Genomic DNA, 113,542 nt, shown 5'->3' with positions numbered 1-113,542 from the left:
AACACCCGTCCTCAAAGTTGAGCACCATCACTTCACCGCCGTTAGCCCAGACCTCTTCGCTACCGGCAATTTGCTCTGGTTTGTAATCGCCACCTTTCACCAGCAGGTCTGGCAAGATACCGGCTATCAAACGCTGTGGAGTATCTTCTTCAAACGACACGACCCAGTCCACGGCTTCCAGCGCACCGAGCACAATCATACGCTGCTCCAGCGGGTTCACCGGGCGCGTTTCGCCTTTCAGGCGTTTCGTTGACGCATCGCTGTTCACCGCCACAATCAGGCGATCGCCCAGCTTGCGCGCATTCGCCAGATAAGAGACGTGGCCCGCGTGCAAAATGTCGAACACACCGTTGGTCATCACCACTTTCTCACCACGCTTGCGCGCAGCAGCAACGGCCGCTTTCAGCTCGTCTTCGCTCATCACGCCAAACCCGGTATCCGCACGACCGCGCACCGCGTTTTCCAGCTCGATAGGCGAAACGGTTGAAGTACCAAGTTTACCGACCACCACACCTGCAGCGGCGTTGGCGAAGTAACACGCTTCTTCAAGAGAGTTGCCTGCCGCCAGCGTTGCCGCCAGCACGCCAATCACCGTATCACCGGCACCGGTCACGTCGTAGACTTCCTGCGCCTGGGTTGGCATATGCAGTGGGGCTTTGCCCGGCTGCAACAGCGTCATCCCCTGCTCGGAACGGGTCACCAGCAGTGCAGAAAGTTCGAAATCAGCGATGATTTTCATACCGCGTTCAACCAGCTCTTGCTCGGTTTTACACTTACCCGCCACCGCTTCAAACTCAGAGAGGTTTGGCGTCAGCAGCGTTGCACCACGATAGCGCTCAAAGTCCGTGCCTTTCGGGTCGATCAGCACCGGTACATTGGCTTTACGCGCCAGCTGGATCATCGTCTGCACGCTCGCCAGCGCGCCTTTGGCATAGTCGGACAGCACCAGCGCACCGATACCGCCCAGAGCCTGATTGATACGCTCGTGCAGCGGCTCAGGATCAACGCCTTCAAACCCTTCTTCAAAGTCGAGGCGGATCAGTTGCTGGTTACGCGACAGCACGCGCAGCTTGGTGATCGTCGGGTGTGTCGGAACAGAAACGAAGTCGCACTTCACGTTCACGTCCGCCAGCGACTTGCTCAGCGCACGCGCCGCATCATCGATGCCGGTCAGGCCCACCAGACGCGAATGTGCGCCCAGAGAGGCAATGTTCATCGCCACGTTTGCCGCGCCGCCAGGACGCTCTTCAATGGTGTCGACCTTAACCACCGGTACCGGTGCTTCCGGGGAGATGCGGCTGGTCGGCCCATACCAGTAGCGATCCAGCATCACATCACCGACAACCATAACTCCAGCACGTTCAAACTCTGGCAGTGTTACTTTCATTCCTGACTCCAGAAAGATTCACAATTTGCGCGCGATAATATCACACTTGTTTTGTTACGCACGGTTCCACCAGCCACTTCTGCCAGCTTGTCGTCACCTGAGCGCGCTCATCGGCAAAGCAGTCAAGCGCCACATGGCCCGGCTGTTCCTGTAAGGCCAGATGATGCAACTCATCACGCAGCGTGGTGTAGGCGCGCGTTAAGGACTGCGCTTCCTGCTCATCCATAATGTCGTTTTGTGCGAGCAGCTCCAGAATGCGCACGTTATCAGACCAGCGAATGAGCTTCGGCTTCTCGTGTGCATGACGCAGCACCAGATACTGGGTGATGAACTCAATATCCGTAATACCACCCTCATCGGCTTTAATATCAAAGCGATCGCGATGCTTATTCCCCAAATGCGCACGCATCTTCTCACGCATCTCACGCACTTCGGTTTGCAGCGTACTGCCGTCACGTACGATGGTCATCACGTCCCGGCGGATCGCATCAAACTGCGTTTTCAGCAGCGGGTCGCCATACACCACGCGGGCGCGCACCAGCGCCTGATGCTCCCACGTCCAGGCCTCATTTTTCTGGTAATCCGCAAACGAGTCCGTTGAAGTAACCAACATTCCTGCCGCGCCGGACGGACGCAAACGCGCATCCACTTCGTACAAAATGCCCGACGACGTGCGGGTGCTGAACAGGTGCATAATGCGCTGGGCCAGACGCAGGTAGAACTGACGCCCGTCTATTTCACGCTCGCCATCGGTCATCACGTCCACCGGGCAATCGTGCAGGAAAATAAGGTCAAGATCAGAGCTATACCCCAGCTCCCAGCCGCCGAGCTTGCCGTAACCGACAACCGCAAAGCCACGGCCTTCGCGATCGGCCAGGTGTTTCGGTTGGCCGTAACGCGCCACCATCTGCACCCACGCCTGATGCACCACCGCGTCGATGATCGCTTCGGCAAGCCATGTTAAGTGATCGCTCACTTTCATCACCGGCAACGTACCAGCGATATCTGCCGCCGCCACGCGCAGCATTTGCGCCTGTTTAAACTGACGCAGCGCTTCCAGCTGTTGTTCTTCGTCCTCTTCCGGCACGCGCAGCAGATACTGACGCAATTCGTCACGGTAGGCATCCGTCGCCGTCGGCTGATAAAGCGTATTCGGATCAAGCAGTTCGTCCAGCAGCAGCGGATAACGCGCCAGCTTGTTGGCGACCATCGGCGAGGCGGCGCAGAGCGTAATCAGGTGCTTCAGTGCGCCGGGGAATTCGCTCAGCAGTTCAAGGTATGTGGTGCGGGTGATAATGCCGCTCAACAGCGGCATCATGCGCGACAGCGGTACCGGGGCATCCGTACGCGAGCAGACCTCACTCAGCAGATACGGCATCAGGTGATCCAGCACCTGGCGGCCACGCGGGCCAATGGCGCGCTTGTTCAGTTCGAGGCGGAAATCGGCGATCAGCGACAACACCCGGTGGCGGTCGTCATCGCTCAGGTGCGCCAGCACTGGCGTGGTGTCATCTTCCTGAAGTGCGTCCTGCCACAGCTCGCGCCAGTGTTCAGACAGCGTATCATCCTGCGATTCACTTTCGTCGTCGCCAATCAGCTCGTTAAAGATACGGCGCACGCCCGCCATGTGGGCATCCAGCCGTTCGGTCAATGCCGTCCAGTCACCCACACGCATCCCCCAGGCCAGACGCGCCCGATTCAGGTCATCGCCCGGCAGAGTCTGGGTTTGCTCATCGTTGATGCTTTGCAGCAGGTTTTCCAGACGACGCAGGAAGAGATAAGCCTCGCGCAGGGTTTGCGCGTCGCCTGCCGGTAGCAGGTGCAGTTGCTCAATGGCAGAGAGCGTCGGGAGCAAGGAACGGGACTGCAAAGACGGTTCGCGTCCTCCACGGATCAGCTGGAAGACCTGCACGATAAATTCAATTTCACGGATGCCGCCCGCACCAAGCTTGATGTTATCTTTCAGACCACGACGGCGCACCTCACGGGCAATCATCCCCTTCATGTTACGCAGGGACTGGATCACACTGAAATCGATGTAGCGACGGAACACGAACGGACGCAGCATGGCGCGCAGCTCATTGGCGTAAGCATCGTCACCGTCGCCCATGATCCGCGCTTTGACCATCGCATAGCGCTCCCAGTCGCGTCCCTGCTCCTGGTAATAATCTTCCAGCGCGGCAAAGCTCAGCACCAGCGGGCCGCTATCGCCAAACGGACGTAAACGCATGTCCACACGATAGACAAAACCGTCCTGTGTCGGCTGATCCAGCGCCTTAATAAGACGCTGGCCGAGACGGGTAAAGAACTGGGCATTGTCCAGTTCACGACGACCACCACGCGTGGAGCCGTTCTCCGGCCAGGCAAAAATCAGGTCGATATCAGAGGAGAAATTCAGCTCGCAGCCGCCCAGCTTGCCCATCCCCAGGATCAACAGCGGCTGAGGAACCCCCTCTTCGTTGCACGGCGTCCCCCACTCTTTACAACAGGCCGCGTAAAGCCAGTCCCGCGCGGCGACGATCAACGTCTGCGCCAGCTCGCTCAACTGCAGAAGCGTGCTTTCTTCGCTGACCCGCTCCAGCGCCTGAGCCCAGGCAATACGCACCATCACCCGACGACGGAACTGGCGCAAAACGCGCATCAGCGCAGCTTCCTCCGCCACATCTGCAAGCGCGGTTTGCAACCAGCTGGCATAATGCCGCCACTCTTCCGCCTGCGGCGGTGAGTTCTCAAGCTCCGCCAGCCAGTCAGGGTTGGCGGTGAGACTTTCCTGCACAAAATCACTAAAAGTGAGCATGCTTCTGGCCTGCTCGCTTAACGATGACGCCGGTAATGACTCAGGCAGACGTTCGCAAACGGTCTGCCACTGCTGCTGTAACTGCGAAGAAAGCGGCATTATAGGGGTTCCTTGCCAGAGTTAACGTTTTCCGCTGTGCAGCCAGAACGGCTCCTGCGAAATAGCCACGTTGCGGAAATGCTCAATCTCAATATGCTGACGGGTTTCGATGGCATGTTTCAGCCCCTGCCAGTTTTCCAGCCAGGCCTGCGTTTTTGCGCTGTCATAAGCCCCGGAAAGCAGCAACATGCTGTCGATATTACGCGCCAGACGGGGAAGCTGATCGCCATACTGGTCGCCCAGTGGATACGCAAAAGTGGTCCTCAACTCGGCGGCATGGCGTGAAAGATGGGTATCCGCAAAACGTTTGAAGTTTTCCGCAATTTTGGTCTGCGCTTTTGCATCCAGGAAACTGCGCCAGCCGCGCGTCACCAGAAACTCAGTCAGCGACAGTTTTGCCGCAGCGGTTTGCGGGCTGTAGATAGCCGTTTGCGCCGACACGTCAGAAAGCATCAACGTCTCGGTTTGCGTCAGCAGATCACGTAAGTGAGCGCTCGCTTTACGCGGGACAATGCCGCCGAAAAGCGCCAGGGTATGACGCACCAGCCCGATAGCCGCCAGCACGTGAGACTTTGCATTTTTCACATTTCGCGCCCACAGTTCTTCATGGTATTGCCACTGAGTGAGCGCCAGCTCCAGCGCCGCTTCCATACCCTGTTCAACACTGGCTTTCGGAGCGACGTGTAAAATGGTCGTCTCTTTCAGTAAACGTGGCGCATCTCCGGCCGCCAGGTGGTAGCCACGCGCGGCTTTGCTCAGGCTACCCTGACGCAAACCGGACTGGTTCACCAGCTTGTGTGCCAGCTTCAGCACGTCGTTCACATCACCGTCCACCAGCTCAAGCTCCAGCTCGCAAAGGGGTTCCTGGTATTCACCTGCCTTCACGTCACCCAGATCCAGGGCAATCTCAATGCGACTTTTGCCTTCATTGACCAGCCATTTCTCGCGCCAGAAATCGGTGCTGAACAGCGGCTGCACCTGCCCGGATAACGCTTCCGGCAGATAGCCCTCAGGCCAGACTTCTGCCGGGAAACGGTCCAGTTCAAGTTCTGGCTTACTGATGTCGATATTGTATTCCGGGCGCTGATGTAAACCGCCCACCACGCGACCGGCAATTTTCATCGTCATCTCGTAGCGCCCGTTCGCGCCACGGATGCGCAGCCCCATATCATGACGGCGCAGCCAGTTGTCTGGTGTTTCATAATAGATGTTCAGCAGTTGTACCGGTTCATGGTGCTCGCCGGAAAGCGTGTGCAAATGTTGACGAAGCGCGTCAACGCTGTCTTTTTCGACGATAAACTTTAATTCGATTTCTTGAGCCATAGCCTTGTACTTATGCAGGCGTCACAGACGCGTCAATGAGGGCGAACTTCCTCGCCATTTGTTTGTCAGTACATAGTATTTTGCGCCAAATTGCCACGCAATGAGCAATTTGACGGGCGTAAATGTTTGACAGCGTGACACAGATGATTCTGATTGCTGACGAATGCTTTGCGTAGAGACACTGTTGCCACTACTATCGTTCCACTATTCATGAAAATAACGACTAATGATGCTTAAATTACGCCTGATTGGACTTACTTTACTCGCTTTTAGCGCCGCAACTGCGGTACACGCTGAAGAGAAACGTTACGTTTCTGATGAACTGAACACCTGGGTACGCAGCGGCCCTGGAGATAATTATCGCCTCGTGGGTACGGTTAATGCCGGCGAGGAAGTGGTGCTATTACAGACCAATGCGGACACCAATTACGGGCAGGTTCGCGACAGCAGTGGTCGTACGTCCTGGATCCCACTGAAAGAGCTGAGCAATGTGCCAAGCCTGCGTACCCGCGTGCCGGATTTGGAAAATCAGGTGAAAACCCTGACCGACAAGCTCAATAACATTGACGGCACCTGGAACCAGCGCACCGCAGAAATGCAGCAAAAAGTGTCACAGAGCGACAGCGTGATTAGCAACCTGAAAGACGAAAACCAGAAACTGAAGAACGAGCTGATCGTCGCGCAGAAGAAAGTGAATGCTGCCAACCTGCAGCTCGATGACAAACAGCGCACCATCATCATGCAGTGGTTTATGTATGGCGGCGGCGTGCTGGGCGTCGGCCTGGTGCTGGGCCTGGTTCTGCCACACCTGATCCCAAGCCGTAAGCGTAAAGACCGCTGGATGAACTAATTCGTCTTCTTTGCCAGACTTACGTATTATCCTGGAAAAGAGAAAACAGGAGTGTCGGGCGTGAAGAGTTATCTGGTCGGTGGTGCGGTACGTGATGCGTTGTTAGGTCTGCCGGTCAAAGATAAGGACTGGGTTGTGGTTGGAGCCACGCCCGCAGAGATGCTCGACGCGGGTTACCAGCAGGTAGGTCGCGATTTTCCCGTGTTTCTGCACCCGCAAAGCCGTGAAGAGTACGCCCTGGCGCGTACCGAACGGAAATCCGGCTCAGGCTATACCGGCTTCACCTGTTATGCCGCACCGGACGTCACGCTGGAGCAAGATCTCCTGCGCCGCGATCTCACCATTAACGCGCTGGCGCAGGACAATCAGGGCCATATTATCGACGCTTATGGCGGCCAGGACGATTTGCGTAACCGCATTTTACGTCACGTCTCCCCGGCGTTTTCTGAAGATCCGCTACGCGTGCTGCGCGTGGCGCGTTTTGCTGCACGCTATGCCCATCTGAGCTTCCGCATCGCCGATGAAACAATGGCGCTAATGACTGCGATGACCAATGCGGGCGAGCTGGAATACCTGACGCCAGAACGCGTCTGGAAAGAGACGGAAAATGCCCTGACCACCCGCAACCCGCAGGTCTTTTTCCAGGTGCTTCGCGACTGTGGCGCACTGAAGGTACTTTTCCCGGAAATCGATAATCTGTTTGGCGTCCCGGCTCCGGCAAAGTGGCACCCGGAAATTGATACTGGCGTTCATACCCTGATGACGTTGAGTATGGCCGCGATGCTCAGCCCGGAGGTTGATGTTCGTTTTGCCACCCTGTGCCACGATCTCGGCAAAGGGTTAACGCCAAAAGCATTCTGGCCGCGCCATCACGGTCACGGCCCCGCTGGCGTGAAGCTGGTAGAAGGTCTTTGCCAGCGTCTGCGCGTACCTAACGAGATCCGCGACCTGGCAAAACTGGTGGCGGAATTCCATGACCTGATCCACACCTTCCCGATCCTGAAACCGGCCACCATCGTGAAATTGTTCGACAACATCGACGCCTGGCGTAAACCGCAGCGCGTGGAGCAGATCGCGCTCACCAGCGAGGCTGACGTTCGTGGGCGAACCGGGTTTGAAGCCTGTGATTATCCGCAAGGTCGTTTGCTGCGCGAGGCGTGGAACGTCGCCAAAGCGGTGCCAACCAAAGACGTCGTGGAAGCCGGGTTCAAAGGGCCGGAGATTCGGGAAGAGCTGACAAAACGGCGGATTCAGGCAGTAGCGGACTGGAAAGAACAGCGTTGCCCTCAGCCAAAAGACTGAGGGCAACCGGTCAGAAGAAGACCACGTAAACGGCAGCCGCCACGATAAAGCGATAGATCGCAAACGGAATAAACGAGATACGCTTGATCAACTGCAGGAAGGTTTTAATGGCAATCAGCGCCACGATAAACGCGGTGATGAAGCCCACGGCGAACATCGGAATATCACCCGTCGTCAGGAAGCCAATGCTTTTATAGACGTCGAGTGCGGTTGCGCCCATCATCATCGGCACGGCCAGCAGGAAGGAAAACTCCGACGCGGCATAGCGGCTCACGCCCATCAACATCCCGCCAGAAATCGTAGCTCCTGAGCGCGAGAAGCCCGGCCACAGGGCCAGACACTGGAAGCAACCAATGATGAATGCCTGACGGTAGGTCATATCGTCCAGGCCTTCTGCGCGAGGGACTTTAGGTTTCAGCACTTCTGCCGCAATCAGCAGGAAGCCGCCGACAACCAGCGCATACATTACGTTAATCGGGTTAAACAGCGATTTGATGGTGTCGTGGAAAACCAGCCCCAGCACCACCGCCGGGATCATCCCCAGCAGGATATGGATCAGCGACAAGCGACCTTTACCCAAACCTTCATGCTCTGGCGGACGGCCAAAGTGGATGCCAATCAGGCCAAACAGACGACGCCAGAACATCACGACCACGGCCAGAATAGACCCCAACTGAATAACGACTTCAAACGTCTTTGCCGTATCACCTTCAAAGCCCAGAAGATGGCCAACGATAATCATATGGCCCGTGCTGGAGACAGGTAAAAACTCCGTCAATCCTTCGACCACACCCAGTATTGCCGCCACCAGCAGCGAGTGTATATCGCTCATCTATAAACCCCTAAAAAGATATAAAAAAAACGGTGTACCACTAAGGCAACCGTGAAAGATACAAGCCTTAAGACCAATATAGCCGAAAATGGTTTAGCTATTATGACGTTGGATATTCCCTTTCAGATTTTTGCCACGCTCAATGATAACGCCGACGTTAGTCGCACGCGCCACGGCCCCCGGTTTGCTCAGCTTGATACGCACCCACGGTGAGTTGAACCGGCTCAGCAGCAGCTCTGCCACCTCCTCAGCCACGCGTTCCACCAGGGCAAAACGCTGTCCTTCAACGTGGTTAACCACCGTTTCGCTGATATCGGCATAGCTCAGACAATCATTCACGTCATCGCTTTTCGCTGACGTGCGGTTATCCCAGCCCATTTCGATATCGAACACGAGCTTCTGTTCAATGGTCTGTTCCCAGTCGTAAACACCAATAGTGGTGATTACCGAAAGTTGCTCTATAAATACTATATCCATCACGACCTGCCTGCTTTTTGGCTAAACCGGATACCACTTCCGGCGAATTATGCGTATTATCCACAGATGCTGAAAATACAGATACATTTTCAAAACGGAACAGCGTTATGAGTGCAATCGCGCCTGGAATGATCTTCCTCGCTTACCTTTGCGGCTCAATCTCCAGCGCCATTCTGGTCTGCCGTATCGCCGGGTTACCTGATCCACGCGAAAACGGTTCCGGGAACCCCGGAGCGACCAATGTACTACGAATTGGCGGCAAGGGAGCAGCCGTAGCGGTTTTGGTTTTTGATGTACTGAAAGGGATGCTACCCGTCTGGGGCGCATATGCGCTGGGCGTCACGCCGTTCTGGCTGGGGCTGATTGCTATCGCCGCCTGTGTTGGCCATATCTGGCCCGTATTCTTCGGCTTTAAAGGCGGCAAAGGCGTCGCCACCGCATTTGGTGCCATTGCACCTATCGGCTGGGATCTCACCGGCGTTATGGCAGGCACCTGGCTGTTAACCATTTTACTGAGCGGCTATTCTTCGCTGGGCGCGATTGTCAGCGCGCTGATTGCGCCGTTTTACGTCTGGTGGTTCAAACCCCAGTTTACCTTCCCGGTGTCGATGCTCTCCTGCCTGATCCTGCTGCGTCACCACGATAATATTCAGCGCCTGTGGCGTCGTCAGGAAACCAAAATCTGGACGAAGCTCAAGAGAAAGAAAAAAGAGCCTGAATAACCCACACGCCCTCACAATGCCCGGCTGCGCTGACCTTGCGCGGGCCGGTCTTTTCCTCGCATTTTATCCATAAGCGACTCATATGACAGCCTTCATTTCTGCCAGGGCATACTGAAACGTAACCCGTACGCGCGCAGATGGATGCAGCATGTTAGCAACTCAGGTCACTGATAACTCTTACAAAGGCTGGCAGGCATCGCTTACCCTGCAATTTTGTCATACCCCTGAGAAAACCCTCCTGCACTCCGCTCACCACGTCGGGCCTCTTACCGTCCAGCGTCCGTTTTATCCCGAAGGTGATACCTGCCATCTTTATCTCCTGCACCCACCCGGCGGGATTGTCGGCGGTGATACGCTGGATATCTCCGTTCACCTGGAAGCCAAAAGCCATACGCTTATCACCATGCCCGGTGCCAGTAAGTTTTACCGCAGCAATGGCCCACAGGCATGTCTGAACCAGCACTTTTACCTCGGCAAAGAGGCAACGCTGGAGTGGCTACCGCAGGACACTATTCTCTTTCCCGGCGCGAACGCAGCCTTACGCTCCGTTTTTCACCTGGAGGCGTCCAGCACGCTGTTGGCCTGGGAATTGTACTGTCTGGGTCGCCCGGTGATTAACGAAACCTTCAGCCACGGTACGCTCGAAAGCCGCCTTGAGGTGTGGGTCGACGGTGAGCCGCGCTTAATTGAACGTCAACATCTCAGCGACGGCAATCTCGCCTCCGTTGCCGGGCTGCCGTGGGTGGGCACACTGTTGTTCTATCCCACCACGGAAAATCACCTTGAGGTGGTACGCGAACGGCTTGCGCCGCTGCATACCTTTGCCGGCGCGACACTTACCGAAGGTCTGCTGTCGGTGCGGTTTCTCTCCCACGATAACCTGATTTGTCAGCGGGTGATGCGCGATATCTGGCAGTCGCTTCGCCCGCTCTTAACCCCCAAAACCGCCTGTTCGCCCCGTATCTGGCAGACATAAGAGAAACGTTATGGAACTGACCCCCAGAGAAAAAGACAAGCTGTTGTTATTTACCGCTGCGCTGGTTGCCGAACGCCGCCTTGCGCGCGGGGTAAAGCTCAATTACCCGGAATCCGTCGCGCTGATCAGCGCCTTTATTATGGAAGGCGCACGCGATGGTGAAACCGTCGCCTCGTTAATGGAAGCGGGTCGCCACGTCCTGACGCGCACACAGGTGATGGAGGGCGTACCGGAGATGATCCCCGATATTCAGGTGGAAGCCACCTTCCCGGACGGATCAAAGCTCGTCACCGTTCACAACCCGATCGTATAAGGAGCTGACGATGATCCCAGGTGAATACCAGATCCAGCCCGGAAATATTGCGCTTAATGTCGGACGGGAAACCCGGAGCGCGATCGTCGAAAACCACGGTGACAGGCCGATCCAGGTGGGATCGCACTACCACTTTTATGAGGTCAATCCGGCGCTGAAATTCGACAGAGAAGCCACCAAAGGCTACCGGCTGAACATCCCGGCGGGGACTGCCGTACGTTTCGAGCCTGGCCAGAAGCGCGAGGTCACACTGGTTCGGGTTGCGGGTGCGCAATGCATTTTCGGTTTTCGCGCTGAAGTCATGGGGGAGGTGAAAAATGGCTGATATTTCACGCCAGGCCTACGCCGACATGTTCGGCCCAACCACCGGGGATAAAGTGCGCCTGGCCGACAGTGAACTGTGGATCGAAGTCGAAAACGATCTCACGGTCTACGGCGAAGAGGTCAAATTCGGCGGTGGGAAAGTGATCCGTGACGGTATGGGCCAGGGGCAGATGACAGCTGATGACTGTGTGGATCTGGTGCTCACCAACGCGCTGATTGTCGATCACTGGGGGATCGTAAAAGCCGATATCGGCGTGAAGAACGGCAGGATCTTCGCCGTCGGCAAAGCCGGTAACCCGGACATTCAGCCCGGCGTGACGATCCCGATTGGTGCCGCGACGGAGGTGATCGCCGCCGAAGGGAAGATCGTTACCGCGGGCGGGATCGACACCCACATCCACTGGATCTGCCCGCAGCAGGCGGAAGAGGCGCTCGTCTCCGGCGTCACCACCATGATCGGCGGCGGTACCGGGCCTGCGGCAGGCACTCACGCCACCACCTGCACGCCGGGGCCGTGGTATATCGCCCGCATGCTGCAGGCCGCCGACACGCTGCCGGTGAATATCGGTTTGCTCGGCAAAGGTAACGGCTCAAACCCTGATGCCCTGCGCGAGCAAATTACAGCTGGCGCAATCGGGCTGAAGATCCACGAGGACTGGGGCGCAACGCCTGCAGCGATCAACTGTTCGCTGGAGGTGGCGGAAGAGATGGATATTCAGGTGGCGCTGCACAGCGACACGCTGAACGAATCCGGTTTTGTTGAAGACACGCTGGCGGCCATTGGCGGGCGTACCATCCACACGTTCCACACTGAAGGGGCGGGTGGCGGACATGCGCCGGACATCATCACCGCCTGTGCGCATCCCAATATTCTGCCCTCCTCCACCAACCCGACGCTGCCCTACACGGTGAACACCATCGACGAGCATCTCGACATGCTGATGGTTTGCCACCACCTCGACCCGGATATCGCCGAAGACGTGGCTTTTGCCGAATCTCGTATTCGTCGGGAAACCATCGCCGCCGAAGATGTACTGCACGATATTGGCGCGTTCTCGCTCACCTCGTCCGACTCCCAGGCAATGGGACGCGTAGGCGAAGTGATAATCCGCACCTGGCAGGTGGCACACCGCATGAAAGTCCAGCGTGGCGCGCTGCCGGAAGAAACTGGCGATAACGATAACTTCCGCGTGAAGCGCTACGTCGCAAAATACACCATCAACCCGGCCCTGACCCACGGTATCGCCCATGAAGTCGGTTCCATTGAAGCCGGAAAACTGGCGGATCTGGTGGTCTGGTCACCCGCATTCTTTGGCGTAAAACCCGCCACCATTGTGAAAGGCGGAATGATCGCCTGTGCGCCGATGGGCGATATCAACGCATCTATCCCCACGCCGCAGCCGGTGCATTACCGCCCGATGTTTGGCGCACTGGGTGCGGCACGGTATGCCACCCGCCTGACGTTTGTCTCGCAGGCTGCCGCAACCCATGGCATCCCGCAGCAGCTCAATCTGCAAAGCGCTACCGCAGTGGTGAAAGGCTGCCGGACGGTGAAAAAGGCCGACATGATCCACAACAGTTTGCAGCCCAACATCACCGTTGATTCGCAAACCTATGAGGTCCGTGTCGACGGTGAATTGATTACCAGCGAGCCGGCAGAGATCCTGCCGATGGCCCAGCGCTATTTCCTGTTTTGAGGAGGAACGATGATCTACCTGACCCAACGCCTTGACCACGCCCACCGCATCACCGCCAGCGTCACACTCCCCATTGATGTGCGGGTGAAAAGCCGCGCCCGTGTCGCGCTGAACGATGGCCGCGATGCCGGGCTGATGCTGCCACGCGGTTTGCTGCTGCGCGGCGGAGACCTGCTCACCACCGAAGATGGTAGCGAGGTCATTGAAGTGATCGCCGCACCAGAGTCGGTATCAGTCGTGCAATGCTCAGATCCCTTCCTGCTCGCCCGCGCCTGCTATCACCTGGGTAACCGCCACGTCCCGCTGCAGATCATGCCCGGTGAGTTGCGCTATCACCACGATCACGTCCTCGACGACATGCTGCGTCAGTTCGGGCTGGAGGTCACATACGCCACGCTGCCGTTTGAACCGGAAGCGGGTGCATACACCAGCGATGCCCACAGCCACAGCCATTCGCACGCTCATTCACACTAAGGATCCCATCATGCGCAAATATTTACCTCTGTTATTGCTGGCCTTCTCCCTTCCGGCGCTCGCCCACCCAGGACATGAAGCCGACAGCTTTCAGGCCGGGTTTTTCCACCCGCTAACCGGCCTTGATCACCTGCTGATGCTGACCGGTGCAGGCGTGCTTTCCGCCCTGAGCGGACGCAAGCTGTTACTGCCTTTTGCCACCCTCGGCATGATGCTGGCAGGTGCCATTGCGGGCAGCCTTTTCGGCGGTTTTAGCGGCATGGAGATGCTGATTATCACTTCGCTGGCGGTGTGTGGCGTGATGATGTTTAAAACCGAAAACCGTCTGCTGCTGGTCGTGCCTGCGCTGGCGATGTTCCACGGCTGGGCACACGGCGTGGAGATGTCTGGTCACAACTTCTGGCTCTTCACCACCGGGTTTATGTTTGCCAGCGCCACGGTACTATGCGCCAGTTTCGCCGCAGGGTTACTGCTGCGCCGTCACGACGGTCTGCGTAAAACCTTCGGCGGCGGGCTGATTGTCTCCGCCCTGCTGGTGCTGATGAGCTAATGGAGCACAGCCGCCAGTGGTTACGCCTGATGCAGCTTTCCAGCAGCAGCCTGCCGGTCGGGTCGTTTACCTGGTCGCAGGGGCTGGAGTGGGCTGTTGAAGCGGGTTGGGTAGCCAGTGTCGAGGCATTCAGACACTGGCAAATTCAGCAGATGGAGCAGAGCTTTTTCTGCGTCGATCTGCCGCTGTTTATGCGTCTGTACCGGGCCTGCGAGCAGCAGGATCTGACGGCAGCAAAACGCTGGGCGGCATACCTTCTCGCCTGCCGGGAAACGCGTGAACTGCGCGAAGAAGAACGTAATCGCGGTGCTGCATTTACCCACCTGGTCAAAAGCTGGGAGCCGGACTATCCGGCAGCGTGGCAGCCGTTGTTTATGCAAAGCCAGCTCTGCGGCATGGCGTGGCTCGGCATACGCTGGGGTATTGGCGCTCGCGAGCTGGCACTGAGCCTGGGCTATAGCTGGATTGAAAGCGCAGTGATGGCAGGCGTCAAGCTGGTGCCGTTCGGACAACAGGCCGCACAACAGCTGATTATTACCCTGAGCGACCATTTCGCTGAAGGGCTTGATGCGGCGCTGTCACGCAGCGATGACGAGCTGGGCGCAGCCACGCCACTTTCGGCCATCGCCTCTGCGCGACACGAAACACAATATTCACGATTATTCCGTTCCTGAGGAGTCAACATGGCTGATGACAAACATCCCCTGCGCGTTGGCGTGGGTGGCCCGGTGGGGTCGGGCAAAACCGCCCTGCTGGAAGCACTCTGCAAGGCAATGCGCGACACGTACCATCTCGCAGTAGTAACCAATGATATCTACACCAAAGAGGATCAGCGGATCCTGACCGAAGCGGGCGCGCTGGAACCAGAGCGCATCGTGGGTGTGGAGACCGGTGGTTGTCCGCATACCGCCATCCGTGAAGATGCATCGATGAACCTCGCGGCAGTCGAAGCGCTCAGCGAGAAGTTTGGCAATCTGGATCTGATCTTCGTTGAAAGCGGCGGCGACAACCTGAGTGCGACTTTCAGCCCGGAGCTGGCGGATCTGACCATTTACGTGATTGACGTGGCTGAGGGAGAAAAAATCCCACGTAAAGGCGGGCCGGGGATCACCAAATCGGATTTTCTGGTGATCAACAAAACCGACCTCGCGCCGTACGTCGGTGCTTCGCTGGAGGTGATGGAACGCGACACCAACCGCATGCGCGGTGAGCGTCCGTGGACATTTACCAACCTGAAGGCGGGCGATGGTCTGGCGACGATTATTGCGTTTCTGGAAGAAAGAGGAATGCTGCGGGTGTAGTCGTAAATTTCCCTCTCCCCTGTGGGGAGAGGGTTAGAGTGAGGGGGTTACGCCTCCGGCAGCTCCGCCAGTGGCCAGCGCGGACGCACGGACACACTCAGATCGGAGGTTGCACCGGCGTTCAGGCGCACCATCCCGGCGTAGGCGATCATCGCCCCGTTATCGGTACAAAATTCCGGGCGGGCATAGAACACTTCTCCGCGACGCTTCTGCATCATCTCCGCCAGTTTCGCACGCAGCGTGCGGTTAGCACTCACGCCACCGGCCATCACCAGACGCTTAAAGCCCGTCTGATCCAGCGCACGCTTGCACTTGATCATCAGCGTATCCACCACCGCATCTTCAAACGCACGGGCGATATCAGCACGCGTCTGCTCGCTATCGTCGTTATTGCGGATCGTATTCGCCGCGAAGGTTTTCAGGCCAGAGAAGCTAAAATCCAGCCCTGGGCGGTCGGTCATCGGGCGCGGGAAAACAAAGCGCCCTTCCGTGCCCTGCGCGGCCATTTTTGACAGCATCGGACCACCTGGGTAGTCCAGCCCCAGCAGCTTGGCAGTTTTGTCGAACGCTTCACCGGCTGCGTCGTCGATTGACTCACCCAGCAGTTCATATTTACCAATGCCCGTCACGCTAATCAGCTGGGTATGACCGCCGGAAACCAGCAGCGCCACAAACGGGAACTCAGGCGGATTCTCTTCCAGCATCGGTGCCAGAAGATGCCCTTCCATATGGTGAACCGGAATAGCCGGAACATCCCACGCAAACGCCAGCGAACGACCAACCGTTGCACCAACCAGCAGCGCTCCGACCAGGCCCGGGCCAGCGGTATACGCCACCGCATCAATATCATCTGAACACAACCCGGCTTCTTTCAGCGCCGCCTGAATCAGGGGAACCGTTTTACGCACATGGTCACGGGAAGCCAGTTCAGGCACAACACCACCGTAGTCAGCATGCAATTTCACCTGACTATACAGCTGGTTGGCAATAAGCCCTTTTTCGTCGTCGTAAATGGCGATGCCGGTTTCATCGCAGGACGTTTCAATACCCAGTACACGCATGACTTGTTTTACCTCGTTTCAATACCGCGCAGTGTAGGGCCAATGCGGGTTGATGTAAAACTTTGTTCGCCCCAGGACATCGGCTCGTGTATACTCCTCCTCCTTATAAAAGTCCCATTTCAAAATCGCATCGGTGCTTTACAAAGCAGCAGCATTTGCAGTAAAATTCCGCACCATTTTGAAATAAGCTGGCGCTGATGCCAGCGGCAAACCGAATTTATTAAAGGTGAGAGTTACATGCCGGTAATTAAAGTACGTGAAAACGAGCCGTTCGACGTAGCACTGCGTCGCTTCAAACGTTCATGCGAGAAAGCAGGTGTTCTGGCTGAAGTTCGTCGTCGTGAGTTCTATGAAAAACCAACGACCGAACGTAAGCGCGCTAAAGCTTCTGCAGTGAAACGTCACGCGAAGAAACTGGCTCGCGAAAACGCACGCCGTACTCGTCTGTACTAATCCATTGAGGGCCAGAGCCCTCAGTGAGCAGACAGAGTAATAGTCGTAAGGCCGTGCTTCCGGAAGGAATGCGCGGCTTGTTTTCGTTTATAAATCAGCATTTATACAAAATCATTCACACTGTATCAAGGCGGCAAGTGAGTGAATCCCCGGAGCTTACTTAGGTAAGTGACAGGGATGAGCGAACGTAGCCAACGCAGAGACAGTTTGAAGGATGAAGTGTAATTTTTGGGGCATATGGCCGGAAGAATCCCACGCGTATTTATCAATGATCTGCTTGCCAGAACCGACATCGTCGATCTCATCGACGCGCGGGTAAAGCTAAAAAAGCAGGGCAAGAACTACCATGCGTGCTGTCCGTTCCATAATGAAAAAACCCCCTCTTTCACCGTAAACGGTGAGAAGCAGTTCTACCATTGCTTCGGCTGTGGCGCACACGGTAATGCCGTCGATTTTTTAATGAACTACGACAAGCTCGAGTTTGTTGAAACCGTCGAAGAACTGGCGGCGATGCACAACCTTGAAGTGCCGTATGAAGCAGGCAGTGGGCCAAGCCAGATAGAGCGCCATCAACGGCAAACGCTTTATCAACTGCTGGATGGCCTGAATTCGTTTTACCAACAGTCTCTAAAGCACGCTGCTGCTGAGCCTGCGCGTCAGTATCTGAACAAGCGCGGACTGAGCGACGATGTCATTGCGCGTTTCGCTATTGGTTACGCCCCGCCCGGCTGGGACAACGTGTTAAAGCGTTTTGGCGGCAATAGCGAAGATCGTAAATCGCTGATCGACGCAGGCATGCTGGTCACCAACGACCAGGGACGAAGCTACGACCGCTTCCGTGAACGGGTCATGTTCCCGATCCGCGACAAGCGTGGCCGGGTAATAGGTTTTGGTGGTCGCGTGCTGGGTGATGCCCTGCCGAAGTACCTGAACTCCCCGGAAACCGATATTTTCCATAAAGGCCGCCAGCTTTACGGTCTTTATGAGGCGCAGCAAGATAATGCGGAACCTCCGCGTCTTCTGGTCGTCGAAGGCTATATGGACGTCGTCGCCCTGGCGCAGTACGACATTAACTATGCCGTTGCGTCTTTAGGCACGTCCACTACCGCCGATCATATTCAGTTGCTGTTCAGGGTGACCAACAACGTCATCTGCTGTTACGACGGTGACCGTGCAGGACGTGATGCCGCCTGGCGTGCGCTGGAGACGGCACTCCCTTATATGACCGACGGGCGTCAGTTACGCTTTATGTTCCTGCCCGACGGTGAAGACCCGGATACGCTGGTGCGTAAAGAGGGCAAGGCGGCATTTGAAGCGCGGATGGAGCAGGCACAGCCGCTCTCCACGTTTTTGTTTAACAGCCTGATGCCGCAGGTGGATTTGAGTACCCCTGACGGGCGCGCGCAGCTGAGTACGCTGGCACTGCCGTTAATCAGTCAGGTGCCCGGTGAAACGCTGCGCATCTATCTGCGTCAGGAGTTAGGCAACAAGCTCGGTATCCTCGATGACAGCCAGCTTGAACGTTTAATGCCAAAACAGGCTGAAAACGGCGCGGTTCGCCCCGTACCTCAGCTAAAACGCACAACCATGCGTATACTGATAGGGTTACTGGTACAAAACCCCGAACTTGCTCCGCAAGTGCCATCGCTGGCGGGTTTGAACCACGAAAAGTTGCCTGGACTTGGTTTATTTTCAGAATTGGTCAACACTTGTCTGTCACAGCCAGGTCTGACCACCGGACAACTTTTAGAGCATTATCGCGGCACAAAAGAGGCCGCAACCCTTGAAAAATTGTCGATGTGGGACGATATAGCAGATAAAGATATTGCGGAAAAAACGTTCACCGACTCACTCAACCATATGTTTGATTCGATGCTTGAACTGCGCCAGGAAGAGTTGATTGCTCGCGAGCGCACACACGGTTTAAGCAGCGAAGAACGCCGGGAGCTCTGGATGTTAAACCAGGAACTGGCGAAGAAATAAGTTAAAGACAAAAGTATTCAACGGCTTAAGTGCCGAATATCGATCGGGAAGCCCCCGGCAGCCGCACTGAGAGGCAGCGGCACAAATATAAGTACGCCCTCGCTTTAAAGGTTGGCAAACCATCGCTGACACCAATCAAACGAATTAAGTGTGGATACCGTCTTATGGAGCAAAACCCGCAGTCACAGCTGAAACTTCTTGTCCAACGCGGTAAGGAGCAAGGCTATCTGACCTATGCCGAGGTCAATGACCATCTGCCGGAAGATATCGTCGACTCAGATCAGATCGAAGACATCATCCAAATGATCAATGACATGGGCATTCAGGTGATGGAAGAAGCACCGGATGCCGATGATCTGTTGCTGGCTGAAACCTCCAACAACACTGATGAAGATGCAGAAGAAGCTGCTGCACAGGTACTGTCCAGCGTGGAATCTGAAATCGGGCGTACTACTGACCCGGTTCGCATGTACATGCGCGAAATGGGTACCGTTGAACTGTTGACCCGCGAAGGCGAAATCGACATCGCAAAACGCATTGAAGACGGTATCAACCAGGTTCAGTGCTCTGTTGCCGAATACCCGGAAGCGATCACCTATCTGCTTGAGCAGTACGATCGCGTTGAAGCTGAAGAAGCGCGTCTGTCCGATCTGATCACCGGTTTTGTCGACCCGAATGCTGAAGAAGATATGGCTCCGACCGCCACTCACGTCGGCTCTGAACTGTCTCAGGAAGAGATGGATGACGACGAAGACGAAGATGAAGAAGACGGCGACGACGACAGCAGCGACGACGACAACAGCATCGACCCTGAACTGGCACGTGAGAAGTTTGGTGAGCTGCGTACCCAGTACGAAGTGACCCGTGACACCATCAAAGCGAAAGGCCGCAGCCACGCAGCCGCTCAGGAAGAGATCCTGAAACTGTCTGAAGTGTTCAAACAGTTCCGCCTGGTGCCAAAACAGTTCGATTACCTGGTGAACAGCATGCGCGTCATGATGGATCGCGTACGTACCCAGGAACGCATCATCATGAAGCTGTGCGTTGAACAGTGCAAAATGCCGAAGAAGAACTTCATCACCCTCTTCACCGGCAACGAAACCAGCGAAACCTGGTTCAACGCGGCTATCGCGATGAACAAGCCGTGGTCTGAAAAACTGCACGACGTGACAGAAGATGTTCAGCGCGGCCTGCAGAAACTGCAGCAAATTGAAGAAGAAACGGGCCTGACCATCGAGCAGGTAAAAGACATCAACCGTCGTATGTCCATCGGTGAAGCGAAAGCCCGCCGTGCGAAGAAAGAGATGGTTGAAGCAAACTTGCGTCTGGTTATCTCTATCGCCAAAAAATACACCAACCGTGGTCTGCAGTTCCTGGATCTGATTCAGGAAGGCAACATCGGTCTGATGAAAGCGGTAGATAAGTTTGAATACCGTCGTGGTTACAAGTTCTCCACCTACGCAACCTGGTGGATCCGTCAGGCGATCACCCGTTCTATCGCAGACCAGGCGCGCACCATCCGTATTCCGGTGCATATGATTGAGACCATTAACAAGCTCAACCGTATCTCCCGCCAGATGCTGCAAGAGATGGGTCGCGAGCCGACGCCGGAAGAGCTGGCTGAACGCATGCTGATGCCGGAAGACAAGATCCGTAAAGTGCTGAAGATCGCCAAAGAGCCAATCTCCATGGAAACACCAATCGGTGATGATGAGGATTCGCATCTGGGTGATTTCATCGAGGATACCACCCTCGAACTGCCGCTGGACTCTGCGACCACCGAGAGCCTGCGTGCTGCAACGCACGACGTTCTGGCTGGCCTGACCGCTCGTGAAGCAAAAGTTCTGCGTATGCGTTTCGGTATCGACATGAACACCGACCACACGCTGGAAGAAGTGGGTAAACAGTTCGACGTTACCCGCGAACGTATCCGTCAGATCGAAGCGAAGGCGCTGCGTAAACTGCGCCATCCAAGCCGCTCTGAAGTGCTGCGTAGCTTCCTGGACGATTAATCGCTCCGGTACTGAAAAAGCTCCCAATCGGGAGCTTTTTTTTGTTTATTCCCTCTCCCTGTGGGAGAGGGTGAGGGCATCAGGCCACAGAGGACCCTAAAGCCCCCGCACCGCCAGCGTCTCATCCAGTTCGCGATACGCCTCGACCAGATTATCCAGCGTTGCCCTGTTCAGCCCGCTCGGGTTCGGCAGCACCCATACCTGCGTCACGCCAATGGAGGTACTCTGTTTGCCCCACTTCGTCCCGCGCTGACCAAATGCTTGTTCGTACGCCTGCTTCCCCAGAATCGCCAGCGCTGCTGGCTGGTAATCTTCCATTTTCTTAATCAGCTCCCGCCCGCCGCTGCGCAACTCATGCAGGTTCACCTCACTCGCCTGCACCGTTGGCCGCTCGACCAGCATGGTGATCCCGCAGCGCGTATCCAGCAGATGCTGTTCCTCTTCCGGCTTCAGTAACCTGTCGGTAAACCCCGCCTGATGGATAACCTTCCAGAAGCGGTTTCCCGGATGGGCGAAGTGAAAACCGGTATGCGCCGAGGACTTGCCAGGGTTGATGCCACAGAACACCACCCGCAGCCCAGGGACAAGAATATCGTTGATCATGTTTACTCCCGATCGATACATCGTCGGAGAAGTATAAAGGATTGATTATGCGTTGTTTATAAAAACAGCAAGCGGGTGTGAATGGCTGGATTGCTGCGGGGAGTTACTTTATAATTCACCGCCACGGCCCCTTAGCTCAGTGGTTAGAGCAGGCGACTCATAATCGCTTGGTCGCTGGTTCAAGTCCAGCAGGGGCCACCAAATTTTAGCAATAAATACATAGCCTTAGGCCACTCTAGCGAGTGGCCTTTTTGTTATCTATACATGGTGTGTCGCAAAAATGTCGCACAAGAAATTACAGCCCATCAAAATTAATTTGAGATAAGAGTATGCTTTGGAGGGAAGGAACTGAGGTTAAACTCAATAACGAAGATTAAAACTGTCTCTACGGGTCATCGAAATATTTTAGCCTGAGCTTTGTTTACACTACCGACATACGACGCAATACCTTTCCTTTCATGAGGGTTTTTGCTAGAAATGTATGCCTTTAAAAATTCGACAATTCTTTTAGAAGAAACGCGTAGTGAATCTTGGCTAAGCTCAAGGTTAAAAACGCTAACCATTGTTGCTGGGGGTTGGGTTTTACGATCATTGACGGTATAGCCAGACTTTACTAAAGCCTCAATAACTGCATCAAAAGCGTTCTTAAGCAGATCCAAATCATCACTTGAGAGCAAAATATCATCCATATAGATACTCACAGATACACTCCCCGACTTGCTTAATGTATTTATGACTCCGCCACAGAAAGATTGGTGAAAGCATAAGCTGGCCAATATTGGTGACTGCGGGTAGCCATATGGGATGACATCTTTCAGGCCATTACCATTCAGGTTTTTAACCGTTGACACTTTAGCTACTTCTCTCGCCTTTACGTATGGAATAAGTCGTCCAAGCGCCCTTGTGACGCGGCTTTGACTAGTAGCACCAAAGAAATCGGATATATCAATCAAGCTGAAATATTTTTTTTTAATGTGATATTTAGCTGCAGCGACATGACCTCCGTCTCTGAGATGAAACATATACAGCGGTGACTTCCATTTAAGCCTAATTTGATTGTGTATTTTTCGTCCTGATTTGAGAGTCTTGGCGTTCGGGATATAAACCCAGCGATCCTCTTTAATTTCAAACTTATGCAGCCAATTGATGGTTGGTTTCATTAGTAAACATTAGATAGTTAGGGACTATGTTAAAGAGGCTCAACACCTTTTCAACGAAAGTCCACGACTCGTTGATAAAGGCCAAGACTACCGTAGCAGTCCCGAGCACTTTAACTAAGCCGATTTTATGTTGTTTAGTCATAAATCGTTCTCTCTATACAATCCTGACGATTCTTAGCGCAAGCGCATAGCCCAAACTAATAACGCGTCGCCCCGTAAGAAGCGATAAGAAACCTTCGGCAACCTTCCGCGACGAGCGGCAGCATGAAGCAGCTTGCAGCGTCGAGCGGCGACCATCGGCAAGTCGAATAACGACGAGTACAGAGAGGCCGGATATCCCGGCTAACGTCAGGAAAGTACAGATTACACGGAGAAATGTCTGTTACAAACAATTTTAGAATTCGGGCTGCTTAAAAGCAGAAGAGCATCAACTTTTTCTTTTTTTTCAGTAGCACAATCTAATTTAGATGATTTAACACCATGAAAATAAATTACTTTTTTTCTCCGCTACTTCCTTTCGAGGATGTTACCTAAGATATCAAAGTCATAAAAAAATCATTTAATCTATATTTATCAATGAGATAAAATTTAAATTATTTCTATCTAAGATCCTTATAACTGAAAAAGATTGAAATTCTTTTCAATCTTTTCAGTTCTGGTTTTCCGCAAAGCTCCCAGTAATGGCGCGGGCTGACTGTCTGGTTTGAAGAAAAATAAAACTGAAAAATTTTTATGATCCAAAAACCGCAGGCGGGTGCGGTGTAGTGCGATTTTTGTCTGAGAAAGATTATTTTTGTCATGCTGTGACGCGCTCAGTGCCTCGCTGTTGGTGCGATCTGTTTTGATTGATGCGGTTTGATATAAGGAGATGGTGAACGCGGTATAGCGTCACTGGTGGCGTATGGTGCAGCCACGTAAATTGACCAGCCGGGCATCGACCCCGGCATGAGATAGAAGGCATAAAAAAACCCGCTTGCGCGGGCTTTGGTTTGTGATTATTTACTTGCCAATCACTGGGGAGTATTTCCCGTTCAGCGTATCCGCTTTCGCTCCGGTGCTCCGGATTGCTCCTGCGTTGGTCGGCGATCCTGTATTGCTGTGTGTGTGGCTTGCCGTCTGCTCTGCCAGCTCTTTTACCACGTCGAGAGTGTCAAGCATCAGCTGTGCCACGTTGATAGAACCAGAGCCAATCCAGACCACCGGGGCAATAATTTGCTGCTGCGCAGCTGCCACGCTTTTGCGTATCCGGCCAATTTTCTCGATCAGGTCTTTACCTGTTGTAACTGATTTGCTCCCGGCAATATCGGTTTCATCATTGCCACCAATACTGGCCACGCGGTTATTTGCCGCCTGGCTGTAATCACCCGTACATACCTGCTGAATGGCTCCGGCCATCAGCATGGATGTCCCCAGCACCGTGACTTTATCCGTGGCCTTAATAGTCGTTTCCCGGCTGATCAGCTCACGCTGTTCTGTATCGGCCTTATTGGGGATTCTGGCTGTAATTCTTGCAGTGAAGTGAATGCACAAAAAGCCCCTTCCGGGCTGAGGGATCCCCAGAAACATCATCAATACACCATGATGATGTTTCGATAGGCTCTCGCCATATCGGCCAATGCTGGTGAGTGACAGTGAGGCACCGCGAGTGAGTGCAACAGTCATATCGAGAAGGGCTTTTTTACGATACTGATGAAGCGAGTTCAGGGACTGGTTGAAAAATTTATGGCAGACTTGTGAAGCAGGCATAGAGGAGTGACACTAAGTAGATCACAACCTTCTATGCCTGTCTTTATTTATGGGGAGCCGTCAGCCCTTCCGGGGCTTGTGTAGGATTTACCAGCGAAGCTCTGATGTCAGAATAAAAGCTACATCTTTTACCATCTCATCTGGATCGTAATTTATCTGCATTGTAATTGCTGTGTGAAAGCCTCCTACAGTGTACTTTTCAACCCATCCGTAAGTGCGATTCATTATGATTCCGGGGGGAACGGTTCCTTCGGGCTCACCAAATGTGTGATGAATCCAGACGCGTGACATGATTGGCTGCAACGGTGAAGGGAGCTCATTCGGGAATACCCACCCCACTGAATCTTGACGCTGAATAGACAACGTAATTTCTTTCAGTATTCTTCCTTCTCGAATGAATGCTAAAAAAACGCCCTCTTTCGCCATTGGCAACAGTAACACGGGGTCTCCCGCAGCCCCCTTAAGATCACTTTTGTAGGTGATTATTTCTTCCTGAACTAAATCTTTGTAGCTCCTACCAAGATTACGTATAAGAGCTTCTATATTTACTGTCATTTGTATAATCCTTGCTGGCTGTTCAGCGTGTGCATTTTTGTTCTGGCTTAAGAGCATCCAAATTACGATTCGCTGCCGCCCGTAAATTCTGTGAATCTAGCTCAATTTGAGCCGCGGTATTACGTCCGCCGTAAGTTTCACTGATTTTTTGATGTACATCTTTAGGCACGACGATTGCCGCCACCTGTAAAGAAAGCTCCTGAATCTCCGTTTCTTTCAAATGTGGATATTCCCTGCGGAGATAGGTTTTAACAGCAGCAGCAGACGGCATGTGATCCGCCTCATATTTACCCTGGCGCGAACGGCGTTTAAAGTCACTGTATAGCTCGACTTCCAGAAACTCGACCGGCGGCTTGCTCAGATAAATATATATCGGCGGCAGGTCAGGGAACGGCAGGATCAGGATGTAATCCGCGAAACTCTTTTCCTCCGGTACCGGGCTGGTGGTGGCTGTTATGCCGGTGTTATCCGGTAGCGGGTCAACAACCACCGGGTTCGGCAGCACTGGCCGCACCTGGTTGCCGGTATTCCACGGTTTTTCTTCACCCGTTCGGTCAGGCGTCCAGACGATGGTTATGCGCGGTTCTTCCTCGGTGGTGAAGGTGTACGCCTGCGCGCTGCTGTCGTACTCCATTTTTCTGACGCGCACACTATCCCGGCCAGGCGGCGTGTGCCATCCATGCGGTACCGGGTTCCCCCGGCTGTCGTTCTCCCACGTATAACGAACACGGCTTGGGGCTTCACGCATCTGCTCTAGACGCATGCGATCAATAAAGTCCTGTTCGCCGTCGTTCGTGCGGCCTGGATACATTCCCACCAGCAGCCCGGCCACGGATGCACCAGCGCCAGCAGCGGCCACCTCACCCAGCCCGGCTACACCACGCACCGCCCAGGTGCCATATGTCAGCGCCCTGCCCGCTATCAATTCAAGTGCGCTTTCCCCTTCTGCGACCGTCTGGGCGCGTGCAACGGCAGTAATAGCGGCAACGGCTGTCTGGTAATTTGTTCTTTGCTGGTCTGCTCCAGGTTTCTTTCTGGCTGTCTGTGCGTGCTGAGGGGTACCGGAATCGGTTGCTGGCTCGCTGGTGGGGATGACCTGATAAAATGCCATATCCGCAAAGTTGGTGTGCGGTTCGCGCTGGTCTCCTGCATCGGTACACCCCACACCACGCAGGCAGGATTTTGCAAATACACGGTCGCCTACCACCTCTTGCTGTCTGCGACTTTCATTCCAGTCCCGGCCGCCAGCCAGCATGGCGGCGTACTTTTCAGCCACCTCCTGTTCCGGCGATGCATCACTGCCCAGCCACTCACCCGCCGGGGCAATAATGTAATTTGTACCTGGCTGGCATCCACACTGAACGTTTGACCGGTCAACTGCCGCGGCTGCACCGTGGAATGTCACATTTTCAATGCCATCAATAACGGTTCCCGCCTTACCACATATTTTACAGGGTGTGGTTTTGTCTCCCACCCGGACGACACTGAGTTCGTGCTCATTGACGTTCGGCAGCGAACCAATGCATGTTGCTCCCGTTGAAGTTTTATCCCCGTGACGTGCCAGACCCCGCCCCATCACTTTTGTTCGGTATCCCATACGTTACTCTCCGGTAACTGTCAGAAAATCATCCCCTGATGCAATCCCTTCACGCGTTACCAGATAGGTGTGGCCCTGCGGGGTACTGATAATTTCATCGTCGTTATCAAGCACGCTACCCACCAGCGCCACGCAGATCCCTTTATACATGCTGGCCCTGCCTGCACTGGTTCTTATGCTGGCGGTACTTCCGTCCTGATAAATCACCAGGTCACCCGCTGTGGCAATACTGGCGTATTTGCCATTATCAAGCAGTAGCTTTGATTCACGTTCCAGAGGAGCAACGATCCCCCCGTGCCGGGTAACACTTCCTTCCGTTGCTATGCGCAAGATTGCAATCACAGGGTGCTTACGTTCCAGTTCCCTGCCTTCTGCGATTATCGCGCGCGCTTCATCATCCATTGCGGCAATTTCTTCCGCTGTGAATGGTGACGTATCCAGCTGAGCTTTAATTTCTGGCGTTAATTCATTGGTGTATTGCTGGTTCATATAAAATCCATTTAATTCCAGTTAATTAAAAATCAAATAATTCTACTACGGATATGTACTCCCAATATAAAATAAGCATTTTTTGATCATATTTAATTAACTAATTAATTGAACCCCAAAATATACAGGGTGAATATTAATGCTTAATGTTCCAGATTATCTGAACCACGTTTTATACAAAACATCTTCTGGCAGTTATTGCGGCATATTGCTGCCGCTGCGCGTGCTCCATCAGTCTGGCCGGGGATACGCAATCCATGAAGCAACGCATCGGCGTATTCATACCTTTTCCCCTGAACGGGGATCTCCAGCTCATTAATCAATGATTTGGTGAACCTAAAAGAGCGCATATTTTTTGGCCTAAAATCCCGGGGATACTTCGGGGATACCTTACAGGGGGAATAATGGGTAATTTTAGGTCAATATGGGGAGTTTGCTGTGACTGCAACTGCTTGTTTTACAACGAAAGGTGAAAATAGTGAGGTATATCACCTAAAACTCATAATCGCTTGGTCGCTGGTTCAAGCCCAGCAGGGACCACCAAATTTTAGATTTAAAATCATATAATTAAGCCACTAGATAGAGTGTTTTTTTGTTCTTGCATATACAAGTGTCACAAAAGTGTCGCAGTAGATACCGCAACAAGCTCATTTATCAGCGCCTCCATCACCATTCCTCTGATTTTCCTGCTGAAGCTTTTTAATCATAGGAATGATTTTTTTCCCCTTTTCCTCTGCATAGCCATCAAGATGAGGTTGCAAGCGCTCGTCAAATGATGTTTCTGACCGCTTTAGGAGCGCCGCTTCTGGGGGCACGAATTTACTCTTTCCGGGACTTTGATCAGCCATCAAAAGCCGCCCACCTTCAAGGGTAAAACTTAATTCGGCAAAAATATATTTGTGACCGCCAATGTATTCAAAGACTCTTGCTTCAAAGGAGTGGCTGAACAATGTTCGATGCCCCTCAAACATAAAGTAATCTACCATTTGAGGGGTATTATCGATGAACTCTCTAATCTGAGGCGTTGATATGATTCCGGAAACATCACTTCCGTTAACAGAAACTTCAACAACTGTTTGTTCTGGCGATTCAATCCACTTATTTTCAGACAAGCCTTCAAAATCTTCTTCTGGATAAGAGGAGGACCATGAGCCTTCAAGCGTTGGACTAGACACAACCCACTCTTTAGCAAGACGATAGTTATCAATGAGTTGCTTAGAATCCATAGTTGCTACCATGAACAAGGTAGATGCCACTACAGCCAGGACTGCCCACCATTTTTTAATACTTTGCATTTACTGTAACCAAAATTCCCAACATTGTATTAATTTACAGCGATAAGGTACTAATTAGAAATAGAATATTCAATTCTCAACCTGGATGTAATCTGGATACGATTTCATAAAGATGTGGCTTACTATCGTGTAATGAAAATTAGTTTTGCTTCTTGATTATTATCAGGCTTTGCTTAGTGAATTGTACCCATTTTTATTCGAACAATACTGATACATTTTTCATGCATTTTTAAAATACTGATATCAGTCCAAACCCGCGCCAATTATGGATTCGTAGCTTTGTCATTTCTCGCTTATCTTACGTAAATTGATCCGTCCAAACTCACGTTAAAACTAAAAAACACTTAATTATCTGTTAGTTACGAATTTCGCCAGATCCTCCAAAGGTTTTCAAAACTGAAAATCACTGAAATTCTTTTCAATCTTTTCAGTTCTGGTTTTCCGCAAAGCTCCCAGTAATGGCGCGGGCTGACTGTCTGGTTTGAAGAAAAATAAAACTGAAAAATTTATACGATCCAAAAACCGCAGGCGGGTGCGGTGTAGTGCGATTTTTGTCTGAGAAAGATTATTTTTGCCATGCTGTGACGCGCACAGCGCCTCGCTGTTGGCGCGATCTGTTTTGATTGATGCGTTTGATATAAGGAGATGGTGAGACTACTGCAACGGTTGTCTGTTGCGGCTTGTCGGGTACAGTTTCAGTGGTGCGCGATACGGAAGGTGCAGAGGGTGCGATAAATGGCGAGTTTGCGCGTATCTTTTAGGAACGCGGTTTATCCGGCTTCCTCCAGCGGAAAGTCTGAATGATCGATATTGATCTGTTTGCCCGGTCCCAGGACGAAAAAAAGCCGGGGATCCCGGCAAATAATTCAGAGTGATAACATTTAACTATATGCGCCAGGTTTTAACCCTCACCTTACCTTCAGGCAAAATTTAATAAAGTGAATACCTGGTGGATAAAAACTAAGCAGCAGAACGCTTCACACACGACGTACTGGCAGCTGAAACCAACGTATAGCGGCTCCATAATTCAAATTCATCGACATTGCTACTGCTGTTACAGGTTTTACACAACGGCACGATGTAGTGTGAATTATCATCCTCATCACATTTCTTCACATGTCCACCAACTTCAGCCATATTAAAGCAATCCTGGTTGCCGCAAGATGAACTTTCTTGTCCGGAAATATTCTCCCAATGTTTTAGCCAAGAATCGCAACTACATACCTTACCAGTTGTGTTATTTAAGTTTTTTATTTTCATGACATGCCTCTGAGATAAGCCTTTATTCACCTGAATAAAGTTCTCATCATGAAGTTGGTATGCAGTAGACCAATTTCAAACGAAATCTGAAAAACAATAAAAAAAGCCAACCTATCGAAAATAAATTAATGAAAAAGCCAAATTAAGAATAAAAAATGAGCACTCAAAAGAGCTAAACTCCGTCAATAGCGGATAAAGCTCTGTAAGTCTCCCGATAGTCGTTCCACACACCTCCTTCCAGAAGGATCGCGACAAACCTCTCTTATCTTCACAAACCCTAAAAACTAAAGAAATCCCCCATCGCGCCGATCATCATCCGTGTGTATTATTTCCTGTAGCTTTTACAACAACTAACCTTAACTCAAATACTTAAGCGCCAAAGCGAAAGGCATCATGAGCACACCGATCAAACGGCTAGAAATCATTAAAAATGCCATTGAACTGGAAGATGACGACATCATCCAGAGCCAGCTGACACGGCTGAAAAATGAAGCGTTTGACGATGAGCTACAGGCAATCGTCGTGGCGCTTGAGCAGAAAAACTATACCGCAGCCATTGCGGCCATCACCGCCTGGCTACAGAGCCAGCGCGCCATTACACAATGGCGTGACCCACAGGTGGCGGCCAGCAAACTGGAGCTTAAAGCACTGGAAGAGCGTCTGCGCGATCTGATTGACCGCCGCAATGCGCGGGTACAACAGCTTGATGAGTTCAACGATCTCTATTTCTCCCGCCTCGGGCCGCTGATGCAGCAGATCCTCGCCCTGCGTAAGCAGCTTGCCGAGCTAAACCTGCGTCGTCAGCAGGCAGAGGCACGTCGCCGGGAAGAGGATTACCGTCGCTGCCAGCTCTATATGGCGCAGGCGGTGGAAGTACTGGCAACGCTCACCCAACGCTGGCGCGACCTGCCTGCCGACTCCGTGCAAGCCGCTGAGGCACGCAAGCACCTGCAACAGCAAAGCAATCTGATCGCCAACCTGCTGGCCGAAGCGCTGGAGCTGGAAAGCGGGCTCACGCGCGAAGAAGAGCCGGCACGCCAGGCACGTGACGATGCCAACGAAGAGTACGAGAAATACCGCGAGCAGCACCACGACGCCGAAATTCGTCTGCGTAAAGGAAAGAACCTTTCGGAAGACGATCAGAACGAGCTGAAACGCCTCTGGCGTCAGGCGAGCAAACTGTGCCACCCGGACCTGGTTGCGGACGATCTGAAAGAAGAAGCCAACACGATGATGGTGCAGCTCAACCAGGCGAAACAGCGCGGAGATGTGAAAGCTATCCGCTCACTGGTGGCACGTCTGCAGCAGGGCTTTGAGCCACTGATGGCGAGCGACAGGCTGAACGATCTGGAGCGTATCCGCAAAAAAATGGCGCAGGTTCGCGAGCAAATCGACATCCTGGTGAATGAGCTGGCAGAACTTGAGAAAGAGGAATCCTGGCTGCTGGTTTCATCGCTGAGCAATATGGAAGCCTATTTTGCTCAGCAGGAGAAAGCGCTGTACGACGTCCGCGCCTCGCTCGAACACCAGGTGAACGAAGCGCAGCTGGATTCAGCAGCCTGATTATTTGGCGTGCCAGTATGCGCTGGCACGCACTAATTGCGGGTCGATAGCATCGCTCTCAAACCGACGACTCAGGTTTTTCACAACCTTCCCTTCTCCGGTAAGCCAGATAAAGTAATCTTCCCCGGGTACAGTCAGCACCGCCAGATGGTCAGACACCGCCTGCTCGCTGTGGCCGACAATCCAGGTGATATTAACGTCGCTCAGATGCGCCAGATAGTCCTTGTAAGATCCGTCGCCGACAGTCACCACCGCATGAATTTCCGGGCGCACAGGCTGTTTTGCCATGCTTTCTAAACGGCGGCGTAGCGCGGGCATGCCGGACTCGTCGCACACATACAGCTGCCAGGCGTAATCTTCCGGTACCACCAGCGAACCGCGCGGCCCCCCGATAGTCAGCCTGTCACCCACGTTTGCCTCTACGGCCCAGTGGCTGGCGATCCCACCATCATGAACGAAGAAATCCAGCACCAGCTCCTGATTCACCTCGTCGTACAGCGGCGTATAGTCGCGCGTCTGCGGACGTACGCCGTCACCCCAGTCAATACCGTCATCGGTGACAACGGGTGGAACAAAGGTTGTGCCTGGGGCCGGGAAAAAGACTTTGACGTGGTCGTCAAAACCGCGAGAGCTAAAGCCTTCCAGCGCTTCTCCACCTAAAACAATACGCTGGAAACCAGGACTTACGCGCTCAACGCGGAGCACATTCAGCTCGCGAAAGCGCAGGTCATTACGAACACGTTGTGGGTAGCGGGTTGATATCATTTGTGTACCTTTTTCGGGTGAATACGATATATCGAAATAGATTTTAAATGATAATGATTGCTATCCAGACAGAATGCAAGAATTTTTAGATTGCATCTAAATATATCTTAGATATAGTTTAGATATATCATTTAAAGAGAAATAACATGCGACACGAACACGAAGGTGGCGGACGCCGACAGCGCTTTTTTGGCCACGGCGAACTGCGTCTGGTGATTCTGGATATCCTGACCCGTAATGCGAGCCACGGTTACGAGTTAATCAAAGAGATTGAGAACATGACTCAGGGGAATTACACCCCGAGTCCTGGCGTGATCTACCCGACCCTGGATTTCTTGCAGGATCAGACGTTTATCACCATTACGGAAGAAGAAAACGGCCGCAAGAAAATTGCGATTACCGTCGCCGGGCAGCGCTGGCTGGATGAACACCACGAACAGCTGGAACACATTCAGGTGCGTATCAAAGCACGCTGCGTCGGCTTTCAGTTGCGTAAAAACCCGCAGATGAAGCGGGCACTGGATAACTTCAAAGCGGTGCTGGACCTGAAGGTCAATCAGGGAGAGCTCAGCGACGCGCAGCTTAAGCAGATCATCGGCGTGATCGACCGTGCGGCGCTGGAGATCTCCCAGCTGGATTAAGCCAGCACGCGTTCGCTCACGCGGAAGACACGTACCAGCTCTTTCAGGTGCAGTGCCTGCTCGTTCAGTGATGCCGCCGCTGCAACAGACTCCTCCACCAGGGCGGAGTTCTGCTGAGTGGTAGCATCAATCAGGCCAATTGCGCTGTTAATCTGCGAGATACCTTCCGTCTGCTCATGGCTCGCCTGGCGGATCTCACGCAGGATAACGTCCATCTCTTCCACGTTACCGACCATTCCGTTAATCAGGCCACTGGCTTTCTCCACCAGGTTCATCCCGTCCTGCGTCTGGCTGGTCGAGTTCTCAATCAGCTGGCGGATTTCACTGGCAGATGAGGCGCTCTTCTGCGCCAGCTGGCGAACTTCACCCGCCACGACCGCAAAACCACGGCCGTGCTCACCTGCACGCGCTGCTTCTACCGCCGCGTTAAGCGCCAGAATGTTGGTCTGGAAGGCGATGGCATCGATCAGGTCGATAATGTCGGACATTCGGTTCGATGTCTCATTAATCAGGCGCATTTTGCTGGTCACCTGCTTCATCATCTCACCGTTGTTCTTCACCACAGTGGCGGCATCTGCCGAGAGATGCGTCGCTTCCCCGGTATGGGATGCCGTGTTTTTCACCGTCGCGGTGATCTGTTCCATTGAAGCGGCGGTCTGTTCCACAGAACTTGCCTGCTCTTCCGTGCGCGCAGCCAGATCCTGGTTACCCGCAACAATCTGTGCGGCGGCACTTGAGATGTTCTCCGAGCCGGTTTGCACCTGTTGCACAATCTCCAGAAGGCGAGTTTTCATCTCCATCAGCGCATGCAGCAGAAGGCCCGTTTCATCTTTACCGTGCGACGTCATGCTGCCGGTCAGATCGCCATCGGCAATGGCCTGTGCAAAATTCACGGCCTGGTCCAGCGGACGGGTAATCGCGCGCACAATAAACCAGCCAATCAGGCTGCCAGCCACCACGCTGAAGAGGGTGATAAGGATCAGCAACAGGCGGCTGGTTCTGAAATCACCGTCCACCTGCGTACCTGCGCTTTGCATCTCGTTGTTTTGAATCTCAATCAGCGCCTGCACCTTCGCTTTATAGGCCTGTTGCAGGTTGAGGGTATTGGTCATCATCTCTCTGATGGCCCCTGCACGATCGTTATTCTGCACCGCCTGCAAAATGCGGTAGCGCGAATCAAGATACTGCTGACGCACCCCACGAATATCCGCCAGAACCTGCTGTGATTTTTCATCGTGCAGTGCGTTGTTCAGTTCGCCCAGGATGACCGTAATGTGCTCGCTGATCTCTTTCAGACGCTGCTGTGACTGCGCGGTGTACGCACCCTGCTCGTCCAGTAACATGAGCTGCTGAGTGCCAATAAATTCCTGGAAGTTGTCAATTAACTGGTTCGCTTTTACCGTAGTCGGATAATCGCTGGTAATGATGGATTGCATCCCGGTGTTTGCCCTGTGCAAACTGAACAGGGATAAACTTGCACTCACCACCATCAGGACAATAAAGAACCCAAACGCCAGAAATAATTTCGTGCCGATTTTTACGTTAGATAAGAACATATTTACTCCATCGATGTGATTATTTCTAAGACGATCTCCGTTATCGGTAACTAACAACCTAACTTTATGACTTTGATCGTTTTTTTATTTCACAATCATTCTTATTGATAAGTTAAGGCTATTAATTTACGCGCATCGATCGTTATGTGACCATCAGACAGGGTGTTTCTGAAATTGCATCATGGAAAACTGACTTAGGCGGGAATAAATAACTCAGTTAATTTCTTTAGTTATTTAATAATTCATTAACAATAAACATTAATAATAATTACAACCACACAAAATAATAAAGCCGCTTATTCCGAATGGAACAAGCGGCTTTTCTGGAACATTACTGACTCAATAAAGTACGGTTACCGCATCCTCAAGACGCCCGGCACGGTGCTTCACCATCGCGGAGATCTGCGCGCTTTCCTCCACCAGGTCAGCATTTTTCTGCGTGATACTGTCCAGCTCGGCCACTGCACGGGTTAATTCCGACAACCCGGTTGCCTGCTCGGACGTCGCGTGACTAATCTGCGCGATAAGCTGAGTGACGTTTTTCACCTGCTCAACGATATCGTCCATTGTACGGCCTGCCGCATACACCTGATCGGAGCCAGACTGGACCTTGTTGGCGCTGGCATCAATCAGCTTACGAATATCGTTGGCCGCACTGGCGCTACGGCTGGCAAGATGGCGAACTTCACCTGCCACCACCGCAAAGCCTTTACCCTGCTCACCAGCCCTTGCCGCCTCAACCGCTGCATTCAGCGCCAGAATGTTGGTCTGGAAAGCAATGTCGTTGATCAGCGAAGTAATCGAACCAATCCGCTGCGTGCTGTCGGCGATATCATCCATCGTTTTCACCACGGTTTGCATCGCATTCCCGCCCTTTGTCGCCGCGCTGCTGGCGGCCATTGAGAGCTTGTCTACTTCGGCGGCAGTTTCAGAGTTACTTTGTACCGAGGCGGCCATCTGGTTCATCGTCGCAACGGTCTGCTGCACGTTAGCGACGGTCTGACGCGTGCGGTCGTTAAGATCTTCGTTGCCCTGCGCCAGCCTGTCGCTGCCATCGCGCACGCTCACCACCTGGCTTGACACATCATTGATTAACCAGCGGCACATCAGCCCTAACTGCCCGACCGCACGCAGGGTGAGCCCCAGCTCATCGCTGCGGTTCAGGTGCTGCACGCTGTTACGCTCTCCCGTCGCCACCTTCAGCGCCTGACGCGCCACGTTTTCTATCGGGCGGACAATTTGCTGTTCGAACAGCAAAGTGCCCAGCAACATCACCACGGCACAAGCCGCGAGCGGAGCCCAGCCTGCAGCATCTGCCACCAGCGTGGCAGCGAGCGCCGCAAAGAGCACCGCCATCACGCTGCGTACCCGCCAGCGCAGCGGCATCGCCGGTAACTTACCGAGCCAGCCTTTACGGATCACCAGCCCTTTATGAATGCGTTTTTTACAGCGCCCCTCATTCAGCGCTTTATACAGCGGCTCTACGGTTGCAATCTCGTCTGCCGTCGCTTTCGTGCGAATCGACATATAACCCGTTACCTGCCCGTGGCGTACCATCGGCACAGCGTTCGCACGCACCCAGTAGTGATCGCCATTTTTACGGCAGTTTTTGACAATCCCACTCCAGGGCTCGCCCTTCTGTAGCGTGTACCACATATCGGCAAAGGCCGCTTTTGGCATATCGGGATGACGCACCAGATTATGCGGCTGCCCGAGCAGTTCCTTGAGTGAATAGCCACTCACCTGCACAAAGGTGTCGTTGGCATGGGTAATGTAGCTGTGGATGTCGGTGGTGGACATTAAGGTGGTGTCATCATCCAGAGGATATTCATTCTGGGTGACATAAGAAGGAGAGGACATTGTGGGCATCCCTTGCAGGTTATTCGAATGTTAATTTTGTGGTTTATTGTTTTTTCGGCGATAACGAATTTATCTTTAGTTGTTAAATATGATGAAGGTCGCAAATTTCAGTTAAACCGCACTTTTTGTACGCTTTCTTAATCTATTGATTTCAAATACTTTCACAGAGAAATTACCTATGAAGCATGACCTGTTTACGCCCACTTAAGAAGCATGCCTTGCACCACCCCAGTGCAATTGACGAAATCTGGCGCAAAACCTTTCTCCCTTCCCTCTGTCGCTTAATCCCGTTTCGGTTACATCGGCATGATTAAATATTGCGTAACATAATTTTAACCTGGCGTTTATCCCGATTTTCGTTAAGTCAGATGAGGTGGCGTAATCCCTGCAATACTTAAACCAGTATCATGTGATACGCGATCCCCGGGAGCACATTTTGAACAGGTTACCTTCCAGCGCCTCGGCTCTTGCCTGTACCGCGCACGCACTGAATCTCATTGAGAAGCGAACGCTTGATCATGAGGAGATGAAACAACTTAACCGAGAGGTCATCGATTACTTTAAAGAGCATGTCAATCCAGGGTTTTTGGAATATCGCAAATCTGTTACCGCCGGCGGGGATTACGGAGCCGTAGAGTGGCAAGCGGGGAGTCTGAATACGCTTGTCGACACCCAGGGACAGGAATTTATCGATTGCCTGGGTGGTTTTGGTATCTTCAACGTGGGGCACCGTAATCCAGTTGTGGTTTCCGCCGTACAGAATCAACTTGCGAAACAACCTCTTCATAGCCAGGAACTGCTCGACCCGCTTCGCGCCATGCTCGCGAAAACGCTGGCGGCGTTAACGCCCGGCAAACTGAAATACAGCTTCTTTAGCAACAGCGGCACGGAATCGGTCGAAGCGGCGATAAAACTCGCCAAAGCGTACCAGTCGCCGCGCGGGAAATTCACCTTTATCGCCACCAGCGGCGCGTTCCACGGTAAATCGTTGGGCGCACTGTCGGCTACCGCCAAATCCGCTTTCCGCAAACCGTTTATGCCGCTGCTGCCGGGCTTCCGCCACGTGCCGTTTGGCGACATCAGCGCCCTGCGTACCATGCTGAGCGAATGCCGTAAGACCGGCGACGACGTAGCGGCGGTGCTGCTGGAGCCAATTCAGGGTGAAGGTGGCGTGATCCTGCCGCCACATGGCTATCTCCCTGCCGTGCGTCAGCTGTGCGATGAGTTTGGCGTACTGCTGATCCTGGATGAAGTACAGACCGGGATGGGACGCACCGGCAAGATGTTTGCCTGCGAGCATGAGAACGTCCAGCCAGACATTCTGTGCCTGGCGAAAGCGCTCGGCGGCGGCGTGATGCCGATTGGCGCAACGATCGCCACCGAAGAGGTGTTCTCGGTGCTGTTTGACAACCCGTTCCTGCACACCACCACCTTCGGCGGTAACCCGCTGGCCTGTGCGGCTGCGCTGGCGACCATCAACGTGCTGCTGGAGCAAAACCTGCCTGCGCAGGCAGAGCAGAAAGGCGACATGCTGCTGGATGGCTTCCGCCAGTTGGGCCGTGAATACCCGGATCTGGTCCAGGACGCACGCGGCAGAGGGATGTTGATGGCGATTGAGTTTGTCGATAACGAAATCGGCTACAGCTTTGCGAGCGAGATGTTCCGCCAGCGGGTGCTGGTCGCCGGTACGCTCAACAACTCAAAAACCATTCGTATTGAGCCACCGCTGACGCTGACGATTGAGCAGTGTGAGCAGGTGCTGAAAGCGGCGCGTAAAGCGCTGGCAGCACTAAGGGTGAGCGTGGAAGAAGCGTAATATCTACTCCCCCTCCATGCGAGGGGGAGTTTAACCGATCGTGCAAAAACACCCGACAGTCCGTTACTCCGGCAATAGCCCCACAAAACTGCGTTTTTTGCGCGGCTCCGACATCAACTGCTCAAGCTTATCCACGCACGCCAGATAGTGCGGCGTTTTCTTGTGTGCCAGCACCGCCTCTTCGTCTTTATAGGCTTCGTAGATAAAGAACCGGGTTTTCACGCGCGGGTCCTGCAACACGTCGAAACGCAGGTTTCCCGGCTCCTGGATCGCCCCTTCATGATTGGCGCGAAACACCTCCAGAAACTCGTCCACCCGTTCGGGTTTGATGTTGATCTCCACTAACGTCACATTCATTTTGCTTCTCCCTGTTTTTCTTCCTGCCAGAACTGGAACGCTTCCCGCGCGCTCATGTTCTCGTGAACCACTTTTTTCACCGCTTTTAGCATGGCGAGTGGCGCGCTGGACTGGAAGATATTGCGCCCCATATCCACGCCAGATGCCCCTTGATCAATCGCACGGAAGCACATCTCCAGCGCCTCGTGCTCCGGTAGTTTTTTGCCTCCGGCGATCACAATCGGCACCGGACAGCTGGCGGTGACTTTTTCAAAGCCCTCGTCCACATAATAGGTTTTGACGAACTGCGCCCCCATTTCGGCGGCGATACGGCTGGCGAGCGAGAAATACCGTGCGTCGCGCGCCATCTCTTTACCCACGCCTGTGACCGCCAGCGTCGGCATACCGTAACGTGCCCCGGCGTCCACCAGCTTGATGATGTTGTTGATCGACTGATGCTCGAACTCACTGCCGATGTACACCTGCGCCGCCACCGCACAGACGTTCAGACGTAGAGCATCTTCCATCGCCACCGCCACGCACTCGTTGGACAGTTCGCCTAAGATCGAGTTACCGCCGGACGCGCGCAGCACCACCGGTTTGTTGGTGGCAGCCGGCACAGTGCTTCGCAGAATGCCACGGGTACACATCAGCACATCGGTTTCGCCAAACAGCGGGGCAATCGAGAGATCAATACGCTCAAGGCCGGTAGTCGGCCCCTGAAAGTAACCGTGGTCAAAAGCCAGCATCACCGTGCGGTTGCTTTTCGGGTTGAAGATGCGCGAAAGTCTGGACTGCATGCCCCAGTCCAGCGAGCCGCAGCCCTTCAGGGTGTACGGCACGTTTTGCTGCGGTGTGCCGATGCCAAAATCTTTGCCGTCTTTGATGTCGTCTAAATCAGCCATTTGCTCCCCCGTCAGAAATCGTATTGGTTGATGTTCTCTTTGGTGAACACCACGCGCTCTGGCAGCAGCACAATGCCGTTGCCCTTCGCCTCATACTGGTAGCCCTGCACACTGTTCGGCTCGACCTTCAGCGTACCGATATCGTTGACCTCCACGCTGTCGCCAACGTTAAGATCGCCTTTTTTCAATAAATGATCGGCGACATTGACCGCAATTTTGCCCTGTTGCACCACATCCCACAGGCCGAAGGCTTTCACCGTGCCGCGCTCTACGTACGGACGCATCACGTTAGGGGTACTGAACCCGACAATCGCCACCCCTTCACGCTTCAGGTTTTCCGCCGCCTGCGCTGCCGCTGGCAGGGCGTTGGCATCCGGGGCGATGATCGCATCCAGATCCGGGTACGCTTTTAAGATCCCTTCGGCAGTTTGCAGGGATTTGGTGGCATCGTTATAGCCAAACTGGGTGGTGACAATTTGCCACTGGGGATGCTCTTTCTCGATTTTGGCTTTCGCCTCTTTTACCCACTGGTTCTGGTCGGTGACGGTGGGGCTTGAGTAGAAGAACGCGACTTTGGCATTCGGTTTGGTGACCTGTTTTCCGGCCATATCAACCAACAGGCCGCCGAGCTGTTCCGGGGTGCCCTGGTTGATGTAAATACTGCGGCACTCCGGTTTGGTGTCGGAGTCCCAGGTCAGCACCTTCACACCACGCTGCATCGCGCGTTTGAGCGCCGGGCAGAGGCCATCCGGCGACACGGCGGAGACGATAATGGCGTTATAGCCCTGGTTGACGAAGTTGTTGATAAGCTGCACCTGGCCGGAGACGCTTGGCTCAGTCGGGCCATCATAGGTGACGTCTGCGCCCAACGTTTTACCCGCCTCTTTCGCGCCGTTGCCCCCGCTGGTGAAGAAGCCCACGCCCACCAGCTTCGGGATAAAGGCAATGCGGTCTGCCGCCTGTGCCGACGCGAAGCTGAGCGCCATCGCCAGGACTATCAGTTTTGTTTTCATCTTACGCTCCGGGTAGTTTTGAGGAAGAAATTGCGCACCCATTCACGGTGCAGACTCAGCGAACGTCCCATCACCACCACAACCAACAGCGCCCCTGACAGCGCGCTCGACACCTGGTTGGGGATGCCGACCATCTGTAAACCCTGTTGCAGGTACCCCACCAGCAGCGCCGCCAGTGCAGTTCCCATAACCGAACCTGAACCGCCGTAGATATTCGCCCCGCCGAGCACGGCGGCAGTGAGTGCAGGCATGAGTAAATCGCGCCCCAAATCCGAACGCGCCGAACCGAAATAAGAGACCATCACCAGCGCAGCTATCGCTGAAGCCACACCCACCAGGCCATACAGCACATAAGGCATACCGTTCACCGACAGCGCCGCATAGCGAGCTGCACGCGGGTTTTGTCCAATCAAAAACAGGTGGCGGCCAAAGCGCCCGCGGTGGGTTATCAGCCAGAAGAAGACGGTAATGACCGCAAACAGCACCAGCGGGACTGGCAGACCAAAAACGGTGAGGTTGGCGAAGGCGGTAAAGCTGTCCGGGAAGCCACCAATGCCCTCATAGCCTGTCGCCCCTGCCATGCCGGAGAGCAGCAGCGCTCCACCGCCGTAGAGGTAGAGCGTGCCAAGGGTGATAACCAGAGGGCTGACGCCGGTGTAATGAATAAGCGCCGCGTTAACCAGCCCGCACAGCAGGCCCAGCAGCAACGTCAGCGGAATCGCCACCGCCATCGGCCAGCCCGCCTGCATCATCACCCCCAGCGCAATGGCACACAGGCCAATGGTTGAGCCGAGGGATATGTCTATCCCACCGCTGATGATCACAAGCGTAAGCGGCAGCGCCACAATGCCGATGCAGATAAAATCACTGGTACTGAACAGCAGCATGTTGATGTCGAGCATGCGCGGGTTAATGGCTCCAAAAAGCAGGATCTCCAGCACCAGTAACACCAGCAGCGCGCTTTCCCAGTTAAGCTTCATTTACGCCACCTCTTTTTTGCGTTTGGGAAACGGGGTGACGTGCTTTCCCCCTTTGTTACCCGGCTGGAAGCGGCCGTATTTCAGCGCCCGTTGATGCCGTGCCAGGGCCTGACGCAGGCGTCCGTCGAGCACCAGCACGCCCAGTAACACCAGCCCGGCGATAAAGTCATTCCACCAGGCCGGGAGTTTAAACAGCACCAGCACGGTATCGATTTGGGTCAGGAAAAACGCCCCGAGGAACGCGCCGACGAGCGTGCCGGTGCCGCCCAGCAGCGAGATCCCCCCCAGCACGCAGGCGGCAATGGCTTTCATCTCCAGCCCGCTGCCGGTCTGGTTGGGCACAAAGCCAATCTGCGAGGCAAAGACAATCCCGGCGCAGGCCGCCAGCATGCCGTTTAGCGTAAATGCGATCATCCGCGTACGGTTCACCGCCACGCCGAGCTGTCGCGCGGCAGTGAGGTTATCCCCGACGGCGTAGAAATCCCGCCCGAACGCGGTTCGCGACAGCATCCACACGCCGACGGCGGTTAAAAACAACACCACCATACCGAGTGGCGAAATACCGGCGACGGCAGGAACGGAGAGAGATTTCAGCCCCGACGGTAACCCTTCAATCCACTTCCCGCCTGTCCAGAGCAGCATCACCCCGCGGTACAGCCCCAGCGTACCGAGCGTGGCGACAATCGCCGGAATGCGCAGCCCCACCACCAGAAAACCGTTGAATGCCCCCGCCAGCGCGCCAACAGATAACGCAAAGAGCATTGCCACCGGCAAGCTGTAACCACTGTTGAGTGCCACACCGACGGCAATGGCAGACAGCCCAACGGTGGAACCAACGGAAACATCAATATTGCGGGTCAGCATCACCAGCGCAGCACCGAGCGCCAGCAGGATCAGGATTTGCGAGCTGGCAAAGATCATCCCCAGCGTTTGCAGACTGAAATAAGCCGGGTTCAGCGCCACCAGCACGGCGAACAGCGCGAGGATCGCCAGAAAGGCGCTCAGCTCACGGTTTTTCAGCAAGGTCTTCATGATTGCCCTCCGAACGCCAGCGCCATCATCCGATCAAGGCTGACGGCGTGGCGCGGCAGTTCGCCGCTGAGTACGCCCTGATGCATCACTAATACACGGTCTGCCAGGCCAGGAAACTCATCAAGATCGCTTGAGATCATCAGTACCGCTACGTTTTGCGCCGCCACGCTTTTGATCAGTTGATAGATATCAGCGCGCGCCGACACATCCACGCCGCGCGTCGGTTCATCGACGATCAACAGCAGCGGATTGGCCTCCAGACAGCGCGCCAGCAGCACCTTTTGCTGGTTACCGCCGGAGAGCGTGCGCACGGTTTGATCCGCATGGTTGAGCTTGATCCCCAGTGCCCGGTGATAGCGCTCCACCACCGCAGACTCCCGTTTGCGCTGCTGCCAGATGGACGGTTCATTCAGCGCCACGGTGTTCCAGCGGATAGGCGCGTCCAGGAACAAGCCAGAAACCTGCCTGTCTTCCGGCAGGTAGACCAGTCCTTTATCCAGCCGTAAAAAAACGGGAGCATGGGTGATCTCCTGATTCTCCAGCCAGACCCGTCCACCGCGCACCGGGCGCAGACCGTAGAGGGTTTCAGCAAACTCGGTGCGCCCGGATCCCACCAGCCCGGCAAGGCCAACGATCTCCCCGGCATAGATTTCCAGATTAATATCGATAAACCCTTCCCCGGTCAGATCTTCCACGCGCAGCACCGGAAAATCCTGCGGCTGGGTGCGGCGGTTGCCCGGCAGCGACAGCCACAGTTTTTGCGCGTCGCTTAACCCCTTTTCCCGGCTCACCGGCGTCATGGCGGCAATCAGGGCGCTATCGTCAAACTGTGCGGTTTCACCACTGAGCACCACAGCTCCGTCGCGCATCACTGAGACGTGGCTCGAAAGCGTGCGGATCTCCGGCAACTTATGCGAGATAAAGACAATGCCGACGCCAAGTTCCTGCAGGGCGCGGATCTGGCGAAACAGTCTTTCGGTTTCGCCTGGCGTGAGCGACGCCGTGGGTTCGTCAAGGATCAGGATCTTCGCATTGCGCATCAACCCACGCAGGATCTCCACCATCTGTTGATCCGCCACTTCCAGGGTGCTGGCGGTGGCATCAAGACCGATCTGGCACTGTAACTGCTGGAGTTTCTCCGCCAGCCGTTTATCCACCCCGTTTTCACGCGGCAGGCGGAAAAGAATGTTTTCCCGCACTGTCAGGTTGGGAAACAACAGCGGCTCCTGCGGTACCAGGTAAATGCCCAGCTTGTGTGCCTGCCCCGGGCTGAGGCGCGCAAATGACTGGCCTTCGACCGAAAGTTCACCGTTGTCCGCGGTCTCTACGCCGGCGATTATCTTCATCAACGTCGATTTTCCCGCACCGTTACCGCCCATCAGCGCATGCACCTGACCCGCACGCAGCGTGAAATCAATGCCTTTTAAGACCGGCACGCCAGAGAACTGCTTGCAGATATCACGTGCTTCGAGAAGTGGCGTCATCATCGCTCCGCTATTGAACAAATGATTTTTAGATTTAATATTGTTCAAAAGCGTAGACGGTGAACTATATTTACAACCGTGCAGGGATCACAGTTTTATCGATTAAGATTCAGATAAACCTGGAACAATCTAAAAGATCCGTTTTGTCGCGTGGCTCACACTTTCCCCCCGCGCCATCACGAACATATGATCTAAATTTTTATAAGAGTTCACATATGAGCGATAAACGCACTGCGGAAGACGGTCGGTTTGCCGGGCTGGCACTGGCAGAAGAGGAGCTGGTTGCCCGCGTGGCGTGGTGTTACTACCACGATGGGCTGACCCAGAACGACATTGGCGAGCGGCTCGGCCTGCCGCGTCTGAAGATCTCCCGCCTGCTGGAGAAAGGACGCCAGTCCGGGGTGATCCGCGTGCAGATCAACTCCCGCTACGAGGGTTGTCTGGCGCTGGAAACTGAGCTTCAACAACGCTTTGGCCTGAAGCTGGTGCGCGTGATGCCCGCGCTGAACACCCCGCCGATGAACGTGCGGTTAGGCATTGGTGCGGCACAGTCGCTGATGGGCGTACTGGAACCCGGTCAGCTCCTGGCCGTGGGATTTGGTGAAACCACCATGAGCAGCCTGCAGCACTTAAGCGGCTTTATTAGCTCACAGCAGATCCGCCTTGTGACGCTTTCCGGCGGCGTGGGGCCGTATATGACCGGTATTGGTCAACTGGATGCGGCCTGTAGCGTCAGCATGATCCCCGCCCCGCTGCGCGTCTCATCCGCTTCCGTTGCCGGGATCTTAAAACAAGAAACCAGCGTACGGGATGTGATCCTCGCAGCAACCGCCGCCGATGTCGCGGTGGTGGGAATTGGTTCTGTAAACCAGCGCCGGGATGCCACCATTTTACGCTCTGGCTATATCAGTGAAGGTGAGCAGCTGATGTACGCCCGCAAAGGGGCCGTGGGTGACATCCTCGGTTATTTCCTCAATGCCGAAGGGGAATGCGTTGAGGAGCTGGAGATCCACCGTGAATTACTCGGCGTCACGCTCGATGAACTGGCACAGTTGCCCATCATCGTTGGCGTGGCCGGAGGGGAAGAGAAAGCCGATGCGATTTATGCCGCACTGAAAGGTCGCCGTATCAATGGCCTGGTGACGGAAGAGACGACAGCCCGCGCGGTGCTGGCTCTGGCAAACTAAGAGTCTGTTCAGACTGCGCTAACAACGAGGCATGCTCATGAGTTACCTTTTAGCGTTAGATGCAGGGACAGGCAGCGTTCGCGCCGTCATTTTCGATTTGCAGGGCAACCAGATAGCCGTCGGCCAGGCCGAGTGGAAACACCTGAGCGTAGAGAATGTACCGGGGTCGATGGAGTTTGACCTCGACACCAACTGGCGACTGGCTTGCCAGTGCATCCATCAGGCGCTGGAGCGTGCGCACCTGAGCGCGGCGGATATTCAGTCCGTCGCCTGCTGTTCAATGCGCGAAGGGATAGTGCTGTATGACCGCAACGGCGAGGCCATCTGGGCCTGCGCCAATGTTGACGCCCGCGCCAGCCGCGAGGTGGCTGAACTCAAAGAGATCCACGATTACCACTTTGAATCCGAGGTATATGACGTCTCCGGCCAGACCCTGGCGCTGAGCGCCATGCCGCGCCTGCTGTGGCTTGCGCACCATCGCCCGGATATCTACCGTAAAGCCGCTACCCTTACCATGATCAGCGACTGGCTGGCGGCGAAACTCTCCGGCGAACTGGCGGTGGACCCGTCGAATGCGGGTACCACCGGCATGTTAGATCTCTTTTCCCGCGACTGGCGTCCGGCCCTGCTGGACATGGCCGGGTTACGCGCCGATATTCTCTCCCCGGTGAAAGAGACGGGCACATTGCTTGGAGCCATTACCAAAGCGGCCGCGCAGCAGAGCGGCCTTCGCGAAGGGACGCCGGTGGTCATGGGCGGTGGCGACGTGCAGCTCGGGTGTCTGGGGCTGGGCATCGTTCGCCCCGGACAAACGGCAGTGCTGGGCGGTACCTTCTGGCAGCAGGTGGTGAATTTACCGCAGGTGCGTACCGATCCCGATATGAATATCCGGGTTAACCCCCACGTGATCCCCGGCATGGCACAAGCCGAATCCATCAGTTTCTTCACCGGATTAACAATGCGCTGGTTCCGCGACGCCTTCTGCGCGGAGGAAAAGCTGATTGCCGGGCGGATGGGCATGGACACCTATTCCCTGCTGGAAGAGATGGCCAGCCGCGTTCCGGCAGGCTCTTACGGGGTGATGCCCATCTTCTCCGACGCCATGCATTTCAGGCAGTGGTACCACGCCGCGCCATCGTTTATTAACCTCTCCATCGACCCGGAAAAGTGCAACAAAGCCACGCTGTTCCGCGCACTGGAGGAAAACGCCGCGATTGTCTCCGCCTGTAACCTGGCACAGATTTCCCGCTTCTCCGGCGTGACGTTTGAAAGCCTGGTCTTTGCCGGTGGCGGAGCCAAAGGCGCATTGTGGAGCCAGATTTTAAGCGATGTCACCGGGCTGCCGGTGCGCGTACCTGAAGTCAAAGAAGCGACGGCGCTGGGCTGCGCGATTGCCGCAGGTACCGGGGCAGGATTGTTTGCAGATATGGCGTCGACAGGCGAGCGGCTGGTGAAATGGAGCCGCGAATTTACGCCAAACCCGGCACACCGCGAGTTGTATGACGGCATGATGCAGAAATGGCAGGCGGTGTACGCCGACCAGCTTGGGCTGGTGGACAGCGGGCTGACCACGTCGATGTGGCAGGCACCGGGGCTGGTGCGCGATATTCTCCCCTCACCCCTGCCCTCTCCCCATAAGGGAGAGGGGGAAAACCCCGTCCGGCGCTGATATTACCAGCCGCACCTGACAGTTCCCTCTCCCGTATGGGGAGAGGGTTAGGATGAGGGGCAATATTTGAATCCCATCACAATCACCGCATTCCCCTTTTCCCTTTTACTCCATGCTGGCTAAATTAGTAACTCATCCGACCACATAACAATAATTTTACACTGGAAGAGACTATGAGCTGCTACCCGTCGTTATTCGCCCCTCTCGATCTGGGGTTTACCACGCTCAAAAACCGCGTGTTGATGGGCTCGATGCATACCGGGCTGGAAGAGCACCCGGATGGAGCCGAACGTCTGGCCGCCTTCTACGCCGAGCGTGCGCGACACGGGGTGGCGCTGATCGTCACCGGCGGCGTAGCCCCAGCCCCTTCAGGGGTGGGGATGGAAGGTGGCGCAGTGCTGAACGATGCCAGCCAGCTGCCGCATCACCGTATTGTGACCGATGCGGTTCACAAAGAAGGTGGCAAAATTGCCCTGCAAATCCTGCATACCGGGCGCTATAGCTATCAACCGAATCTGGTTGCGCCATCGGCCATTCAGGCTCCCATTAACCGTTTCACGCCGCACGCACTCAGCCATGACGAGATCCTGGCGTTGATTGACGATTTCGCCCGCTGTGCGGCGCTGGCGCGTGAAGCGGGCTACGATGGCGTCGAAGTAATGGGCTCCGAAGGGTATCTGATAAACGAATTCCTCGCCGCCCGCACCAACCAGCGCGACGACGAATGGGGGGGCAACTATGCCCATCGCATGCGCTTTGCCGTGGAAGTGGTGCGCGCCGTGCGCGAACGCACCGGTGTCGATTTTATTATCGTCTTCCGTCTGTCGATGCTCGACCTGGTAGAAGGCGGTGGCACGTTCGACGAAACCGTGCAGCTGGCAAAAGCGATTGAATCCGCAGGCGCAACCATTATTAACACCGGGATCGGCTGGCACGAAGCGCGTATTCCGACTATTGCCACGCCAGTACCGCGTGCGGCGTTTAGCTGGGTGACGCGCAAGCTGAAGGGCAGCGTGTCGATCCCGCTGGTGACCACCAACCGCATTAACGATCCTCAGGTGGCAGACGATGTCATTTCCAGAGGCGACGCCGATATGGTGTCGATGGCACGCCCGTTCCTTGCGGATGCCGAACTGCTGTCTAAAGCGCAAAGTGGCCGTGCGGATGAGATCAACACCTGCATCGGCTGTAACCAGGCCTGTCTGGATCAGATCTTCGTCGGTAAAGTCACCTCCTGCCTGGTGAACCCGCGTGCCTGCCACGAAACCAAAATGCCGGTCGTTCCGGCGGTCAATAAAAAACGTCTGGCGGTGGTCGGTGCAGGCCCGGCAGGTCTGGCGTTTGCGGTGAATGCAGCCTCACGCGGGCACAGCGTGACGCTGTTTGACGCCGCAGGCGAGATTGGCGGGCAGTTTAATATTGCCAAACAGATCCCCGGCAAGGAGGAGTTCCATGAAACCCTGCGCTATTACCGTCGGATGATCGACCTGACGGGCGTCGTGCTGCGATTAAACCAGTTTGCCACCCCAACCGATCTGATCGATTTCGATGAGGTGATCTTAGCCAGCGGGATCGCCCCGCGAACGCCGGCGATCGAGGGTATCGATCATCCGAAGGTGCTGAGCTATCTGGACGTCTTGCGCGACAAAATGCCGGTCGGCAAGAAAGTGGCAATCATCGGCTGTGGTGGGATCGGTTTTGATACTGCCATGTACTTAAGCCAGCCCGGTGAAGCCACCAGCCAGAACATTGCCGGGTTTTGCGTGGAATGGGGGATCGATACCAGCCTGACCTCGTCCGGCGGCCTGCGTCCGGAAGGACCACAGCTGCCAAAAAGCCCGCGTCAGATTGTGATGCTGCAGCGTAAAACCAGTAAACCGGGTGAAGGGCTGGGTAAAACCACCGGCTGGATCCACCGTGCAACCCTACTCGCGCGCGGCGTGAAGATGATCCCGGCGGTGAGTTATCAGAAGATCGATGACGACGGACTACATGTTTTGATCGGCGGAGAGTCTCAGCTGTTGCGCGTGGATCATGTGATTTTATGTGCCGGACAGGAGCCGAAGCGAGATCTGGCCGATCCGCTGCGTGAAGCGGGCAAACCGGTACATTTGATTGGTGGGTGCGATGTGGCAATGGAGCTGGATGCACGCCGTGCGATTGCGCAGGGCACCCAGCTCGCGCTGACCATTTAGCGACGACGACCCAGCTTCACGGACTTCAGCACCACGAACTTGTTATTGGTGGCAATCGTGGTGCAGTTTCCGAAAATCTTCTTCAGCTTGTGGAAATAGTCCAGGTGGCGGTTTGCCACGATGTACAGCTCGCCGTTAATTTTCAGGCAGCGACGTGCATGGTGGAACATTTCCCAGGCGACGTTATCCGTCAGCGCGTGCTTCTGGTGGAACGGAGGGTTACACAGTACGGCATTGAAGCGGAAAGGCTCCACGCCAGAAAGTGCGTTGTTAATCATAAACTCGCAGCGATCCAGCGCCTCTGGCATGTTGGTTTCCACGTTCAGACGGCTGGAGGCAACCGCCATCGGTGACTCATCGCTAAAGACAACGCTGGCTTCAGGGTTCTTCGTCAGCAGCGTCAGGCCAATCACACCATTACCGCAGCCCAGGTCGACAATCTCACCTTCCAGATTTTCCGGCAGATGTTCAATAAAGAAACGCGCCCCGATATCCAGACCGGTGCGGGAGAAAACGTTCGCGTGGTTGTGGATGGTCCAGTCTGTACCTTCCAGCTTCCAGCTCAGGGTCTCTGGCGCGTCAGCCAGTTCCGGTGAACTGAAAGTACAGTTGATCAGGCGCGCTTTTTTCCACGCCAGCGTCGTGGTGGTTGGGCCAAGCACCTTCTCGAACAATTCCAGCGTTGAGGTGTGGATATCGCGCGCCTTCGCGCCCGCAATAATACGCGTTTGCGGGGTGACGACTTTGCGCAACGCACGCAGCTGTTGCTCCAGCAATGCCATCGTTTTAGGGACTTTAATCAGTACCACGCCCGGTGCCTGCGGGTATTCCGCGGTGCTGTCGAGAAACTTAACGCTGGATTCTTCGATGTCGTTGTGGCGCAGATTTTCACGCGTCGCCAGCTCGCTTAAGTAAGAGTCGCCGATACTGTAGGGTGTATGTTCGGCCAGAGCACAGCCCAGCGCGCCGAACGCGTCATTCAGGATCAAAACCGGGCCGCTGATCTCAGTGTCATCCAACTGCTGCAGCAGATATTCATCCGCCGCTTCCCACGCCATAAGCGGGTTGACGTCGTCCGTTTCCGGGAAACGTTTAAGGTTGAGTGAACGGAAACCGTTGTCTAAGTGGCTCATCGGCCCTCCTGAATGGTAAAATTTCGGCGTTATCCCTGAAAAGGGTGCGTGAGTATACCCGTTTTCAAATTATTTTGGGGTTTTGATGAACCAGCTGACTTATCTCCAGGGCTACCCGGAGAACTTACTTTCCCAGGTTCGCAGCTTAATTGCCGAGCAAAAGCTGGGCGCTGTGCTGGAAAAACGCTATCCGGGCACGCACGATTTCGCGACCGATAAGGCGCTCTGGCAGTATACGCAGGATTTGAAAAACCAGTATCTGAAGAGTGCACCGCCTATCAACAAGGTCATGTACGACAACAAGATCCACGTACTGAAAAATGCCCTCGGCCTGCACACGGCGATTTCCCGCGTACAGGGCGGCAAGCTAAAAGCGAAAGCGGAGATCCGCGTCGCAACCGTGTTTCGCAATGCACCGGAAGCCTTCCTGCGGATGATCGTGGTTCACGAGCTGGCGCATCTGAAAGAGAAAGAGCACGACAAAGCGTTCTACTCCCTGTGCTGCCACATGGAGCCGCAATACCACCAGCTGGAGTTTGATACCCGTCTGTGGCTTACGCATTTATCGTTAAAGAGTAATGCGCAGTAACGCACGCGAATTGTCATGATGGCGTGCTACAGTGGCTGAAGGTTCCCAGCTACGGAGTACGTAAACGTTTATGATACGTTTCGCAGTCATCGGTACGAACTGGATCACTCGTCAGTTCGTCGACGCCGCCCACGAAACCGGCAAATATAAACTCACCGCAGTCTATTCCCGCAGCCTTGAGCAGGCGCAGAGTTTTGCAAACGACTATCTGGTCGAACATCTGTTTACCTCGCTCGATGCGATGGCGCAAAGTGATGCCATTGACGCGGTCTATATTGCCAGCCCAAACTCCCTGCACTTCCCGCAAACGAAGCTGTTCCTGAGCCATAAAAAACATGTGATTTGCGAGAAGCCGTTGGCCTCAAATATTCAGGAAGTGGAAGCCGCCATTCAGCTTGCCCGCGAAAACCAGGTGGTGTTGTTCGAAGCATTCAAAACCGCCAGCCTGCCGAACTTCCTGCTGTTGCAGCAATCCTTACCGAAGGTTGGCAAAGTGCGCAAAGCCTTTATCAACTACTGTCAGTACTCTTCGCGTTACCAGCGTTATCTGAACGGTGAGAACCCGAACACCTTTAACCCGGCCTTCTCCAACGGCTCGATTATGGATATTGGTTTCTACTGCCTGGCCTCCGCCATAGCGCTGTGGGGCGAACCTCATGGCGTAACGGCAACGGCCAGTCTGCTGGAGAGCGGCGTGGATGCACACGGGGTAGTGGTACTGGACTACGGTGATTTCAGCGTGACGCTGCAGCATTCCAAAGTGAGTGATTCCGTCCTGCCAAGCGAAATTCAGGGTGAAGCGGGATCGCTGGTGATTGAGAAGATTTCCGAGTGCCAGAAGCTGAGCTTCGTGCCACGTGGCGGTAAAGCGCAGGAGCTGACGCAACCTCAGCATATTAACACTATGCTCTATGAGGCAGAGGCCTTTTCCCGTCTGGTAGAAAGCAACGAAGTCAATCACCCTGGCCTGGCGGTAAGCCGCACCACGGCGAAGCTGCAAACGGAGATCCGCCGTCAGACGGGGGTGGTCTTCCCTGCAGACAGCGTGGACGCTATCGCGTAAAGCTGTGTAATGAAATGCGCAGACCATTGACGAAACCGATGCTCTGACATATTTTGTTACCCGCAAAGGGGAGTAACTTCCTTGCCGGTGGATCGTCATTACGATGCGTGCAAAACCGCATCCGGTCGCCGGGCAGTTGAAAACCTGTTTTTTCAGCTGTAAGTGAGACCTTGCCGGAAGGCGAGGTCTATGCATAAAAAGCTAACGGCTATCGTCTTCTGACCATAGCCGTTTTTGTTTTTTTATGTGTAAGGAAAAAAGTATGCATTCTGTCGGCACTCCAATGTTATGGGGCGGATTCGCGGTCGTCGTGCTTGTCATGCTGGCGATCGACCTCTTTTTGCAGGGACGTCGCGGCGCACAGGGCATGACCATGAAACAGGCTGCCGCCTGGTCGCTGGTGTGGGTCACCCTCTCCCTGCTCTTCTGCGCTGCCTTCTGGTGGTATCTGGCCTCAACCGAGGGGCGTGCCGTTGCCGATCCTCAGGCGCTTGCCTTCCTCACCGGCTATCTGATTGAAAAAGCCCTGGCGGTGGATAACGTCTTCGTCTGGCTGATGCTGTTCAGCTACTTCGCCGTACCGGCATCACTGCAGCGTCGCGTGCTGGTCTACGGCGTGCTGGGCGCGATTGTCCTGCGTACCATTATGATCTTCGCCGGAAGCTGGCTGATTACCCAGTTCGAATGGTTGTTATACGTCTTCGGTGCGTTCCTGCTGTTCACCGGTATCAAGATGGCGTTGGCAAAAGAAGACGGCTCCGCCATTGGCGATCGCCCGCTGGTGAAGTGGATCCGTGGCCATCTGCGCATGACGGACAAGATCGAGAGCGAACATTTCTTCGTGCGTAAAAACGGCCTGCTGTTTGCCACTCCGCTGCTGCTGGTGCTGATTCTGGTTGAGCTGAGCGATGTGATTTTCGCGGTAGACAGTATCCCGGCCATTTTCGCGGTGACCACTGACCCGTTCATCGTACTGACCTCTAACCTGTTCGCGATCCTCGGTCTGCGTGCGATGTACTTCCTGCTGGCGGGCGCGGCGGAACGCTTCTCCATGCTGAAATATGGCCTGTCGGTGATTCTGGTATTTATCGGTATCAAGATGCTGATTGTCGATTTCTACCATATTCCGATCGCCATTTCGCTCGGTATTGTGTTTGGTATTCTGATCGTCACGCTGATTATCAATACCTGGGTTAACCGCCAGCACGATAAGAAACAGCAGGTAGAGTAGTCTCTCCCGCCCTCTCCCGCCCTCTCCCGCCCTCTCCCGCCGGGAGAGGGTAAACACATTTTTGTAACTTAATAGTTAAAAAATATGACGCAACACGTAAAATCCAGCATTTTACGCTTCCCTCCACATGCACTTTCCTTATACTCGACCAGGCAAACATTTATTTACATCTGGACATAAATGTGACTAAGAGCACATCCGGGATGGAACACAATTTCACTTAGGAATTTTGTATGAGTACACAATCAAACGGCCTGTTTGCGCGCCTGGCGCAGGGTAGCCTCGTTAAACAAATTCTGGTCGGGCTGGTTCTGGGGATCCTGCTGGCAATGGTGTCAAAACCTGCCGCTGAAGCCACCGGACTGCTCGGTACCCTGTTCGTTGGCGCGCTGAAAGCCGTCGCACCGGTGCTGGTTCTGATGCTGGTGATGGCATCGATTGCCAACCATCAACACGGACAAAAAACCAATATTCGCCCAATTCTCTTTTTATACCTGCTGGGCACTTTCTCTGCCGCGCTGACGGCTGTTCTGTTCAGCTTCCTGTTCCCTTCCACCCTGCACCTGACCACCGCTGCGGGCGAAATCACGCCCCCTTCCGGCATCATTGAAGTGATGCGCGGTTTGCTGATGAGCATGGTTTCGAACCCCATTACCGCGCTGATGAACGCCAACTATATTGGCATTCTGGTCTGGGCAGTGGGTCTGGGCTTCGCGTTACGTCACGGCAATGAAACGACGAAAAACCTGGTCAACGATGTCTCAAACGCCGTGACCTTTATTGTCAAAATCGTCATTCGTTTTGCACCCATCGGTATTTTCGGCCTGGTCTCCTCTACGCTGGCAACCACTGGCTTCGAAACCCTGTGGGGTTACGCGCAACTGCTGATCGTCCTGATTGGCTGTATGCTGCTGGTGGCACTGGTGATTAACCCACTGTTGGTGTTCTGGCAGATCCGTCGCAACCCGTACCCACTTGTCCTGATGTGCCTGCGTGAAAGCGGTGTGTATGCCTTCTTCACCCGCAGCTCTGCAGCAAACATTCCGGTAAACATGGCGCTGGCTGAGAAGCTGAACCTGGATCGCGATACTTATTCTGTTTCTATCCCGCTGGGTGCGACCGTGAATATGGCGGGTGCGGCAATCACCATTACCGTGCTGACACTGGCGGCGGTGCATACGCTGAGTATCCCGGTAGACTTGCCGACAGCGCTGTTGCTGAGCGTGGTGGCATCGCTTTGTGCATGCGGTGCATCGGGCGTGGCGGGCGGTTCACTGCTGCTGATCCCACTGGCCTGTAATATGTTCGGTATCCCGAATGAAATCGCCATGCAGGTTGTGGCGGTGGGCTTCATTATCGGCGTGCTGCAGGACTCCTGCGAGACGGCGCTGAACTCGTCAACCGACGTGCTGTTCACCGCAGCGGCTTGCCAGGCGGAAGATGTGCGTTTAGCGAAGAATGCCCTGCGCGGATAAAAGCAAAACGGCAACGCAAGTTGCCGTTTTTAGTGTTTGCTCCCTCTCCCTGTGGGAGAGGGCCAGGGTGAGGGCATCAGCCCACACAGGCTACAGCGTCACACCACTCTTAAAGATCGCCAGCTCGCGGAAGTCGTTCTTCTCGTTACAGGTCTGCTTGCCGTTAGCAAATTCCACAATGATATCCACGAATTCGGTCAGCAACTGCGGCATCGCTTTGCCATGGATCAACTGACCGGCATCGAAATCAATCCAGTGTTTTTTCTTCGCCGCCAGCTCGCTGTTGGTGGCAATTTTCACCGTCGGCACGAAACCGCCGTACGGTGTACCGCGACCGGTACTGAACAGCACCATGTGGCATCCGGCTCCGGCCAGCGCGCTGGTGGCTACCGCATCGTTACCCGGTGCGCTCAGCAGGTTCAGGCCGTGGGTTTTCAGACGTTCACCGTAGCGCAGGACGTCCACCACCGGGCTGGCTCCCGCTTTCTGGGTGCAGCCGAGGGATTTCTCTTCCAGCGTGGTGATCCCACCCGCTTTGTTCCCCGGAGACGGGTTTTCGTAAATCGGCTGATTGTGAGCGATGAAGTACTGTTTGAAGTCGTTCACCATCATGACCGTCTTCTCAAACGTCTCTTCATTACGGCAGTGGCTCATCAGAATACGCTCTGCGCCAAACATCTCCGGGACTTCAGTCAGTACGGAGGTTCCCCCGTTGGCGATCGTGTAGTCCGAGAAACGCCCCAGCATTGGGTTAGCCGTGATACCTGAAAGACCATCCGATCCGCCGCACTCCAGACCAAACTTCAGCTCGCTCAGCTTACCCGGCTCGCGCTGGTCATGACGCATCACCTCATACAACTGGTGAAGCTGCTCAATGCCCGCTTCCACTTCATCATCCTGATGCTGGCACACCATAAAATGCACGCGCTCGGGGTCGAACTCGCCCAGCGTGTCGCGGAAGGCATCCACCTGGTTGTTTTCACAGCCCAGACCAATCACCAGCACCGCCCCCGCATTCGGGTGACGCACCATGTTTTGCAGCATAGTACGGGTATTGATGTGGTCGTCACCAAGCTGGGAACAGCCGTAGGTGTGGCTGAACAGATGCACGCCGTCGGTGCCTTCAGCATCGTTGGTTTCTTTCAGGAAGCGCGTCTGGATCTGACGTGCGATCCCATTGACGCAGCCCACCGTCGGGAGGATCCACAGTTCGTTGCGGATCCCCACGTCGCCATTGTCACGGCGGTAGATCTGCACCTCCCGATCCGCCGCCTGTCCGGCTTCCACCTGGAAGTCAGGTTGATAGCTATACTCGTCCAGATCGCTCAGATTGGTGCGGGTATTGTGGGAATGAATATGTTCACCCGGCGCAATCTCCGCCAGCGCATGACCAATGGGCAAACCGTACTTCACCACGTTTTCCCCTTTGGCAATGGGGAGCACGGCAAACTTATGCCCGCGTGCAATTGCCTGACGCAGCGTGACCGTCTGGTTCTCCACGGTCACGACTTCGCCTTCCGTCAGATCGGCCAGCGCGACGGCAACGTTATCCAGCGAATGGATTTTGATGTATTGCATATCAACCTCAGACAACCTTAGTTCAGTTCAATGGCGAAGTAGTCACGCGCATTGTTAAAGCAGATGTTTCTCACCATTTCGCCCAGCAGCTGGATATCCGCCGGGGCTTCGCCCGCAGCCACCCAGCGGCCTATCATCTGGCACAGAATGCGGCGGAAATATTCATGGCGCGTATAAGAGAGGAAGCTGCGGCTGTCGGTCAGCATACCGACAAAACGGCTGAGCAGGCCAAGCTGCGCCAGCTGCGTCATCTGACGTTCCATGCCGTCTTTCTGATCGTTGAACCACCAGCCAGAGCCGAACTGCATCTTGCCCGGCATCCCTTCCCCCTGGAAGTTACCAATCATCGTGCCCAGCACTTCGTTATCGCGCGGGTTCAGGCAGTAGAGGATGGTTTTCGGCAGCAGGTTTTGCTCGTTCTGTTTGCTCAGCAGCCTGGAGAGTGCTTCCGCCATTGGACGGTCGTTGATGGAGTCGAAGCCCACGTCCGCGCCCAACAGTTTGAACTGACGCTGGTTGTTATTACGCAGCGCACCAATGTGATACTGCTGCACCCAGCCGCGACGCGCGTATTCCCCGCCGAGGAACACCAGCACCGCCGTTTTGAACTGCGCTACTTCATGCTCGCTCAGGGACTCACCGGATAAACGACGCGCCAGGATAGTGTCCAGCTCGGCTTCGTTTGACTCCGCAAACAGCACCACGTCCAGCGCGTGGTCGGACACCTTACAGCCGTGCGCCGCAAAGTGATCCAGACGTTTGATCAGCGCGCTCTGCAAGTCTGCGAAACGACGAATATCGGTATCAGAAACGTCCGCCAGCTTCGCCATGTAGTCGCTAAAGGTGGCCTGCTCAATATTGAAGGCTTTATCCGGACGCCAGCTCGGCAGCACTTTGATATCAAAAGAGGTGTCTTTGGCGACCACCGCGTGGTGCTCCAGTGAGTCGATTGGATCGTCGGTCGTGCCCACCATTTTCACGTTCATCTGCTTCATGATGCCGCGCGCAGAGAAGGCGTCTTGCGCCAACAATTCGTTGCATTGCGCCCAGATGTCGTCGGCTGTCGCGGGCGAAAGCAGCTTGCCTGTAATACCGAACGGACGACGCAGTTCGAGGTGCGTCCAGTGGTATAGCGGGTTGCCGATGGTGTGTGGAACGGTTGCGGCCCAGGCATCAAACTTCTCGCGGTCGGTGGCATCACCAGTACACAGCCGCTCAGCCACACCGTTGGTACGCATTGCGCGCCATTTGTAGTGGTCACCCTTCAGCCAGATGTCATACAGATTTTTAAAACGATAATTTTCGGCAACCTGCTGCGGCGGTAAATGGCAGTGGTAGTCGAAAATCGGCTGGTCTTTTGCGTAGTCGTGGTACAGGCGGCGAGCAAATTCGGTATCTAACAGGAAATCTTCGGTCATAAACGGGGTCATTATCGTCTTCCTCTTAACGAGAGCGTCAGAAAGCTTAATGTTCAGATGCTGCAAAGTTATCACACCAATTTCCAGAGGCCGTAGTTTTTTTCGTGAGTCAGATCAATAAACGTCGACAAATAATTTACCCCTAAAGAGGCAAACCCGTCTGAAGGCCGCGCCATTACTGGCTTCCCTTGCACGTCAGAATGTCCCTACAAATATTCCAGCAATTGTGATGTCACTCACCTTTTAAAGTTGTATGACAAGTTATCTTTTTGCCGTCGCAAGATATAAGCCGACGAAATGCATTCCCGGTGTCAGATACACCGGACTTAACGGTACGGATACCAATTTATGCACGATGACTTATGCCAAGGTTCGGGCTATGCCGGTATTTTTCCGGTTACGCCCCTCCCGTTAACAGTCGCCCCTGGAAATGGTTGAGCGATTGCCGTGCTCCGGTGCGGAAATAACATAACGATGAGGTTTTACATGCGTAAAATTAAAGGGTTACGTTGGTACATGATCGCACTGGTGACCTTAGGTACCGTGCTGGGCTACCTGACACGTAACACCGTAGCAGCAGCAGCGCCAACGTTGATGGAAGAATTACATATCTCCACGCAACAATACTCCTACATTATTGCTGCTTACTCCGCGGCTTACACAGTTATGCAGCCTGTTGCGGGCTATGTCCTTGATATCCTGGGCACCAAAATCGGCTATGCCTTCTTCGCCGTAGCATGGGCGATTTTCTGCGGTGCAACCGCAATGGCAGGAAGCTGGGGTGGCCTGGCGCTGGCACGTGGTGCGGTCGGTGCAGCAGAAGCCGCAATGATCCCGGCTGGCCTGAAAGCCAGTTCCGAGTGGTTCCCGGCAAAAGAACGTTCTATCGCCGTCGGTTATTTCAATGTGGGTTCTTCCATCGGTGCGATGATTGCGCCGCCGCTGGTGGTATGGGCTATCGTGATGCACAGCTGGCAGATGGCATTCATCATCTCTGGCGTCCTGAGCTTTGCATGGGCAATGGCGTGGCTGGTTTTCTACAAGCACCCACGCGATCAGAAAAAACTGTCTCCTGAAGAACGTGACTACATCATTGGTGGCCAGGAATCTCAGCATCAGACCAACAACGGCAAAAAAATGTCTGTCCGGCAGATCCTGGGGACCCGTCAGTTCTGGGGGATCGCGCTGCCACGTTTCCTGGCAGAACCGGCCTGGGGTACGTTTAACGCCTGGATCCCACTGTTCATGTTTAAAGTTTACGGCTTTAACCTGAAAGAAATTGCCATGTTCGCCTGGATGCCAATGCTGTTCGCCGACCTCGGTTGTATCGTTGGGGGTTACCTGCCACCGCTGTTCCAGCGCTGGTTTGGCGTGAACCTGATCGTTTCCCGTAAAATGGTGGTCACGATGGGGGCGTTGCTGATGATTGGCCCAGGCATGATCGGCCTGTTCACCAGCCCTTATATCGCTATCGCTCTGCTGTGTATCGGTGGCTTCGCTCACCAGTCACTGTCCGGCGCGCTGATTACACTCTCTTCTGACGTCTTTGGCCGCAATGAAGTGGCAACGGCAAACGGCCTGACCGGTATGGCCGCGTGGACAGCAAGTACCCTGTTTGCTCTGGTGGTGGGTGCGCTGGCAGATACCATCGGCTTCAGCCCACTGTTCGCTGTGCTGGCTGTCTTCGACCTGTTAGGTGCGGTGGTTATCTGGACGGTGCTGAAAAGCAAATCAGCTGAAGAGTTGCAGGAAGAGTCCGTCGGAAAGCCGCTCACGCAGAGTTAGCGTTTCCCCCGGTAACGACAACACGAAAGCCGCCACCAGGCGGCTTTTTTCATGGCAAAATATGGAGACTGGTACGCAAAAGTGGTATAACAAATCATCCGTCGTACCCTGCCTGGAGCGCATATGGAAATCACCGAATCACGTCGTTTATATCAGCAACTTGCTGCCGAGCTGAAAGATCGCATCGAGCAAGGTGTCTATCTTGTCGGTGATAAACTCCCCGCTGAGCGCTTTATTGCCGATGAAAAGAGCGTGAGCCGTACCGTGGTGCGTGAAGCCATCATCATGCTGGAAGTGGAAGGCTACGTTGAAGTGCGTAAAGGTTCCGGCATTCATGTGATTTCCAGTCAGCCAAAATATTCCCTCGCACCGGATGAAAGTCTGGAATTCGCCAGCTATGGTCCGTTTGAGTTGCTCCAGGCTCGCCAGTTGATCGAAAGCAATATTGCGGAATTTGCGGCAACCCAGGTGACCAAACAGGACATCATGAAGCTGATGGAGATCCAGGAGAACGCACGCAAGGAAAAATGTTTCCGCGATTCAGAGTGGGATCTCCAGTTCCACGTACAGGTGGCTCTGGCTACACAAAACACGGCGCTGGCAGCAATTGTCGAAAAAATGTGGACTCAGCGCGTTCACAACCCGTACTGGAAGAAATTGCACGATCACATTGATTCACGCACTGTCGACAACTGGTGTGACGACCACGATCAGATCCTTAAAGCGCTGATTCGCAAAGATCCGCATGCCGCCAAACTGGCCATGTGGCAGCACCTGGAAAACACCAAACAGATGCTGTTCAACGAAACCAGTGACGACTTCGAATTCAACGCTGACCGTTACCTTTTTGCTGATAATCCTGTCGTTCACCTCGATACGGCATCCAGTCTGGCAAAATAGTTTCCTTCTTCGCTGGCAGGCGCATTGTTGCGCCTTCCGGTGCAGGTGGGTAAGCAAACATATATAGTGTCAGCCTTTGTAAATCCCCTCGCTCCCCTTCATGGCTTAAGCCAAAATCATTGCGCCCCATGCAAAATCTGTGACGCAGAACGTTGGGCTTTGTTACAATTAGATTCAATTTGTTTTTTTATAAGTTAGTGCTTGCTTACCCGCCATTTTTACAGGGAACAGTTCTGGCCACACACGATTGTGTCCGCGAGCGACCATAATGAAATCACAACAATGTCGCCGTGTTGTTTTCCCGAAGAACGGGCGTGACGTTAAACGATTTCCAGGAACACTGAATGGAACTTTTGACCCAACTACTGCATGCCCTCTGGGCTCAGGATTTCGAAACGCTGGCCAACCCTTCCATGATTGGCATGCTCTATTTCGTCTTGTTTATGATCCTGTTCCTTGAGAACGGCTTGCTTCCTGCTGCCTTTTTACCCGGCGACAGCTTGCTGGTATTGGTGGGCGTGCTGTGTGCCAAAGGGGCGATGGCGTTTCCGCAGACCATTTTCTTACTGACCGTCGCCGCAAGTCTCGGCTGCTGGGTGAGCTATATTCAGGGGCGATGGCTTGGCAACACGCGGATTGTGCAAAACTGGCTCTCCCATCTTCCTGCACACTATCACCAGCGGGCGCACCATCTTTTCCATAAGCACGGGCTTTCTGCACTGTTGATTGGCCGCTTTATTGCTTTCGTGCGAACCTTGCTGCCAACCATCGCGGGGCTTTCCGGGCTGAGCAGCACCCGTTTCCAGTTCTTTAACTGGATGAGCGGCCTGCTGTGGGTTGTGATCCTGACAACGCTGGGTTACGCACTCGGCAAAACCCCGGTATTCATGAAATATGAAGACCAGCTGATGTCCTGCCTGATGCTGCTGCCGGTTGTCCTGCTGGTCTTTGGTCTGATCGGTTCGCTGGTGGTGCTGTGGAAAAAGAAATACGGAGCCAGGGGTTAACAATGGTTATCTCCCGTCTCTCCCTGCGTCGTTTTTCCTTTGCCATGATTGTGCTGGTGATGATCAGCGCCATGCTCCTGATCTGGGCTGCGTTTTCACATCAGGAGTCTACGCTGGCCATTCGCTCTGTGAATCAGGGAACCAGCGCACCTGACGGGTTTTCTGTCTGGCATCATCTGGATGCCAATGGGATCAGCTTTAAGAGCATCACCCCAAAGGACGACGTATTGCTGATCAAGTTTGACTCCAGTGCGCAGAGTGCCGCGGCGAAAATCGTCCTCGACCGTACGCTGCCGCACGGGTATATCATTGCCCAACAGGATGATGACAGCCAGTCAACGACCTGGCTGTCACTGTTGCGCGACACGTCACATCGGTTTGGATAATTACCAGGATCCCGAATCTTTTCACTCACTTTGGTGATTACCCCGTTTACTTACTATGCTTAAGTACGCGGAGCACCCCTCACATGTTCTCCGCATCATTCTGGATAACGGCTCTCGCCGTAACACAATGGAAGGTTTCGATAATGAAATTCCGCATGACTCTGGCTCTGGCCCTTTTTTCTTTAAGCACGGCATCCTTCGCAAATTCTCTCTGTCAGGAGAAAGAACAGGATATACAGCGTGAAATCAGTTATGCCGAAAAGCATAATAATCAGCACCGTGTTGAAGGTCTGAAAAAAGCGTTGAGCGAAGTAAAGACCAACTGCTCAGACAACCAATTGCGTGCCGACCACCGGAAAAAAATCGCTGAACAAAAGGACGAGGTAGCGGAGCGCCGCCACGACCTGCAGGAAGCGAAAGAGAAAGGGGATGCGGAAAAAATTGCTAAGCGCGAGAAGAAGTTGAAAGAAGCGCAGGACGAACTGAAAGCGCTGGAAGCTCGCGATTATTGAGTTAACGGAAATCTCAACAGGAGAGAATCATGTCAAAAGATACGACCTCAGAAAATCTGCGCGCTGAACTAAAATCCCTGGCGGACACTCTGGAAGAGGTGCTGAACTCCTCTACCGATAAATCGAAAGAAGAGGTCAGTAAACTGCGCAGCAAAGCAGAGCAGGCGCTGAAAGAAAGCCGCCACCGTCTGGGTGAAACAGGTGATGCGCTGGCGAAACAGACCCGTGAAGCCGCTGCACGCGCAGACGAATATGTTCGCGATAACCCGTGGACGGGTGTAGGTATTGGTGCCGCAATTGGTGTGGTGCTGGGTGTCCTGCTCACGCGTCGCTGATATGGAAGATCCTCGTCACACACAAGGGCCTGCTAAAAATATCCTCGGCATCGGCCAGCGGATATTAACAACACTGGTCGGCATTGCTGAAACGCGCATTCGGCTGGCAGTGGTTGAACTGGAGGAGGAGAAAGCCAATCTCGTCCAGATCCTGCTGATGCTCGGGCTGACCCTGCTTTTTGCTGCGTTTGGTCTGATGAGCCTGATGGTGTTACTCATCTGGGCCATCGACCCTCAGTATCGGTTGAATGCGATGATTGCCACGACCGTGGTTTTGCTGACAGCGGCACTGATCGGTGGTATCTGGACGCTACGCAAGGCGCGTAAATCGACCCTCTTGCGTCACACGCGTCAGGAGCTGGCCAACGATCGCACCCTGCTGGAGGATGACAAGCCGTGAGCGACAACGTCGAACGCCAGAAACGCAAAGCACTGCTGTTAAGACAGATCCAACAGCAGCGACTGGATCTGTCAGCCAGTCGCCGTGACTGGATAGACGCCACGCGACCGCTCGATCGTGGCTGGAATACCTTCCTGAACCTGCGCACCTGGACGCTGGCCGGTACCAGTATCATGGCTATCTGGGGCGTTCGTCACCCGCGCAAGCTCATCCGCTGGACTCGCCGCGGCTTTGGCATCTGGAGTACCTGGCGTCTGGTGAAAGCCGCTATTCGTCAGCAACAACTGCGGTGATAAAAACAAAAAACGGTAACCCAGGTTACCGTTTTTTGTTTTTGCACCCCCTTCCTGTGGGCTGAGGGTTCCCCAGTAATTTTGTTCTTCTTAAGCAATTAAACTATTTCATTGAAATATAAGACTTATAGCGACTCCATGGTCCGGCTGAAAATCGCCGAAGCGTTTCCGTAAGGCCGGGGCGAGGCGCAGGGATGCGCCGAGAGGGCATTGCCTGCAGGGATGCAGGCTAATGCCCGACCCGAAGCCTGAAGGAATAAGCTGAGGGTACCGCGCAGCGGCGATTTTCCTGCCGGGAGCCCGGGTTGCCAGGGCGGTGGCGGTGAACCGCCCTGGCACGTTCACCTGTATCGTCGTTACAGAGTAGCAATCAACATAAAGTGAACGGAATAACCACTACTGCTTTATGTTCCCCCTCACCCCAGCCCTCTCCCTCAAGGGAGAGGGGGTATTCTGTGACAACCTGTAATTTGTGGGGATCCCTCAACCCTGTGGGAGAGGGTTGGGGTGAGGACACCCGCGCGCACGTTCCCTTACTCAATATCTTTGAAAAAGATTGACAGTTTTCCTTGCTAACAATTGTCATTCGTCACGTTTATGATTCTCTCCATCGACAGCAAAGACACGGTATCTACCCGAATTTGCACACAAATGAAGTTCAGCCGCTGATGTGGTTTCCTGGAGAGTAAAATGAAAAAATTAGAAGATGTTGGTGTACTGGTAGCACGCATTCTGATGCCAATTCTGTTCATCGTTGCAGGTTGGGGCAAAATCACCGGTTATGCGGGTACCCAACAATACATGGAAGCAATGGGCGTGCCGGGGTTCCTGCTGCCACTGACCATCCTGCTTGAGTTCGGCGGCGGCCTGGCAGTGTTGTTCGGCTTCCTGACCCGTACCACGGCACTGTTTACTGCAGGTTTCACCGTGCTGACGGCGTTCCTCTTCCACAGCAACTTTGCGGAAGGCGTGAACTCCCTGATGTTCATGAAAAACCTGACCATCGCAGGCGGTTTCCTGCTGCTGGCAGTGACGGGCCCAGGCGCATACAGCATTGACCGCGTTCTGAATAAGAAATGGTAAGCACGCTATAATCAATGAACAAAGCGAGGAGACATCTCCTCGCTTTTGCTTATCTGACGGAGGAAAGAAAAATGGGACAACTCGTAGACGGCGTCTGGCAGGATGTCTGGTATGACACCAAATCCACCGGCGGACGCTTCAGACGCTCTGTTTCGGTCTTCCGCAACTGGCTGACCGCTGATGGAGCCCCGGGTCCAGGTGGCGAAGGGGGTTTTGCGGCTGAGAAAGACCGTTATCACCTCTATGTTTCCCTCGCCTGCCCGTGGGCACACCGCACCCTGATTATACGTAAGCTTAAAGGCCTGGAGTCCTTAATTCCGGTTTCCGTCGTGAACCCGCTGATGCTGGAAAACGGCTGGACGTTTGACAGTGATTTCCCTGCCGCGACGGGCGATGACCTTTATCACCACGATTTTCTCTACCAGCTCTATCTGCGCGCTGACCCGCACTACACCGGGCGCGTTACCGTGCCGGTTCTGTGGGACAAAAAAAATCAGACTATCGTCAGCAATGAGTCAGCGGAAATCATCCGCATGTTCAACACCGCATTTGATGCCCACGGTGCCCGCGCCGGGGATTACTATCCGGTTGAGCTGCGCGATAAGATTGACTCGCTGAACAGCTGGATCTACGACAACGTCAACAACGGCGTGTACAAAGCCGGTTTTGCCACCAGCCAGGAAGCCTACGACGAAGCGGTCGGGAAAGTGTTTGAATCGCTGGGTCGTCTGGAGCAGATCCTCGGCCAGCACCGCTATCTGACGGGCGATCGTCTGACAGAAGCGGACATCCGCCTGTGGACTACGCTGGTGCGTTTTGATCCGGTGTATGTCACCCACTTTAAGTGCGATAAGCATCGCATCAGTGATTACATGAACCTGTATGGTTTCCTGCGTGACATCTACCAGATGCCGGGCATTGCCGAAACGGTCAATTTTGACCATATCCGCACCCACTATTTCCGCAGCCATAAAACCATTAACCCGACGGGCATTATCTCCATTGGCCCGTGGCAGGATCTGGATGAACCGCACGGCCGGGACGTCCGTTTCAGATAAATATTCAGGGCATCAATTGATGCCCTTTTTTAATTCACAATCCCCATCTATCCTTACTTTGATTGCTTACAAAACAAGTGATTGTCTGACTATTGAGGCAAGGAAAATGGACTGGTATCTAAAAGTACTGCGCAACTACATTGGATTTGGTGGCCGCGCCCGCCGCAAAGAGTACTGGATGTTCGTTCTGGTGAACTTCATCCTTATCGTCGTGCTGAGTATCGTCGATAAAATTCTCGGCTGGGAACGGGCGGGAGGCGAAGGCGTGCTCACCACCATTTATGGTCTGCTGGTTTTGCTGCCATCATGGGCGGTACTGTTCCGACGGCTACACGACACCGATCGTTCGGCCTGGTGGCTACTGCTGGTGTTGATCCCGGTTGTGGGCTGGATCATCATTTTGATCTTCAACTGTCAGTCCGGCACGCCAGGTGAAAACCGCTTTGGGCCTGACTCTAAGATCAGCGCATAGCATGATGCCCGGTGGCGCTTACGCTTACCGGGCCTGCACGCTTATTTGTTGTGATGCGCAAAGAGCTTCGGTATTTCTCTCAGACACCACGACTTGGCTTCACCCATACTGTCGCGCCGCCACGCCATGATGATATCCACTTCACTGGTGTATTCCGGACTCACCACACGCAGCCGCCCTTCAGCAATGTCTTTTTCAACAAACGGGTAAGGCATCGTCGCCACACCCAGCCCGGCAAGTAGCGCCTGGCGCTTATCTTCCAGGGACGTTACCGTCAGACGCGGCTGTTTATCCAGCAGCTGTACCGTTAATACCGGGCGCTCACGGGCCGTATCCGCCACCGCCACACCGCGATACTTCACGCGCGTGACTTCTGAAAGCGGCTCTGGCTCCTGGTGAATGGGGTGATCTGGTGCGGCAACATAAACGTTCATCACGCTGTAGAGCTTGCGGGAGTTAATTTCAGACGACGAACGGAAGTGCATGTCCGGCGCAATAACGATATCCGCCCTGCCCGTCTCCAGGCGCTCCCAGGCTCCCGCCAGCACTTCCGTGATGATCGACAACTGGGTGTTGGCTTTATCTGCCAGCCGGTTCACCAGTGGGAACAGCGCCTCGGTCGGTACCAGTGCTTCGGTAACCAGCGTCAGATGGGTTTCCCAGCCGCGCGCCAGCGCTTCGGCGTCGGTAGTCAGTTTGTCTGCCGCTTCCAGCAGCACACGACCGCGCTCCAGCAGCATCCGGCCAACGTTGGTGAATTTTGTTCGATGACCGGAGCGGTCAAAGAGCACCACATCCAGCTCTTCCTCCAGCTTCTGCATCGTGTAGCTCAGCGCAGATGGAACGCGCCCCAGTTCATCTGCCGCCGCAGCAAAACTGCCGCGTCGGTCAATTGCGTCCATGACGCGAAGCGCCTCAAGCGTCAATGCTCTCTCTTTAGCCATCTCGTTCTCATTCAGGAAATTTGAACATACCCGGCAGAATATCTGGCTAACAATGAAGCGTCCATACCTTTACCATTGTTTTAGTGTAAAGAGAGGTCAAGTTTATGATTACGACAAGAACAGCTAAACAGTGCGGACAAGCCGATTTCGGTTGGCTGCAGGCCCGCTACACCTTTTCCTTTGGACATTACTTTGACCCGAAACTCCTCGGTTACGCCTCATTGCGCGTGTTGAATCAGGAGGTGCTCGCCCCGGGCAGTGCCTTCCAGCCGCGTACGTACCCGAAAGTCGATATCCTGAACCTGATCCTGGAAGGCGAGGCAGAATACCGCGATAGCGAGGGCAATCATGTCCAGGCAAAGGCTGGCGAAGCATTATTAATTTCCACACAGCCTGGTATGAGCTACAGCGAGCATAACCTCAGCAAAGAGAAAACACTGACCCGTATGCAGCTGTGGCTGGATGCCTGCCCTGAGCGGGAAAACCCGCCAGTGCAAAAGATAGATCTGACGAACGATAAACAGCAGCTGATTGCATCACCCGATGGCAGCAAAGGCAGCTTGCAACTGCGTCAGCAGGTGTGGCTGCACCATATCGAACTGAAGGAAGGCGAGCAGGCCAGCTTCCAGCTTCACGGCCCACGAGCCTATTTGCAGTCGATTCACGGCACAGTGCATGCGGTGACGCACACGGAAGAGAAAGAAGCGCTGACCTGCGGTGATGGCGCATTTATTCGCGATGAAGCGAATATTACCCTGGTGGCCGACACACCGCTGCGCGCGCTGTTGATTGATTTGCCGGTTTAATAAAAACCTTAACCCTCTCCCCTTTGGGGAGAGGGTTAAGGCGAGGGGAAACTCGCTACACCTTACTCGCCATGATTTCAATTATCTGCTTATCCGTAGCCTGCATCGAGCGGCACGCCAGCGCACACAGGTTGGCGATAGACTGCTCCACGTTATGTGCCACAATCCCTTCGTTGCCCGTCACCGCAGTATCATCCAGCGCCATCATCACCGCTTTCCAGGCACTTGCAACGCTGGTAGAAACCTTCATCGCACAGCTGTTGGAGGCACCGTCGCAGATCATCCCGCTGACATCGCCGATCATACTGCTAATCGCCATCGAGATTGTCTGATACCCCCCGCCCATCAGCCACGCCATCCCTGCAGCAGACCCCATCCCGGCGGTAGTGGCCGCACACAGCGCCGACAACCGCGGAAGCTGGTAATGGATATAGATTGCCGACAGATGGGAGAGCATCAGCGCCCGCGCCAGTTTTTCGTCATCGGCCTGAATATGTTCAGCCACGACAACCACGGGCAGCGTTGCCGTGATCCCCTGATTACCCGAACCGGAGTTACTCATTGCCGGGAGTACCGCCCCGCCCATGCGGGCATCCGAAGCCGCACTGGTGCGGATGACAATGTCTGAACCCACATCCTGAGCCACCCATCCACGCGAGCGCTGTTTATGCAGCGTCGCACCAATGTGGAGCCCCCAGTTTCCGCTTAACCCTTCGCGGGAAAGGGCATCATTCAGCTGTGCCGCCTGCAGAATAAAGCGGATAGCCTCAAAGGGAACCTGCTCCACAAACTCGATGATCTGTAAAAGCGTGGCGTGCGAGAGCACCGCCAGGGGATCGCTGTCAGCGTTCTGCGGCTGTTCATCAAGGATAAAGCGGGTTTCGCCCTGGCAGAGGATCTCCACAATCCGCGTATGTCCCCCGGCGATGGTCACCATTGCCGAGGCATCTCCGGCGTACACACAGGCGCGGGAATAGAGGATCTCATCGCAAGGCTCCTGCAGTTTCACCTGCACCTTTCCCTCGTTCAGCAGAGCTTTAGCCTGTGCCAGCGCCTCGGTTGAGGCACCTTTCAACACTTCCAGCCCAGCCTGTGCATGACCGCCCGTTGCCCCCAGTGCCGCCGCGATAGGTAACCCAACCATGCCGGTACCCGGTACCGTTACGCCAAGCCCGTTTTTCATGAGGTTCGGTGATACCCACGCCTCAATTTTCGTCACCTTACCGGGCAGCAGCTCAGCAGCAGTGGCACATGCCAGCGCCAGAGAGATCGGCTCAGTACACCCCAGAGCAGGTTTTACCTCTTCCTGCACCGCGCGAATAAAATGGTTCCATAAAGGATTAGTTTGCTCAGACATCGTTACGACCTTAATTACACCTCAGGAAAATGCGAGGAAAGGAGAAACACAAAGCAGCAGTCCGGTAATAACAATAATCACCAGCGACACGCCTTTATATTTGTGCAATGCAGGGACTTTGTAGACCAGCCACGCTGGAATTAAACAACCCACCATCCCGAAAATAGGGCTACAAATGGAGGTAAAGCTCAGCACTGGCGCGTTTAACACAATCGCGCTCCAGGCCAGCAGGATGGCGAACAACATGATGCCGCGCTGTACGGTACCTTCATTGATTTTCTCTACTGGCATTTTGCGGCGCAGGATGTTCATCACAATGCCCTGCGTTGCCTCGCGGAAGCCAAGATACACACCGAAGAAGGCGGTCATCACCGCGAAAATATTGAGGATCACGCTGACGATTTTGACCCAACCTGCACCATCACCACTGATAAACTGTGCCGCGATCGCCAGTGCCGAAATATTTTGCTCATAGGCTTTGACCGCTTCGTCATGGCCCATCGCCAGGGTGAAGGAGACCGCGTAGAAGAAGACCGTCACAAACAGCACGCCGAAGGCAATGTTCATCGCCCGCAGGGCTTTATGTCTCGCGACCTCGACGGATTTTTCCCGTGAACGATAGGAAATAACCATCGGGCTTAATGTCTGAATAAAGAGGATCGAGGTTAAGGTAAAAGGCAGCGTAATAATGGCATTTTTCACCAGCAGCCCCATCGGCGGCAGCATGCCCACATTGGCTAAATGCCAGAGGCCAATCATCGATAACCCCAGTGCTGCCACCACAAACAGCTTAGTGAGCACCATCAGGCTGGAAACTTTAAACAGCAGCTTTTCACCACGCGAAGAGATTGCCACCAGAATACAGATCAGGAATAGACCGTAGAACGGGTTTTCAGAAAGCAAACCGTCTGTCACGCCAAAGGTGTGCAAATAGGAGGCGCTGTCGTTAGTGATGGCGGTGGAATAGACAAACATCCAGATCACCAGCATCACGAAATAGAGCGCCCCTAATAAGATGCCCCAGTTTTTACCCAAATAGCCGCTAATAACGCTCGGGTAATCTTTGCATTCCGGTGATTCCGCCAGCGTATTAATAAACAGGCGCTGGAACAGGTACATGGCCGGATAACCAATTATCGACGAGAGTAAAAACACCCACAGTCCCATTAAGCCAACCTGCACCGGGAGAAAAACAATCCCCGCGCCGATGGCCATCCCGATACTCATGATGACCCAGCCCGTGTCGGTGCTGTCGAATTTAATGGCTTCCAGCCATTCACTTTCACTCATCCCTGCCCGCCTTGCCGCGGGGGAATCATTCACAATCACACTGCTGTTTGTTGCCGTATCCATAAGGCACTCGCTTATTTTGTGTAGGGTAAACCGTTATTTTTATGAGGTTCTGTTCACCAGCGATTGTGAGCCAGGTTGCTGCAGGTAGTTGTTATTGGAGTGAAAAGATCATATCCGGAGAGAGGGAGAAAAAAGTCACAATTTTTATAAGGACTTTCTGTTATGGGAGGAAAATTTACTTCTTTATAAGTGGAAAGGACGTATTTTTTCTAAAAGTGATGACGATCAAGAAATAAAAACCCGCGCCACGCGCGGGCATCACATCAGTCGGCCAGCGCGTTAGCCATATCGGTTTTCACCTGTTTGCGCTGTTCCGGCGTCAGCACCTGGCTTACGTCGAAGTAGTATTTCACACGGTAATAGCGGGTCTGCTCTTCAATTTTGCTGAAGGCGGCAAGCTGGTTTTTCACCGTACTTTCATCCCATTTTCCGGCCTGGAACATGTCAATCAACGCGCCATCTTTTACACCGGTCATCGGGATCTTACTGACGTTTTGTTCCAGCGTCTTATGCAGGTCTTCGATTTTCTTCACCTGCTCGTTACTCAGCTTCAGGTGTTGTACCAGCGGATCCTGCGACGGTGATGGGGCAGCTTCAACATTAGCCGCCTGCGCTGTAAAACTGCACACCGCCAGTGACGCAGCAACCAAAGTAATACGGGTCATTTTCATCATCTTACTGTCCTTACATTCTGTTATAGGAAAAAGCAGGAGTATTGTTTTTCAAGAGCGGATGAATATGTGTGAGTAATTATATAAACAATTTTGTATGTTTAGCGGGCAAAAAAATGCCCCCTGACTGGAAGGGGGCATGGTGCCTGACTTACGTCAGATCGACTGGGTAAACGTCCTCGAAATCACGTCCTGCTGCTGCTCGCGCGTAAGCGCATTAAACCGTACCGCATACCCTGAAACGCGAATGGTCAGGTTCGGATAATTTTCAGGATGTTCAATGGCATCCAGCAGCATTTCCCGGTTCATGACGTTGACGTTCAGGTGCTGCCCACCCTCGATGGCGGCTTCATGGTGGAAGTAACCGTCCAGCAGCCCCACCAGGTTGGCTTTACGTACCATCTCATCTTTACCCAGCGCCTGCGGCACAATCGAGAAGGTATAGGAGATACCGTCTTTCGCGTAGGTGAACGGCAGCTTAGCGACCGAGGTTAACGAGGCCACTGCCCCTTTCCTGTCACGCCCGTGCATCGGGTTTGCCCCCGGCGCGAACGGTGTGCCGCCCCGACGTCCATCCGGTGTGTTCCCGGTCTTCTGACCGTAGACCACGTTCGAGGTGATGGTCAGGATCGACTGGGTCGGCACTGCGTTACGGTAGGTTGGCAGCGCCTGAATTTTCTTCATAAAGCGCTCTACCAGGTCACAGGCAATGCTGTCCACGCGGTCATCGTTGTTACCGTACTGCGGGTAGTCTCCTTCAATCACGAAATCGACCGCCAGACCGGTATGGTCACGCACCGGCTTCACCGTCGCATATTTAATGGCCGACAGCGAATCTGCCGCCACTGACAGCCCGGCGATACCGCAGGCCATCGTGCGGTAAACGTCCCGGTCGTGCAGCGCCATTAATGAAGCTTCGTAGCTGTATTTATCATGCATATAGTGAATGAGATTCAGCGCGCTGATGTACTGCACCGCCAGCCAGTCCATAAAGTGATCGAGACTTGCCATCACAGTGTCGTAATCCAGCACATCGTCCATCAACGGCTCGGTTTTCGGCCCGACCTGGATCTTCAGCTTCTCATCCACCCCGCCGTTAATCGCGTACAGCAGCGTTTTCGCGAGGTTGGCTCGCGCACCAAAGAACTGCATTTGCTTGCCGATCACCATCGGGCTGACGCAGCAGGCAATGGCATAGTCATCGCTGTTGAAATCCACACGCATCAGATCGTCGTTCTCATACTGCAGAGACGAGGTCACGATAGACATCTGTGCAGCATATTTTTTGAAGGCGATAGGCAGTTGTTCGGACCAGAGGATCGTCAGGTTGGGCTCCGGTGCAGGCCCCATCGTGTGTAACGTATGCAGATAACGGAAACTGTTCTTCGTCACCAGCGTGCGGCCATCCAGCCCCATACCGCCAATCACTTCCGTTGCCCAGATCGGATCGCCGGAGAAGAGCGTGTCGAACTCCGGCGTACGCAGGAAGCGCACCATGCGGATCTTCATAATGAAGTGGTCGATCAGTTCCTGCGCCTGTGCCTCATTCAGGCGTCCGGCCTGCATATCACGTTCAATGTAGATATCAAGGAAGGAGGCAGTACGCCCCAGTGACATCGCCCCGCCGTTTTGTGATTTCACGGCAGCAAGGTAGGCAAAGTAAACCCACTGCACCGCCTCCTGGGCGTTCATTGCCGGGCGTGAAATATCAAAGCCATAGTTCGATGCCATCTGCTGGATCTGCAGCAGCGCACGCTTATGTTCCGCCAGCTCTTCGCGCAGGCGGATCGTGGCTTCCAGATCCTCACCACGCTCCAGCTTCGGCTGAAGATCGGCAAACTGAAGTTCACGCTCGCGTACCAGATAGCTGATGCCATACAACGCCACGCGGCGGTAATCACCGATGATACGCCCTCGTCCGTAGCCGTCCGGCAAGCCGGTCAATATGCCCGATTTACGACAGCGCATCATCTCCGGTGAGTAGACGTCAAACACGCCCTGGTTGTGGGTTTTACGCAGGTCAGTGAACAGGTATTCAAACTGCGGATCCATCTCACGGCCATAGGCTTCGAAGGAGCTGCGGATCATGTTGATCCCACCGTACGGATGCAGGGCACGCTTGAGCGGTTTATCGGTTTGCAGGCCGACGATCGTCTCCAGCCCTTCGTCGATATACCCGGGCCCGTGGGCAGTAATGGTGGTGGCAACGTTCGTGTCAAAATCCACCGGGGCGTGGGTGGCATTCTCCTGGCGAATGCCAACCATCACCTTTTGCCACAGCGCCGTCGTTGCAGGCGTCGCCTGCGCGAGGAAAGCTTCATCGCCTTCATAAGGGGTGTAGTTACGCTGAATAAAATCGCGCACGTTAACGGCGTCTTTCCATTCTTCACCGCGAAACCCGGCCCATGCGTCGCTATAAGGCGCGACGCCTGTATCAATAGTTACTTTCATGACATTCTCGCTTTATCAGGCGTAAGCCGCAGCCGGTGTGACCTTCCCAAGACGGAGGGCGTCCAGTGCGATCATTTTTTCTTCGTTGGTTGGGATCACCGCGCAGGCCACGCGGGACGAATCGGTGGTAATCACGCGCTCACCCGCGCTGCCTGGCAGAGCGTTTTTGGCTTCATCCACGGTGATACCAAAAACCTTCAGGTGCTCAGCCACTAGCCCGCGAATAAGTTTTGAGTTCTCACCAATGCCGCCAGTAAATACCACACCATCCAGACGGTGCAGCGATGCCGCGTGACCAGCAATATGCCGCGCAATACGGTGCACAAAGGTGCGGATTGCGAGCTGCGCGCGCTGATGACCTTCATGCCAGGCTTTTTCCAGGGTTCGTAAATCAGAGGAAAGCCCGGAGATCCCAAGCAGGCCAGACTCTTTGTTGACCACGCGTTCCAGATCCTCGAACGACTGGCCGGTCTGCTGAGCAATCCACGCCATCGCACCAAAATCCACATCGCCACAACGCGTGCCCATCACCAGTCCTTCCAGCGGCGTCATCCCCATTGAGGTATCCACGCTTTCGCCGTTGCGCACCGCGCAGATGGACGCCCCGTTGCCGAGGTGAGCAATCACCAGCCCGCTGTCCTCAGGCGAAAGCCCAAGCAACGAATGTGCCTGCCCGGAAACGTAGCGGTGAGACGTGCCGTGGAAACCGTAGCGACGCACGCCAAGCTCTTCAAAATAGCGGTACGGCAACCCGTACAGCCAGGCATGCGGCGGCAGCGTCTGGTGGAAGCTGGTGTCAAACACCGCCACCTGCTGAATGCCCGGGAACAGGCGCTCTGCGGCTTCCACACCGCTTAGGTTGGCGTAGTTGTGCAATGGAGCCAGTGGGGAAACCTGGCGGATCTGTTCGATAACCTGTTCAGTGATAAGGGTCGACTCGCTGAAAAGTTCGCCTCCGTGGGCAATGCGGTGGCCAATTAAGGCCACGCTGCTCATCAGGTCGCGTTTCTCCAGCTCCAGGGCGATGGCAGCCAGCGCCCCTTCGTAGTCATGGTGAGCCAGCGTGACTGGCTCACCCCCATTCACGGAAATAAAGGCTTTTTCAGTGTTGATACCGTCTGCAATCCCCGTCATCAGGGCATCACAGTTGCTGGCATCGAGTACCGAAAACTTAACAGAGGACGATCCACAGTTAATAACCAGTACAACCGGAAACTCAATCATGGTGTTACTCCGCTCTTCCTGAGCAATGATTTAGAACAGTTTGTAAACGATATTCAGGATGGTCAGCAGGCCGACAACCGTGACGAAGATGTTCTCGGTTCTGCCTTTGTATTTCGCCAGCGCCGGTGCCTTACGGATGGCATACATCGGCAGCAGGCACAGCAGAGAAGCGATAATTGGTGCGCCCATAGCTTCGATAAGGTCGAGAATGTTCGGGTTGGCATATGCCACAACCCAGGTCGAACCCATGATGAAAATCATGCTGATGGTGTTCAGTTTGCGAAGGGAGACTTTCTTCTTATCACCCTTGTAACCAAACTTGAGGATCAAGCCGTTCAACCCTTCCAGGGTGCCCAGGTAGTGGCCGAAGAAAGATTTGAAGATAGCGACCAGCGCGATAATGGATGCACCATATTCCAGAATCGTAGCGAACGTAGATTTGGTACCCGACATCGATGCGAAGTGGTTCGCCAGGTAAGAAAGTACCGGAATGTTCTGCGCTTTGGCGTCCGCCATGTTCTGCGGAGAGAGCGTAAACAGGCAGCTAAAGGCGAAGAACATCACCACCGCCACCATCAGCATACTGGCGCGACCAATGATTTTGGAACATTTCTGTTCGGTGAACTCTTTACCAAACTCCGGCTCGTACTCTTCACGTTTAGAGACCACAAATGAGGAGACGATAGGTGAGAAGTTAAAGGAGAAGACCATGATGGAAATCCCCAGCCAGACCGTCACCAGAATGCCGTCATGGCCGGTGAAGGTGATATCGCTCAGGTTGACCTGGTCGATAACTGCGGAGTTCCAGTAAGGGATCAGCGACAGGGAAATCAGCACCAGACTGGCGATAAACGGGAACACCAGGAAGCTCATCACCTTCACCATCAGGTCTTTACCGAACCAGATGACAAAGGCCATTAGTAGCAGCAGGAACAGTGCCACAAAGCCACGGTTCAGCGCTGGCATCTGGAGCTGGTTTTCCCAGAAGGTCATGAAGGTGTTGGTAATGGTGACACCGTAAATCCACAGCAGTGGGCAAATCGCAAAGAAGTAGAGGAAGGTGATCACCACCCCACCGGTCTTACCAAAGTGCTCCTCCACCGTTTCGGTGATATTTCCGGAGACGTTGCTCCCGGACAGACACAGACGGGCCAGCGCACGGTGGCAGTAAAACGCAATTGGGAACGCGAGAAGCAGCATCAGCAGGATAGGGATCAAGCCGCCAAAGCCTGCACGAATAGGGAAGAACAGCACACCGGCACCGATTGCGGTACCAAACAGGCCGAGCGTCCAGGTGGTATCAGACTTACGCCAGGTCGACGTTTTTGTCTGGCCAACGATAATGCTTTCAGTGTTGCTCATAGGTCATCCTTATGCGTCAACGAAGCCGGTGATTTGGGAAACACGGGAGAGATCGATATTGCCGCCGGAAATAATGCTGACGGTTTTACGCCCCTGAATATAGTGGTCGAGCTTGCCGCTTAATAACGCGGCACAGGCCAGCGCACCAGCACCTTCCGTCACCACTTTATTTCGCTGAATGAGGGCAATCATGCTGTTGCGAATATCGTCTTCGCTGACCAGCACAATGTCATCGACCAATTCACGAACAATTTCGAAGGTTAAATTACCCGGGCGAGAAACATCGCAACCGTCTGCTAATGTTCCCGTCACACGGTGGGTCATGATTTCCCCGGCATAATACGATGCCGCCATGCCGTGAACGTTTTCAGACTGCACGCCGATAATATTGATGGTTGGGTTAATGGATTTAATGGCTGTCGCAATCCCGGCAATTAAACCGCCACCACCGATGGGCACAATCACGTTATCAACGTCGTACAAGTCTTCGAGAATTTCCAGACCGATAGTGCCCTGGCCTGCAATCACTTTAGGATCATCATAGGGTGGAATAAAAATGCGACCTTCCATCTCAACGATTTCGCTCACTTTAGCGATGGTGTCATTGAAGTTCTCGCCGTGTAACACTACTTCTGCCGAGTAGTCACGGGTTGCCGCGACTTTGGATTTCGGCGCACCCATCGGCATCACTACTTTGCCGTCGATACCCAACATCGCGCAGGAGAGCGACACGCCCTGTGCGTGGTTCCCGGCCGAGCAGGCCACCACACCTTTGCGTTTTTCAGCATCGGTCAGCGAGCTTAATTTATTAAACGCACCGCGTATTTTAAAAGAGCCGGTACGCTGCATATTTTCAAATTTCAGGAATATCTCACCCTTACAACGCTCGCTGAGATAATTTGAACGCGGCATACCTGTTTTATATATTTTTCCCGCCAGTCGTTTTCTGGCATCCTGAATATCTTCAATTGTCACCGGGAGATCGTAGGTAATGTGCATAATATCCTCGTTATAATAATTCGTTTTCTTCAGGCAAAGTCAGGGTATCAGAGCATCGGTAAAATAAGCTCTGGGTGTTTTTTAAGAGATTTAACGTCAATCAGATAATTAATTAATCATCGTCGTCTTTCACTGTCGAGTGACGAATATTGTTTTGCCAGTTCAACTAATACTGACGCCGATTTTTTAATACGATAATTTTTTGACCACACCGCGGCATACCGTGCTACGGGTAATTCATCTTCAACTGGCAGGACAATAAACTGGTCAGAACCGAACGGTGCAATCATGTCGCGCGGAATGACCGTCAGGTAATCGGCATTCAGGACAAGGTTATAAATGGTGACGACGGAATCGGTCTGGACGATATTTTCAATGCTGATGTGGTTGTCTTGCAGGGTGGTCAGAAGTTCTTTGTAGTAGCCCATATCGGTTTGCGGCATCACCCACTGTTCATGCGTGAGCGATGCCAATGTAGTCGATCCGGTACACGTTCGTGATTTGCTTGCCACCAGTACAAACTCGGATTCAAACAGTGGCTCAACGTGGAGATCCTGCAGCAGCATTTCATCGCTCAGCGTGCCAATGGCGAAATCCAGTCGACCATCACGAATGGCGGGCAGGAAAGAAGAGAGCTGCGCTTCATACATGGAAACTCGTGCTTTTGGGAACACTTCCTTGAATTTTTTGATCATTTCTGACAGGAAAGTGAAGCCAATCAGCGACGGATAGCCAAAGGAGACATCCATGACGGTGCTGAAACTGAGGCTGTTAATTTCGCTCACCATGTTTTTCATTTCACGGGTGATCGACTCAGAGTATGACAGCAGAACCTGGCCTGCCGCGGTCAGTTTTACGCCGGTGTTTTTCCGCACCATGACTTCAACGCCGAAGTAGGATTCGATATCGCTGATAATTTTGCTGACCGCGGGTTGCGTCAACCCCAGTTGTCTTGCAGCAGAACCTATGGAGCCACTTTTAATGACTTCCTGAAATACAACAAGGTGCTGTGTTTTCGGTAGAATAATAGTGTTCATAATATTCTGCGTATATTTCCCTATGACGGGGTGGATTCTACTCAATATTGTTTCGGGGGGTATGTGCTGTTACTCACAATTTGCCTTTTCGCATCATTACCCACCGTCAAAAAACACAATAAAAAACATAAAAATCAACAACATAAACATTATCGAATACATTATTTGAATGACATTTATCAACAAAAATAGCAGTAATAAATTTATTTTATGGCGATAACCACGATGAATCTTTCACACTTTAAAATATCAATTAAGACTATCTTTCAGGCAATTAAAGGCTAATAAATAATCACCGCGCAATTAAAATAATTTCATGTTTTATCAAATAAATTGACAACGCGTTTACTGACCGGGTCTAAATAGTGGGATACATCACACATTCATTGGGAAAATGTTTTTGGATTCAATATACGTTTATCAAATAAGATAAAATCAGACATCATTAGAGCAACATTATTAACAAATAAAGAACACTGGAAAATAACCATTTTTCAGTGCGAAATTTTGTGATTACGATCACCAGTGGATGATGAATAAAATCCATCGCGGTAAAAATAGTGAAATGTGCTTAGTGTCGCAAAATTGAGAATTGATGTCGTTTGCAAACATTGCCGGGGGCGCTTCGCTTACGCAACCTACAAAAAACCAAAAGCAAAAACCCCGCCGAAGCGGGGTTCTTTAAGAAGTGAAACTGACCGATAAGCCGGGTTCTGTCGTGGACAGTCATTCATCTAGGCCAGCAATCGCTCACTGGCTCAAGCAGCCTACCCGGGTTCAGTACGGGCCGTACCATGTGAACCCCTATTTGGCCTTGCTCCGGGTGGAGTTTACCGTGCCACGGACTGTTACCAGCCGCGCGGTGCGCTCTTACCGCACCCTTTCACCCTTACCTGATCCTGCTTGCGCAGGCCATCGGCGGTTTGCTCTCTGTTGCACTGGTCGTGGGTTTCCCCCCCAGGCGTTACCTGGCACCCTGCCCTATGGAGCCCGGACTTTCCTCCCCTCCGCCCGTCTCCCCCCGAAAGGGGACGACGACGAAGCGGCGACTGTCTGGTCAGCTTCGGCGCGAAGTATAGAGGGTTTAGCCGCCGCTGTCACCTTTACGTGTATATCCCTGTCTTCACTATCGTCTGAGCGCCACTGATGGCAGGAAGACTTTCTTTACCAGATTCCTGGGGCGAGCCAAAAATCATCCCTTCACCAGCACCACCTCAACGCCACTTTTCCGCAATCCTTCCAGGCTCTCCGCCGGGATCCCTTCATCGACAATAATCATATCAATCCGTTGCGTATCAATAATCTTATGCAGACTGGAGCGGTTAAATTTGCTGGAATCGGTCACGACGATGATCCGCTCTGCTACCTCGCACATCTTGCGATTCAGCCGGGCTTCATCCTCATTGTGTGTGCTCACACCACGATCGAGATCGATGGCGTCGACACCCAGGAACAGCAGGTCAAAGTGGTAATTCTGTAATGACTGCTCGGCCTGATCGCCATAGAAAGATTGCGACTGGCGGCGCAAATGCCCGCCGGTCATCAGCAACTCAACCCCTTCCGCTTCCAGCAAGGCGTTCGCCACGTTCATCCCGTTGGTCATGGCAATCACATCCGTATGCTGACGAAGCATACGGGCGATTTCAAACGTCGTGGTGCCGGAGTCCAGAATGATGCGATGCCCAGGCTTCACCAGCCCGGCAGCCACCTGCGCGATGCTGCGCTTTACCGCCGTATTCAGCGAGCTTTTGTCTTCCACGGAAGGCTCCGCACCTGGCACATTGCCTTCACAAATCAGCGCGCCACCATAAGCGCGTACGGCAATGCCTTGTTTCTCAAGAAACGCCAGGTCATTGCGGATAGTCACCGTCGACACGCCGTATAAATGCGAAAGATCGTTAACCTGTACACTTCCCTGCGCCCGCAACCGCTGAATGATTTGTTCTCGCCTTTCACTGGTGCCGACGATGCGCTTTTCTGCGGAAGAATCGGTGCTGCTCATAGGAGTTCCTTAATCAATAAACTTTCGTTTCATTTCGTTTTACTTATTAAGGCCTTTCTTTTACGGGAATGCAAGCCCTGTCAGGCCACCATAAGCCGCTTCTCCCGGCGCTGAAACCTTTCATTATGTTTCTTTTGTGAAACAGATCGGAAAACTATTATCTTTCGTTTTATTTTTACAACACCATAATGCAGTATCAAATGAAACAAAACGAAAGATGAATACCATCACCATCCGAAATGGAGAGGAAAGTGAAACATCTGACAGAAATGGTGGAACAACATAAACGGGGGAATTCAAACGGGATTTATGCCGTCTGTTCCGCACATCCGTTGGTACTTGAAGCTGCAATTCGTTACGCCCATTCGCATCATACGCCGCTGTTGATTGAAGCCACCTCTAACCAGGTGGATCAGTTCGGGGGTTATACCGGCATGACACCCGCCGATTTCCATGGGTTTGTCTGCCAGCTGGCGGAGTCACTCGGTTTCCCGACATCACAGCTGATCTTCGGCGGGGATCATCTTGGCCCAAACCGCTGGCAAAACCTGCCTGCGCTTCAGGCGATGGCGAATGCCGACGATCTGATCAAAAGCTATGTCGCAGCCGGATTCAAAAAGATCCACCTCGACTGCAGCATGTCCTGTGAGGACGATCCGGTTCCCTTAACCGACGCTATCGTCGCCGAACGCGCAGCACGTCTGGCAAAAATTGCCGAAGCAACCTGCCGCGAACAGTTTGGTGTCTCTGACCTGGTCTATGTTATCGGCACTGAGGTTCCTGTGCCGGGCGGCGCACATGAGACGCTGACCGAACTCGACGTCACCACACCTGAAGCTGCGCGTGCCACACTTGAGGCGCACCGCCACGCGTTTGAAAAGGAAGGCTTAAACGACATCTGGCCGCGCATTATTGGCCTGGTGGTTCAGCCCGGCGTAGAGTTCGACCACGCACACATCTGCGACTATCAGCCACACAAAGCCGTTGCGCTGAGTGACATGGTTGAAGCATACGACACGCTGGTGTTTGAAGCGCACTCCACCGATTACCAGACGCCGCAGGCGTTGCGCCAACTGGTGAAAGATCACTTTGCGATCCTGAAAGTTGGCCCGGCGCTCACCTTCGCCCTGCGCGAAGCGCTGTTCTCTCTGGCTGCTATTGAAGAGGAACTGTTGCCGGCTAAAGCCAGCTCTGGCCTGCGTCACGTGCTGGAAAACGTGATGCTCGATCGCCCGGAATACTGGCAGAGCCACTATCACGGTGACGGTAATGCGCGACGCCTGGCGCGTGGCTATAGCTACTCTGACCGCGTGCGTTATTACTGGCCAGACAACCAGATTGACAATGCCTTCGAGCGACTGGTGCGCAACCTGGCAGATGACCCTGTTCCGCTGCCGCTGATCAGCCAGTACCTCCCGCTGCAATACAGCAAAGTTCGCGAGGGTGCTCTCAAGTCAACACCTCGGGAACTCATCATCGACCACATTCAGGACATACTCCAGCAGTACCACACCGCCTGCGAAGGCGTAACGACTCAACACGTATAATTAAAAAAGAGGAAAACGCTATGCCAAACATTGTCTTATGCCGCATTGATGAACGTTTAATTCACGGTCAGGTAGGTGTGCAGTGGGTTGGATTCGCCGGGGCGAACCTGGTTCTGGTGGCGAATGACGAGGTTGCAGAAGATCCGGTTCAACAAAACCTGATGGAAATGGTGCTCGCGGAAGGGATCGCCGTGCGCTTCTGGTCGTTACAAAAAGTGATCGACAACATTCACCGCGCTGCCGATCGCCAGAAAATTCTGCTGGTCTGTAAATCGCCCACAGATTTTTTGACGCTGGTTGAGGGCGGTGTGCCCATCACCCGTATCAACGTAGGAAATATGCATTATGCCAACGGCAAACAACAAATTGCCAAAACGGTCTCTGTAGACGCGAACGATATCACTGCGTTCAACGGCCTGAAAACCGCCGGGGTGGAATGCTTCGTTCAGGGCGTTCCGACAGAGGCTGCTTTGGATCTCTTTAAACTGCTCTGAGGGATTCACAATGGAAATTAGTCTGTTGCAGGCCTTTGCGCTGGGCATTCTCGCCTTTATCGCCGGCCTGGATATGTTTAACGGCTTAACACATATGCACCGCCCGGTGGTACTTGGGCCACTGGTCGGCCTGATCCTGGGCGATCTGCACACCGGTATTCTGACTGGCGGTACGTTAGAACTGGTCTGGATGGGACTGGCTCCTCTGGCTGGCGCGCAACCACCAAACGTAATTATCGGTACCATCGTGGGTACCGCGTTTGCCATCAGCACAGGAGTGAAGCCAGATGTTGCCGTTGGCGTCGCCGTTCCGTTTGCTGTTGCCGTTCAGATGGGGATCACTTTCCTGTTCTCGGTGATGTCTGGCGTGATGTCCCGCTGCGATCGTATGGCGGCCAATGCCGACACTCGCGGTATTGAACGGGTCAACTATCTGGCACTGCTGGCGCTCGGCGTCTTCTATTTCCTGTGCGCTTTCCTGCCGATCTACTTTGGTGCTGAACACGCGAAAACCGCCATTGATGTTCTGCCGGAACGTCTGATTGACGGCCTCGGCGTCGCGGGCGGCATCATGCCAGCTATCGGCTTTGCTGTGTTGCTGAAGATCATGATGAAAAACGTCTACATCCCGTACTTCATTATCGGTTTTGTGGCTGCAGCCTGGCTCAAACTTCCGGTGCTGGCCATTGCGGCGGCTGCCCTGGCGATGGCCCTGATCGACCTGCTGCGTAAATCTCCTGAACCGACGGCTCCTTCAGCCCAGAAAGAGGAATTCGAAGATGGCATCTAATCAAACCACTCTGCCGGGTATTTCTGAAAGCGAAGAGACCCTGCTCACCGGCGTCAATGAAAACGTCTACGAAGACCAAACCATCGGTGCCGAGCTGACGAAAAAAGATATTAACCGCGTCGCCTGGCGCTCTATGCTGCTGCAGGCATCGTTCAACTACGAACGTATGCAGGCGTCCGGCTGGTTGTATGGTCTGTTGCCTGCGCTGAAAAAGATCCACACCAACAAGCGGGATCTGGCACGCGCCATGAAAGGTCACATGGGCTTCTTCAACACCCACCCATTCCTCGTGACCTTTGTTATCGGCATCATTCTGGCAATGGAGCGCTCCAAGCAGGATGTGAACAGCATTCAGAGCACCAAAATTGCCGTAGGCGCACCGCTCGGTGGTATCGGTGACGCGATGTTCTGGCTGACCTTACTTCCCATTTGCGGTGGTATTGGTGCCAGTCTGGCATTGCAAGGCTCCATTCTTGGCGCGGTGGTCTTTATCGTGCTGTTTAACGTGGTGCATCTCGGCCTGCGTTTTGGCCTGGCGCACTACGCTTACAGAATGGGCGTAGCAGCGATTCCGCTGATCAAAGCCAACACCAAAAAGGTCGGTCATGCGGCCTCCATCGTCGGGATGACGGTAATTGGCGCACTGGTGGCAACTTATGTACGCCTGAACACTACGCTCGAAATCAAGGCGGGTGATGCGGTCGTTAAACTGCAAACCGACGTCATCGACAAGCTCATGCCCGCCTTCCTGCCGCTGGTCTATACCCTGACCATGTTCTGGCTGGTACGCCGTGGCTGGAGCCCGCTGCGCCTGATTGGCATCACCGTGGTACTGGGCGTTGTGGGTAAGTTCTGTCACTTCCTGTAAAAGCAAAGAGGTTGCGATGTTAGGCATTATTTTGACGGGTCACGGCGGTTTTGCCAGTGGGCTTGAGCAGGCGATGAAGCAAATCCTCGGCGAACAACCGCAGTTTATCGCCATCGATTTTCCGGAAACGTCCACCACCGCGCGGTTGACCGCCCAGCTCGAACAGGCGATGAGCGAGCTGGACGAGCAGCACGATATTGTGTTTCTCACCGATCTGCTGGGCGGCACACCGTTCCGCGTGGCTTCAACGCTCGCGATGCAAAAACCGGGCAGTGAAGTGATAACCGGTACTAACCTGCAGTTATTGCTGGAGATGGTACTGGATCGCGATGGGTTAAGCAGCGAAGCGTTTCGACTGCAGGCGCTGGAGTGCGGGCATCGTGGCCTGACGAGCCTGGTGGATGAACTGGGACGCTGTCACGAGGAAGCACCGGCTGAGGAAGGGATATGAGCCAGCTGCTGCGCGCGCGCCGTGTTCTCACAAAACAGGGCTGGTTGAACGACCACCAGCTCTGCATGGCGCACGGGGTGATCACGGCAATTGACCCCATCCCAGCGGGCGTTACCGCTCGTGATGCCGAACTGCTTTGCCCGGCATATATTGATACCCACGTTCATGGCGGTGCGGGCGTGGATGTCATGGATGATGCACCAGATGTGCTGGATACGTTAGCCCTGCATAAAGCGCGTGAAGGGGTGGGTGCATTTTTGCCCACCACCGTCACCGCGCCGCTTGAGGCTATCCACGGGGCACTCAGGCGAATCGCCCGGCGCTGTCAAAACGGTGGCCCCGGGGCACAAATTCTGGGTAGTTATCTGGAAGGTCCGTACTTTACGCCGCAGAACAAAGGGGCGCATCCGCCGGAACTGTTCCGGGAGCTGGATATCGCTGAGCTGGACGCGCTCATTGCTGTCTCACAAAACACCCTGAGCGTGGTGGCGCTTGCTCCAGAAAAACCCGGCGCATTAGAGGCAATTCGTCACCTGAAACAACGGGGTGTACGCGTTATGCTGGGCCACAGTGCCGCCACCTACGATCAAACCCTCTCTGCGTTTGATGCGGGCGCAGATGGACTGGTGCACTGTTATAACGGCATGACGGGGTTGCATCACAGGGAACCAGGCATGGTGGGCGCAGGGCTGACTGACCCGCGGGCATGGCTGGAGCTGATTGCTGACGGGCATCACGTCCACCCGGGTGCCATGCGGCTGTGCAGCTGCTGCGCGAAGGATCGTATGGTACTGATTACCGATGCTATGCAGGCTGCAGGAATGCCGGACGGGCGCTATACGCTGTGTGGTGAAGAGGTCACCATGCAAAGCGGTGTTGTCCGTACCACCTCCGGTGGCCTGGCGGGCAGCACGCTGTCGCTGGATGCCGCAGTGCGTAACATGGTGGAGCATGCACGGGTAACGGCAGAGGACGCTATTCATATGGCTTCGCTGCACCCTGCCCGCCTGCTGGGTATTGATAACCAGCTCGGATCGTTAGCGCCGGGCAAACGCGCAAATATTATCTCGCTGGACGCTGGGTTACACCTCCAGCAGATCTGGATCCAGGGCCAGGCTCTCCCCCTATAGCCCTTTCATTGTATGTCCTGTTGGCCTTACGACGTGCGATCGTAAGGCCTTTTTTTTCCTTTCCTTAAATCTTTCCTTTTCTTTGTCGATCACACTTTTCGTTTTATTTCTTTTCTTTCATTGAAGTTTCGATTTCTTTTCTATAGATTTTATTTAACTGCTTAAGTGAACAAGTGAAACGAAACGAAAGATAGCGACACGTTTGCCAGCGTCTGATGTGGAATTCACATGACTAAGGACTGAGTTATGCCAGAAACAAACACCCCCGCTACAACCGGCACATGGACCGAAGAAGAGATCCGCCAACAACCCACTTGCTGGATCCGCTCGCTCAATAACATTGATAGCCTGCGTTCCTCGATCGACAATTTCCTGATGCCGTTGCTGCGCAAGCACGATCTTAAGATCGTGCTGACTGGCGCGGGCACATCCGCGTTTATCGGTGACATCATTGCTCCCTGGCTCGCCAGCCACACCGGGAAAAGCATCACTGCCGTACCGACAACCGACCTGGTCACTAATCCAATGGATTATCTCAGTGCCGCGCATCCTCTGTTGTTGGTCTCTTTTGCTCGCTCCGGCAATAGTCCGGAAAGCGTGGCCGCCGTTGAACTGGCGAATCAGTTTGTGCCGGAGTGCTACCACCTGTCGATAACCTGCAATGAGGCGGGAAGTTTGTACCAGAACGCGGTCGACAGCGATAACGCTTTTGCCCTGCTGATGCCTGCCGAAACCCACGATCGCGGGTTCGCCATGACCAGCAGCATTACCACCATGATGGCGAGCTGCCTGGCGGTATTCGCGCCAGAAACAATCAACAGCCAAACCTTCCGCGACGTCGCCGATCGCTGTCAGGCGATCCTGTCCTCGCTCGGTGATTTCAGCCACGGCGTCTTTGGCAACGACTCCTGGAAACGGATCGTTTATCTGGGAAGTGGTGGTCTGCAGGGTGCAGCGCGTGAATCGGCGCTGAAGGTGCTGGAACTGACCGCAGGAAAACTGGCGGCCTTTTATGACTCGCCTACCGGTTTCCGTCACGGGCCTAAATCACTTGTAGATAACGAAACGCTGGTGGTGGTGTTTGTCTCCAGCCATCCGTATACGCGTCAGTACGATCTCGATCTACTGGCGGAACTGCGCCGCGACCGCCAGGCCATGCGCGTGGTGGCTATCGCTGCTGAAAATAATCCGGTCATTGAAGCTGGCCCGCATATCCTGTTGCCACCTTCCCGCCCGTTTATCGATATGGAGCAGGCGTTCTGCTTCCTGATGTACGCCCAGGTCTTTGCGCTCACGCAGTCGCTTAACGTAGGCAATACGCCAGATACACCATCGGCGAGCGGCACGGTTAACCGTGTTGTGCAGGGCGTGGTTATTCATCCGTGGCAGCTTTAAGAGGATCGCATCATGAGCATTATCTCAACGAAATACCTTCTGCAGGACGCTCAGGCAAAAGGCTATGCCGTTCCGGCATTCAACATCCATAACGCTGAGACGATCCAGGCGATCCTCGAAGTGTGCAGTGAAATGCGATCGCCGGTGATCCTCGCGGGCACGCCGGGCACCTTTAAGCACATTGCGCTGGAAGAGATTTACGCCCTGTGCAGCGCTTACTCCCTCACTTACGACATGCCGCTGGCGCTGCATCTCGATCACCATGAATCGCTGGATGATATTCGTCGCAAAGTCCACGCCGGTGTGCGCAGCGCAATGATTGACGGCAGCCATTATCCGTTTGAGCAAAACGTGAAGCTGGTGAAATCGGTGGTCGATTTCTGCCACCTCAACGACTGTAGCGTCGAGGCCGAACTGGGCCGTCTGGGGGGTGTGGAAGATGACATGAGCGTCGATGCGGAAAGCGCCTTTCTGACCGACCCGCAGGAAGCGAAACGCTTCGTTGAACTGACAGGCGTCGACAGCCTTGCCGTTGCTATTGGTACCGCGCACGGTCTCTATACCAAACGTCCGAAAATAGACTTCCAGCGGCTGGCCGAGATCCGTGAAGTGGTGAGTGTACCGCTGGTACTGCACGGTGCAAGCGATGTGCCGGATGACTACGTTCGCCGCACTATCGAACTGGGCGTTTGCAAAGTCAACGTGGCAACCGAGCTGAAGATTGCCTTCTCAGACGCGGTTAAAGCCTGGTTTGCCGACAATCCACAGGGCAACGATCCGCGCTTCTACATGCGGGTCGGCATGGATGCCATGAAAGAGGTGGTCAGAAGCAAGATTATGGTTTGTGGCTCGGCAGATAAATTAACGCTGAACCCTGCGACGGTATAAATGTGTAAACACCAGACAATGCCTTAAGGAGCAGAAATATGAGCACGCCAAACATTTTGTTAACCCGCATCGACAACCGCCTTGTGCATGGCCAGGTCGGTGTGACCTGGACATCCACTATTGGCGCGAATTTGTTGATAGTCGTTGATGACGAGGTGGCAAAAGACGATATCCAGCAAAAGTTAATGGGAATAACGGCGGAGACTTATGGGTTTGGCATCCGGTTTTTCTCTGTTGAAAAAACCACAGCCATTATCGCGAAAGCCGCACCGCATCAGAAAATTTTCCTGATATGCCGGACACCTGAAACCGTGAAGAAATTGATTGAAGGCGGCGTGCCGCTGAAAGACGTCAACGTAGGAAATATGCATTTCTCTGAGGGTAAGAAACAGATCAGCAGCAAGGTTTATGTCGACGATAACGATCTGAGCAATCTTCGTTTCATTAAACGAAGTGGCGTAAACCTCTTTATTCAGGACGTGCCTGGTGATGCAAAAGAAGGCATTCCTGACTAATTTCGCTGTCTCGACATTCTAAAAAGCGGGTCACGATTACGAGGCAATAAAATGCATGAAATAACATTAGTTCAGGGTTTATCTCTGGCAGCATTAGTCTTCATTTTGGGAATCGATTTTTGGCTGGAAGCACTTTTTCTTTTTCGTCCTATCATCGTCTGTACGCTTACGGGAGCGATACTGGGCGATATCCATATTGGCTTGATCACTGGCGGGCTGACCGAATTGGCGTTTGCCGGGCTAACACCGGCCGGTGGCGTGCAGCCCCCTAACCCCATTATGGCGGGGGTGATGACCACCGTTATCGCCTGGTCAACCGGGGTTGATGCGAAAACGGCCATCGGGCTTGGCCTGCCGTTTAGCCTGCTGATGCAGTACGTCATCCTGTTCTTCTACTCGGCATTTTCTCTGTTTATGTCCAAAGCGGACAACTGTGCGGAAGAGGCTAACACTGCGGCATTTGCGCGTCTCAACTGGACAACAATGCTTATCGTCGCCAGCACTTACGCCATTATCGCTTTTCTTTGTACCTACCTGGCACAGGGTGCAATGCAGGCGCTGGTAAAAGCGATGCCCGGCTGGCTCACGCATGGCTTCGAAGTCGCGGGGGGTATTTTGCCTGCCGTGGGCTTTGGCTTACTGCTTCGCGTGATGTTTAAGGCACAGTACATCCCTTATCTGATCGCTGGCTTTCTGTTTGTCTGTTACATCCAGGTCAGCAACTTGCTGCCTGTCGCCGTATTGGGTGCCGGGTTCGCGGTGTATGAATTCTTTAACGCCAAAGCCAGAAGCGCCGCCCAGCCTCCCGCTTCGAGCGTAAAAAACGATGAAGAGGACTACAGCAATGGGATCTGAAATCAGTAAAAAAGACATCACTCGCCTGGGATTCCGCTCCTCTTTGCTCCAGGCCAGCTTTAACTACGAACGTATGCAGGCAGGCGGGTTTACCTGGGCCATGCTGCCAGTGCTTAAGAAGATCTATAAAGACGATAAAGACGGCCTGAGTGCCGCGATGAAAGATCATCTGGAATTTATCAACACGCACCCAAACCTGGTCGGCTTCCTGATGGGCTTGCTGATATCAATGGAAGAGAAAGGCGAAAACCGCAGCACGATCAAAGGGCTGAAAGTGGCTCTCTTCGGGCCCATTGCCGGGATTGGGGATGCAATTTTTTGGTTTACGCTGCTGCCGATTATGGCCGGGATCTGCTCGTCCTTCGCCAGCCAGGGAAATTTACTGGGACCGATCCTCTTCTTCGCTGTTTATCTCGCGATTTTCTTCCTGCGCGTCGGCTGGACACACGTAGGGTATTCCGTAGGGATCAAGGCGATCGATAAGGTGCGGGAAAATTCGCAGATGATTGCCCGCTCGGCAACCATACTGGGGATTACGGTGATTGGTGGGCTAATCGCCTCGTACGTCCATATCAATGTAGTGACGACGTTCGCCATCGACAGTACCCATAATGTTGCACTCCAGCAGGATTTCTTCGACAAAGTGTTCCCCAATATTTTGCCAATGGGGTACACACTGCTGATGTATTACCTGCTGCGCGTGAAGAAAGCGCATCCTGTGCTGTTGATTGCAATTACCTTTATGCTGGCCATTGTCGGCTCTGCCTTCGGAGTTCTTTAAATGAGTACGATCGCTTTTCAGGACTATCCTGACTACGAAAGCCTGAGCGAAGCGGCCAGCGAGCATTTGCTGACCCTGGTTCAGTGCAAGCCCGATGCGGTGATTTGCGTGGCAACGGGAGCAACCCCTCTGCTGACCTACCAACGTTTCGTCGACAAAGTAAAAGCATACGGGATCGATATCAGCGGAGTGACCTTTGTGAAGCTGGATGAGTGGGTAGGACTGGCACCTGATAATCCTGCAACCTGCGAGGTCTTCCTGCAGCAACATCTACTTAAGCCACTCGGCGTTGCTCCTGAGCGCTACATTGCATTTGCCTCTGACAAAGCGGATCAACATGAGTGTAACCGTGTAACCAGAGACATCGCGGCGCGCGGTGGTCTGGATCTCTGCGTGTTAGGCATTGGCAAAAACGGGCATCTGGGGCTAAACGAACCGGATGACTGGCTGGAGCCAGGTTGCCATATTACCTCTCTCGACGAACGTACGCGGATGCATGATATGCTCAGAGCGGCAGGCACATCGGTAGAACAAGGCATCACGCTAGGCTTGCAGGATATGCTGGCAGCAAAGGACGTTTTGTTGCTAGTGGCCGGAGAAGGTAAACAACAAGCGTTTTCGGCAATGAAAGAAGGGAAAGTGTCAACGAAAGTACCGGCGTCCTTCCTTTGGCTACACCCGAAAACGTCTTGTCTTTATTGCACGATGTAAGATGCAGAGAGTATCAGGCAGGTCAGCATGATCTGCCTGCCTTTTCTTTTCCGACTGTTTTTGATTTGCCGGATAAGGCGCAACCGCCACCCGGCAAAACAAACGCGCCAGGTTTTACTCCCCCTGCTGCTCCAGCGCATACTTATACAGCGCATTCTTCTTCACGCCGTGGATCTCCGCCGCCAGCGCCGCAGCTTTCTTCAGCGGCAGTTCCGCCTGCAGCAACGTCAGGGTACGCAGCGCATCAGCAGGGAGCGCATCTTCTTCCGCTTTATGCCCCTCAACAATCAGCACCATTTCGCCTTTGCGGCGGTTTTCATCTTCCTTCACCCATGCCAGCAGTTCACCCACTGGCGCGCCGTGGATGGTTTCCCAGGTTTTCGTCAGCTCACGAGCCAGCACCACATAGCGGGCCTCACCCCAGACGGTAACCATATCTTCCAGGCTTTCCAGCAGGCGGTGAGTGGATTCGTAGAAAATCAGCGTACGCGGTTCCGCTTCCAAATCTTTTAATACATCACGACGGCCTTTAGATTTGGCAGGCAGGAAGCCTTCATAGCAGAAGCGATCGGACGGCAGACCCGCCGCGCTTAATGCCGCAATGGCAGCACACGGCCCCGGCAGAGGCACCACGCGGATCCCCGCTTCGCGGCAGGTACGCACCAGATGGTAGCCAGGGTCGTTAATCAACGGCGTCCCCGCGTCGGATACCAGCGCAATGTTCTGCCCTTCTTTCAGCTTCGCCACCAGCGTTTCCGCTTTTTGTTGCTCATTGTGATCGTGCAGGGCAAACAAACGGGCGTTGATCGCGAAGTGTTGCAGCAGTAAACCGGTATGACGGGTATCTTCAGCTGCAATCAAATCAACAGCTTGCAACACAGTGAGCGCACGTTGGGTAATATCAGACAAATTCCCGATAGGAGTAGGTACAATATAAAGCTGGCCTTGAGAATTATCTGCCGTTTCGTGTTGTTTCATTGTTTAGTCCGTATTACCGATTTAATATTGAGCATTGCGTAAAAAATCACTGGATACAGTATGGTACCGTTAACGTTTCTTCGAAAAAAAGCCACGCGCAGCGTGCCGCTTCTGCTGGCAGCCCTGATCTTCGCAGGCTGTGGCACCCAGGCACCCGATCAAACCACTGCCCATATGCAGGGTTCAGCCCAGGCTGATTCTGGCTTTTATCTGCAACAAATGTCGCAGAGTTCAAATGATACCAAGACCAACTGGCAATTACTCGCCATTCGTGCACTCCTGAAAGAGGGGAAAACCCAGCAGGCTGCCGAACTGTTCAACCAGTTGCCGAAAGATCTTAACGACACTCAGCGTCGTGAGCAGGAGCTGCAGTCTGCCGAACTGAAAGTGGCATTGAAAGATTTCGCGGCTGCGAAAAAGATCCTCGGTAATATCGACGTGAGCACGCTTGATAAAAACCAGCAGGCTCGTTTCTGGCAGGCCGGTATCGCCGCTGAGCAGGGCCATCCTTCCCTGACGCTGCTGCGTGCTCTGGTCGCTCAGGAGCCCCTCCTCGGTGGGACGGACAAGCAGAAAAATATTGATGCTACCTGGCAGACGCTCGCCTCCATGACTCAGGAGCAGGCCCAGGCGCTGGTCATCAATGCAGACGAAAACGTGTTGCAGGGCTGGCTGGACTTACAGCAAATGTGGTTTAACAACCGCAACGATCCGAAGATGCTGAAAGCGGGTATTACCGACTGGCAAACCCGCTACCCACAAAACCCAGGTGCGAAAATGCTGCCAACGCAGCTGGTAAACGTGCAGAACTTTAAACCTGCATCCACCAGCAAAATCGCTCTGCTCCTGCCGTTGAATGGCCAGGCGGCGGTGTTTGGCCGTACCATTCAGCAAGGCTTTGAAGCGGCGAAAAACGGGACTCCTGCGGTAACAGGCAGTGCCGTTCCTGCTCAGGCGGCCCAGGCCGCGAACGTGAACGAGGTGGTCAGCCCTTCCACCGCAGAGACCAGTGACCTGACGACAGCACAAACGCCAGCTCAGGGCACCATGCAGAACCCGGTCACCGCGCCTGCCACGCCTGCAGCTGCACCTGCTGTCACACCTGCCCCGGCTGCTCCAGCGACCAGCACCGCAGTAGCACCGCAACCACAGACTACTCAACCTGCGCCTGCACCTGCACCGCAGCAGGCAGCACAGCCCCAGAGTGTGGCAACCACCAGCGCCAACCCGGGCACTGAGCTGAAAATCTACGACACCAGCTCTCAGCCGCTCGATCAGGTTCTGGCGCAGGTTCAGCAGGACGGTGCAAGCATCGTTGTTGGCCCACTGCTGAAAAATAACGTGGAATCGCTGATGAAGAGCAATACCACGCTGAACGTGCTGGCGCTCAACCAGCCAGAGCAGGTTCAAAACCGTGCCAATATCTGCTACTTCGCCCTTTCACCGGAAGATGAAGCCCGCGATGCGGCACGTCATATTCACGAGCAGGGTAAACAGGCTCCACTGTTGCTGATCCCACGTAGTTCGCTGGGCGATCGTGTCGCCACTGCGTTTGCCGGAGAGTGGCAGAAACTGGGCGGCGGTATTGTGCTGCAGCAAAAATTTGGCTCGACCTCTGAACTGAGAGCGGGCGTAAATGGCGGCACAGGTATCGCCCTTAATGGCAGCCCGGTCTCTGCCAGCCTGCCACAACAGCAAGGCGTAACTATCGGCGGCCTGACCATTCCTGCCCCACCAACCGACGCGCAAATCAGCGGTGGCGGCAAAGTGGACGCGGCCTATATTGTGGCCACACCGGAAGAAATTGCCTTCATCAAGCCAATGATTGCTATGCGTAACGGTAGCCAGAGCGGCGCAACGCTTTACGCCAGCTCCCGCAGCGCACAAGGTACTGCCGGCCCGGATTTCCGTCTGGAAATGGAAGGTCTGCAATACAGCGAAATCCCTATGCTGGCAGGCAGCAATCCTGCACTGATGCAGCAAGCGCTGAGTACCGTGCATAACGATTACTCTCTGGCGCGGCTGTATGCGATGGGTGTCGATGCGTGGGCGCTGGCGAACCACTTTACCCAGATGCGCCAGGTGCCAGGCTTTGAGCTGAACGGCAACACGGGCGATCTGACAGCAACTCAGGACTGCGTGATTAACAGGAAGTTATCATGGCTCAAATACCAGCAGGGGCAAATCGTCCCGGCCAGTTAAGCCGCAAAGAGACCGGTGACGCGTGGGAGTTAAAAGCGCGTCGCTGGCTTGAAGGCAAAGGACTGCGCTTTATCGCCGCTAACGTTCGCGGACGTGGCGGCGAAATCGACCTGATCATGAAAGACGGTCAAATTATCGTGTTTGTTGAAGTACGCTACCGACAGTCTTCCCGTTTTGGCGGTGCTGCCGCCAGCGTGACGCTCGCCAAACAACATAAATTATTACAGACTGCCCACTTGTGGCTTGCCCGCCATAATGGGAGTTTTGATACTGTGGATTGCCGTTTCGATGTGATAGCCTTCACCGGAAGTGAGATCGAATGGCTTAAAAACGCGTTTGGCGAAGGCGCATAAATAAGATTTAAAGGGATAACGTGCTCGAAAGAATTAAAGTGTGCTTCACAGAAAGCATTCAGACTCAGATTGCTGCGGCGGAAGCCCTCCCGGACGCGATCTCCCGCGCAGCAATGACGCTGGTACAGTCTCTGTTGAACGGCAACAAAATCCTCTGTTGTGGCAATGGCACCTCGGCCGCCAACGCACAGCATTTTGCTGCCAGCATGATCAACCGTTTTGAAACAGAACGCCCCAGTTTACCGGCCATTGCACTAAATACCGATAATGTGGTCTTAACAGCGATTGCTAACGATCGTCTGCATGACGAGATTTACGCGAAGCAGGTACGTGCCCTGGGTCATGCCGGAGATGTGCTACTGGCGATCTCCACGCGCGGTAACAGCCGGGATATCGTCAAAGCCGTTGAAGCCGCCGTCACTCGCGACATGACCATCGTTGCATTAACCGGCTATGACGGTGGTGAACTGGCGGGGCTGCTTGGGCCGCAGGATGTGGAAATTCGCATCCCTTCTCACCGTAGTGCGCGTATTCAGGAAATGCATATGCTGACGGTAAACTGCTTATGCGACCTGATCGATAACACGCTTTTTCCTCACCAGGATGATTAAGGAGTACTAATGAAGGCTTTATCGACCCTCGCAGTCCTTATGTCTGCACTGTTACTTCAGGGATGTATTGCTGCTGCCGTTGTCGGTACCGCAGCTGTAGGTACAAAGGCAGCAACCGACCCGCGTTCTGTGGGTACGCAGGTAGATGACGGTACGCTGGAGCTGCGCGTCAACAGTGCGCTGTCTAAAGATGAACAAATTAAGAAAGAAGCGCGCATCAACGTGACGGCTTATCAGGGCAAGGTGCTGCTGGCAGGCCAGGCACCGAATATGGAGCTCGCCTCACGTGCTAAACAGATTGCGATGGGTGTAGAAGGTACCACGGAAGTGTTTAATGAAGTGCGTCAGGGCCAGCCAATTGGCCTGGGCACGGCCTCTTCCGATACCTGGATCACCACCAAGGTACGTTCCCAGCTGTTGGGTACAGACCAGGTGAAATCCTCAAACGTGAAAGTGACGACCGAAAATGGCGAAGTGTTCCTGCTTGGTCTGGTCACCGATCGTGAAGGGAAAGCGGCTGCCGATATCGCCAGCCGGGTGAGCGGTGTGAAACACGTCACCACCGCGTTTACCTATATCAAGTAAGCAGAACGCAAAACTGCAGGCCCGGTAGGCGTCATCAACGCTACCGGGCTTTTTTATATCAGCGCAATACACCCCACAATCACCCCGCTTAACGCCACCAGCCCCGCAGTCAGCCACAGCGCTTTCGCCGGGAATGACTTTCTCAGCATGATAAGTGACGGCAGGCTGATCGCCGGCAGTGTGATGAGTAGCGCCAGCGCCGGGGCGGTTCCCATACCGGCCAGCATCATGGTTTGCACAATGGGGATTTCCGCCGCGGTTGGGATCACAAACAGGCAACCTGCAACCGCCATCGCCACTACCCACAGCAGCGTATTGTCGATTGCCCCGTCCGCATGCGGGAAGAGCCAGACACGCGCGGCCCCCAGAACCAGCACCGCCAGGATATAAACCGGGATTGTGCTCCAGAAAAGCTGCCACAGCGCACTCCCCCAACGCGCAAAGAAACCACCCTGCGGCTCACCCATCTCCAGCTCGACAGGGGCTGGCTCAGGTTCGTTGTCTTTCACCAGGTTTTGTACCAGCGTCGCCACCACCAGCACCGTCAGAAGCCCAGCCACCAGACGGATAACGGCAAAATGCCAGCCAAGCACAAAGCCCATAAATACCAGCGTTGCCGGGTTTAACAGCGGGTTGCCCATCCAGAACGCGAGCGCACCGCCCATTGATACGCGCTGGCGACGCATTCCGGCGGCGACAGGTGCAGCACAGCAAGAACACATCATCCCCGGAAGGGCAAAAATCGTCCCCAGCAGGGTGCCCTGAAAACGTGGTTGACCCAGGGTTTTCACCAGCCAGTGACGCGGAATAAGAACCTGAATCAGCGACCCCAGGATCACGCCTAATACGGCAGCTTTCCAGACCGCAAGGAAATAGACCATCGCATAATCCCACGCCGCCTGCAGCGGGCTGGAATCGGCCTGAGTGAGAATGGATTTACCTATGCTGTGGGTATCGGCGGCGGTGAAAGCTTTACCGTAATACGGCTGCCATTTCACATACCAGAGGCCGACAATAACCACGAGAAAGAAGAGTGCGGGTTTCCACCATTGAACAGGTGTTGCCGCCTGAGATGAAGACTGACCAGTCATAGCATTCCCCGGAGAGTGTTAGAATTAGCCGGGGGAGTTTACGCCTCGCCCTGAGCGATTTCACGCAGTTTTGCCGAAGGGATGATATTCACCCCCTCCTGAGACGGAGCCAGCGCTTCTTTCAGCATCGCGCGCGCCACATCCCGCGCTTCAATAGATTTCCAGTTACCGGGCAGCAACGTAAACAACGGAGCGAAGACAGATTCATTAAAACGCCGTTTTTCGCGGTGCCCAAGCAGCATAGAGGGGCGGACGATCGTCAGGTATTCCCACTTCTGCGCGATCAGCGCCTTCTCCATCTTTCCTTTTACCTTGTTATAGAAAAAGGGAGAGTTTGCATTTGCCCCCATCGAACTGACCACCACCAGATGTCTGGCACCCAGCTTTTTGGCTCTGAGCGCAGTATCAATAACCAGCGCATAATCGGCATGCACAAACGCTGCTTTACTGCCCGCGTCACGCCGGGTTGTGCCCAGGCAGCAAAACGCAATATCAATGGGATCACGCACCTGCGCCAGCGCATCGGTCAGATTAGGATCATGAGGATTAAACACACCGGAGGTATCAGCAAGCGGGCGGCGCGTCGGCGCGGCGATGTAATTCACCTTGCGCTCCTGAATCAGCAGTCGTAGCAAATACCCGCCTACCAGCCCGGTTGCGCCTGTAATTAGCACCTGACTCATACGCTACTCCTGACGTAGCCAGTGGATTTTTTTACCAAATCCCAGTGTGTTATCTGTGAATTTTAGCTCATCAAGGCGGATTTCCCACACCGGCGCTTTAAACGCAAGCGCAACCGGGAAACGGCGAGTGTAGTGTTTACGCTGTACCTCGCTTTCTTCCCCGTCCAGACGGCGGATCTCCCCTTTGAACTGCACCCCGCGGATCTGCGCGACCGTTTTCGGCTGGCCGTTGACCGTACCCGCCACCTTCGCCTGCGGCCCCGTCATTTGTGCATGACGCGTTTTATCTTCGCTCAGGACATAAAAGGCCACGCGTACGGGATCGTAGTAGTAGAACGCGTTTGCACACCACATTTCACCTGCGTCATACACACACCAGGTAACAACATGCTGCTTCGCCAGCCAGCGGTTAATGGCGGCCAGTGTTTCCATTTTCGTTCTCTCTCATGCTATGGTGCGCTCACCTTAACATACTGAATCTGTATACCGTGTGCTGGTTTCTCTATCTTGTCCGAACCGCTGATAATGCCCTCTACACCGGAATAACCACCGATGTGGCGCGGCGTTTCCTGCAACATCAAACGGGGAAAGGGGCAAAAGCGCTGCGGGGGAAAGGGGAATTACAGCTCGCCTTTTCAGCGCCCGTGGGGGACAGATCGCTGGCGCTCAGAATGGAATACCGCATTAAGCAGCTGACGAAGCGCCAGAAAGAGCGCCTCGTCACCGGAGACGGCTCCTTTGAGGCGCTACGCGAGAGCCTGGTTAAAACCGATTGAAGTGGTCGTGGTACTCTACCAGGCCATTCACGCCGTTTAGCGCATCATCTGCCAGACGGTGTACCTGGAAGGCGGATTCAGTGCCCGGCCAGCGGCAACGCAGATCGTAATGCGCCGCCTGCTCGAAACCTAAACGGCTATAGAGTGCCGGTTCGCCCAGCGTCACCACGGCGGCGTAGCCAAACTCATTCAGCGAGTCCAGCCCTTCATAAACCAGCTGACGCGCCAGCCCCTGACCACGGTAGTTCTCATCGACCGCCAGCGGTGCCATTCCTACCCACTGTAGCTCTTCACCCTGAACTGTCACCGGGCTGAAGGCGACATAGCCAACCACCTGCCCTTCGTCATCGGTGGCAACCAGCCCCAGCGTAATCAGGCCGTCTTCGCGGAGATCGTGGACCAGTTGGGCTTCTGCATCGCTCGCAAAAGAACGGCGTAACAACGCATCGATACCCGGTGCATCAATCCCAATTTCAACTCGAATCAGCATGGCTCACCTACTGAAGTGTGTTTACTTTCCGGCGGGGTTTTCAGCCCGGCCTCAACGAAATCTGCCATTTGCATCAACATCACGTGCAGTGCTTTCGGCATCTGCTCCAGCTCAATGGCATCCATTAAATTTTTGACGTACAGACCGAGTTCCGTATCACCTTCAATCACCAGACGGCGCTGGAAGAAGAGCGTATCCGGATCCTGCTTACGCGCGGCGATCATCAACAGATCGCTGGCATTGGCGCTAAAGCTCACATCCGCCTCGGCGGACTCCCGTACGATCAGCTGGTTATTCTCAACCGAAGTAAACCAGCGCAGCCCGATATCACGGACTTCAATACTTAGCCAGCGGCCTTCCAGAAACTCCAGCTCGCCGTCCTGCAGCGCCTGGCGAAACTGCCAGCTCAGCACCTGCTCCAGCACCTGGCGTTTAAGCGCGAACGGTGCCAGTTTTACCGGCACGCTCAGCATTGATGGCCCAAATTGTACGAGACGTGAACGCAGTTTATCCAGCACGAGCTTTACTCCCTGATAGCAATAATCCGGTTATTTTGCCATATCCGGAGGACAACATAGCGGCGTAAATCAACAAACTGTCGTCCGGTGTACCTCATTATTGGTGTCATCAATACGCCATTAGCTGCCTTAAATCAAAAATTGTCGCGTATGGGTTAATTAAAATCCCAGCTCGTTAACAATTTTGCGATCGCAGTGATCGACTGACATCAGGATAAATTATGGAGCTGCTCTGCCCTGCCGGAAACCTTCCGGCGCTTAAGGCGGCCATCGAAAATGGGGCCGATGCGGTCTATATCGGGCTGAAAGACGATACTAACGCCCGCCATTTTGCTGGCCTCAACTTTACGGAGAAAAAGCTTCAGGAAGCCGTTAACTTCGTACACCAGCACCGCCGTAAGCTGCATATCGCCATCAACACGTTTGCCCATCCTGATGGCTACGCACGCTGGCAGCGCGCGGTGGACATGGCGGCGCAATTGGGTGCAGATGCGTTGATTCTGGCCGACCTCGCCATGCTTGAGTATGCGGCAGAACGCTACCCACATATTGAGCGCCACGTCTCCGTTCAGGCATCCGCCACCAACGAAGAGGCCGTGCGTTTTTACCATCGTCATTTTGACGTTGCCCGCGTCGTGCTGCCGCGCGTGCTCTCTATTCATCAGGTTAAGCAACTCGCACGCGTCACGCCAGTGCCGCTGGAAGTTTTTGCCTTTGGCAGTCTGTGCATCATGGCCGAAGGGCGTTGCTATCTTTCCTCCTATTTAACCGGTGAATCACCGAATACCGTCGGAGCCTGCTCACCTGCCCGCTTTGTTCGCTGGCAGCAAACGCCGCAGGGGCTGGAGTCTCGCCTGAATGAAGTGCTGATTGACCGCTATCAGGACGGTGAAAACGCTGGCTACCCGACGCTGTGCAAAGGCCGCTACCTAGTCGACGGCGAGCGTTATCACGCCCTGGAAGAGCCCACCAGCCTCAACACGCTGGAGCTGCTGCCGGAACTGCTGGCTGCCAATATTGCCTCTGTGAAAATTGAAGGCCGCCAGCGCAGCCCGGCCTACGTGAGCCAGGTGGCAAAAGTCTGGCGTCAGGCCATCGACCGTTGCATAGCCGATCCGCAGAACTATGCCCCGCAACCTGTCTGGATGGAGACGCTCGGCGCGATGTCTGAAGGTACACAAACCACGCTTGGCGCGTATCACCGTAAATGGCAGTGAGATAACCATGAAATATTCATTAGGGCCAGTGCTCTACTACTGGCCAAAAGAGACGCTGGAAGATTTTTATCAACAGGCCGCGACCAGCAGCGCAGATGTGATTTACCTCGGCGAAGCGGTATGCAGCAAGCGCCGGGCAACAAAAGTGGGTGACTGGCTGGATATGGCCAAAAGCCTGGCGGGAAGTGGCAAACAGGTTGTGTTGTCGACGCTGGCACTGGTTCAGGCCTCATCTGAACTGGGTGAGCTGAAGCGCTATGTCGAAAACGGTGAGTTCCTTCTGGAGGCCAGCGATTTAGGCGTGGTGAATATGTGCGCCGAACGCAAACTGCCGTTTGTCGCCGGACATGCGCTGAACTGCTATAACGCGGTGACACTGCGCCTGTTGCTGAAACAGGGTATGACCCGCTGGTGTATGCCGGTAGAACTCTCCCGCGACTGGCTGGCAAACCTGCTGACTCAGTGCGAAGAGCTGGGGATCCGCAATCAGTTTGAAGTGGAAGTGCTGAGCTACGGGCATCTGCCGCTGGCCTACTCCGCACGTTGTTTTACCGCCCGTTCGGAAGACCGTCCGAAAGACGAATGCGAAACCTGCTGCATAAAATATCCAAACGGACGCAGTATGCTGTCGCAGGAAAATCAGCAGGTATTTGTCCTCAACGGTATTCAGACCATGAGTGGCTATGTCTATAACCTCGGCAACGAGCTGGCATCGATGAAAGGGCTGGTGGACGTGGTACGCCTGTCACCGCTGGATACGGAAGTCTTCGCGATGCTGGACGCATTCCGCGCCAATGAAAACGGTGCCTCTCCCCTGGCGCTGACGGTCAACAGCGACTGTAATGGCTACTGGAAACGCCTCGCCGGGCTGGAGCTGCAGGCGTAAATTTACACAACATCATTCAAGTTGCATCAAGGCGGCAAGTCTGAGGATCCCCAGGAGCTTACTCAAGTAAGTGACTGGGGTGAACAGACGCAGCCAACACAGAGACAGCGTGAAGGATGAAGTGTAAAAGCTCACTTTGTTAACAACGGTTAGTAATTTTTAATGCACTATTAAAAGATTCACCGTCGACAAAGTGAGCTGTTATGACTGATAAAACCCTTCCGTTTTCGGTGCTGGATCTGGCTCCGATCCCTCAAGGTTCCTCGGCTGGAGTTGCTTTTTCACACTCTCTGGATCTTGCCCGTCTGGCCGAGAAACGAGGTTATCACCGCTACTGGCTGGCCGAGCACCACAATATGGTGGGGATCGCCAGCGCCGCAACCTCAGTGCTGATTGGTTACCTGGCAGCCAATACCACCACACTCCACCTGGGGTCGGGCGGTGTGATGCTGCCGAACCACGCTCCACTGGTGATAGCCGAGCAGTTTGGTACCCTGAATACCCTTTATCCAGGCCGGATTGATTTAGGGCTGGGGCGTGCGCCAGGCAGTGACCAGCCGACCATGCGCGCCCTGCGTCGCCATATGAGCGGCGACATCGACAATTTCCCGCGTGATGTTGCTGAACTGGTGGACTGGTTCGATGCGCGAGATCCGAATCCGCATGTACGCCCGGTGCCAGGCTACGGCGAGAAGATCCCGGTTTGGCTGTTAGGCTCAAGCCTTTATAGCGCACAGCTCGCCGCGCAGCTGGGGCTGCCGTTTGCGTTTGCCTCGCACTTCGCGCCGGATATGCTGCACCAGGCGCTGCATCTCTATCGCACCAACTTTAAACCGTCCGAACGTCTGGAAAAACCGTACGCGATGGTGTGTATCAATATCATTGCCGCCGACAGTAACCGCGACGCAGAATTCCTGTTTACCTCCATGCAGCAGGCGTTTGTGAAATTGCGGCGCGGCGAGACGGGACAGCTACCGCCACCGGTGGAGAATATGCATCAGCTGTGGTCGGCTTCCGAACAGTATGGTGTGCAACAGGCGCTGAGTATGTCTCTGGTGGGGGATAAAACAAAAATCCGTCACGGGCTGGAAGCGGTGCTGCGTGAGACGCAGGCAGATGAAATTATGGTTAACGGACAGATTTTCGATCACCAGGCGCGTTTGCACTCGTTTGAGCTGGCGATGCAGGTGAAAGAGGAAATGTAGCGTGGTGCGGTTTGTTGCCCTCTCCTTGTGGGAGAGGGCAACAAGAGATTTTACGGGTAGACAGGCAGCAGGTTAAAACTCGACAGGACGTGAACCAGCGCGTTGCCAAAACCGAACACCAGAATCAGCGCAATCATCGGTTTGCCGCCCCAGACGCGGAATTTCGGGCTACCGAAGCGTTTACGCGATTTACGCGCCAGCAGTGCCGGGACAATTGCCGCCCAGATAGTCGCAGCCAACCCGGCATAGCCAATGGCGTACAGGAAGCCGTTCGGCCACAGCAGACCACCGACAACCGGCGGCAGGAAGGTCAACAGCGCGGTTTTGAAACGCCCCATTGCCGAATCATCAAAGCCAAACAGATCCGCCAGATAATCAAACAGGCCCAGGGTTACGCCGAGGAAGGAACTCGCCACGGCAAAGTTGGAGAACACCACCAACAGCAGATCCAGACTGCGGCTGTTCAGTACCCCGCTCAGTGCCTGAACCAGCACATCAATGTTACCGCCCTTCTGTGCAATACCGATAAATTCAGGGCGCGGAATGTTACCCATCGTCCCCAGCAGCCAAATTACATACAGTCCCAGCGCCAGCAGCGTACCGTAGACCAGACACTTCACAATCGTACGCGGATCTTTGCCGTAATATTTCATCAGGCTCGGCACGTTACCGTGATAGCCAAACGACGCCAGACAGAAAGGCAAGGTCATCAACAGGTACGGCGTATAAGAGGTATTCGCTTCTGCCACGTTAAACAGCGTCGCCGGGGTAACGTGCCCCAGCAGGCTGCCGAATGTCAGGAAGAAGGTAATGACCTTCGCACCCAGCACGATTGCCGTCATGCGACTGACCGCTTTGGTACTCAGCCAGACAATAAACGCCACGCCCAGCGCGAAGCATAGCCCCGCCAGACGGGCCGGGACGTTCAGCGACATCTCCGCAAAGGTATGGTGCAGAATCGAACCACTCGCAGAAATGTATGCGTAGGTGAGGATATAGAGCACAAATGCAATGGAGAGGCCGTTCACCAGGTTCCAGCCTTTGCCCAGCAGGTCTTTGGTGATGGTGTCGAAGCTCGAACCAATGCGGTAGTTCAGGTTAGCTTCGAGGATCATCAACCCGGAATGGAGCATACAGAACCAGGTAAAGACCAGCGCCGCCAGCGACCAGAAGAACCACGCACCGGACATAACCACTGGCAGGGAAAACATCCCGGCACCAATGATGGTTCCGCCGATGATCACCACGCCGCCAAGCAGCGAAGGTGACGTTTGGGTGGTGGTTAGTGTCGCCATACAGCCATTTCTCCAGTCAATAATGCGGTGATGCATTTTAATGTGCAGCACTGTACCAGTACAGGAGTACAAAAGGAATAAAAAAAGCCCCGATAGTGTTTATCGGGGCTGTATATTTTACTTTACGTCAGTTGCGTAAGGCTTACGCGTCACGGCGACGGCTTGAGCCTTCGTCACGACGTGGGCCACGGCTTTCGCGACGTTCGCCGGAGAAACGACGACCTTCACCACCGCGACCTTCGCTGCGACCACCTTCACGACGTTCGCCACCGAAACCACGACCACCGCCACGACGTTCGCCACCACGGTCAGGACGTGGCTGTGCATCGCCCAGCAGCTGCATGTTCATCGGCTTGTTCAGGATACGGGTGCGAGTAAAGTGCTGCAGTACTTCGCCCGGCATACCTTTTGGCAGCTCGATGGTGGAGTGAGAACCGAACAGCTTGATGTTACCAATGTAACGGCTGCTGATGTCGCCTTCGTTAGCGATCGCACCAACGATATGACGAACTTCAACACCATCATCACGGCCAACTTCAATGCGGTACAGTTCCATTTCGCCAGCGTCACGACGCTCACGACGTGGACGGTCTTCACCACCACGCTCTGGACGGTCACCACGTGGGCCACGGTCATTACGGTCGCCACGACGTTCGAAACGATCGTCACGGTCACGGAATTCACGCTTAGGACGCATTGGTGCATCTGGTGGCACGATCAGGCTACGTTCGCCCTGAGCCATTTTCAGCAGTGCTGCAGCCAGGGTTTCCATGTCCAGTTCTTCGCCTTCAGCAACAGGCTGGATCTGCGACAGCAGCGCACGGTACTGATCCAGATCGCTGCTTTCCAGCTGCTGCTGGACTTTGGCGGCGAATTTTTCCAGGCGGCGTTTGCCCAGCAGATCTGCGTTTGGCAGGTCAGCTTCTGGAATGGTCAGCTTCATAGTACGTTCGATGTTACGCAGCAGACGACGCTCGCGGTTCTCAACAAACAGCAGCGCACGGCCAGCACGACCTGCACGACCTGTACGGCCGATACGGTGAACGTAAGACTCGGAATCCATTGGGATGTCGTAGTTCACAACCAGGCTGATACGTTCAACGTCCAGCCCACGTGCTGCCACGTCGGTTGCAATCAGGATATCCAGACGACCGTCTTTCAGACGCTCCAGAGTCTGCTCACGCAGGGCCTGGTTCATGTCGCCGTTCAGCGCTGCGCTGTTGTAGCCGCTACGCTCCAGAGCTTCAGCCACTTCCAGGGTCGCGTTTTTGGTACGAACGAAGATGATCGCCGCATCAAAATCTTCCGCTTCCAGGAAACGTACCAGCGCTTCGTTTTTGCGCATGCCGTACACAGACCAGTAGCTCTGGCTGATGTCCGGGCGAGTGGTAACGCTGGACTGAATACGCACTTCCTGCGGCTCTTTCATGAAGCGGCGGGTAATGCGACGAATTGCTTCTGGCATGGTTGCAGAGAACAGAGCGGTCTGATGACCTTCCGGGATCTGCGCCATGATGGTTTCTACGTCTTCGATGAAGCCCATACGCAGCATTTCATCTGCTTCATCCAGTACCAGGCCGCTCAGTTTAGAGAGGTCCAGAGTACCGCGCTTCAGGTGATCCAGCAGACGGCCCGGCGTACCGACAACAATCTGTGGACCCTGGCGCAGGGCACGTAACTGCACGTCATAACGCTGGCCGCCGTACAGGGCTACCACGTTTACGCCGCGCATATGTTTAGAGAATTCCGTCATTGCTTCTGCAACCTGAACAGCCAGTTCACGGGTTGGAGCCAGGACGAGGATCTGCGGAGCACGCAGATCGGGATCGATGTTGTTCAGCAGCGGCAGCGAGAACGCCGCAGTTTTACCGCTACCAGTCTGGGCCATGCCCAGCACGTCACGACCAGAGAGCAGATGTGGGATACATTCTGCCTGGATCGGAGATGGTTTTTCGTAACCCAGATCGTTAAGGGCTTCAAGGATAGGAGCCTTCAGGCCCAGATCTGCAAAAGTGGTTTCGAATTCAGCCATGTAGTACGAGTGCCTCAATGTCAATGGCGGCCAGTCTACTTAGCTCATCGTGAAAATGATCTGCAATTTTCATTGAAAAGTGTGAACCGGCTCAAATTAGATGTATTGACGAACAACAACGCCCTCACCAGTTAAGGTGATGGCAATCAAAAGATTACGGGCTGATGTTTATGTCGTCAGCTATTGCTGGTCCGATTCTGCCAGGTCGTCGTGCTCCTGGCCCAAGAGCGATAATTCCAACAATGCATAACGGTGCTCAACGAAGTTGTGTACGTTGTTAGCAACCGCTAATTTGAACAGTGCCGTAGCGCTGTCCTTATCCCCCAGACTTAGGTAGTACTTACCTAAATAGAAGTTGGTTTCACTGAGATGCTCAGCGAGCGAGGTGTTATCCGTTGCGTCCGCCTTGAGGCGTTCCATCAGCGTTGCTTCGCTAATGTTGCCCAGGTAGAACTCGACAATGTTCCATCCCCATTGTTCCTTGTCCGATTTATCGAAGCGCTGTTTCAGTGCTTCTTTGGCCTGCTTCTCATCAAGCTTTCGCTCAGCGATGTAAAGCCACAGGCTACGGAAAGGATCATTAGGATCGTCATGATAAAACGCCAGCAGATCATCTTGCGCTAACTTATCACGACCGCCGTAATACAATGCGATACCGCGATTCAAGTGCGCGTAGTTGTAAGTTGGATCAAGCTCAAGTACAGAATCAAACGCTTCATAGGCAGCATCAAAATTGCCTGCCTGCGTTAAATAAATGCCTAAGTAGTTGAATACTTCAGGCATATCAGGTCGGATAGCCAGCGCTTGTGAGAAATCATTCCGCGCTAATGCCCTCAGACCGAGACTATCATACAACACTCCGCGCTCATATAAAAGCTGTGCGCGTTCGTCATCGGTTAAAGCCCGACTGGCAAGAATTTGTTCCATGCGTGCCAGAATCACTTCCTGCTGCAAAGTCGGTTGCAATGGCACTGCGAGGACTTCGCTCTTACGCCAGGCAGAGTTGCTGCATCCTGCCAGCGTTAAAGCTGTCGCAACGAAACACCAGCGCAAAAAAGGCTTCATTTCCCACTCCCGAAGACAACAATTGGATGAACGTCCTGTCCCCCGGCGGCTTAACAAGGCGTCCTGCCTGATAATAGGCCCTCCGCAATGCGGAGGGCAAATGGCAACCTTACTCGCCTTGCTGTTCTGCGGCCTGTGCTTCTGGCGCAGCAGCTGGCTGAGACTGCTCGGTTGCTTCTTTAATGCTCAGACGGATACGGCCCTGACGGTCAACTTCCAGAACCTTAACCGGTACTTCCTGACCCATCTGCAGGTAATCGGTCACTTTCTCAACGCGCTTGTCAGCGATCTGAGAGATGTGTACCAGACCTTCTTTACCGCCACCGATGGCAACGAATGCGCCAAAGTCAACGATACGGGTCACTTTACCATTGTAGATGCGGCCCACTTCGATTTCTGCAGTAATTTCTTCGATGCGACGAATAGCAAATTTCGCTTTCTCGCCGTCGGTTGCTGCGATCTTCACAGTACCGTCATCTTCGATTTCGATGGTGGTGCCCGTTTCTTCGGTCAGAGCACGGATAACGGAACCGCCCTTACCGATAACATCTTTGATCTTGTCTGGATTGATCTTGATGGTGTGGATACGTGGAGCGAATTCAGAGATATCACCGCGTGGTGCGTTGATTGCCTGTTCCATCACACCCAGGATGTGCAGACGCGCACCTTTAGCCTGGTTCAGAGCAACCTGCATGATCTCTTTGGTGATACCTTCAATTTTGATATCCATCTGCAGCGCAGAGATACCGTCGCGGGAACCCGCTACTTTGAAGTCCATATCGCCCAGGTGGTCTTCGTCGCCCAGAATGTCAGACAGAACAACAAAGTTGTCGCCTTCTTTCACCAGACCCATTGCGATACCCGCAACAGCGGCTTTGATTGGCACGCCTGCATCCATCAGCGCCAGAGATGCGCCACACACGGAAGCCATTGAAGAAGAACCGTTGGATTCGGTGATTTCAGAAACCACACGAACGGTGTACGGGAATTTATCAGCTTCTGGCATCACAGCCAGCACGCCGCGCTTCGCCAGACGACCGTGACCAATTTCACGACGCTTCGGTGAACCCACCATACCGGTTTCACCTACGGAGTACGGAGGGAAGTTATAGTGGAACAGGAAGCTGTCAGTGCGCTCGCCCATCAGTTCGTCGATGATCTGTGCGTCACGTGCGGTACCCAGCGTTGCGGTAACCAGCGCCTGAGTTTCGCCACGGGTGAACAGTGCAGAACCGTGAGTACGTGGCAGCACGCCAGTACGAACGTCCAGACCACGGATCATGTCTTTTTCGCGACCATCGATACGCGGCTCGCCTGCCAGTACGCGGCTACGAACAACGTTTTTCTCGATAGCGTGCAGGATTTCACCGAGTTCGTTAGCGTCCAGCGCTTCGTCTTCAGCAACCAGCGTCGCGATGGTTTCAGACTTGATCACGTCAACCTGAGCATAACGCTCCTGTTTGTCGGTGATGCGGTAAGCATCGCTCAGACGAGATTCTGCCAGTGCCGCAACGCGTGCATTCAGCACGTCGTTAACCGCTTCTGGCTGCCAGTCCCAACGTGGTTTACCGGCTTCTTTCACCAGTTCGTTGATGTTCTGGATAACAACCTGCTGCTGGTCGTGGCCAAATACCACAGCACCCAGCATCTGGTCTTCGCTCAGCAGTTCAGCTTCGGATTCAACCATCAGAACCGCCGCTTCAGTACCTGCAACCACCAGGTCCAGCTTACTTTCTTTCAGCTCTTCCTGCGTTGGGTTCAGTACGTACTGGTCGTTGATGTAACCGACGCGCGCAGCACCGATTGGGCCGTTGAATGGAATACCAGACAGAGACAGGGCAGCGGACGCACCGATCATCGCCACGATGTCCGGGTTAACCTGTGGGTTAACGGAAACAACGGTCGCGATAACCTGCACTTCGTTAACGAAGCCTTCCGGGAACAGTGGACGCACCGGGCGGTCAATCAGACGCGCAATCAGGGTTTCGCCTTCGCTTGGACGGCCTTCACGACGGAAGAAGCCACCCGGGATTTTACCGGCAGCGTAAGTACGCTCCTGGTAGTTCACGGTCAGAGGGAAGAAGTCCTGACCTGGTTTTGCTTTTTTCTGGCCAACTACGGTCACGAATACCGCAGTGTCATCCATGCTTACCATAACAGCAGCAGTAGCCTGACGTGCCATCATGCCGGTTTCCAGCGTGACGGTATGCTGACCATACTGGAATTTACGAACGATCGGATTCAGCAAAATTCTGTCCTTTCTCAAATGTTTGACAGCACACCACCGGTGTGCTGACGATTTAACCCGATCTTCTTCGCATCCTCGCGACTAATGACAACCGACACCCTCATGGGTGAAGCCTCTCATTAGCCGCGCGAACCTCTGCAATGAAGATCATTTATAGCAACAATACAATAGTTTCCAGTGAATTGCTGCCGTCTGGTTGAAAAAAGGGGCCATCAGGCCCCCTTTTCTGAAACTCGCAAGACTTAGCGACGCAGACCCAGACGCTCGATCAGCGCGGTGTAACGTGCAACATCTTTACGTTTCAGGTAGTCGAGCAGTTTACGACGCTGAGAAACCATGCGCAGCAGACCACGACGGCTGTGGTGATCTTTTTTGTGCTCTGCAAAGTGACCCTGCAGGTGGTTAATCTGTGCAGTCAGCAGTGCAACCTGAACTTCGGTAGAACCGCTGTCGTTAGTACCACGACCAAACTCAGAAACGATTTTAGCTTTAGCTTCAACGCTTAGAGACATTTTCAAACTCCAGAATATAAAGAATGTAAGGATGCCGATCTCTAATTCAGCAATCCCAGTATACGACCCGCAGGTTGTTAAACAATTTGCAGATCGTTAAGCGGCGATATTCTACTCGTCTCCCCTGCTTATCGCAAGGTGAGCCGTTATCGCCTTTAGCCTTCGACCGGATATTCCACCACCAGACGACGCGGCGCAACGCGCCCTTCGCCATCCATTTCACCCATGCCGATAAACTTACCGTCATCACCTTCAGTCACGCGTACCAGACCGTCCTGCGGTGCATCCGTTGTGCGAACCGGGTTTCCGTTTTTAAAGTAAACGGACGATGTTAAAGGAAGATTAACGATCGGGAAGTCAGCTGCCGGACTGTCCATTGGCATCAGCAGTGGATCAAGCAAATCAGCCGGGGAGATCCCCTGCTCTTCAGCCTGTTCAGCCAGCGCGCGAAGGTGTTCAAGGGTCACCATTCGCTCAACCGGGTATTTACTGACGGCCAGACGACGCAGGTAAATAACATGCGCACCGCAGCCCAGCTTCTCGCCCAGGTCATCGATGATGGTACGAATATAGGTGCCTTTCGAACAGTGGACTTCCAGCTCCAGTTCATCACCTTCGTGGCGAATAAAGAGCAGTTCATACACGGTAATCGGGCGGGCTTCACGCGGAACCTCAATGCCCTGGCGCGCATATTCGTAGAGTTTTTTACCCTGATACTTCAGTGCCGAATACATTGACGGCACCTGCAGCGTGTCGCCACGGAAACTCTCCAGCGCGGCATCCAGCTGCTCAGCGCTAAAAGTGACCGGGCGCTCTTCAACTACCTGACCATCGGCATCAGAGGTATCAGTACGCTGACCGAGTTTTGCGATCACCCGATAACGCTTGTCGGAATCCAGCAGATACTGGGAAAACTTTGTCGCTTCCCCCAGGCAGATCGGCAGCATACCGGTTGCCAGCGGATCCAGCGCACCGGTATGGCCTGCGCGGTTGGCGTTAAAAATACGCTTAACTTTTTGCAGCACGTCGTTGCTGGATGCGCCCTGGGGTTTATCCAGCAACAGCACACCATGCACGTCGCGACCACGACGACGAGGACGACTCATCAGTCCTCCTTGCTGTCGTCCGTCGGGTTAACACGACGCTCGTCGTCGTGTTTCACCACGCTGGTCACCAGGTTGGACATACGCATACCTTCGACCAGCGAGTTGTCGTAGAAGAAGGTCAGCTCAGGCACGATACGCAGGCGCATTGCTTTACCGAGCAGAGAGCGGATGAAGCCAGATGCTTCCTGCAGCGCTTTAATGCCATTTTTCACAGCAGCTTCGTCCTGGTCGTTCAGGAAGGTCACGAACACTTTGGCATACGCCAGGTCACGGGACATTTCAACGCCAGACACGGTGGTCATCATGCCCACGCGTGGATCTTTAATTTCGCGTTGCAGGATGAGAGCGATCTCTTTCTGCATCTCCTGCGCTACGCGCTGTGGGCGACCAAATTCTTTCGCCATAATAAATTCTCCAGACAAAAAAGGGGCTAAAGCCCCTTTTTAAAATTATTGCCGGGTGGCGCGAGGCGATCCCGGCCTACACATGGACTGATCCTTGCTGGATTAGTCGATGCTACGTTGGATCTCGATGATTTCGAACACTTCGATCATATCGCCAACGCGAACGTCGTTGTAGTTCTTCACGCCGATACCACATTCCATACCGTTACGGACTTCGTTAACGTCATCTTTGAAGCGGCGCAGGGATTCCAGCTCGCCTTCGTAGATAACCACGTTGTCACGCAGTACGCGGATTGGGTTGTGACGTTTGATGGTACCTTCGGTAACCATACAGCCCGCGATCGCACCGAATTTCGGTGATTTGAACACGTCACGAACTTCAGCCAGACCGATGATCTGCTGTTTCAGTTCCGGAGACAGCATACCGCTCATCGCTGCTTTCACTTCGTCGATCAGGTTATAGATGACGGAGTAGTAACGCAGATCCAGGCTTTCTGATTCAATCACGCGGCGAGCAGATGCATCAGCACGCACGTTGAAGCCAACCAGGATAGCGTTGGACGCTGCAGCCAGGGTCGCGTCGGTTTCGGTGATACCACCTACACCAGAACCGATGATCTTCACTTTAACTTCGTCAGTAGACAGTTTCAGCAAGGAGTCGGAAATCGCTTCCACAGAACCCTGAACGTCTGCTTTCAGAACGATGTTCACTTCGTGAACTTCGCCTTCAGCCATGTTCGCGAACATGTTCTCGAGTTTAGATTTCTGCTGACGAGCCAGTTTAACTTCACGGAATTTACCCTGACGGTACAGTGCAACTTCACGCGCTTTCTTCTCGTCACGTACAACGGTCACTTCGTCACCGGCAGCCGGAACACCGGACAGACCCAGGATTTCCACTGGAATGGACGGGCCAGCTTCCAGTACTTCCTGACCCAGTTCGTTACGCATTGCACGAACACGGCCGTATTCAAAGCCACACAGTACGATATCGCCTTTATGCAGCGTACCTTCGCGAACCAGAACGGTTGCAACCGGGCCACGGCCTTTATCCAGGAAGGACTCGATAACCGCACCGCTCGCCATACCGTTACGAATCGCTTTCAGCTCCAGCACTTCAGCCTGCAGCAGGATTGCGTCCAGCAGGTCATCAATACCGGTACCTGCTTTCGCAGACACGTGTACGAACTGGCTTTCACCGCCCCACTCTTCTGGCAGGATGCCGTACTGGGACAGCTCGTTTTTAACGCGATCTGGATCCGCTTCTGGTTTATCGATCTTGTTCACTGCAACCACAACCGGCACACCCGCCGCTTTCGCGTGCTGGATAGCTTCGATGGTCTGAGGCATTACGCCATCGTCGGCAGCAACAACCAGAACCACGATATCGGTCGCCTGAGCACCACGAGCACGCATTGAGGTAAATGCGGCGTGGCCTGGGGTATCCAGGAAGGTGATCATGCCGTTATCGGTTTCTACGTGGTATGCACCGATGTGCTGGGTAATACCACCCGCTTCACCGGAAGCCACTTTCGTAGAACGAATGTAGTCAAGCAGAGAGGTTTTACCGTGGTCAACGTGACCCATGATGGTCACGACCGGTGCACGCGGTTCAGCCGCAGCACCTGTATCACGGTCGCTCATTACTGCTTCTTCCAGCTCGTTTTCACGACGCAGGATAACTTTGTGGCCCATCTCTTCGGCAACCAGCTGTGCGGTTTCCTGGTCGATAACCTGGTTGATGGTCGCCATTGCGCCCAGTTTCATCATCGCTTTGATGACCTGAGAGCCTTTAACCGCCATCTTGTTCGCCAGATCGCCAACGGTGATGGTTTCGCCAATCACAACGTCACGGTTAACCGCCTGAACAGGCTTCTGGAAGCTCTGTTGCAGAGAAGAACCTTTACGCTGTTTGCCGCCTTTACCGCCACGAACAGCTGCGCGAGCTTCTTCACGGTCAGCTTTAGACTCGGCGTGTTTGTTGCCTTTCTTCGCCGGACGCGCTGCTTTCGCGTTGCGACCACGGCCACGGCCGCCTTCAACTTCACGGTCGTTGTCATCTTCAGCCTGACGTGCGTGCTGAGAAGTGGTTACGTGGTAATCGCTGGTGTCTTCAGACTGCTCAGCGGTATCAACACCGTTCTTCTCGTTTTCTTCGGCCATACGGCGTGCTTCTTCAGCCACACGACGAGCTTCTTCTTCGAGCTTGCGACGTGCTTCTTCTTCCGCTTTACGCTTCAGCTCAGCAGCTTCATTTTCACGACGGGCTTTTTCAGCCTGGGCGGTTTTGGTCATTTCGTCTGTCTGTTGATTGCTCACTTTGTCTTTTTCCGCAGCTTCACGCTTCACTTTATCACTGGTGTCGCATTTCGCTTTTTCTGCGGCCTCACGTTCAGCTTTTAATTCTGCCTCACGTTTGGCAGTTGCTTCCGCCTCACGCTGAGCTTGTTCTTCCGCTTCACGCTGTGCCTGCTCTTCCGCGGCAAGGCGTTCTGCCTCTTGCGGATCGCGTTTTACAAAGGTGCGCGTCTTGCGGACTTCAATTTGTACCGATTTGCTTTTACCACCGGTACCAGGGATATTCAACGTGCTGCGCGTTTTGCGCTGCAGCGTCAGCTTGTCAGGCGTAGAGCCGTGTTCACGGTTCAGGTGCGCTAACAAGGTTTGTTTTTCGTTCGCCGTCACCGAATCATCAGCGGACTTCGGGATCCCTGCATCAGCAAATTGCTGTACCAGGCGGTCCACGGAGGTCTGAATCTCGGCAGCCAGCGATTTTACAGTTACATCAGTCATGCTGTTCCTTCCTGCTACAGTTTATTACGCTTCGTCGCCGAACCAGCAAATATTACGTGCGGCCATGATGAGTTCGCCGGCTTTCTCGTCGGTTAAACCTTCGATATCAGCCAGGTCATCAACGCCTTGCTCAGCGAGATCTTCCAGCGTACAAACACCACGGGCAGCCAGCTTGAACGCAATCGCACGATCAAGACCTTCCAGATTCAGCAGGTCATCAGCCGGCTTCTTATCGCCAAGGCTTTCTTCCTGAGCCAGTGCCAGGGTGGTCAGTGCGTTTTTAGCGCGTTCACGCAGGGCTTCAACGGTTGGTTCATCCAGACCGTCAATTTCCAGCAGCTCTTTCATTGGCACATAGGCCAGTTCTTCAAGCGTTGAGAAACCTTCTTCAACCAGAACGGTGGCGAAATCTTCGTCAATGTCCAGATATTTGGTGAAGGTATCAATCGCCGCATGGGCTTCAGCCTGATGCTTAGCCTGCAGGTCATCAACGGTCATCACGT

General features: G+C 54.2%; 107 protein-coding genes, 1 tRNA gene, 1 other RNA gene and 2 pseudogenes (2 of these 111 cut by a window edge). 57 read left to right on the top strand and 54 right to left on the bottom strand.

Features of this window, described 5'->3' with window-relative positions; all coding sequences use genetic code 11:
• The 3 genes in view from hldE to ACHHZ6_RS06735 are tightly spaced (at most 40 nt apart) and all read right to left on the bottom strand, a layout consistent with a single transcriptional unit that may run on beyond the window.
• On the bottom strand, window positions 1–1,387 hold the 5' portion of the coding sequence (gene hldE, locus ACHHZ6_RS06745) for a bifunctional D-glycero-beta-D-manno-heptose-7-phosphate kinase/D-glycero-beta-D-manno-heptose 1-phosphate adenylyltransferase HldE (protein WP_182272664.1). It extends 44 nt beyond the left edge of the window; 1,387 of the gene's 1,431 nt are visible here — the first part of the coding sequence; its start codon is at window positions 1,385–1,387; its stop codon lies off the left edge, out of view.
• 40 nt (window positions 1,388–1,427) lie between these two features.
• The gene (gene glnE, locus ACHHZ6_RS06740) at window positions 1,428–4,283 is read right to left on the bottom strand and encodes a bifunctional [glutamate--ammonia ligase]-adenylyl-L-tyrosine phosphorylase/[glutamate--ammonia-ligase] adenylyltransferase (RefSeq protein ID WP_395121958.1); all 2,856 of its coding nucleotides are present in this window, start codon (window positions 4,281–4,283) and stop codon (window positions 1,428–1,430) included.
• A 21-nt stretch (window positions 4,284–4,304) separates the two neighbouring features.
• Window positions 4,305–5,606, bottom strand: coding sequence for an inorganic triphosphatase (locus ACHHZ6_RS06735; protein ID WP_395121957.1), 1,302 nt, complete (start codon window positions 5,604–5,606; stop codon window positions 4,305–4,307).
• Window positions 5,607–5,835: 229 nt separating this feature from the next.
• On the opposite strand from ACHHZ6_RS06735, the gene ACHHZ6_RS06730 reads away from it, so the two are divergent.
• Both ACHHZ6_RS06730 and ACHHZ6_RS06725 read left to right on the top strand, forming a co-directional pair.
• Window positions 5,836–6,456: a TIGR04211 family SH3 domain-containing protein gene (locus tag ACHHZ6_RS06730; protein WP_182274574.1), complete on the top strand. Its 621-nt coding sequence runs from the start codon at window positions 5,836–5,838 to the stop codon at window positions 6,454–6,456.
• 60 nt (window positions 6,457–6,516) lie between these two features.
• Window positions 6,517–7,758, top strand: a complete 1,242-nt coding sequence (locus tag ACHHZ6_RS06725; RefSeq protein ID WP_395121955.1) for a multifunctional CCA addition/repair protein — start codon at window positions 6,517–6,519, stop codon at window positions 7,756–7,758.
• Between the two features lie 10 nt (window positions 7,759–7,768).
• Here ACHHZ6_RS06725 and bacA read toward each other — a convergent pair whose 3' ends face one another.
• Both bacA and folB read right to left on the bottom strand, forming a co-directional pair.
• On the bottom strand, window positions 7,769–8,590 hold the full coding sequence (gene bacA / locus ACHHZ6_RS06720; protein WP_182272668.1) for an undecaprenyl-diphosphate phosphatase: 822 nt from the start codon (window positions 8,588–8,590) through the stop codon (window positions 7,769–7,771).
• A 93-nt stretch (window positions 8,591–8,683) separates the two neighbouring features.
• Complete coding sequence (gene folB / locus ACHHZ6_RS06715; protein ID WP_182272669.1) at window positions 8,684–9,067, bottom strand: bifunctional dihydroneopterin aldolase/7,8-dihydroneopterin epimerase; 384 nt, start codon at window positions 9,065–9,067, stop codon at window positions 8,684–8,686.
• Window positions 9,068–9,174: 107 nt separating this feature from the next.
• Here folB and plsY point away from each other — a divergent pair, with 107 nt between their 5' ends.
• The 9 genes from plsY (at window position 9,175) to ureG (ending at window position 15,424) form a co-directional block, all read left to right on the top strand.
• Entirely contained in the window at window positions 9,175–9,789 is a 615-nt protein-coding gene (plsY, locus tag ACHHZ6_RS06710; RefSeq protein ID WP_182272670.1) for a glycerol-3-phosphate 1-O-acyltransferase PlsY, read from the top strand.
• Between the two features lie 148 nt (window positions 9,790–9,937).
• On the top strand, window positions 9,938–10,765 hold the full coding sequence (locus tag ACHHZ6_RS06705) for an urease accessory protein UreD (RefSeq protein WP_395121953.1): 828 nt from the start codon (window positions 9,938–9,940) through the stop codon (window positions 10,763–10,765).
• A 10-nt stretch (window positions 10,766–10,775) separates the two neighbouring features.
• Window positions 10,776–11,078, top strand: a complete 303-nt coding sequence (locus ACHHZ6_RS06700; RefSeq protein ID WP_182272672.1) for an urease subunit gamma — start codon at window positions 10,776–10,778, stop codon at window positions 11,076–11,078.
• A gap of 10 nt (window positions 11,079–11,088) precedes the next feature.
• A complete protein-coding gene (locus ACHHZ6_RS06695) occupies window positions 11,089–11,403 on the top strand; it encodes an urease subunit beta (protein ID WP_182272673.1) in 315 nt (104 codons plus the stop codon).
• Window positions 11,396–13,099 carry an urease subunit alpha gene (gene ureC, locus ACHHZ6_RS06690; RefSeq protein WP_182272674.1) on the top strand — a complete coding sequence of 568 codons (1,704 nt, stop codon included), beginning with the start codon at window positions 11,396–11,398 and terminating at the stop codon, window positions 13,097–13,099. Before ACHHZ6_RS06695 ends, ureC begins: the two co-directional genes overlap by 8 nt.
• Window positions 13,100–13,108: 9 nt before the next feature.
• The gene (ureE, locus tag ACHHZ6_RS06685; protein WP_182272675.1) at window positions 13,109–13,573 is read left to right on the top strand and encodes an urease accessory protein UreE; all 465 of its coding nucleotides are present in this window, start codon (window positions 13,109–13,111) and stop codon (window positions 13,571–13,573) included.
• Between the two features lie 10 nt (window positions 13,574–13,583).
• On the top strand, window positions 13,584–14,123 hold the full coding sequence (locus ACHHZ6_RS06680; protein ID WP_395121950.1) for a HupE/UreJ family protein: 540 nt from the start codon (window positions 13,584–13,586) through the stop codon (window positions 14,121–14,123).
• Window positions 14,123–14,797 (top strand): urease accessory protein UreF, encoded by a 675-nt coding sequence (locus ACHHZ6_RS06675; protein ID WP_395121948.1) that lies wholly within the window; start codon window positions 14,123–14,125, stop codon window positions 14,795–14,797. The genes ACHHZ6_RS06680 and ACHHZ6_RS06675 overlap by 1 nt, the downstream gene beginning before the upstream one ends.
• Window positions 14,798–14,806: 9 nt before the next feature.
• Window positions 14,807–15,424: an urease accessory protein UreG gene (gene ureG / locus ACHHZ6_RS06670; protein ID WP_182918972.1), complete on the top strand. Its 618-nt coding sequence runs from the start codon at window positions 14,807–14,809 to the stop codon at window positions 15,422–15,424.
• Between the two features lie 47 nt (window positions 15,425–15,471).
• Here the strand turns inward: ureG and tsaD are convergent, their stop codons facing one another.
• Window positions 15,472–16,485, bottom strand: a complete 1,014-nt coding sequence (tsaD, locus tag ACHHZ6_RS06665; RefSeq protein WP_182272679.1) for a tRNA (adenosine(37)-N6)-threonylcarbamoyltransferase complex transferase subunit TsaD — start codon at window positions 16,483–16,485, stop codon at window positions 15,472–15,474.
• A gap of 237 nt (window positions 16,486–16,722) precedes the next feature.
• On the opposite strand from tsaD, the gene rpsU reads away from it, so the two are divergent.
• From rpsU to rpoD, 3 genes are all read left to right on the top strand, one after another.
• On the top strand, window positions 16,723–16,938 hold the full coding sequence (rpsU, locus tag ACHHZ6_RS06660; RefSeq protein ID WP_001144069.1) for a 30S ribosomal protein S21: 216 nt from the start codon (window positions 16,723–16,725) through the stop codon (window positions 16,936–16,938).
• 237 nt (window positions 16,939–17,175) lie between these two features.
• The gene (gene dnaG, locus ACHHZ6_RS06655; RefSeq protein WP_182272680.1) at window positions 17,176–18,921 is read left to right on the top strand and encodes a DNA primase; all 1,746 of its coding nucleotides are present in this window, start codon (window positions 17,176–17,178) and stop codon (window positions 18,919–18,921) included.
• A 164-nt stretch (window positions 18,922–19,085) separates the two neighbouring features.
• The gene (rpoD, locus tag ACHHZ6_RS06650) at window positions 19,086–20,933 is read left to right on the top strand and encodes an RNA polymerase sigma factor RpoD (protein ID WP_182272681.1); all 1,848 of its coding nucleotides are present in this window, start codon (window positions 19,086–19,088) and stop codon (window positions 20,931–20,933) included.
• Window positions 20,934–21,029: 96 nt separating this feature from the next.
• Here rpoD and mug read toward each other — a convergent pair whose 3' ends face one another.
• Window positions 21,030–21,536, bottom strand: a complete 507-nt coding sequence (gene mug / locus ACHHZ6_RS06645; protein ID WP_182918973.1) for a G/U mismatch-specific DNA glycosylase — start codon at window positions 21,534–21,536, stop codon at window positions 21,030–21,032.
• 125 nt (window positions 21,537–21,661) lie between these two features.
• On the opposite strand from mug, the gene ACHHZ6_RS06640 reads away from it, so the two are divergent.
• Window positions 21,662–21,737 (top strand) — tRNA-Ile (locus tag ACHHZ6_RS06640).
• A 191-nt stretch (window positions 21,738–21,928) separates the two neighbouring features.
• Here ACHHZ6_RS06640 and ACHHZ6_RS06635 read toward each other — a convergent pair.
• The 8 genes and pseudogenes from ACHHZ6_RS06635 to ACHHZ6_RS06600 all read right to left on the bottom strand — a co-directional run bounded on the left by ACHHZ6_RS06635 (window position 21,929) and on the right by ACHHZ6_RS06600 (window position 29,638).
• Window positions 21,929–22,696, bottom strand: a complete 768-nt coding sequence (locus ACHHZ6_RS06635; protein WP_395121945.1) for a reverse transcriptase domain-containing protein — start codon at window positions 22,694–22,696, stop codon at window positions 21,929–21,931.
• Window positions 22,697–23,695: 999 nt separating this feature from the next.
• A pseudogene (locus ACHHZ6_RS06630) lies at window positions 23,696–24,181 on the bottom strand (hypothetical protein); the annotation flags it as partial.
• A 63-nt stretch (window positions 24,182–24,244) separates the two neighbouring features.
• A pseudogene (locus tag ACHHZ6_RS06625) lies at window positions 24,245–24,442 on the bottom strand (IS4 family transposase); the annotation flags it as partial.
• Window positions 24,443–24,529: 87 nt separating this feature from the next.
• Complete coding sequence (locus ACHHZ6_RS06620) at window positions 24,530–24,997, bottom strand: DUF6392 family protein (RefSeq protein ID WP_395121944.1); 468 nt, start codon at window positions 24,995–24,997, stop codon at window positions 24,530–24,532.
• Between the two features lie 22 nt (window positions 24,998–25,019).
• Window positions 25,020–26,594, bottom strand: coding sequence for an S-type pyocin domain-containing protein (locus tag ACHHZ6_RS06615; RefSeq protein WP_395121942.1), 1,575 nt, complete (start codon window positions 26,592–26,594; stop codon window positions 25,020–25,022).
• A 3-nt stretch (window positions 26,595–26,597) separates the two neighbouring features.
• Complete coding sequence (locus ACHHZ6_RS06610; RefSeq protein WP_196390516.1) at window positions 26,598–27,083, bottom strand: hypothetical protein; 486 nt, start codon at window positions 27,081–27,083, stop codon at window positions 26,598–26,600.
• Window positions 27,084–27,730: 647 nt separating this feature from the next.
• Entirely contained in the window at window positions 27,731–28,378 is a 648-nt protein-coding gene (locus ACHHZ6_RS06605; RefSeq protein WP_196390517.1) for a hypothetical protein, read from the bottom strand.
• 960 nt (window positions 28,379–29,338) lie between these two features.
• Complete coding sequence (locus tag ACHHZ6_RS06600) at window positions 29,339–29,638, bottom strand: hypothetical protein (RefSeq protein ID WP_182272688.1); 300 nt, start codon at window positions 29,636–29,638, stop codon at window positions 29,339–29,341.
• Window positions 29,639–30,031: 393 nt separating this feature from the next.
• Here ACHHZ6_RS06600 and ACHHZ6_RS06595 point away from each other — a divergent pair, with 393 nt between their 5' ends.
• Window positions 30,032–31,201: a DNA repair protein gene (locus tag ACHHZ6_RS06595; protein WP_182272689.1), complete on the top strand. Its 1,170-nt coding sequence runs from the start codon at window positions 30,032–30,034 to the stop codon at window positions 31,199–31,201.
• On the opposite strand, the gene ACHHZ6_RS06590 is transcribed toward ACHHZ6_RS06595, so the two are convergent.
• Window positions 31,202–31,966: a siderophore-interacting protein gene (locus ACHHZ6_RS06590; RefSeq protein WP_196390520.1), complete on the bottom strand. Its 765-nt coding sequence runs from the start codon at window positions 31,964–31,966 to the stop codon at window positions 31,202–31,204.
• A gap of 146 nt (window positions 31,967–32,112) precedes the next feature.
• On the opposite strand from ACHHZ6_RS06590, the gene ACHHZ6_RS06585 reads away from it, so the two are divergent.
• A complete protein-coding gene (locus tag ACHHZ6_RS06585) occupies window positions 32,113–32,607 on the top strand; it encodes a PadR family transcriptional regulator (RefSeq protein ID WP_395121939.1) in 495 nt (164 codons plus the stop codon).
• On the opposite strand, the gene ACHHZ6_RS06580 is transcribed toward ACHHZ6_RS06585, so the two are convergent.
• Both ACHHZ6_RS06580 and ACHHZ6_RS06575 read right to left on the bottom strand, forming a co-directional pair.
• Entirely contained in the window at window positions 32,604–34,163 is a 1,560-nt protein-coding gene (locus tag ACHHZ6_RS06580) for a methyl-accepting chemotaxis protein (RefSeq protein ID WP_395121938.1), read from the bottom strand. The two genes, ACHHZ6_RS06585 and ACHHZ6_RS06580, sit on opposite strands and share 4 nt — an antisense overlap.
• Window positions 34,164–34,502: 339 nt before the next feature.
• The gene (locus tag ACHHZ6_RS06575) at window positions 34,503–36,023 is read right to left on the bottom strand and encodes a PAS domain-containing methyl-accepting chemotaxis protein (protein ID WP_182272693.1); all 1,521 of its coding nucleotides are present in this window, start codon (window positions 36,021–36,023) and stop codon (window positions 34,503–34,505) included.
• Window positions 36,024–36,459: 436 nt separating this feature from the next.
• Here ACHHZ6_RS06575 and ygjG point away from each other — a divergent pair, with 436 nt between their 5' ends.
• Entirely contained in the window at window positions 36,460–37,839 is a 1,380-nt protein-coding gene (gene ygjG, locus ACHHZ6_RS06570) for a putrescine aminotransferase (RefSeq protein ID WP_182272694.1), read from the top strand.
• A gap of 63 nt (window positions 37,840–37,902) precedes the next feature.
• On the opposite strand, the gene lsrG is transcribed toward ygjG, so the two are convergent.
• From lsrG to lsrA, 6 genes are read right to left on the bottom strand one after another with little or no spacing between them, the layout of a single operon-like run.
• Entirely contained in the window at window positions 37,903–38,196 is a 294-nt protein-coding gene (gene lsrG, locus ACHHZ6_RS06565; RefSeq protein WP_182272697.1) for a (4S)-4-hydroxy-5-phosphonooxypentane-2,3-dione isomerase, read from the bottom strand.
• Window positions 38,193–39,080 (bottom strand): 3-hydroxy-5-phosphonooxypentane-2,4-dione thiolase, encoded by an 888-nt coding sequence (gene lsrF, locus ACHHZ6_RS06560; protein ID WP_182272698.1) that lies wholly within the window; start codon window positions 39,078–39,080, stop codon window positions 38,193–38,195. Before lsrF ends, lsrG begins: the two co-directional genes overlap by 4 nt.
• Window positions 39,081–39,091: 11 nt before the next feature.
• Window positions 39,092–40,093, bottom strand: coding sequence for an autoinducer 2 ABC transporter substrate-binding protein LsrB (gene lsrB / locus ACHHZ6_RS06555; RefSeq protein WP_182918978.1), 1,002 nt, complete (start codon window positions 40,091–40,093; stop codon window positions 39,092–39,094).
• A complete protein-coding gene (gene lsrD / locus ACHHZ6_RS06550) occupies window positions 40,090–41,073 on the bottom strand; it encodes an autoinducer 2 ABC transporter permease LsrD (RefSeq protein WP_182272700.1) in 984 nt (327 codons plus the stop codon). The genes lsrB and lsrD overlap by 4 nt, the downstream gene beginning before the upstream one ends.
• Window positions 41,074–42,105: an autoinducer 2 ABC transporter permease LsrC gene (gene lsrC / locus ACHHZ6_RS06545; RefSeq protein ID WP_182918979.1), complete on the bottom strand. Its 1,032-nt coding sequence runs from the start codon at window positions 42,103–42,105 to the stop codon at window positions 41,074–41,076.
• Window positions 42,102–43,589, bottom strand: coding sequence for an autoinducer 2 ABC transporter ATP-binding protein LsrA (lsrA, locus tag ACHHZ6_RS06540; protein ID WP_182274575.1), 1,488 nt, complete (start codon window positions 43,587–43,589; stop codon window positions 42,102–42,104). Before lsrA ends, lsrC begins: the two co-directional genes overlap by 4 nt.
• Before the next feature lie 215 nt (window positions 43,590–43,804).
• On the opposite strand from lsrA, the gene lsrR reads away from it, so the two are divergent.
• The 3 genes from lsrR to ACHHZ6_RS06525 all read left to right on the top strand — a co-directional run bounded on the left by lsrR (window position 43,805) and on the right by ACHHZ6_RS06525 (window position 48,640).
• Window positions 43,805–44,776: a transcriptional regulator LsrR gene (gene lsrR / locus ACHHZ6_RS06535; RefSeq protein ID WP_182272702.1), complete on the top strand. Its 972-nt coding sequence runs from the start codon at window positions 43,805–43,807 to the stop codon at window positions 44,774–44,776.
• A 37-nt stretch (window positions 44,777–44,813) separates the two neighbouring features.
• On the top strand, window positions 44,814–46,445 hold the full coding sequence (lsrK, locus tag ACHHZ6_RS06530; RefSeq protein ID WP_395121935.1) for an autoinducer-2 kinase: 1,632 nt from the start codon (window positions 44,814–44,816) through the stop codon (window positions 46,443–46,445).
• A 173-nt stretch (window positions 46,446–46,618) separates the two neighbouring features.
• The gene (locus tag ACHHZ6_RS06525; protein WP_395121933.1) at window positions 46,619–48,640 is read left to right on the top strand and encodes an FAD-dependent oxidoreductase; all 2,022 of its coding nucleotides are present in this window, start codon (window positions 46,619–46,621) and stop codon (window positions 48,638–48,640) included.
• Here the strand turns inward: ACHHZ6_RS06525 and rlmG are convergent.
• Window positions 48,637–49,773, bottom strand: coding sequence for a 23S rRNA (guanine(1835)-N(2))-methyltransferase RlmG (gene rlmG / locus ACHHZ6_RS06520; protein ID WP_395121931.1), 1,137 nt, complete (start codon window positions 49,771–49,773; stop codon window positions 48,637–48,639). The two genes, ACHHZ6_RS06525 and rlmG, sit on opposite strands and share 4 nt — an antisense overlap.
• An 85-nt stretch (window positions 49,774–49,858) precedes the next feature.
• Here rlmG and ACHHZ6_RS06515 point away from each other — a divergent pair, with 85 nt between their 5' ends.
• The 4 genes from ACHHZ6_RS06515 (at window position 49,859) to sstT (ending at window position 54,131) form a co-directional block, all read left to right on the top strand.
• On the top strand, window positions 49,859–50,362 hold the full coding sequence (locus ACHHZ6_RS06515; RefSeq protein ID WP_182272708.1) for a YgjP-like metallopeptidase domain-containing protein: 504 nt from the start codon (window positions 49,859–49,861) through the stop codon (window positions 50,360–50,362).
• Window positions 50,363–50,432: 70 nt separating this feature from the next.
• Window positions 50,433–51,425 carry a Gfo/Idh/MocA family protein gene (locus ACHHZ6_RS06510; RefSeq protein ID WP_395121930.1) on the top strand — a complete coding sequence of 331 codons (993 nt, stop codon included), beginning with the start codon at window positions 50,433–50,435 and terminating at the stop codon, window positions 51,423–51,425.
• Window positions 51,426–51,687: 262 nt separating this feature from the next.
• Window positions 51,688–52,656 (top strand): TerC family protein, encoded by a 969-nt coding sequence (locus ACHHZ6_RS06505; RefSeq protein WP_182272710.1) that lies wholly within the window; start codon window positions 51,688–51,690, stop codon window positions 52,654–52,656.
• Window positions 52,657–52,889: 233 nt separating this feature from the next.
• On the top strand, window positions 52,890–54,131 hold the full coding sequence (sstT, locus tag ACHHZ6_RS06500) for a serine/threonine transporter SstT (protein WP_395121928.1): 1,242 nt from the start codon (window positions 52,890–52,892) through the stop codon (window positions 54,129–54,131).
• A 90-nt stretch (window positions 54,132–54,221) separates the two neighbouring features.
• Here the strand turns inward: sstT and ACHHZ6_RS06495 are convergent, their stop codons facing one another.
• Together ACHHZ6_RS06495 and uxaC are read right to left on the bottom strand one after the other, a co-directional pair.
• A complete protein-coding gene (locus ACHHZ6_RS06495) occupies window positions 54,222–55,709 on the bottom strand; it encodes a UxaA family hydrolase (RefSeq protein WP_182272712.1) in 1,488 nt (495 codons plus the stop codon).
• Window positions 55,710–55,726: 17 nt separating this feature from the next.
• Complete coding sequence (uxaC, locus tag ACHHZ6_RS06490; protein WP_196390527.1) at window positions 55,727–57,139, bottom strand: glucuronate isomerase; 1,413 nt, start codon at window positions 57,137–57,139, stop codon at window positions 55,727–55,729.
• A gap of 474 nt (window positions 57,140–57,613) precedes the next feature.
• On the opposite strand from uxaC, the gene ACHHZ6_RS06485 reads away from it, so the two are divergent.
• From ACHHZ6_RS06485 to ACHHZ6_RS06435, 11 genes are all read left to right on the top strand, one after another.
• Entirely contained in the window at window positions 57,614–58,912 is a 1,299-nt protein-coding gene (locus tag ACHHZ6_RS06485; protein ID WP_182272714.1) for an MFS transporter, read from the top strand.
• 123 nt (window positions 58,913–59,035) lie between these two features.
• Window positions 59,036–59,812, top strand: coding sequence for a transcriptional regulator ExuR (exuR, locus tag ACHHZ6_RS06480; RefSeq protein ID WP_182272715.1), 777 nt, complete (start codon window positions 59,036–59,038; stop codon window positions 59,810–59,812).
• A 344-nt stretch (window positions 59,813–60,156) separates the two neighbouring features.
• Window positions 60,157–60,819, top strand: a complete 663-nt coding sequence (gene yqjA / locus ACHHZ6_RS06475; RefSeq protein ID WP_182272716.1) for a DedA family general envelope maintenance protein YqjA — start codon at window positions 60,157–60,159, stop codon at window positions 60,817–60,819.
• 2 nt (window positions 60,820–60,821) lie between these two features.
• On the top strand, window positions 60,822–61,205 hold the full coding sequence (gene mzrA / locus ACHHZ6_RS06470) for an EnvZ/OmpR regulon moderator MzrA (RefSeq protein WP_182272717.1): 384 nt from the start codon (window positions 60,822–60,824) through the stop codon (window positions 61,203–61,205).
• Between the two features lie 143 nt (window positions 61,206–61,348).
• Window positions 61,349–61,717: a DUF1090 domain-containing protein gene (locus ACHHZ6_RS06465; RefSeq protein WP_182272718.1), complete on the top strand. Its 369-nt coding sequence runs from the start codon at window positions 61,349–61,351 to the stop codon at window positions 61,715–61,717.
• 29 nt (window positions 61,718–61,746) lie between these two features.
• Entirely contained in the window at window positions 61,747–62,052 is a 306-nt protein-coding gene (locus ACHHZ6_RS06460; protein WP_182272719.1) for a YqjD family protein, read from the top strand.
• Window position 62,053: 1 nt separating this feature from the next.
• Window positions 62,054–62,452, top strand: coding sequence for a phage holin family protein (locus ACHHZ6_RS06455; RefSeq protein ID WP_182272720.1), 399 nt, complete (start codon window positions 62,054–62,056; stop codon window positions 62,450–62,452).
• A complete protein-coding gene (locus tag ACHHZ6_RS06450) occupies window positions 62,449–62,745 on the top strand; it encodes a YqjK-like family protein (protein WP_182272721.1) in 297 nt (98 codons plus the stop codon). Before ACHHZ6_RS06455 ends, ACHHZ6_RS06450 begins: the two co-directional genes overlap by 4 nt.
• A gap of 690 nt (window positions 62,746–63,435) precedes the next feature.
• A complete protein-coding gene (locus tag ACHHZ6_RS06445; protein ID WP_182272722.1) occupies window positions 63,436–63,828 on the top strand; it encodes a DoxX family protein in 393 nt (130 codons plus the stop codon).
• Window positions 63,829–63,899: 71 nt separating this feature from the next.
• A complete protein-coding gene (locus ACHHZ6_RS06440) occupies window positions 63,900–64,886 on the top strand; it encodes a glutathione S-transferase family protein (protein ID WP_182918989.1) in 987 nt (328 codons plus the stop codon).
• Window positions 64,887–64,992: 106 nt separating this feature from the next.
• Window positions 64,993–65,358 carry a DUF805 domain-containing protein gene (locus tag ACHHZ6_RS06435; RefSeq protein WP_182272724.1) on the top strand — a complete coding sequence of 122 codons (366 nt, stop codon included), beginning with the start codon at window positions 64,993–64,995 and terminating at the stop codon, window positions 65,356–65,358.
• 41 nt (window positions 65,359–65,399) lie between these two features.
• Here ACHHZ6_RS06435 and ACHHZ6_RS06430 read toward each other — a convergent pair whose 3' ends face one another.
• Window positions 65,400–66,302 (bottom strand): LysR family transcriptional regulator, encoded by a 903-nt coding sequence (locus ACHHZ6_RS06430; protein ID WP_014171734.1) that lies wholly within the window; start codon window positions 66,300–66,302, stop codon window positions 65,400–65,402.
• Between the two features lie 104 nt (window positions 66,303–66,406).
• Here ACHHZ6_RS06430 and ACHHZ6_RS06425 point away from each other — a divergent pair, with 104 nt between their 5' ends.
• Window positions 66,407–67,108, top strand: coding sequence for a pirin family protein (locus tag ACHHZ6_RS06425; protein WP_182272725.1), 702 nt, complete (start codon window positions 66,407–66,409; stop codon window positions 67,106–67,108).
• A gap of 55 nt (window positions 67,109–67,163) precedes the next feature.
• On the opposite strand, the gene ACHHZ6_RS06420 is transcribed toward ACHHZ6_RS06425, so the two are convergent.
• From ACHHZ6_RS06420 to ACHHZ6_RS06375, 10 genes are all read right to left on the bottom strand, one after another.
• The gene (locus ACHHZ6_RS06420) at window positions 67,164–68,465 is read right to left on the bottom strand and encodes a serine dehydratase subunit alpha family protein (protein ID WP_395121924.1); all 1,302 of its coding nucleotides are present in this window, start codon (window positions 68,463–68,465) and stop codon (window positions 67,164–67,166) included.
• A gap of 21 nt (window positions 68,466–68,486) precedes the next feature.
• Window positions 68,487–69,818, bottom strand: coding sequence for an amino acid permease (locus ACHHZ6_RS06415; RefSeq protein ID WP_182272727.1), 1,332 nt, complete (start codon window positions 69,816–69,818; stop codon window positions 68,487–68,489).
• Window positions 69,819–70,081: 263 nt separating this feature from the next.
• A complete protein-coding gene (locus ACHHZ6_RS06410; protein WP_182272728.1) occupies window positions 70,082–70,492 on the bottom strand; it encodes a Spy/CpxP family protein refolding chaperone in 411 nt (136 codons plus the stop codon).
• Window positions 70,493–70,645: 153 nt separating this feature from the next.
• Entirely contained in the window at window positions 70,646–72,940 is a 2,295-nt protein-coding gene (pflB, locus tag ACHHZ6_RS06405; protein ID WP_182272729.1) for a formate C-acetyltransferase, read from the bottom strand.
• A gap of 15 nt (window positions 72,941–72,955) precedes the next feature.
• The gene (gene tdcD, locus ACHHZ6_RS06400) at window positions 72,956–74,164 is read right to left on the bottom strand and encodes a propionate kinase (protein ID WP_182272730.1); all 1,209 of its coding nucleotides are present in this window, start codon (window positions 74,162–74,164) and stop codon (window positions 72,956–72,958) included.
• Window positions 74,165–74,194: 30 nt separating this feature from the next.
• Window positions 74,195–75,526 (bottom strand): threonine/serine transporter TdcC, encoded by a 1,332-nt coding sequence (gene tdcC / locus ACHHZ6_RS06395; protein WP_182272731.1) that lies wholly within the window; start codon window positions 75,524–75,526, stop codon window positions 74,195–74,197.
• Window positions 75,527–75,535: 9 nt separating this feature from the next.
• The gene (gene tdcB, locus ACHHZ6_RS06390; protein ID WP_182272732.1) at window positions 75,536–76,525 is read right to left on the bottom strand and encodes a bifunctional threonine ammonia-lyase/L-serine ammonia-lyase TdcB; all 990 of its coding nucleotides are present in this window, start codon (window positions 76,523–76,525) and stop codon (window positions 75,536–75,538) included.
• A gap of 116 nt (window positions 76,526–76,641) precedes the next feature.
• Entirely contained in the window at window positions 76,642–77,562 is a 921-nt protein-coding gene (gene tdcA / locus ACHHZ6_RS06385; protein WP_182918991.1) for a transcriptional regulator TdcA, read from the bottom strand.
• Window positions 77,563–78,248: 686 nt separating this feature from the next.
• Window positions 78,249–78,627: RNase P RNA component class A (gene rnpB / locus ACHHZ6_RS06380), an RNA gene on the bottom strand.
• A 127-nt stretch (window positions 78,628–78,754) separates the two neighbouring features.
• The gene (locus tag ACHHZ6_RS06375) at window positions 78,755–79,564 is read right to left on the bottom strand and encodes a DeoR family transcriptional regulator (protein ID WP_182272735.1); all 810 of its coding nucleotides are present in this window, start codon (window positions 79,562–79,564) and stop codon (window positions 78,755–78,757) included.
• A 239-nt stretch (window positions 79,565–79,803) separates the two neighbouring features.
• On the opposite strand from ACHHZ6_RS06375, the gene kbaZ reads away from it, so the two are divergent.
• The 12 genes from kbaZ (at window position 79,804) to ACHHZ6_RS06315 (ending at window position 89,989) form a co-directional block, all read left to right on the top strand.
• Window positions 79,804–81,111, top strand: a complete 1,308-nt coding sequence (gene kbaZ, locus ACHHZ6_RS06370) for a tagatose-bisphosphate aldolase subunit KbaZ (protein WP_182918992.1) — start codon at window positions 79,804–79,806, stop codon at window positions 81,109–81,111.
• Window positions 81,112–81,131: 20 nt separating this feature from the next.
• Window positions 81,132–81,605 carry a PTS N-acetylgalactosamine transporter subunit IIB gene (agaV, locus tag ACHHZ6_RS06365; RefSeq protein ID WP_182272737.1) on the top strand — a complete coding sequence of 158 codons (474 nt, stop codon included), beginning with the start codon at window positions 81,132–81,134 and terminating at the stop codon, window positions 81,603–81,605.
• Between the two features lie 10 nt (window positions 81,606–81,615).
• A complete protein-coding gene (agaW, locus tag ACHHZ6_RS06360; RefSeq protein WP_182272738.1) occupies window positions 81,616–82,395 on the top strand; it encodes a PTS N-acetylgalactosamine transporter subunit IIC in 780 nt (259 codons plus the stop codon).
• Window positions 82,385–83,263: a PTS N-acetylgalactosamine transporter subunit IID gene (gene agaE / locus ACHHZ6_RS06355; protein WP_182272739.1), complete on the top strand. Its 879-nt coding sequence runs from the start codon at window positions 82,385–82,387 to the stop codon at window positions 83,261–83,263. The genes agaW and agaE overlap by 11 nt, the downstream gene beginning before the upstream one ends.
• Window positions 83,264–83,279: 16 nt before the next feature.
• Window positions 83,280–83,714, top strand: coding sequence for a PTS galactosamine/N-acetylgalactosamine transporter subunit IIA (gene agaF, locus ACHHZ6_RS06350; RefSeq protein WP_182272740.1), 435 nt, complete (start codon window positions 83,280–83,282; stop codon window positions 83,712–83,714).
• Complete coding sequence (nagA, locus tag ACHHZ6_RS06345; RefSeq protein ID WP_395121919.1) at window positions 83,711–84,844, top strand: N-acetylglucosamine-6-phosphate deacetylase; 1,134 nt, start codon at window positions 83,711–83,713, stop codon at window positions 84,842–84,844. The genes agaF and nagA overlap by 4 nt, the downstream gene beginning before the upstream one ends.
• A gap of 246 nt (window positions 84,845–85,090) precedes the next feature.
• Window positions 85,091–86,239 (top strand): SIS domain-containing protein, encoded by a 1,149-nt coding sequence (locus ACHHZ6_RS06340; protein WP_395121918.1) that lies wholly within the window; start codon window positions 85,091–85,093, stop codon window positions 86,237–86,239.
• Window positions 86,240–86,251: 12 nt separating this feature from the next.
• Entirely contained in the window at window positions 86,252–87,127 is an 876-nt protein-coding gene (kbaY, locus tag ACHHZ6_RS06335; RefSeq protein WP_182918994.1) for a tagatose-bisphosphate aldolase subunit KbaY, read from the top strand.
• A gap of 38 nt (window positions 87,128–87,165) precedes the next feature.
• Window positions 87,166–87,642, top strand: a complete 477-nt coding sequence (gene agaB / locus ACHHZ6_RS06330; RefSeq protein WP_182272744.1) for a PTS galactosamine transporter subunit IIB — start codon at window positions 87,166–87,168, stop codon at window positions 87,640–87,642.
• Between the two features lie 51 nt (window positions 87,643–87,693).
• Window positions 87,694–88,497, top strand: coding sequence for a PTS galactosamine transporter subunit IIC (agaC, locus tag ACHHZ6_RS06325; RefSeq protein ID WP_182272745.1), 804 nt, complete (start codon window positions 87,694–87,696; stop codon window positions 88,495–88,497).
• Window positions 88,487–89,278, top strand: coding sequence for a PTS galactosamine transporter subunit IID (gene agaD / locus ACHHZ6_RS06320; RefSeq protein WP_182272746.1), 792 nt, complete (start codon window positions 88,487–88,489; stop codon window positions 89,276–89,278). The genes agaC and agaD overlap by 11 nt, the downstream gene beginning before the upstream one ends.
• On the top strand, window positions 89,279–89,989 hold the full coding sequence (locus tag ACHHZ6_RS06315) for a galactosamine-6-phosphate isomerase (protein WP_182918996.1): 711 nt from the start codon (window positions 89,279–89,281) through the stop codon (window positions 89,987–89,989).
• Between the two features lie 114 nt (window positions 89,990–90,103).
• Here the strand turns inward: ACHHZ6_RS06315 and rsmI are convergent, their stop codons facing one another.
• On the bottom strand, window positions 90,104–90,967 hold the full coding sequence (gene rsmI, locus ACHHZ6_RS06310) for a 16S rRNA (cytidine(1402)-2'-O)-methyltransferase (protein ID WP_182272748.1): 864 nt from the start codon (window positions 90,965–90,967) through the stop codon (window positions 90,104–90,106).
• 60 nt (window positions 90,968–91,027) lie between these two features.
• Here rsmI and ACHHZ6_RS06305 point away from each other — a divergent pair, with 60 nt between their 5' ends.
• Genes ACHHZ6_RS06305 through dolP form a run of 4 tightly spaced genes read left to right on the top strand, consistent with a single transcriptional unit; the run spans window position 91,028 to window position 94,718 of the window.
• Window positions 91,028–93,169 (top strand): penicillin-binding protein activator, encoded by a 2,142-nt coding sequence (locus ACHHZ6_RS06305; RefSeq protein WP_395121916.1) that lies wholly within the window; start codon window positions 91,028–91,030, stop codon window positions 93,167–93,169.
• A complete protein-coding gene (locus ACHHZ6_RS06300) occupies window positions 93,127–93,522 on the top strand; it encodes a YraN family protein (RefSeq protein WP_182272750.1) in 396 nt (131 codons plus the stop codon). The genes ACHHZ6_RS06305 and ACHHZ6_RS06300 overlap by 43 nt, the downstream gene beginning before the upstream one ends.
• A gap of 20 nt (window positions 93,523–93,542) precedes the next feature.
• Entirely contained in the window at window positions 93,543–94,133 is a 591-nt protein-coding gene (diaA, locus tag ACHHZ6_RS06295) for a DnaA initiator-associating protein DiaA (protein ID WP_003861754.1), read from the top strand.
• 9 nt (window positions 94,134–94,142) lie between these two features.
• Window positions 94,143–94,718, top strand: coding sequence for a division/outer membrane stress-associated lipid-binding lipoprotein (gene dolP, locus ACHHZ6_RS06290; RefSeq protein WP_182272751.1), 576 nt, complete (start codon window positions 94,143–94,145; stop codon window positions 94,716–94,718).
• A 53-nt stretch (window positions 94,719–94,771) separates the two neighbouring features.
• On the opposite strand, the gene ACHHZ6_RS06285 is transcribed toward dolP, so the two are convergent.
• Genes ACHHZ6_RS06285 through ACHHZ6_RS06275 form a run of 3 tightly spaced genes read right to left on the bottom strand, consistent with a single transcriptional unit; the run spans window position 94,772 to window position 96,924 of the window.
• A complete protein-coding gene (locus ACHHZ6_RS06285; protein WP_182918999.1) occupies window positions 94,772–95,809 on the bottom strand; it encodes a permease in 1,038 nt (345 codons plus the stop codon).
• Between the two features lie 38 nt (window positions 95,810–95,847).
• The gene (locus ACHHZ6_RS06280) at window positions 95,848–96,492 is read right to left on the bottom strand and encodes an NAD(P)H-binding protein (protein WP_182272753.1); all 645 of its coding nucleotides are present in this window, start codon (window positions 96,490–96,492) and stop codon (window positions 95,848–95,850) included.
• A gap of 3 nt (window positions 96,493–96,495) precedes the next feature.
• Window positions 96,496–96,924, bottom strand: coding sequence for a YhbP family protein (locus ACHHZ6_RS06275; RefSeq protein WP_182272754.1), 429 nt, complete (start codon window positions 96,922–96,924; stop codon window positions 96,496–96,498).
• A gap of 14 nt (window positions 96,925–96,938) precedes the next feature.
• Here ACHHZ6_RS06275 and ACHHZ6_RS06270 point away from each other — a divergent pair, with 14 nt between their 5' ends.
• Window positions 96,939–97,268, top strand: coding sequence for a GIY-YIG nuclease family protein (locus tag ACHHZ6_RS06270; protein ID WP_182272755.1), 330 nt, complete (start codon window positions 96,939–96,941; stop codon window positions 97,266–97,268).
• Here the strand turns inward: ACHHZ6_RS06270 and ACHHZ6_RS06265 are convergent.
• Window positions 97,255–97,758 carry a GNAT family N-acetyltransferase gene (locus ACHHZ6_RS06265; protein WP_182272756.1) on the bottom strand — a complete coding sequence of 168 codons (504 nt, stop codon included), beginning with the start codon at window positions 97,756–97,758 and terminating at the stop codon, window positions 97,255–97,257. The two genes, ACHHZ6_RS06270 and ACHHZ6_RS06265, sit on opposite strands and share 14 nt — an antisense overlap.
• Window positions 97,752–98,276 (bottom strand): SCP2 domain-containing protein, encoded by a 525-nt coding sequence (locus ACHHZ6_RS06260; RefSeq protein ID WP_182272757.1) that lies wholly within the window; start codon window positions 98,274–98,276, stop codon window positions 97,752–97,754. Before ACHHZ6_RS06260 ends, ACHHZ6_RS06265 begins: the two co-directional genes overlap by 7 nt.
• A 221-nt stretch (window positions 98,277–98,497) precedes the next feature.
• Between ACHHZ6_RS06260 and ACHHZ6_RS06255 the strand changes: the two genes are divergently transcribed.
• From ACHHZ6_RS06255 to ACHHZ6_RS06245, 3 genes are all read left to right on the top strand, one after another.
• Window positions 98,498–99,493, top strand: a complete 996-nt coding sequence (locus tag ACHHZ6_RS06255) for a peptidase U32 family protein (protein WP_395121914.1) — start codon at window positions 98,498–98,500, stop codon at window positions 99,491–99,493.
• Window positions 99,494–99,500: 7 nt separating this feature from the next.
• Entirely contained in the window at window positions 99,501–100,379 is an 879-nt protein-coding gene (locus ACHHZ6_RS06250) for a U32 family peptidase (protein WP_395121913.1), read from the top strand.
• A 203-nt stretch (window positions 100,380–100,582) separates the two neighbouring features.
• The gene (locus ACHHZ6_RS06245; protein WP_182919002.1) at window positions 100,583–101,584 is read left to right on the top strand and encodes a luciferase-like monooxygenase; all 1,002 of its coding nucleotides are present in this window, start codon (window positions 100,583–100,585) and stop codon (window positions 101,582–101,584) included.
• Between the two features lie 50 nt (window positions 101,585–101,634).
• Here ACHHZ6_RS06245 and mtr read toward each other — a convergent pair whose 3' ends face one another.
• The 10 genes from mtr to nusA form a co-directional block, all read right to left on the bottom strand.
• Complete coding sequence (gene mtr / locus ACHHZ6_RS06240; protein ID WP_395121912.1) at window positions 101,635–102,879, bottom strand: tryptophan permease; 1,245 nt, start codon at window positions 102,877–102,879, stop codon at window positions 101,635–101,637.
• 142 nt (window positions 102,880–103,021) lie between these two features.
• Window positions 103,022–104,911: a DEAD/DEAH family ATP-dependent RNA helicase gene (locus ACHHZ6_RS06235; protein ID WP_182272762.1), complete on the bottom strand. Its 1,890-nt coding sequence runs from the start codon at window positions 104,909–104,911 to the stop codon at window positions 103,022–103,024.
• The gene (gene yrbN, locus ACHHZ6_RS06230) at window positions 104,904–104,984 is read right to left on the bottom strand and encodes a protein YrbN (RefSeq protein ID WP_097533792.1); all 81 of its coding nucleotides are present in this window, start codon (window positions 104,982–104,984) and stop codon (window positions 104,904–104,906) included. The genes ACHHZ6_RS06235 and yrbN overlap by 8 nt, the downstream gene beginning before the upstream one ends.
• A 107-nt stretch (window positions 104,985–105,091) precedes the next feature.
• Window positions 105,092–105,976: a lipoprotein NlpI gene (gene nlpI, locus ACHHZ6_RS06225; protein WP_182272763.1), complete on the bottom strand. Its 885-nt coding sequence runs from the start codon at window positions 105,974–105,976 to the stop codon at window positions 105,092–105,094.
• A gap of 109 nt (window positions 105,977–106,085) precedes the next feature.
• Window positions 106,086–108,224: a polyribonucleotide nucleotidyltransferase gene (gene pnp, locus ACHHZ6_RS06220; RefSeq protein WP_395121911.1), complete on the bottom strand. Its 2,139-nt coding sequence runs from the start codon at window positions 108,222–108,224 to the stop codon at window positions 106,086–106,088.
• Between the two features lie 242 nt (window positions 108,225–108,466).
• The gene (rpsO, locus tag ACHHZ6_RS06215; RefSeq protein WP_003861789.1) at window positions 108,467–108,736 is read right to left on the bottom strand and encodes a 30S ribosomal protein S15; all 270 of its coding nucleotides are present in this window, start codon (window positions 108,734–108,736) and stop codon (window positions 108,467–108,469) included.
• Between the two features lie 155 nt (window positions 108,737–108,891).
• Window positions 108,892–109,842, bottom strand: coding sequence for a tRNA pseudouridine(55) synthase TruB (gene truB / locus ACHHZ6_RS06210; RefSeq protein WP_182272765.1), 951 nt, complete (start codon window positions 109,840–109,842; stop codon window positions 108,892–108,894).
• Entirely contained in the window at window positions 109,842–110,246 is a 405-nt protein-coding gene (gene rbfA / locus ACHHZ6_RS06205; RefSeq protein WP_006687890.1) for a 30S ribosome-binding factor RbfA, read from the bottom strand. The genes truB and rbfA overlap by 1 nt, the downstream gene beginning before the upstream one ends.
• A gap of 102 nt (window positions 110,247–110,348) precedes the next feature.
• Complete coding sequence (infB, locus tag ACHHZ6_RS06200; protein ID WP_395121910.1) at window positions 110,349–113,039, bottom strand: translation initiation factor IF-2; 2,691 nt, start codon at window positions 113,037–113,039, stop codon at window positions 110,349–110,351.
• A gap of 24 nt (window positions 113,040–113,063) precedes the next feature.
• Window positions 113,064–113,542 carry the 3' portion of a transcription termination factor NusA gene (gene nusA / locus ACHHZ6_RS06195; RefSeq protein WP_028017046.1) on the bottom strand. Its footprint extends 1,024 nt past the window's final position, so only the last 479 of its 1,503 coding nucleotides appear in the window; its start codon lies off the right edge, out of view; the stop codon is at window positions 113,064–113,066.

This window comes from Enterobacter cloacae complex sp. 2024EL-00214 (genome assembly GCF_043945575.1).
Lineage (GTDB): Bacteria > Pseudomonadota > Gammaproteobacteria > Enterobacterales > Enterobacteriaceae > Enterobacter > Enterobacter cloacae_P.
Note: the sequence above shows the minus strand (reverse complement) of the source record. Positions and strands in the feature narration are given on the sequence as shown.

What these genes read in the sequence shown, in the direction of transcription:
- ACHHZ6_RS06410 (WP_182272728.1), bottom strand. Translation starts at nt 70,492, where the DNA reads ATGATGAAAATGACCCGTATTACTTTGGTTGCTGCGTCACTGGCGGTG.
- nlpI (WP_182272763.1), bottom strand. Translation starts at nt 105,976, where the DNA reads ATGAAGCCTTTTTTGCGCTGGTGTTTCGTTGCGACAGCTTTAACGCTG.
- rpoD (WP_182272681.1), top strand. Translation starts at nt 19,086, where the DNA reads ATGGAGCAAAACCCGCAGTCACAGCTGAAACTTCTTGTCCAACGCGGT.
- rlmG (WP_395121931.1), bottom strand. Translation starts at nt 49,773, where the DNA reads ATGAGCCACTTAGACAACGGTTTCCGTTCACTCAACCTTAAACGTTTC.
- ACHHZ6_RS06525 (WP_395121933.1), top strand. Translation starts at nt 46,619, where the DNA reads ATGAGCTGCTACCCGTCGTTATTCGCCCCTCTCGATCTGGGGTTTACC.
- ACHHZ6_RS06590 (WP_196390520.1), bottom strand. Translation starts at nt 31,966, where the DNA reads ATGATATCAACCCGCTACCCACAACGTGTTCGTAATGACCTGCGCTTT.
- nagA (WP_395121919.1), top strand. Translation starts at nt 83,711, where the DNA reads ATGAGCCAGCTGCTGCGCGCGCGCCGTGTTCTCACAAAACAGGGCTGG.
- ACHHZ6_RS06700 (WP_182272672.1), top strand. Translation starts at nt 10,776, where the DNA reads ATGGAACTGACCCCCAGAGAAAAAGACAAGCTGTTGTTATTTACCGCT.
- infB (WP_395121910.1), bottom strand. Translation starts at nt 113,039, where the DNA reads ATGACTGATGTAACTGTAAAATCGCTGGCTGCCGAGATTCAGACCTCC.
- ureG (WP_182918972.1), top strand. Translation starts at nt 14,807, where the DNA reads ATGGCTGATGACAAACATCCCCTGCGCGTTGGCGTGGGTGGCCCGGTG.
- lsrR (WP_182272702.1), top strand. Translation starts at nt 43,805, where the DNA reads ATGAGCGATAAACGCACTGCGGAAGACGGTCGGTTTGCCGGGCTGGCA.
- ACHHZ6_RS06315 (WP_182918996.1), top strand. Translation starts at nt 89,279, where the DNA reads ATGAGTACGATCGCTTTTCAGGACTATCCTGACTACGAAAGCCTGAGC.
- ACHHZ6_RS06510 (WP_395121930.1), top strand. Translation starts at nt 50,433, where the DNA reads ATGATACGTTTCGCAGTCATCGGTACGAACTGGATCACTCGTCAGTTC.
- ACHHZ6_RS06705 (WP_395121953.1), top strand. Translation starts at nt 9,938, where the DNA reads ATGTTAGCAACTCAGGTCACTGATAACTCTTACAAAGGCTGGCAGGCA.
- ACHHZ6_RS06275 (WP_182272754.1), bottom strand. Translation starts at nt 96,924, where the DNA reads ATGGAAACACTGGCCGCCATTAACCGCTGGCTGGCGAAGCAGCATGTT.
- ACHHZ6_RS06250 (WP_395121913.1), top strand. Translation starts at nt 99,501, where the DNA reads ATGAAATATTCATTAGGGCCAGTGCTCTACTACTGGCCAAAAGAGACG.
- tdcA (WP_182918991.1), bottom strand. Translation starts at nt 77,562, where the DNA reads ATGAACACTATTATTCTACCGAAAACACAGCACCTTGTTGTATTTCAG.
- ACHHZ6_RS06675 (WP_395121948.1), top strand. Translation starts at nt 14,123, where the DNA reads ATGGAGCACAGCCGCCAGTGGTTACGCCTGATGCAGCTTTCCAGCAGC.
- kbaZ (WP_182918992.1), top strand. Translation starts at nt 79,804, where the DNA reads ATGGAGAGGAAAGTGAAACATCTGACAGAAATGGTGGAACAACATAAA.
- dnaG (WP_182272680.1), top strand. Translation starts at nt 17,176, where the DNA reads ATGGCCGGAAGAATCCCACGCGTATTTATCAATGATCTGCTTGCCAGA.
- ACHHZ6_RS06305 (WP_395121916.1), top strand. Translation starts at nt 91,028, where the DNA reads ATGGTACCGTTAACGTTTCTTCGAAAAAAAGCCACGCGCAGCGTGCCG.
- ACHHZ6_RS06340 (WP_395121918.1), top strand. Translation starts at nt 85,091, where the DNA reads ATGCCAGAAACAAACACCCCCGCTACAACCGGCACATGGACCGAAGAA.
- tdcB (WP_182272732.1), bottom strand. Translation starts at nt 76,525, where the DNA reads ATGCACATTACCTACGATCTCCCGGTGACAATTGAAGATATTCAGGAT.
- ACHHZ6_RS06425 (WP_182272725.1), top strand. Translation starts at nt 66,407, where the DNA reads ATGATTACGACAAGAACAGCTAAACAGTGCGGACAAGCCGATTTCGGT.
- ACHHZ6_RS06680 (WP_395121950.1), top strand. Translation starts at nt 13,584, where the DNA reads ATGCGCAAATATTTACCTCTGTTATTGCTGGCCTTCTCCCTTCCGGCG.
- ACHHZ6_RS06445 (WP_182272722.1), top strand. Translation starts at nt 63,436, where the DNA reads ATGAAAAAATTAGAAGATGTTGGTGTACTGGTAGCACGCATTCTGATG.
- mzrA (WP_182272717.1), top strand. Translation starts at nt 60,822, where the DNA reads ATGGTTATCTCCCGTCTCTCCCTGCGTCGTTTTTCCTTTGCCATGATT.
- ACHHZ6_RS06375 (WP_182272735.1), bottom strand. Translation starts at nt 79,564, where the DNA reads ATGAGCAGCACCGATTCTTCCGCAGAAAAGCGCATCGTCGGCACCAGT.
- lsrC (WP_182918979.1), bottom strand. Translation starts at nt 42,105, where the DNA reads ATGAAGACCTTGCTGAAAAACCGTGAGCTGAGCGCCTTTCTGGCGATC.
- ACHHZ6_RS06245 (WP_182919002.1), top strand. Translation starts at nt 100,583, where the DNA reads ATGACTGATAAAACCCTTCCGTTTTCGGTGCTGGATCTGGCTCCGATC.
- mug (WP_182918973.1), bottom strand. Translation starts at nt 21,536, where the DNA reads ATGATCAACGATATTCTTGTCCCTGGGCTGCGGGTGGTGTTCTGTGGC.
- ACHHZ6_RS06515 (WP_182272708.1), top strand. Translation starts at nt 49,859, where the DNA reads ATGAACCAGCTGACTTATCTCCAGGGCTACCCGGAGAACTTACTTTCC.
- agaE (WP_182272739.1), top strand. Translation starts at nt 82,385, where the DNA reads ATGGCATCTAATCAAACCACTCTGCCGGGTATTTCTGAAAGCGAAGAG.
- ACHHZ6_RS06615 (WP_395121942.1), bottom strand. Translation starts at nt 26,594, where the DNA reads ATGGGATACCGAACAAAAGTGATGGGGCGGGGTCTGGCACGTCACGGG.
- ACHHZ6_RS06255 (WP_395121914.1), top strand. Translation starts at nt 98,498, where the DNA reads ATGGAGCTGCTCTGCCCTGCCGGAAACCTTCCGGCGCTTAAGGCGGCC.
- plsY (WP_182272670.1), top strand. Translation starts at nt 9,175, where the DNA reads ATGAGTGCAATCGCGCCTGGAATGATCTTCCTCGCTTACCTTTGCGGC.
- ACHHZ6_RS06280 (WP_182272753.1), bottom strand. Translation starts at nt 96,492, where the DNA reads ATGAGTCAGGTGCTAATTACAGGCGCAACCGGGCTGGTAGGCGGGTAT.
- ACHHZ6_RS06270 (WP_182272755.1), top strand. Translation starts at nt 96,939, where the DNA reads ATGCTATGGTGCGCTCACCTTAACATACTGAATCTGTATACCGTGTGC.
- ureE (WP_182272675.1), top strand. Translation starts at nt 13,109, where the DNA reads ATGATCTACCTGACCCAACGCCTTGACCACGCCCACCGCATCACCGCC.
- tdcD (WP_182272730.1), bottom strand. Translation starts at nt 74,164, where the DNA reads ATGATTGAGTTTCCGGTTGTACTGGTTATTAACTGTGGATCGTCCTCT.
- ACHHZ6_RS06435 (WP_182272724.1), top strand. Translation starts at nt 64,993, where the DNA reads ATGGACTGGTATCTAAAAGTACTGCGCAACTACATTGGATTTGGTGGC.
- lsrF (WP_182272698.1), bottom strand. Translation starts at nt 39,080, where the DNA reads ATGGCTGATTTAGACGACATCAAAGACGGCAAAGATTTTGGCATCGGC.
- rpsU (WP_001144069.1), top strand. Translation starts at nt 16,723, where the DNA reads ATGCCGGTAATTAAAGTACGTGAAAACGAGCCGTTCGACGTAGCACTG.
- ACHHZ6_RS06635 (WP_395121945.1), bottom strand. Translation starts at nt 22,696, where the DNA reads ATGAAACCAACCATCAATTGGCTGCATAAGTTTGAAATTAAAGAGGAT.
- ACHHZ6_RS06235 (WP_182272762.1), bottom strand. Translation starts at nt 104,911, where the DNA reads ATGGCTGAATTCGAAACCACTTTTGCAGATCTGGGCCTGAAGGCTCCT.
- ACHHZ6_RS06735 (WP_395121957.1), bottom strand. Translation starts at nt 5,606, where the DNA reads ATGGCTCAAGAAATCGAATTAAAGTTTATCGTCGAAAAAGACAGCGTT.
- ACHHZ6_RS06730 (WP_182274574.1), top strand. Translation starts at nt 5,836, where the DNA reads ATGCTTAAATTACGCCTGATTGGACTTACTTTACTCGCTTTTAGCGCC.
- yrbN (WP_097533792.1), bottom strand. Translation starts at nt 104,984, where the DNA reads ATGAAAATTGCAGATCATTTTCACGATGAGCTAAGTAGACTGGCCGCC.
- sstT (WP_395121928.1), top strand. Translation starts at nt 52,890, where the DNA reads ATGAGTACACAATCAAACGGCCTGTTTGCGCGCCTGGCGCAGGGTAGC.
- mtr (WP_395121912.1), bottom strand. Translation starts at nt 102,879, where the DNA reads ATGGCGACACTAACCACCACCCAAACGTCACCTTCGCTGCTTGGCGGC.
- lsrG (WP_182272697.1), bottom strand. Translation starts at nt 38,196, where the DNA reads ATGAATGTGACGTTAGTGGAGATCAACATCAAACCCGAACGGGTGGAC.
- ACHHZ6_RS06485 (WP_182272714.1), top strand. Translation starts at nt 57,614, where the DNA reads ATGCGTAAAATTAAAGGGTTACGTTGGTACATGATCGCACTGGTGACC.
- agaW (WP_182272738.1), top strand. Translation starts at nt 81,616, where the DNA reads ATGGAAATTAGTCTGTTGCAGGCCTTTGCGCTGGGCATTCTCGCCTTT.
- ACHHZ6_RS06265 (WP_182272756.1), bottom strand. Translation starts at nt 97,758, where the DNA reads ATGCTGATTCGAGTTGAAATTGGGATTGATGCACCGGGTATCGATGCG.
- ACHHZ6_RS06695 (WP_182272673.1), top strand. Translation starts at nt 11,089, where the DNA reads ATGATCCCAGGTGAATACCAGATCCAGCCCGGAAATATTGCGCTTAAT.
- agaV (WP_182272737.1), top strand. Translation starts at nt 81,132, where the DNA reads ATGCCAAACATTGTCTTATGCCGCATTGATGAACGTTTAATTCACGGT.
- lsrK (WP_395121935.1), top strand. Translation starts at nt 44,814, where the DNA reads ATGAGTTACCTTTTAGCGTTAGATGCAGGGACAGGCAGCGTTCGCGCC.
- rbfA (WP_006687890.1), bottom strand. Translation starts at nt 110,246, where the DNA reads ATGGCGAAAGAATTTGGTCGCCCACAGCGCGTAGCGCAGGAGATGCAG.
- ACHHZ6_RS06460 (WP_182272719.1), top strand. Translation starts at nt 61,747, where the DNA reads ATGTCAAAAGATACGACCTCAGAAAATCTGCGCGCTGAACTAAAATCC.
- truB (WP_182272765.1), bottom strand. Translation starts at nt 109,842, where the DNA reads ATGAGTCGTCCTCGTCGTCGTGGTCGCGACGTGCATGGTGTGCTGTTG.
- ACHHZ6_RS06440 (WP_182918989.1), top strand. Translation starts at nt 63,900, where the DNA reads ATGGGACAACTCGTAGACGGCGTCTGGCAGGATGTCTGGTATGACACC.
- ACHHZ6_RS06605 (WP_196390517.1), bottom strand. Translation starts at nt 28,378, where the DNA reads ATGCAAAGTATTAAAAAATGGTGGGCAGTCCTGGCTGTAGTGGCATCT.
- ureC (WP_182272674.1), top strand. Translation starts at nt 11,396, where the DNA reads ATGGCTGATATTTCACGCCAGGCCTACGCCGACATGTTCGGCCCAACC.
- agaF (WP_182272740.1), top strand. Translation starts at nt 83,280, where the DNA reads ATGTTAGGCATTATTTTGACGGGTCACGGCGGTTTTGCCAGTGGGCTT.
- folB (WP_182272669.1), bottom strand. Translation starts at nt 9,067, where the DNA reads ATGGATATAGTATTTATAGAGCAACTTTCGGTAATCACCACTATTGGT.
- lsrD (WP_182272700.1), bottom strand. Translation starts at nt 41,073, where the DNA reads ATGAAGCTTAACTGGGAAAGCGCGCTGCTGGTGTTACTGGTGCTGGAG.
- rpsO (WP_003861789.1), bottom strand. Translation starts at nt 108,736, where the DNA reads ATGTCTCTAAGCGTTGAAGCTAAAGCTAAAATCGTTTCTGAGTTTGGT.
- ACHHZ6_RS06415 (WP_182272727.1), bottom strand. Translation starts at nt 69,818, where the DNA reads ATGGATACGGCAACAAACAGCAGTGTGATTGTGAATGATTCCCCCGCG.
- ACHHZ6_RS06430 (WP_014171734.1), bottom strand. Translation starts at nt 66,302, where the DNA reads ATGGCTAAAGAGAGAGCATTGACGCTTGAGGCGCTTCGCGTCATGGAC.
- ACHHZ6_RS06580 (WP_395121938.1), bottom strand. Translation starts at nt 34,163, where the DNA reads ATGTTCTTATCTAACGTAAAAATCGGCACGAAATTATTTCTGGCGTTT.
- rsmI (WP_182272748.1), bottom strand. Translation starts at nt 90,967, where the DNA reads ATGAAACAACACGAAACGGCAGATAATTCTCAAGGCCAGCTTTATATT.
- ACHHZ6_RS06620 (WP_395121944.1), bottom strand. Translation starts at nt 24,997, where the DNA reads ATGACAGTAAATATAGAAGCTCTTATACGTAATCTTGGTAGGAGCTAC.
- agaC (WP_182272745.1), top strand. Translation starts at nt 87,694, where the DNA reads ATGCATGAAATAACATTAGTTCAGGGTTTATCTCTGGCAGCATTAGTC.
- ACHHZ6_RS06595 (WP_182272689.1), top strand. Translation starts at nt 30,032, where the DNA reads ATGAGCACACCGATCAAACGGCTAGAAATCATTAAAAATGCCATTGAA.
- pflB (WP_182272729.1), bottom strand. Translation starts at nt 72,940, where the DNA reads ATGAAAGTAACTATTGATACAGGCGTCGCGCCTTATAGCGACGCATGG.
- yqjA (WP_182272716.1), top strand. Translation starts at nt 60,157, where the DNA reads ATGGAACTTTTGACCCAACTACTGCATGCCCTCTGGGCTCAGGATTTC.
- ACHHZ6_RS06575 (WP_182272693.1), bottom strand. Translation starts at nt 36,023, where the DNA reads ATGTCCTCTCCTTCTTATGTCACCCAGAATGAATATCCTCTGGATGAT.
- tsaD (WP_182272679.1), bottom strand. Translation starts at nt 16,485, where the DNA reads ATGCGTGTACTGGGTATTGAAACGTCCTGCGATGAAACCGGCATCGCC.
- agaB (WP_182272744.1), top strand. Translation starts at nt 87,166, where the DNA reads ATGAGCACGCCAAACATTTTGTTAACCCGCATCGACAACCGCCTTGTG.
- ACHHZ6_RS06300 (WP_182272750.1), top strand. Translation starts at nt 93,127, where the DNA reads ATGGCTCAAATACCAGCAGGGGCAAATCGTCCCGGCCAGTTAAGCCGC.
- bacA (WP_182272668.1), bottom strand. Translation starts at nt 8,590, where the DNA reads ATGAGCGATATACACTCGCTGCTGGTGGCGGCAATACTGGGTGTGGTC.
- ACHHZ6_RS06455 (WP_182272720.1), top strand. Translation starts at nt 62,054, where the DNA reads ATGGAAGATCCTCGTCACACACAAGGGCCTGCTAAAAATATCCTCGGC.
- ACHHZ6_RS06610 (WP_196390516.1), bottom strand. Translation starts at nt 27,083, where the DNA reads ATGAACCAGCAATACACCAATGAATTAACGCCAGAAATTAAAGCTCAG.
- ACHHZ6_RS06600 (WP_182272688.1), bottom strand. Translation starts at nt 29,638, where the DNA reads ATGAAAATAAAAAACTTAAATAACACAACTGGTAAGGTATGTAGTTGC.
- uxaC (WP_196390527.1), bottom strand. Translation starts at nt 57,139, where the DNA reads ATGACCCCGTTTATGACCGAAGATTTCCTGTTAGATACCGAATTTGCT.
- exuR (WP_182272715.1), top strand. Translation starts at nt 59,036, where the DNA reads ATGGAAATCACCGAATCACGTCGTTTATATCAGCAACTTGCTGCCGAG.
- ACHHZ6_RS06285 (WP_182918999.1), bottom strand. Translation starts at nt 95,809, where the DNA reads ATGACTGGTCAGTCTTCATCTCAGGCGGCAACACCTGTTCAATGGTGG.
- ACHHZ6_RS06495 (WP_182272712.1), bottom strand. Translation starts at nt 55,709, where the DNA reads ATGCAATACATCAAAATCCATTCGCTGGATAACGTTGCCGTCGCGCTG.
- ACHHZ6_RS06585 (WP_395121939.1), top strand. Translation starts at nt 32,113, where the DNA reads ATGCGACACGAACACGAAGGTGGCGGACGCCGACAGCGCTTTTTTGGC.
- ACHHZ6_RS06465 (WP_182272718.1), top strand. Translation starts at nt 61,349, where the DNA reads ATGAAATTCCGCATGACTCTGGCTCTGGCCCTTTTTTCTTTAAGCACG.
- agaD (WP_182272746.1), top strand. Translation starts at nt 88,487, where the DNA reads ATGGGATCTGAAATCAGTAAAAAAGACATCACTCGCCTGGGATTCCGC.
- tdcC (WP_182272731.1), bottom strand. Translation starts at nt 75,526, where the DNA reads ATGAGCAACACTGAAAGCATTATCGTTGGCCAGACAAAAACGTCGACC.
- ACHHZ6_RS06505 (WP_182272710.1), top strand. Translation starts at nt 51,688, where the DNA reads ATGCATTCTGTCGGCACTCCAATGTTATGGGGCGGATTCGCGGTCGTC.
- lsrB (WP_182918978.1), bottom strand. Translation starts at nt 40,093, where the DNA reads ATGAAAACAAAACTGATAGTCCTGGCGATGGCGCTCAGCTTCGCGTCG.
- kbaY (WP_182918994.1), top strand. Translation starts at nt 86,252, where the DNA reads ATGAGCATTATCTCAACGAAATACCTTCTGCAGGACGCTCAGGCAAAA.
- dolP (WP_182272751.1), top strand. Translation starts at nt 94,143, where the DNA reads ATGAAGGCTTTATCGACCCTCGCAGTCCTTATGTCTGCACTGTTACTT.
- ACHHZ6_RS06420 (WP_395121924.1), bottom strand. Translation starts at nt 68,465, where the DNA reads ATGTCTGAGCAAACTAATCCTTTATGGAACCATTTTATTCGCGCGGTG.
- lsrA (WP_182274575.1), bottom strand. Translation starts at nt 43,589, where the DNA reads ATGACGCCACTTCTCGAAGCACGTGATATCTGCAAGCAGTTCTCTGGC.
- glnE (WP_395121958.1), bottom strand. Translation starts at nt 4,283, where the DNA reads ATGCCGCTTTCTTCGCAGTTACAGCAGCAGTGGCAGACCGTTTGCGAA.